This window comes from Pseudomonas sp. IT-P253, from assembly GCF_949768125.1.
Taxonomy (GTDB): domain Bacteria; phylum Pseudomonadota; class Gammaproteobacteria; order Pseudomonadales; family Pseudomonadaceae; genus Aquipseudomonas.
Genome location: NZ_CATKPT010000011.1, coordinates 226,948 through 342,290, shown reverse-complemented (window position 1 = coordinate 342,290; position 115,343 = coordinate 226,948). Strand labels below are relative to the sequence as shown.

Genomic DNA, 115,343 nt, shown 5'->3' with positions numbered 1-115,343 from the left:
GTATCGGTGGTCTGCAGGGCGCGCTGAATGCATTTCGAGCGAGTGCCGCAGTTCAAGTCAGCCGCAATTTCCTCGGTGCGACCGCCAATGATCCATCGGCTCAACTGGTGGCCAGCGAAGCAGCTTCAGCGGTTGATCAACTGAAAACGACATTGTTTCGCAATTTCGAGGCGCTAATGAGCGCTGCTGAGAAGGGGGAGCCGGCCCCTATCGAAGACCGTTTGCTGTATCGCTTTCAATCGTCTCAGGCGCCGGAAATCTGCGCGCATCATGTCAGTCGTCTACTCAAGGCTTGTGGTGGTTCCGGGCTTTATCAAAGCCATCCGGTGGTGCGCTATTTCCTCGATATTCATGCGGGGCGAGCACACGTCGCCAACTATGCAGACCCTGTGGGGCGCAACTTCGGTGGGGTGCTCTGTGGTCTTGAGAATAAAGACACTACTGTTTAAGCGCCTCTGGGCGTCTTTCAGTCCCGCCAATAATAACGACAAGATCAGGCCATGAATGCGATAGCAAGCCGGGAAGAAGCATACGATGTGGTGGTGGTCGGGACCGGGGCGGGCGCGATGCTGACGGCTGCCCGAGCCCACGACTTGGGGTTGTCGGTACTGGTGATCGAAAAAACCGACAAATACGGCGGCACGTCTGCAGTGTCGGGTGGGGGGATCTGGATTCCCAACAACGACCACATTGCAGCCAGCGGCGGTAGCGACAGCATAGAAGACGCAAAGGCGTATCTGGTTGCTGCGGCCAAGGGAGAAGTGGCCCCTGAGCGCATTCGTGCCTATGTGGAACAGGCGCCACTCATGTTGCGCTATGCCGAAGAAAAGACGCGCATGCGTTATCGCGCCGTGCCCAATTACGCCGATTATTATCAGGATTTGCCTGGTGCCAAACTTGGCTACCGGACCCTCGATCCTTTGGCATTCGATGGTCGCTCCCTCGGTTCGCTATTATCCCGGTTGCGTGAAACTTCTCCCACCATGCTGATATTCGGGCGAATGGGCATGACCACGTTCGAAGCCATGACCCTGTTGGCCCGTGTGCCCGGTTGGAAGAAACTCGCGTTCAAGCTGGGTTGCAAGTACTGGCTGGACTTGCCTGGACGGCTTCGCAGTAAGCGCGATCGTCGGTTGACCATGGGCAACGCGCTGGTGGGCTCGCTGCTGCGCTCGTTGCTGGATCGCAACATTGCGATTTGGTTGAACACACCGTTAAAAAGCCTGCGAGAAGAGGGCGGCCGTGTGGTTGGCGTACAGGTGAATCATCAGGGACGGGAGCTGTTCATTCATGCCCGCAAGGGCGTAGTGCTGGCTGCCGGTGGTTTTGAGCGCAATCAGCAAATGCGTGAACAGTACTTGCCCAAGCCCACTCAAACCGGTTGGACGGCAGCGCCACCCTGCAATACCGGGGATGCGATTCTGGCCGGACAACAGTTGGGGGCTGCGGTGGATCTGATGCAGCATGCCTGGTGGACTCCTACCGTACATGTACCGGGTGAGGAGAAACAACGCGGCTTGTTTTCCGAGCGCGCCTTGCCAGGGTGCATCGTGGTCAATCGACTGGGTAAGCGCTTTGCCAACGAAGCGCAGGACTACCTGGACTTCGTTCTGGCGATGTATGAAGACCACGCCAGGACGAAAGCCAATCTACCGGCCTGGATGATTTTCGACGCTAACTTCCGGCGCAAGTACAACGCAGGTCCGCTGGTCTCTGCTTCGGTCATGCCTGATGCGCTGCTGCCACGTGATTGGCTGGGCAATGTGTTCTTTCGCGGTCAAACCCTCGAATCCCTCGCCAGCGCCATTGGTGTCGATGCAGCAGGTCTGACGGACAGCGTGCAGCGTATCAACCGCTACGCGGCCACGGGTATCGATACAGATTTTGCAAAGGGCGGTAACCAGTATGACTTGTTCTATGGCGACCCTACCGTCAAGCCGAATCCGTGTCTTGGACCGATCCTGAAACCACCGTTCTACGCACTGAAACTCGACGCGGGAGAGATCGGAACCAAGGGTGGCCTGGTGACCGATGAGTTCGCTCGGGTGTTGAACGAGTCCGGGCAGCCTATCGTCGGCCTCTATGCCACCGGCAATACTTCGGCCTCGGTAACCGGGCCTTCTTATCCGGGGGCGGGCGCCACGCTTGGGCCTGCGTTGACATTCGGTTTCATTGCCGCCAACCATCTTGCGGGAGAGAAAAATGCTTGAAGGAAAAATTTGCCTGGTCACGGGTGCGAGTCGAGGCGTTGGCCGTGGCGTAGCACTCGCGCTTGGCGCCGCGGGCGCTACGGTCTACGTGACTGGACGCAGTGTGCGTGAAGGTGATGCGCCTTTACCCGGCACAGTTTATCGCACCGCTGAAGATATCGACCAGGCAGGCGGACAGGGCATCCCCGTGGTCTGTGATCATGCCGACGACGCTCAGGTTCAGGCCTTGTTCGAGCGGGTTCAGCGTGAGCAGGGGCGGCTCGATATTCTGGTCAACTGTGCCATCGCCATTCCTGCAGAGCTGACGGATATCGCGCCGTTCTGGAAGAAGCCGTTGGCAATGACCGAGTTATTCGGGGTCGGTATGCATTCGGTGTATGTCGCCTGTTATCACGCGGCGCCCTTGCTGCTCGAAACCCAGGGGTTGATCGTCAATATTTCTTCCGCTGGCGGACGTTGCTATATGCATGGCCCGGCTTATGGCGGTGCAAAAGCTGCGACCGACAAAATGTCCCATGACATGGCTCACGACTTTCGCGCATTTGGAGTCAGTGTTGTGTCTCTGTGGCCGGGGCTGGTCAAAACCGAGCGGACCTTGGCTGTCTGTGCGGCGGAGCCGGAGAAGTACGGCGACTGGCTGGCCATGGGCGAAACGCCGGAGTTTCTTGGGCGGGTAGTGGCGGCGTTGTATCTGGATAGCGAGCGACAGGCGCGTTCAGGAAAAGTCTTCTATGCCGCTGAATTGGCAGTGGATTACGGCGTGCAGGATGAGGGCGGCACACAGCCTCCATCCCATCGTGCGTTCCTCGGTGACCCTCCTGAGTTCTCTTCGGCAGTGGTGGAGTAGCACGCAATTTTTTTTGATCATCGCTCCCCTTCACAAACTGATCATGGCGCCCCGTAAAAGGGGCGTTTTTTTGCGGCAAAGATTTAAAGCGCTGGCGATAGTCCTATTGGACGATGAGTCCAGACGCATTGAATCCGAGAATCCAGACATCCCAGAACCAATTACAAAAAAGTAAGGGGCGCGCTTTTGAAGACTCGCATGCAAGACAAGGTGGTGTTGATCACCGGCGCAGCCAGTGGTGTAGGCCAAGCGGCCGCGCAAGCACTGGTGGAGCAGGGAGCCCGCGTGGTCGTCGCCGATGTTGACGAGCACAATGGTCGTGAAACCGCTCAACGCTTGGGCGAGGCTGCACTGTTCGTACGCTTGAACATCGCTGATGAGTACGATTGGGAACAGGCTATGGCCGTGACTTATGCGCATTTCGGACGCCTGGACGCGGTCGTCAATAATGCCGGTATTTTGCCGATGGACGATATCGAGCAGACCAGTCTGCAAGAGTGGCGGCGAACACTTTCGATCAATGCCGATGGGACTTTCCTTGGCTGCAAATACGCCATTCAGGCGCTGCGTGAGAAGGGCGGCGCGATCGTCAACCTCGCTTCCACCGCCGCTGTCGCGGGTCACCCTGGCATGTGCGCTTACTCGGCTTCCAAGGGGGCCGTGGCTGCGCTGACGCGTAACGTGGCTGCGCATTGTCTCAATCATGGCTATCGAATCCGCTGCAATACGATCATTCCTGGGGGAATCCGCACGCCAATGACGGCTGCCATCTGGAGTGGGAATGATGACCTCAGTTTTACTGACAATCCCAAATCACCTTTCTGTGAGCCGCAGGATGTCGCCAATCTGATCGTGTTCCTGGTCTCGGATGAATCGCGATACATCAATGGCACCGAAATGCGAGTCGATAATGCATTTCTGGTGGCGCTCGGTTGAGCAGGAGATTTTAAAACATGAGCGGCCCGGTTTATCACACCCTTCGTATCCGAACCGTCATTGAAGAAACGCTGGACGCCAAGTCTCTCGTGTTCGATGTTCCGCTGTCGTTGGCTGAGACCTTTCGCTATCGGCCGGGGCAGTTCCTCACGTTGCGTTTACCCGTTGGCGAGCGGCACTTGCCCCGTTGTTACTCTCTGGCCAGTTCGCCCTTGGTCGACGGCGCGATGCGGGTCACCGTCAAGCGCGTTCGCGACGGGCGGGGCTCCAATTGGGTCTGCGATAACCTGAACGCCGGCGATGAGTTGCAGGTGCTGCCACCTGCTGGCGTATTCACCCCGAAATCCTTCGAGGGCGACTTCTTGCTCTTTGGTGGGGGGAGTGGCATCACCCCGGTGCTGTCGATCCTACGCTCGGTATTGGTGGCGGGAACGGGACGAATCTGTCTGATTTATGCCAACCGCGATGAGGCCTCGATCATCTTCCGTGATGAGTTGAAAACCCTGGCGGCCGCCCACCCATCACGTCTGCAAGTCCTGCATTGGCTGGACTCGGTTCAGGGTATTCCTTCGGTCGCCCAACTTGCGGAACTGGCCAGGCCGTGGCGTCAGGCCAATTGTTTTATCTGCGGTCCGGGGCCTTTCATGGATGCGTCGGTCGAGGCGTTGCACGGTCTGGAGATTCCCCAGGCACGGATCCATGTCGAGCGCTTCGTGTCCTTGCCTGAAGAAGGGGCTGAGGTCGTGCCGATTCAAGGCGATGGCCCGGTCAAGGAAGTGCGTCTTGACGTCACGCTCGATGGTGAGCAGCACCAATTGACCTGCACCAATCAGGAATCCCTGCTCGACGCCATGCTGCGCGCTGGTATCGATGCGCCTTATTCCTGTCGCGCCGGTGCCTGTGCGACCTGCATGTGCACGTTGGTGAGCGGAAAAGTGAATTTACGCGTGAATGATGTCCTGGACAAAAACGAGCTGGCCGAAGGTTGGACGTTGGCATGCCAGGCGGTCGCCGACAGCGATCACATCACTTTGCGCTTCCCGGATTGATCGTGCCGGGCCGTCTTAACATTGAGGTTTATTGAACATGGCGTCGAATACTCTGACAATCCCTCGCATGCTGGCGCACTCGGCGCAGTGCCACGGTGAACGTACCGCTATCGAGGAAAACGGTGTTGCGCTCACGTACGCACAGTTACATCTCAACGCCTTGAGAGTCGCCGCGGGGCTGATCGCCCTGGGCGTCGACTCCGGTGACCGAGTGGCCATCTGGGCACCCAACGGCAGCCAGTGGATCGTCGCGGCACTGGGTATTCATTGCGCAGGTGCGGCGTTGGTGCCGGTCAACACCCGCATGAAAGGCAGTGAAGCCGGTTATGTGTTGGCATCCAGTGGTGCGCGCGTCCTGTTCAGTGCCGGGCAGTTTCTCGGCAGTCACTATCCTGAGTTGCTGGCTGAACATCGTCCGTCCTCATTGACGCAGATCGTCGTCCTCAATGATGCACGTCCCGCCGAACTGAGCTGGGAAAAGTTTCTCGATAAAGCGCAGGAAATTGATGATTCCGTGGCTTTCCAGCGTGCGGCAGCGGTGACTCCGGACATGCTCAGCGATGTGATGTTCACCTCTGGCACTACGGGTAACCCCAAAGGCGTCATGACCGCACACGGACAGAACCTGAAAGCTATCGACGGCTGGGCTCAGGCCATGGGCTTGTGCGCAGAAGACCGCTATTTGATCGTCAATCCGTTTTTTCATGCCATGGGTTACAAGGCGGGCTGGTTGGCAGCCTTGTTGCGTGGCGCGACAATCCTGCCGCAACAGGTTTTTGATACGTCGGCCGTATTGAAAGCCATCGAGCGTGACCGCATCAGCGTATTACCTGGACCGCCCACGGTATTCCATAGCTTGTTGGCCGACCCTGCTTTGGCGACGACTGATCTTTCAAGCTTGCGCGCAACCATCACCGGTTCGACCACCATCCCCCCCAGCCTGATTGAGCGCATGCGTAGTGAGTTGGGTTTCAAAGTCGTGCTAACCGGCTACGGTCTGACGGAGTCCTGCGGGTTTGCCACGTTGACCTCCCGAGATGATTCGCCACAAGTGGTCGCTCATAGTTGTGGCCGAGCGATGCCGGGCGTTGAGCTGAGGATCGTTGATGAGCACGACCGGGAGGTTGTGCCAGGTACGGCGGGTGAGGTGCTGATTCGAGGCTACAACGTCATGCAGGGGTATTTTTCCGATGATGCCGCCACTCGTGAGGTGGTCGACACCGAGGGTTGGCTGCACACAGGAGATATCGGTTTGCTAGATGAGGCGGGCTGTCTGCGCATCACTGATCGACTCAAGGACATGTACATAGTGGGTGGCTTCAACTGTTACCCGGCGGAGATCGAACGATTGATCGCTGCTCACTCTGCCGTCGCTCAAGTGGCGATAGTTGGTGTCCTGGATGATCGTATGGGGGAGGTTGGGCGAGCCTTTGTAGTGTTACGTCCAGGTGCGTCGATGAATGGCGAGGAGTTCATTGCCTGGTGCCGCACGAACATGTCGAACTATAAAGTGCCGCGCTACGTCGATTTCGTTGACAGCCTGCCCACTAACCCCAGCGGTAAAGTCCTCAAGCGTGAGCTGCGGTCGGTGGCGCTAGCGCAGGTTTCCTGAACGGGAAGCGTGCGTAGTGATTAAGGGAAAGGGAACCGATCGGTTCCCTTTCTACGCTTTGCCTGGCTCATCGGCCACACAATAATCCTGTCTGTCAGCTTGCGCATCGAATCCTCTCCAGCAGGGTTCGACGGGCAATCGAAGCGCTGATCTTCAAGGGTTTTTGATTATCGAATCGATAGTCTCAATGGACGATGTTTGATCCCGCTATCCGTCTGAGAATCCTCATCAGGTAATCGAAATTTCTGAGAGGCACTCATGATCGATATCAGAGGACTGGCCTACGTGGTCGCGGAGTCGACCGACATTGCCCGTTGGAAACGCTATGGCGAGCAGGTAATGGGCTGCATGTCGACACCGGCGGCAGTAGGTGGCGTCTATCTCAAGCTCGACGAGCGTCCCTATCGCTATGTCATCACACCGGGTCCGCGTGATTGTTACTTCGCTTCCGGTTGGGAAGTGGCCGATCAACAGGCATTCGACAAGGCCTTTGTCGAGCTGGAGGCCGCCGGTGTCAGTCCGCGAAAGGCAACCGCGGCTGAGCTGACTTCACGCATGTTTCAAGACATGGTCTGGTTCCTTGACCCCTCTGGAAATCGCCATGAAGTGGTCTGGGGTCTGAAGTCTGACTTCAAATTTTTCGATTCGCCGGTCGGTGTCCCGAAATTTATTACGGGAGCGATGGGGCTGGGGCACACCGTCCTGCCTGCTCCGAACTTCGACGCCACCTGGGTCTTTTTCCGCGATGTGATGGGCTTCGGTTTGTCCGATATCTACAACCATCAGGCAGGTCCCGATGCTCCGGTCCAGCGTCTGCACTTCACCCATTGCAACAACGGTCGTCAGCACAGCTTGGCGTTGTTTGAAGCTGAGGCACCGTCCGGTTGCATTCATGTCATGGCCGAAGTCGATTCGATGACCGAAGTCGGACGGGCCATGGATCGTTGCAAGGCGCAGGGGTTCAAGCTTCTGGCGAGCCTGGGTCAACACGTCAATGACGAAATGGTTTCCTTCTACATGGAAACCCCCGGAGGTTTCGCGTTGGAGTACGGGTACGGCGGGCTGGTCGTGGACTGGAACCAGCACTCGGTCTTTGAGGCCACTGCGATCAGCTATTGGGGGCATGACTGGAGTCTCGGTCTCGCCACTGCACACCTGGATAAATGAGGCCCACGATGAATAAAGAACTCAGCGCAAAGGATGTCGTCGCTCGACTGCGTGATGGCATGACCATCGGTATCGGTGGTTGGGGACCGCGTCGCAAGCCCATGGCGATCGTTCGTGAACTGCTGCGCTCGGACCTCAAGGATCTGACGATCGTCAGCTACGGTGGGCCAGAGGTGGGCATGCTGTGTGCTGCGGGCAAAGTCAGCAAACTGATTTTCGGCTTCGTCACACTCGACGCCATTCCGCTGGAACCTTACTTCCGTAAAGCCCGTGAAGCCGGTGAGTTGCAGGTCATGGAGCTGGACGAAGGGATGTTCGAGTGGGGCTTGCGTGCCGCAGGCATGCGTATGTCTTTCCTGCCGACTCGCTGCGGTTTGGGCACCGATGTGCTTGACCGCAATCCTGATCTGCGCACGGTGCGTTCGCCTTATGACGACGGTGAGGTCTATGTCGCCATGCCGGCCTTGAATCTCGATGTGGCGCTGATTCATGTCAATGAATCGGACCGCTTGGGTAACACCTTGGTCAAGGGGGGCGATCCGCTCTTTGATCACCTGTTCGCCCGTGCCGCCAAAGAGTGCTACGTCAGCACGGAAGTCCTGCATGACTGCTTTGGCCTTGGACCAGACATGGCTCGCCTGAATTTTTTCGAGCGTTACCTGGTCACTGGCGTGGTGCACGCACCCTATGGCGCGCACCCCACCTACAGTGGCCCCGACTACGGCTGGGATCTGGAGCACTTGAAGCGTTATTGCGCCAGTGCCACCCAGGAAAATGGCTGGCAAGGCTACGTCGATGAATTCATTGCCTGCAGTGAAACCGAGTACCTGAGCAAGGTCGGAGGCGCCGAGCGCGTCAGCAAATTGCCTTTGCCGATTTTCTAGCTTTCGCAGCCTAAAGATAAGGACAACCGTCATGACTCAAGCGTCTACCGCCGCCGCTGGCTACAGCCTTGCTGAGCTGTTGATTGTCGCCGCCAGCGAAGCCTGGCGTGGCAATGGTGAAATTCTTGCTTCCGGTATCGGCGTGGTGCCGCGCCTGGGGGCTAGCCTGGCAAAGCTTACTCATTCCCCGGAGCTATTGATGACCGACAGCGAATGCTTTCTGGTCGAGGAGCCAATCCCCCTTGGCCCGCGTGGCGAGTACCAGCCCAAGTATTCAGGCTACATGTCATTCGACCGAGTGTTCGAATGTGTTTGGGGCGGTCGTCGGCACGCGATGATCGGTCCGACACAGATTGATCGCTACGGTCAGACAAACTTGTCATTGATCGGTGATTACGCCAAGCCGAAAACCGCCGTTCTGGGTGTTCGCGGACTGCCAGGTAACAGCATCAATCACGCCAACTCGTTGTTCGTGCCTAACCACGGTGTGAGGGTATTCGTCAGTGGCGAGGTCGATATGGTCTCCGGTGCCGGATACAACCCAGAACGTTGGCCAGAAGGCGCACGCAATGATTTTGTCGATCTGCGATTGATCATCACCGATCTGTGCGTCATGGATTTCCGCGGACCGAATCATGGGGTTCGAGTGGTTTCCCTGCATCCGGGTGTGAGTTTTGAGCAGGTCCAGAGTGCCACCGGTTTTAGCTTGCTCAAGATCGACGATCTTCTGACGACGCCGGCACCGACCGAAGAGCAGCTGGAAATCATCCGCCGCCTCGATCCGCACAACTTGCGAGCAAGTGTGATCAAAAACAATCCGCCTGGCGTACGCACCGCCTGAAGCCGCTGCAAGAACGGGGAGCACCGTATGGCTGAACAACAAGAAACAGGCGTCGACAGTGCGCAAGAGGTGGTCCTGTACAACGTGCAGGATGGCATCGCGACGGTGACGATGAACCGTCCCGAGTTCAACAATGCGCAGAACTCGAAAATGACCTATGCACTGGACGCTGCCTTTCGCCGCGCAGTGGATGATGACGAGGTCAAGGTCATCATTCTGCGTGGCAGTGGCAAACACTTTTCTGCCGGACATGACATCGGCACGCCAGGACGAGACATCAATCAGAGTTTTGATCGCGCATCGCTGTGGTACGACCATGTGAACAAGCCGGGTGGCGAGTTTCTTTATGTGCGTGAGCAAGAGGTGTATCTGGGCATGTGCCGACGCTGGCGCGATCTGCCCAAACCGACCATTGCCATGGTCCAGGGTGCCTGTGTAGCCGGTGGTCTGATGCTGGCCTGGGTTTGCGACATGATTGTTGCCAGCGACGATGCGTTCTTCTCCGACCCAGTTGTGCGCATGGGAATTCCGGGCGTCGAGTACTTTGCCCACGCCTTTGAGTTGAACCCACGTATTGCCAAGGAGTTTCTGTTTCTCGGTGAGCGCATGAGCGCCGAGCGGGCCTACCAGATGGGCATGGTCAACCGCATTGCCAGTCGGGAGAACCTCGAGGAAGAGACTTACAGCATCGCTCAACGGATCGGCAAGATGCCACGCATGGGGCTGGCCTTGACCAAACAGGCGATCAATCACATCGAAGACCTGCAAGGCAAACGAGCCGGCATGGATGCTGCGTTTGCCTGGCACCATTTTGCCCATGCTCACAATGAGTTGATCTCCGGTGACAAATTGGGCGGTTACGACGCCAAAGCCATGGCTGATTCGCAGCGCACTCCTGGTGAAGTCCGTTCCGGCGAGGCACAGAACAAATGACCCTGAGCCTGCATACACCGATCTGTGACCTGCTGGGTTGCCGCTATCCGGTGATTCAAACCGCGATGGGCTGGGTGGCGGATGCGCGGCTGGTGGCGGCAGTCGGCAATGCAGGCGGTTTTGGCTTTCTGGCGGCCGCGACACTGCCGGCGGACCGTTTGGAGGCGGAAATTCGTCAGGTGCTGGCGCTTACTGATCAGCCATTCGGAATCAATTTTCACATGTTCCAGGCGAATGCCGGGCAAGTGCTGGCCTTGATCGTCAAATACCGTTTGCGCGCAGCAAGTTATGGACGAGGTGCGGATCGCCAGAGTATCGATCGCTTGAAGCAGGCAGGGGTGATTTGCATACCTACCGTGGGTGCCGTAAGGCATGCGCGTAAAGCCGTGGAGTTTGGTGCTGACGCCTTGGTCATTCAGGGTTCCGAAGGCGGTGGGCATACCGGTGTCGTGCCTACCAGCATGCTCCTGCCAATGGTGCTCGATGCGGTGAATGTACCGGTTCTGGCGGCCGGTGGAATGCACGATGGTCGGGGCCTGGCAGCGGCCTTGGCATGTGGTGCTCAGGGAATAGCAATGGGCACACGCTTTTTGCTGACTGAGGAATCACCCGTGCCGGCCACCACGCTGGAACGCTATTTGAGTGTTACAGATCCAGCCAGTATCCGTGTTTCCCTGGCGGTAGACGGCTTGCCGCAACGGATGATTGACAACCCGACACTGCAGCGTCTGGAGCGGGCGGGTGTGATATGTCAGGCCTGGCAGGCCTTGCGCAGTGCCTGGTATTACAAACAGCAGGCAGATCTGAATTTTTTCCAATTATTGCGCGTCGCACTGAGTACCTGGCGGGCTGACCGTGAGCTCTCGCTGAGTATGGCCGCCCGCGCCGCCAACGCCCCACAACTGATTCGCCTGGCATTGAGTGACGGACGTCCCGACGACGGCGTGCTACCCAGTGGCCAGGTGGCTGCCAACATCGATCGACTACAGAGCTGTGCACAGGTTATCGAAACAATCGTTGTCCAGGCCCGTCAACGGCTGCTCGCTCTTCAGACCTGGATGGCAACGACTCCGGAGGTAAAGATATGATTCAAGGATTTCATAGCTCGATAGAAGACGGTGTCGCCGAGTTGGTCATCGATCATCCACCGGTCAATGCCCTCGACAGCGCGGGCTGGTTCGCCCTGGCTCTGGCGATTGATGCTCTAGGTACACGAAGCGACGTCCATGTGATTGTGATTCGAGCCGAAGGTCGAGGTTTCTGCGCAGGTGTCGACATCAAAGAGCTGGCGACCTATCCGGAGCGCATTGTTGCAGTCAACGCTGGCAACTACGAAACCTTCAGGGCGGTGCACCGGTGTCCGGTGCCCGTGATTGCAGCGGTGCACGGCTTCGTTTTGGGTGGGGGCATCGGCATCGCCGGTGCGGCAGACATCGTTATCGGTGCCGAGTGCGCAACGTTCGGTGTACCGGAAGTTGATCGTGGTGCGATGGGGGGCGGGGCGCATTTGCAGCGTCTATTCCCGGTACAGAAAGTGCGCCACATGTACTTCACTGGAGAAAAAATCACTGCCGCCGAGGCCTATCGCCTTGGTGCGCTCGAGCAGGTTGTACCGCGCGCGCAGCTACGGGAAACCGCGCTGGCCGTCGCGCGCAAAATTGCTGCGAAAAGTCCGGCAATGATTCGCCTGGCCAAAGAAGCATTGAATGGTGTGGAAGACGGAAACCTGGAGGACAAGTATCGCTGGGAGCAGGGTTTCACGCTTCAGGCCTATCTGAATGCCGACTCCGCCGAAACCCGCCAGGCCTTCGTCGAGAAGCGCCAGGCAAGCTTTATTCCACACAGCGCGGATTGACCAGGAGAGCCTTTGATGAAACTCGAATATACCGACCAGCAACAGGCGTTCCGCCAGGAAGTCCGCAATTGGCTGGCAGTGCATGTACCCAAGCGACCTTTGGACAGTTTCGACTCGGCGGAGGGCTTCGAACAGCATCGCGAATGGGAGCGAACGCTGGCAACCGGCAACTGGAGCATGGTGACCTGGCCCAAGGAGTTGGGCGGTCGCGCTTGCGATCTGATTGAGTGGCTGATCTTCGAAGAAGAATACTGGCGCGCCGGTGCGCCAATGCGGGTTAACCAGAACGGAATTTTCCTGCTCGGCCCAACGTTGATGGACTTCGGTACACCCGAACAGAAGCAGCGTTTCCTGCCCATGATGGCCAGCGGTGAAAGCATTTGGGCTCAAGGCTGGTCGGAACCAAATGCTGGCTCGGACATGGCTGCCATTCGTGCCAAAGCGACCCGTGATGGCGATCATTATGTGCTTAACGGCCAGAAAACCTGGTCGACCCGAGCGGTCTGGGCTGACTGGTTGTTCGGGATGTTCCGTAGCGACCCGAACTCGCAGCGTCATCATGGCTTGAGCTTTCTTCTGGTGCCGCTGGATTCTCCAGGCATCACGGTTCGTCCGATCCGTCAGCTCAACGGTCTGCCCGGTTTTGCCGAAGTGTTCTTCGATGATGTACGGGTTCCGGTAGAAAACCGGTTGAGTGAGGAGGGCGCGGGTTGGCAGGTGGCGATGTCCACGGCCGGTTTCGAGCGCGGTTTGATGCTGCGCTCACCCGCGCGGTTCCAGGCGACCGCCAAAGCGCTGGTGCAACTGTATCTGGCGAACCGGGCTTCGGCCGATCAGGATCCATCGGTCCGTGAGGCGGTAGTCAGTGCCTGGATGCAAGCAGAGGCCTACGCGCTCGCGACCTATCGCACCGCCAGCAGCCTGATCGCCGGCGGGCATATCGGCGCCGAGTCCAGCACCAACAAGATTTTCTGGTCCGAGCTTGATCAGCGTATGCACGAGACGGCCATGCAAATACTCGGTGCGCGCGCAGAGCTGTTGCCGCACTCGCCTGCGGCCCAAGACGTCGGCACCTGGCTGGAGGGGTTCATGTTCGCCCAGGCCGGGCCTATCTACGCTGGCACCAACGAGATCCAGCGCAACATTATCGCCGAGCGCATGCTCGGTATGCCTCGCTGAGGAGACGTCCATGGACTTTAAATTTACAGCGGATCAGATTCTGTTTCGCGACACCATGCGGCGATTCTTTCTGGTCGAAGCCGCCCCTGAAATGCTTCGCGAGCTCTGGGAAACTGAAGCCGGTCGGTCCCCGCAGTTGCGCCGCAAGATTGCCGAGCAGGGCTTGACTGCGCTGTCGGTCGGTGAGGCCTTTGGTGGCCTGGGATGTGGCGATGTTGACTGGGCGTTGATGATGCCCGAACTCGGCTACTTTGCGATCCCCGACTCACTGGCGGGTACAGCCTACCTGGCGGCAGCCATGCTCAGTGCCTTGCCGGATGAATCGCTGGTCAAGCAGGAGTGGTTGCCGCGTGTGGCTGATGGCAGTGCAAGGATTGCTGTGGGCCACCCGATCAACCCGTTGGTGGCTGACGCGCACTTGTGTGACTTGCTGCTATTAGCCCATGAAGGTGAGGTCCACGCGTTGCATCGTGACGAGGTGAAACTGGAGCGCAACTCGAGCGTTGATTTATCACGGCGCCTGTCCCAAGTGAGCTGGACACCGAGCGACAGCAGCCGTATTGCCGATGCTCAGAGCGGCCAACTGATCTGGACCGACACCCTCGAGCGTGGTGCCTTGGCCACCAGTGGGCAGCTACTGGGCCTGGCCAAACGCATGCTTGACCTCTCTATCGACTACACCGCCGAGCGCAAGCAATTCGGTAAGCCGATTGGCAGTTTTCAGGCGGTCAAGCACCACTTGGCAAACGTTGCTGTGCTGATCGAGTTCGCCAAGCCCGTGTTCTATCGGGCGGCTTATGCGGTCGAGCATCAACTCCCAAACCGTGAAATCCATGTCTCCCACGCCAAGTTGGCGGCGGGCGAGGCCGCTTTGCTCGCCGCGAAAATGGGCATTCAGGTTCATGGGGCCATGGGGTACACCTGGGAAGTCGACCTGCAAATTTTCATGAAGCGCGCTTGGGCCCTGGTGGGCACCTGGGGCGATCGTGGCTTCCACAAAGCCCGGGTTGCCGAGTTCGTACTCGGTAACGTCGACCAGCTCGGTCCGGGCAATACCTTTAACTTGAATGAATGAGGTCCAGCATGGCGCAAGCCTATATCGTCGATGCACTGCGTACGCCGACCGGTAAACGTCGCGGCTCCTTGTCCGAGGTTCATCCTGCTGACCTGGGTGCACACGTTTTAAAAGCCTTGGTCGAACGCAACAATATTCCTGCTGAAGACTACGAAGATGTGATCTTCGGTTGTGTAGATGCGGTTGGCCCCAATGCCGGGGTTATCAGCCGCACGTCCTGGTTGGCGGCCGGTTTGCCTGACCATGTGCCGGGCACGGTGATCGACCGCGCCTGCGGCTCCTCGCAGCAGGCCCTGCACTTCGCCGCGCAAGCAGTGATGAGCGGCACTCAGGATGTGATTGCCGTGGGCGGCGTGCAGAACATGAGCATGGTCCCGATTGCCTATGCCATGACCGCCGCGAACCCCTTGGGCTTTACCGACCCGTTCTCGGGTAGCAAGGGCTGGAAAGCGCGTTACGGCGATCAGCCAGTCAATCAGTTTTATGCGGCGCAGATTATCGCCGAGAAATGGAAACTGACCCGCGAAGACATGGAGCGATTCTCTCTGGAGAGCCATGAGCGGGCGTTAAGGGCTATCAGGGAAGGGCGCTTCGAGCGCGAGATCGTCGGCCTTAATGGTTTTTCCATCGACGAGACACCGCGTGTCAGTAGTCTGGAAAAAATGGCCACGCTGGAGCCAGTCGATCCGGCTTACCCGATGATCACTGCAGCGGTGTCCAGCCAGACCTGTGATGCGGCCGCCGCTCTGCTGGTGGTTTCCGAGGCGGCGCTCAAACGTTACAACCTGACGCCCCGTGCACGGATCGAGCATATCAGCGTGCGTGCCGATGATCCGATCTGGCACCTCACTGCGCCAATTCCAGCCACCGCTGCCGCTTTGAAAAAGGCGGGCCTGCGCTTGGAAGACATCGACCTGATAGAGATCAATGAAGCTTTCGCTTCCGTGGTCCAGGCCTGGCTCAAAGAGACCGGCTATCCCTATGAACGAACCAACGTCAATGGCGGGGCTATAGGTCTGGGTCATCCGCTGGGCGCCAGTGGCGCACGCTTGATGACAACCTTGCTGCATGAACTGGAACGCACCGGTGGCCGTTATGGCTTGCAGACAATGTGCGAGGGTGGCGGCCAAGCCAACGTCACCATCATCGAACGACTTGGGTGAGGGATTTGAAAATGGGCATTTGTGCTAACAGAACAGTAATTATCACCGGCGCCGGTGGCGGTCTCGGGCGTGCTTATGCGTTGGCCTTCGCCGCCGAAGGCGCGAATGTGGTGGTCAACGACATTCGTCGTGAGGCTGCCGAGGCGGTGGTCGCCGATATCGTCGCCGCCGGTGGGCAGGCACTGGCCAACGATGACGACATCACCCGTCTCGACCACGCTCAAGCGATCGTCGAGAAGGCCGTGGCACATTTTGGTGAAGTGCATGTACTGGTCAACAACGCCGGCAACCTGCGCGACCGGATGTTTGTCAGCCTGAGCGAAGATGACTGGGACGAGGTCATGCGCGTCCATCTCAAAGGTCACTTTTGCTTAGCCAATACCTTGGCCAAACGCTGGCGCGACAAGGCCAAGGCGGGCGAACCTGTCGATGCACGGATTATCAACACCAGCTCCGGTGCCGGGCTGCAAGGTTCGGTTGGACAATCCAATTACGCCACCGCTAAAGCCGGCATTTGTGCACTGACACTGGTGCAGTCGGCAGAGTTGATCCGCTATGGCATCACCTCTAATGCCCTGGCGCCGGCAGCGCGTACCAGCATGACCGAGTCGGCAATGCCCGACGTGGTGAAAAAACCCAGTGACGACAGCTTTGATTTTTGGGACCCCGCCAACGTCGCGCCGCTGGTGGTCTGGCTAGGCAGTGAACAGTCTCGACACATCAACGGGCGGGTGTTTGAGGCTTCCGGTGGCAAGCTGTCGCTGGCCGATGGCTGGCGCCTTGGCCCACAGCGCAATAAAGCGGCGCGCTGGCTGCCGGCTGAAATTGCAGAGGTCGTCGATGCACTGGTTGCTGAAGCGGTACCTCCACAAAAGGTGTATGGGGCATGAGTGCCGGTATGGATTTTTCCCTCAACGACGATCAGAAGATGATCGCTGAAGCCGCCGAAAGCTTCATGGCTGAGGCCTGTCCATCGTCGTCAGTGCGTGAGGCCATGGAAAGCCCGACTGGCTACGACGCCGCGCTGTGGAAGCAGATTGCTGAGGACATGGGCTGGTGCGCCACGCATATTCCTGAAAGCCAGGGCGGACTGGGTTTATCGTGGGTCGAGTTGACCCTGATTTTCGAACAGATGGGACGACGTCTGCTGCCATCGCCGTTTTTCGCCACGGTGGGCCTGGCTGCGACGACATTGCTCGAAGCGGTGGACGAATCAACACGTGCTCCTTATCTGGAGAAAATTGCCGTCGGGCAGTTGCGGGCGACCGTGGCGATGGCAGGCAAAGGCTTATCCTGGTGCGCCGAATCGCCTGGTGCCACGGCTCAGGCCTGCGCTGAGGGCTATCGTCTGCAAGGGCGATTCCGCCACGTCCCGGATGGCGCCAGTGCCGAGCTTCTTTTGTTGCCTGCGCGGCTGGAAAACGGTGAGTTGGCGTTGTTCGCGGTGGCTGCCGACCTCCAGGGGATCGAGCGGCAGGAACACGTCGGTATCGATCTGACGCGACGCGTGGCTGAGGTTATTTTGACCGACGTTACGGTTGGAAAAGCCTGCAAACTGGCCGCAGGTCCACAACTTGATGACCGCTTGCAACGTGTGCAGGCCCTGGCAACGCTGGTGCTCGCCACCGAGCAGCTGGGTGGTGCGCAACAGTGCCTGGATTTGACACTGGCCTATGCCGCTGAACGGGTGCAGTTTGGTCGTCCGATCAATGCATTTCAGGCGGTCAAACACCGCTGTGCGGAAATGATGGTGAAGATCGAGGCGACACGTTCTGCCGTCGGTGGCTGTGCTCGCGTTGCAGCCTCTGTGCCGGGGACCGCCGAGTTGCTGCGCGAGGCGGCCTGCGTCAAGAGCTTCGCCAGCGAGACGTTCTATTTCTGCGCTCAAGAAGCGATTCAGTTGCACGGCGGCGTGGGGTTCACCTGGGAATACGATCCGCAGCTGTATTTCAAACGTGCCCAGGCGAGTGCTCATTGGTTTGGCGATGTCGACGCGTCCCGCGAAGCCATTGCCAGCTGGCTGATCACTGGCGGCGAAGCCGAGCGGGAAAAGCCTGAAGAGGCGGATGAAGCGCTAGCCTTTCGCGCAGAGATTTCGCAGTGGATGGGGGAGCATTTAACGGGTCGCTTCGCCTGTCTGAAGCATCGCGGTGGCGCCGGAGACGAGGATGCCTATCCAGAGCTGCGCAAGGAGTGGGAGCAGGAACTGGCCAAAGGTGGTTGGACCTGCGTCGGCTGGCCGAAGGAGTACGGCGGCCGAGGCCTCAGTGTGGCGCAGCAGATTATTTTTCACGAGGAATACGCTCGCGCAGGTGGTCCGGGCAATATCGGTCATTTGGGTGAAACGTTGCTCGGTCCCACCGTGATTGCCTATGGCAGCGAAGCACAGAAACAGCAGTTTCTACCGGGAATCGTGGCAGGTACCGAGTATTGGTGCCAAGGGTATTCCGAACCCAGTGCCGGCTCGGACCTGGCCAATGTACAGACCCGTGCACGCCTTGACCCGGTGACCGGTGAATGGGTGCTGCACGGTCAAAAAGTCTGGACCTCTCTGGCACACGAATCGCAATGGATTTTCGTCGTGGCCCGTTGTGAGCCAGAGTCTCGGGGGCATCACGGGCTGATCTTTCTGCTGGTTCAGCTGGATCAGCCAGGTGTCGACGTTCGCGGGATCAAACAGATTACCGGCACCTGCGAATTCAACGAAGTGTTCTTCGATGGTGCGCGCTGTCCGGCACAGAATGTCATTGGTCAACCCGGCGAGGGCTGGAAGATCGCCATGGCCTTGCTTGGATTTGAGCGCGGGCTGTCCTGGATCGGCATGCAGATGCATTTTGCGCATCAGCTCGAGCTGGTCTGTAAAGCGGCCCGGGATACCGGCAGTGTCGACAACCCGTTGATTCGTGCGCGTATCGGTCAAGCCTGGATGGGCCTCAAGGTCATGCACTACAACACCTTGCGCACACTCAGCGGCGGGGATGACGGCAGCCTTTCCCGTGAGGGTTATATCATCAAGTACTACTGGTCCAACTGGCACCGCGAACTGGGCAAGTTGGCTGTGGATGCATTAGGTATCGAAGGCGATATCGTTATCGATGACTTCTCTCGAACCCGGCTGCAACAAGTGTTCCTGTTCAGTCGTTCGGACACCATCGTCGCGGGTACCAACGAGATTCAGCTCAATATCATTGCCGAACGTGCCTTGGGTATGCCCAAAGAAGCACGGCCGACGCGCTAGTTCATCAGGAGTCTCGCATGATTAATGTTCCTGCCTATGTTCCCGGCCATGACCTGCTCAAGGGCAAGTCAGCGCTGGTCACCGCTGCCGCTGGCGGTGGTATTGGCTATTCCACTGCGCAACGATTTGCCGAGGAGGGGGTGCGCGCGTTGATGCTTTCTGACGTGCACCCGCGTCGCCTTGAAGAGGCGGTAGCCCGTTTGCGTGAGGAAACCGGACTCGACGCGATTTACGGCCAGGTCTGCGACGTGACACAAGAAGATCAAGTGCAGGCCTTGGTCGCCGAGGCTGAGGCGCGTCTGGGCGGCACCGATATCCTGTTCAACAACGCAGGTCTGGGCGGGCAAAAGCGCATCATTGAAATGAGCGATGAGGAATGGTTGCGGGTAATCGATGTATCGCTCAACGGTACGTTCCGCATGACCCGCGCAATGCTCAAGGTCATGCAACCGCGTGGCCATGGCGCAATCATCAATAATGCCTCGGTGCTGGGCTGGCGCGCTCAGAAAGAGCAGGCGCACTATGCGGCGGCCAAGGCCGGGGTCATGGCCCTGACGCGCTGCAGTGCGTTGGAAGCGGCCGAATACGGTATCCGCATCAATGCAATATCTCCGAGTATTGCCATGCATGCGTTCCTGAAAAAGACAGCGGATGAAAACCTGCTTTCAGCTTTATCCGCCAACGAAGCCTTTGGGCGCCCTGCGGAAGTCTGGGAGATGGCCAATATTGCAGTTTTCCTGGCCAGTGAATATGCGTCCTATCTCGTGGGAGAAGTCATTTCTGCCAGTAGTCAACGGGCTTGAGGGGCGGCGCATGGTAAACATCTACAACAATGCCGAAGAAGTGCTCGCAGCCGTTGGCACTTCTCTTGGTGTGACCGAGTGGCTGAATATCGATCAGGCTCGGGTAACGGGGTTCGCCGAGGCGACCAATGATCATCAATGGATTCATGTCGATGCTGAACGGGCCAAGGAGGGACCGTTTGGCACAACCATAGCGCATGGGTATTTGACGTTGGCCTTGGCCGGCAGCTACTTCCTCTCGCAACTTATCGATGTGCGAATGCGCATGGGTGTCAATTACGGTACCGACCGTGTCCGCTTTCCTGCACCAGTTCCCGTCGGGGCGTCTATTCGGGGGAGGGGGGAGATCATCAAGGCTGAGGTTGTGGATGGTGGAGTGCAGGCAACTGTGCGGGTCACGGTGGAGATTCAAGGGACTGAGCGACCGGCCTGCATCGTCGACACAATCAGTCGTTACTATTTCGATTGATTCAACGGAGTCATCCAATGCCTAGCATCGTACGTATGAAGTCAATTTTTCAGCATTATATTGACGGCTTTGAGCGTGCTGATGCTCAGGCAGTCATCGCACTATTCGCTGAAGACGCAAGTATCGAAGATCCAGTTGGATCGAAAGCTCATGTTGGCAGAGCAGCTATCGTCGATTTCTACAACAAAGCCATCGCAGCAGAAACAATTGTGAAGGTTCGAGGACCGATCCGAGGTGCTCCTCATGGTAACGCGCTAGCCGTTGTCCTGGAGACATTGGAACCCACTGCAAAAGGTCTTGAGGTCTACTCGAGAATTGACGTGTTTCGGTTCGATGATTCGGAAAAAATAATTTCACGACAATCTTTCTACGGGCCTGATGATTTGTTATTGGTCACGCCTGGTTAGTTCTATCGATAACTGCATTGCCCCCTCATTCGGAGGCGCACTTTTCTATGAGGTTTGAACACCGTGGATGCGACTGACTACTTTGAGATCCAGAACCTGATTTATGAATATGCCGCGCGTCTGGATCAAGGTGATCTTGATGGTGTTGGCAGGTTGTTCGCACACGCTGATGTTCATATTCCTGGGCGCAGTGCTCCGGTGAGCAACGACCCTAAGCTGCTGTCCGAGCTGTTCAAGGATTTTGTTCGCCTGTATGACGGTAAACCGCGTACCCGGCACATGATGAGCAATGTGCAGATCCGCCCCAATGGTCCGAATCGGGCCATGGCCCATGTCTACGTGATGGTCTTCCAACAGACCGCTGAACTGCCACTGCAGCCGATCATTGGCGGTGACTATATTGATCGGTTCGAGAAGGTTGATAACGTCTGGCGGTTTTCCGAACGGATCATCGCCAATGATTTGTACGGGGACCTGAGTGCCCATGGAAAGTACACCTATGCTCCAGGCGGAGCATAAAGTCATAAGCGACTACTCCGGATGGACGATGCAGCGGGGGGCTCTGCACGGCACATTCCAGTAAGCCCATGATGCAGTGATCCGTGACTGCTCGGCGATGCTTAATCAGGAGGAGTCATGAATCAGCAGTCAACAATAATCAACAATGAATCTGCTACGCGAAGTGCCCATCGGCAGCCGCCTTTAGGCCTGCACTCCACCGACTCAGGACGACATCGGGTTTGGGGCGGTTTGGCTATGGCTCTTCTGGTTGCTATCGGCACGGTTGTTTCCTTTTTGCCTCGGCCGAGCCCACATTTCCCTGCTACCTCAGTCCAGCCGCAGCGCATGCTGATCAATAGTGCTGCTCAAGTTAATGCGCAAATTGTTGCAGCCGGGGAGTTGGGGCATCTTTTCTTCAGTGTGGACGCAGGCAAGAGCTGGCAGGACGCTAAAGTCGAGCCGCAACGTGGTTCGACACTGACAAGGGTTTTCTTCGCCAACCCGACACTCGGTTTTGTGGTCGGTCACGACAACTGGATTTTACGTACTGAGGACGCTGGCAAGACTTGGCAGGAGGCCAACTTTGTGGCTGAAAACTCAGAAGTATTGCTTGATGTCTGGGGTAAGGCGCAGGGGCCGTTTTTTGCTGTAGGTAGTTTTGGCAGTTTTCTCACCTCGACAGATAAGGGGAAATCCTGGACGCCACGTGATACGGGGCTGGGTGACCGACATTTGTATGCACTGTCCGGAGCCGGCGAGACACATCTGATGCTGGTGGGGGAGAGTGGATTGGTCGCGAGGTCTTCTGATCAGGGTACGACCTGGACTCGCTTGCCGGAGTTCTACAAAGGTTCGTTTTTCGGTCTGGTCGCGCTTTCCCCTGATGCTTGGCTGGTGTACGGCATGCGTGGCAAGGTCTACCGCACTCAGGATTTCGGTGAGACCTGGAAGGAAATCGACTCGGGCACTACCGCTGCGCTTTACGGTGGAACTCAGACTCGGGAAGGCAACGTTGTTCTGGTGGGTGAGGGCGGTGTGGTCACTGTCTCGGAAGATCACGGCCAGACATTTAAGCGCACGCACGCTGGAGGTGGCCAAAGTCTCTCGAGTGTCAGTGAGGCTACTGATGCAAGACTGATATTTGTCGGCCCGGCGGGTATCACGCAGCAGGCACAACAGCCTGTGCAACGCAAAGCCGTCGAATGAGGAACGCGTCGTGAATAACAAGAAATCCATCTTCGTCGATCGTTGTGCCGATCTATTGATGGCGCACCGCCGCTGGTTGTTCGTGCTGTTCGTGCTGCTGACATTGGTGTTTGCCGGCACGGCCACACGCATCAAGCTGGACCCTGGTTTCTATAAAATGATCCCGCTGCAACATCCGTATATGCAGACCTTCGTCGATTATTTGAAGGTGTTTCCCGGGGCAAATCGGGTCTTGGTCAATCTTCGCTGGAAAGGTGAGGGTGACATCTACAACAAGCAATTTCTGCAAGCCTTGCGCGAGGCTACCGATGAGGTGTTTTTCATTCCCGGAGTGGACCGCACACGGGTCTCGTCACTGTTTACCCCTGATACGCGCTTTATCGAAGTGACAGAAGAGGGCTTTTACGGTGATGTGGTGGTTCCGTCGCGCTTTGGCGGAACCGACGAGGACCTTGCGGTGGTACGGCGCAACGTGGCGCGCTCTGGTGTCATTGGACGCCTGGTCCAGATAGATCTGAAGGGGGCCCTGATTCGCGCCGATCTGCAGGAACTCAATCCGCAAACCGGCGAGAAGGTCGATTACGAAAAAGTCGCGGCCGCGCTTGAAAAAGTTCGAGCCAAATTCAGCAGCGATCAGCTCGACGTCAATATCATCGGTTTTCCGGTGTTGATCGGTGAGATTATCAACGGTTTGGTTGGGGTGATTGCGTTTTTTGGGGTTGCATTCGCGATCACTGCAATCTTGCTGTTTTTCTATTGCCGATCATTTCGCCTGACCTTGCTGACCCTGGCGGTAGCGCTGCTGCCCGTCATCTGGCTGTTGGGTTTGTTGCCGCTGCTCGGCTATGGCATCGACCCACTGTCTATTCTGGTGCCGTTTTTGATTTTCTCCATCGGCGTCTCCCATGCGGTGCAGATGACCAATGCCTGGAAGCAGTCGGTACTGGGTGGTGCTGACTCACTGTCCGCCGCGCATTCGGCGTTCCGGCGACTGTTTATTCCCGGGGCGCTGGCCTTGCTGACCAACGCACTGGGCTTCGCAGTGATCATGCGAATTCAGATCGATAGCGTGCGTGAGCTGGGCATTACCGCGTGCCTGGGCGTTCTATTGATGATCATCACCAATAAAATGATGTTGCCAATACTGCTGTCCAGAATGCGTCTGGAGAGTTCTGCGCGGAACATCAAGACCGATCCGGTCGGTCGTCATCCTGTCTGGTGGAAACTATCGGCGGTGACGCGGCCAGGGCCGGCCATGGCTGTCTTCGTGGTTTGGCTGGCGTTGCTGGTGGTGGGGACGCTGGAGTCGCGCCACCTTACGGTGGGCGATATCGGTAGCGGCGCCCCGGAGCTGCGAACCGACTCACGTTATAACCAGGATAATGAGGCCATCGTCGGCCACTACGCCATTGGCGTCGATGTACTGACAGTGGTAGTCGAAGCCAAGGGGTTCGATGGGGATGCCTGTCTTTATTATTCGGTGATGAATAACGTCGATCGTTTTGAAATGTTCTTGCGCGGCGTCTACGGCGTGCAGTCGGTGGTCAGTGTACCGGACCTGGCCAAGGTCGGTATTGCTGCCAACAACGAAGGTAATCCGCGTTGGGCGGCGCTACCGCGAAGCAGTCAGGCGTTGCAGCAGGGATCTGCAGCCTATAACCCTGACTTGGGCTTGAATACGGACAGCTGCACTGCCATGCAAGTATTGATCTACACCAAAGATCACCAGGGTGTGACGCTTGATCACCTGACCAGGGAAATCAAACGCTACATCGCTGAGCAGCCGACTGAGGGGGTTGAGTTTCGGGTCGATCAGTCGTTCCGTCTGGCGGGTGGCAACGCTGGCGTAATGGCCGCCACCAACGAAGCTGTCGAGCAAGCAGAAGTGACCATGCTGGCCTCAATCTTCGGTGCGATCACACTCCTTTGTCTATTGACCTTCCGTTCCTGGAAGGCGGTGCTGTGCATCATCATGCCGCTGGCGGTTGTCTCGATCCTGTGCAATGCGCTGATGGCGCAGCTGGGGATCGGCCTGAAAGTCGCGACGCTGCCGGTCATCGCGCTGGGTGTCGGAGTAGGGGTGGATTACGGGATCTATCTCTATGAATGCATCAAGCATCATCTCGACGAAGGGGGTGACTTGCGCTCTGCCTTTTACGAAGCAATGCGTCAGCGGGGGACGGCTGCGGTGTTCACTGCCGTGACTATGTCGGTGGGCGTCGGCACTTGGGCATTCTCCGCACTGAAGTTTCAAGCCGACATGGGTATTTTGCTGGCCTTCATGTTCCTGGTGAACATGTTCGGTGCTGTGCTTTTGCTACCGGCATTTGCCAGTTGGTTAAACGTCGGAGCCAAGGCAGAAACCAAACTTAACGCTCCGGCGTCCGTCAAGTAAAACAACACTTTCTGGTTGTACATCGCATCGACAACTGTGTTGTCGATGCGCCTTTGTGCCCTCTATTTAACATTCAGTCGAGGACGTTATGCATATCGCAATACCGAGGGAGACACTCGCCGGTGAAACACGGGTTGCTGCAACCCCGGAAACCATCAAGAAGCTGATCGGCCAGGGTCATAAGGTCACTGTGCAAAGCGGCGCCGGCATTAATGCCAGTGTTGTCGACAGTGCCTATGAAGCGGCAGGCGCAACCATTGGCAGCGCCAATGATGCGTTTGGTGCCGAGCTGATTCTCAAGGTGGTCGCCCCCAGCGACAGCGAGCTGACGCTGATAAAGAGCGGCACCATTGTGGTGGGCATGCTCAATCCGTTCAGCAATGAAACCATTGCCAAGCTGGCCGAGTGCGGCATTACCGCGTTCGCGCTGGAAGCTGCGCCACGCACCTCCCGCGCTCAGAGCCTGGACGTGCTGTCGTCCCAGGCCAACATCGCCGGCTATAAAGCCGTGTTGCTGGCCGCTCACCACTATCCTCGCTTCATGCCGATGCTGATGACCGCTGCGGGTACCGTGAAAGCGGCGCGCGTGCTGATTCTCGGCGCTGGCGTGGCTGGTTTGCAGGCGATCGCTACGGCGAAACGTCTGGGTGCAGTGATCGAAGCGTCTGACGTACGTCCTGCGGTAAAAGAGCAGATCGAATCCCTCGGCGCCAAGTTCGTCGACGTGCCTTACGAGACCGATGAAGAGCGCGAATGCGCCGTGGGTGTCGGCGGTTACGCCCGCCCCATGCCGGCCAGCTGGATGCGACGTCAGGCCCTGGCTGTGCACGAACGCGCCAAACAGGCTGACATCGTCATCACCACCGCACTGATCCCGGGCCGAAAGGCGCCAACGCTGTTGAGCGCGGAAACCGTGGCACAGATGAAACCAGGCTCGGTGGTCATCGACCTCGCGGCAGCCCAAGGCGGCAACTGCCCGCTTACCGTAGCCGATCAGGTAGTGGTCGAACATGGCGTGACCATTTGCGGTCCGACCAACCTGGCCGGTGCAGTCGGCGCCGACGCCTCGGCCCTGTACGCGCGCAACCTGCTGGACTTCCTGAAGCTGGTCTTCAACAAAGAAGGCCAGTTTGAGATCAACCTCGAAGACGACATCGTCGCCGCGTGCCTGATGTGCCGCGACGGCCAAGTCATCCGCAAAAACGCCTAAGCAAGGATTCAGACGATGGAAGAGCTTATCTCCCCCGGTATCTACAACCTGATCATCTTCGTGCTGGCCATCTATGTCGGCTACCACGTGGTCTGGAACGTGACCCCTGCACTGCACACACCGCTGATGGCGGTGACCAACGCCATCTCGGCCATCGTGATCGTCGGCGCCATGCTCGCCGCCGCCCTCACCGTGACCCCGCTGGGCAAGACCATGGGCACCCTGGCCGTGGCCCTGGCCGCGGTCAACGTATTTGGTGGCTTCCTGGTGACCCGGCGCATGCTGGAAATGTTCAAGAAAAAAGCCGCGCCGGCAAAAGCGCCTGCCGCGAAGTCAGCAACAGGTAAGGTAGAGGTGCAAAACGCATGAGCATGAACCTGGTTACCTCCCTGTATTTGTTCGCGTCGGTCTGCTTCATCCAGGCGCTCAAGGGCTTGTCGCATCCCACCACATCGCGGCGCGGCAACCTGTACGGCATGCTCGGCATGGGCCTGGCGATCCTCACCACGGTCGGCCTGATTTACAAGCTCGGTGCTGAGCTGGCCCATGACGGGATCGTCTACGTGATCGTCGGTCTGCTGATCGGCGGCACGGCCGGTTCGATCATGGCCAAACGCGTGGAAATGACCAAGATGCCGGAACTGGTCGCCTTCATGCACAGCATGATCGGTCTGGCCGCGGTGTTCATTGCCATCGCTGCTGTCGTTGAACCGCAATCGCTGGGCATCGTTAAGCAGCTGGGCGACGCGATTCCGGCCGGTAATCGCCTGGAATTGTTCCTCGGTGCCGCGATCGGTGCAATTACCTTCTCCGGCTCGGTGATCGCCTTTGGCAAACTCTCGGGCAAGTACAAATTTCGCCTGTTCCAGGGCGCGCCGGTCCAGTTTAGCGGCCAACACAAGCTTAACCTGCTGCTGGGCCTGGCGACACTGGGCCTCGGCGTGACTTTCATGCTGACCGGTAACCTGAACGCCTTCGCGCTGATGCTGGCCCTGGCCTTCGTGCTGGGCGTACTCATCATCATCCCGATCGGCGGCGCGGACATGCCGGTGGTGGTGTCGATGCTCAACAGCTATTCCGGCTGGGCAGCGGCGGGCATCGGCTTCTCGCTGAACAACTCGATGCTGATCATCGCAGGTTCGCTGGTGGGTTCGTCCGGTGCGATCCTCTCGTACATCATGTGCAAGGCGATGAACCGTTCGTTCTTCAACGTGCTGCTCGGTGGCTTCGGCAATACTGCGGATGCGGCTGGCCCTGCTGGCTCGAAAGAAGCCCGTCCGGTGAAATCCGGTTCGGCTGATGACGCGACCTTCCTGCTGACCAACGCCGACACCGTGATCATCGTTCCGGGCTACGGCCTGGCCGTGGCACGGGCGCAGCACGCGCTGAAAGAACTGACCGAGAAGCTGACTCACCGGGGAGTCACCGTGAAGTACGCGATCCATCCGGTTGCCGGTCGGATGCCTGGCCACATGAACGTGTTGCTAGCCGAGGCCGAAGTGCCTTACGACCAAGTGTTCGAGATGGAAGACATCAACTCCGAGTTCGGCCAGGCCGACGTGGTGCTGGTGTTGGGCGCCAACGACGTGGTCAACCCGGCGGCCAAGAACGATCCGAAATCGCCGATTGCCGGTATGCCGATTCTCGAGGCGTTCAAGGCCAAGACTATCATCGTCAACAAGCGCTCGATGGCCAGCGGCTATGCCGGTCTGGACAACGAACTGTTCTATCTCGACAAAACCATGATGGTCTTCGGCGACGCCAAGAAAGTCATCGAAGACATGGTCAAAGCCGTCGAGTAAAGCCTCCACAAGTACCTCTGCCGCCCGCTGGCGCAATACCGGTCGGGCGGACTATTGCTTGGCAAAAAACGCCCTCTGCGCGCTGCTGATCCATCAACATCAAATCGGCCGAGTTGACTACTCCAGTCAGACGATGCGCGAAAGTTTTAACACTATCCATACTTGGCGCAACTTCTGAGCGACGACCACACAAAACGGTTGCGACGCTACAGGTAGAGCCCAGCGATAAGGAGAAAAACCATGAAGTTTTCGTTAATTTATGAAGCACAAACCACAGACTCTTCACGCGAAGGTGACCGCAAGGTATTCGACGATACCGTCGAGCAAGTCGTACTGGCGGACAAGCTCGGTTTCGATGTGGTATGGGCGGTAGAACACACTGCTCTTAGCAACTACTCGCACTCGAGCGCACCTGAAACCTTGCTGGCATTTCTCGCTGGCAAGACTGAACGCATTGGTATTGGTCACGGAGTGGTGTGCTTGCCTCCGGCGATGAACCACCCGGTAAAAATCGCTGAACGAATCTCTACGCTCGACCTGTTATCCAAAGGGCGAGTGCATTTCGGTATGGGTAAAGGTGGGACGCAACAAGAGGCAGGCACCTTTGGTTACGACCTGGCCAAGCTGCAGCCGCAAATCGATGAAATGATGTACTTGATCCCGAAAATGTTTGTTCAGGATGAGATCGAACATGACGGCGAATTCGTCAAGATTCCACGTCGCCCTATCCATCCAAAGCCTTACCAATACCCGCATCCTCCGATGTATATGGCCTGTACCAATGCGACCAGCCTGGCGACCGCGGGGGGGCGTGGTCTTGGCGCTCTGGTCCTTGGGTTTGGTGGTCCTGATGAGGTCGCGAAAAAGAATGCAACCTACCGAGAGGCATTTGCCAATCGCAAGGCTGAAGATCAGGTGGGCTTCCGCCCGACCGAGCATTTGGCGGCGCTTTGCCCGGCTATCGTCATGCAGGACGGACAGGCAGCCCGCAAGATCGGGATACGTGGGCAGCGCTACTTCCTCGAGTCCCTGGCGCACTGGTACACGGGGGGGGAGAAGCCTGATCCATCGAAGTGGGATGAGGATGTAACCACCACGGGTAGCGGGCAAGCTGTACTCAATACGTCGTGGGGATCGGAAAAGGTATCGGTGGACTTCAGTGATCCGTCCCTTGAGTTGCTCAACCCCAATCATGCCTATGGCACGGTTGCCGACTGTATCGGTTACGTTCAGCGGCTCGTGGATGCCGGCGCGGATGAAATTCTGTTCATTTGCCAGATGGGGACTATCCCGCAGGAGGCTCAACTGGAGACCATTCGCAATATCGGCGAGCATGTCATCCCTTATTTTCGCGATGCGCTGGTCAAAGGCCGGGAGGCCGCTGTAGAGGCCTGATCGAGGGCGTGTGGGCGTTGCTCCGACGGGAGCAGCGTCGCTTTGCGGGGTACGTGTTTTCGAGGGGCGTGCGGATAAATTTGAGGTATTTTTCGCCCTCGTCCAAATGAAGGATGTGAGGGGGATTCTGCAAAGCAATAGTAACGGCACCTGCTGATAAGGAAGCGCTCACCGTCCTGAATACAGGTCGAGACGCATCACTCACAGGGGCTTTGCCGGCAGTAGTGAAATGGCTGGCAAGCGTTCCAGGGCGAACAATAAATTCAATACTGTCCCGGAGGCGAAACTGAAATGAACGCTCGAAATTGCAAGGCGAACGCTGGCAGTCCACGGCTGCGTTTAAAGCTGAATATGGTGACGTGCGCCTTTGTCGCAATGGGAGTGTCCTCAGCGCATGCGGGGAACTTCCAATTTGGTGACGGCATCAATGTCGATTACCTCACGACCGTCAATTACGGCTTGAATGTCCGTGCTGAAAAACAATCGAATAACCTGATCGACAACAATATCAACGGCGATGACGGTGATCGCAATTTCAAGCGAGGGAGTATCGTCAACAATCGCATCAGTGCCATCGGTGAAATGAATATTTCCAAGGATGGCACCGGCGTAATGCTGCGTGGCTCGACCTTTTATGATTTTGCCTACAACACCTCGAACGACAACAACTCGCCGGACACGATCAACAAGTTTGGTCCGGTAGACCACTTTTCATCCCAGGCCGAGGATCGCAGCGGATCGCGTAGTCGCCTCCTTGATACTTACGCCTATACGGGGGGCACCGTAGGCGATAGCAGCTTCTACGATCTGCGTGTCGGTAATCAAGTGGTAGCGTGGGGTGAGAGTCTCTTCATCGCCGGGATTTCTGCAGTGCAGGGGCCAGTGGATGCGACCAAGGCCAACGTGCCAGGAACCGAAGTCAAGGAAATACTGCTACCGGAGAGTCAGATCGCCGGGAGCTTTTCCTTCAATGACTGGACGTTGCTCAGCTATTACCAGTTCAAGAGTCACCCGTACGAACTGTCGCCAGTGGGTGATTACTTCTCCTACACCGATGTAGTGGGTCCTGGTGCACGATACATCCGTTTCTCTGAGGGTGATCTGGCCAGCGTAGGCAAGCTCGCGCGGACCAGCGATGACGATGCGAGGGACAGTGGGCAATGGGGCCTTGGTGTGCGTTACATGCTGACACCGAATACCCAAGTGGGTGTTTATCGGCTGCGCTACCACGACCGACTGCCGAGTGTCCTGCTTAACCCGACTGCAGGTACGTATACGGTCAAATACTTTGAAGACATTGATCTGACCGGGGCCAGTGTCTCCACCCGTATTGGTGATTGGCAGGTGTCGGGCGAGGTCAGTTACAAGGATGGCTTGCCGCTCGCCAGCACCACCGTCGGCGTCTCTCGTGGTTCTGCCAGCCAAGCGCAGATATCGACAATCAGGACCTGGGGTGCGAGCTGGATTGCCCCGCAAACCACGCTGGTGGCCGAAGTCGGCGCCTTGCACGTCAATGGCATCGACCAAGGCACACTGGCGGGAGATCGTAACGCTCAGATGGGCCAGATGACGGCGACCATGACTTATCCCGACGTCTTCAGTGGTTGGGACATGTCGGTCCCGGTCAGCTATGGCCGTCAGTTCAATCAGTCTTCAGTGGGGACCTTCGGGTTTGGCGGCGATGGTGATTCGCGAGCCAGCATCGGCGCCAAGTTCAAATACCTGAGCAACCTGGAAGTCGGGCTGACATACAACGCTTTCCTCGGTTCTCCAGACCCGGTGGAACGTCCTCTGGCCGATAGAGACTTCGTCTCCTTCAACGTCAAATACGACCTGTAACAAGACAAGAACAGGAGATTTACGATGACGATTAATGTTCTTCGTACTGCAGTGGTCGCCGTTGGTTTGAGTTTTGCGTTAGCGCATCCGGCCTGGGCAAAAGTTTCCGCTGATGAAGCCGCCAAGTTGAAGGGCGACCTGACGTGTGTCGGGGCCGAGAAACAAGGCAATGCCGATGGATCAATTCCCGCTTTTTCCGGTAAATGGCTGGGTGTTCCACCACAACTCAAGTTCCCTGGGACGGGCCACTACTGGCCTGATCCGTATGCGGATGAAAAACCACAGTTCATCATTACTGCGCAGAATATGGCCCAGTATGCAAACAACCTGACAGCTGGCCAGCAAGCGCTGCTAAAAAAATACCCCGATACTTTCAAGATCCCGGTCTATGCCAGTCATCGTGATTTCCGTTATCCGGATTGGGTGTGTGCTACAGCTGAAAAGAACGCGACGCAAGCAGAAATGGTCGACAACGGCGAGGGGTTCATCGCAACCACTGGAGCACCTCCGTTCCCGATTCCAAAGACCGGACTGGAACTGTTCTGGAACTTCAACAACACCTCTTTGCAACCGTGGACTGAGGCCTCGGTCCAGCAGCAAGCCGTAGTTTATCCGGACGGTAACACCGCATGGGGTGAGGTAGACATGCGCTGTCTGTCCCCACGAGGCGAGCCGACCGTTCGAAGAAGCACTGATTCTAATGAACAACCTTACGGAGGTGTGAACTCCTGGTGTTTCGTCAAAACCATCCTTCCGCAGCGCGATAAAGGCTCGGTGTTGGTGGCGGGCGACTATTTCAACTACGCCAAGCGTCCTCGTGATGCCTACCAATACAACCCAGGCACCCGCCGTGTGCGCCAGTTACCTTCATTCGGCTTCGATATGCCGCAAGGGCCGGGTGGCTTCCGCACGGTGGACGACGATCACTTGTTCAACGGTTCGCCAGAACGGTATGACTGGAAAATCGCAGGCAAGCGTGAAATCTACATTCCCTGGAACAGTTATCGTGTCCACCAAAGTGACGTGACCACGGACGAGTTGCTCAAGAATAAAGGTCATATCAACACCGACAAGATGCGCTTTGAGAAACACCGTGTCTGGGTGCTCGAAGGTAATCTCAAGCCTGGCTTCCGGCATCAATATGCCAAGCGCGTGATTTACGTTGATGAGGACACTTGGGCGGGGGTGACGGCGGACGAGTACGACAGCCGTGGCCAACTCTGGCGTACGGTGCTGACTAACTGGCTATACGCCTATGAGATCCAGGGCTACTACTACGGCGTGGTGGGACATCATGACCTGATCTCCGGTGCCTACCTGGTCGACCGGATGACCATGGGCCGTGGTGCGCCAAAACTCAACGATGGGGGGATGACTCCAGCCATGTTCACGCCTGAGGCGGCTGCTCGCGCCGGTCGTTAACGATCGTTTGCCGAACAGTTAACCAGAGAATGCCCCGGCCAGTCCGGGGCATTCTCATCATGGGAGCATCATCAGTGATGAATCATATCGACTGGCCCGATCTGACCTTCGATTACCGTGGCCGACATGTGTTGGTGACAGGTGGAACCAGTGGAATCGGTGCCGTGATCGCTGCGGCTTACCACCGCGCAGGCGCGCAGGTGTGTGTGACCGGAACGCGTACGGCAGCGGCTGACTATCCAGAGGATCTGAGCGGCTACTGCTATATGCCACTCAATGTGCTTGATAACGATCAAATAGAAAACGTCGCGTGTGCTTTGCCGCAACTCGACATCCTGGTGCATTGCGCGGGCGTGGCCTTGTCCGGGGATGGTGGCAGTGAGTTCGACCCCGATACTTTCGAGCGTGCCTTGCAGATCAATCTGTCGAGCTTCTATCGCATGGCCCTGGCGCTGCAGCCGAAGCTGGCAGTGAGTTCGCTGCCGGGAGGCGCGAGCGTGATCAGCATTGCATCTATGACATCGTTCTTTGGCAACCCTGTCGTCCCTGGCTATGGCGCGGCCAAGGCAGGGCTGGTGCAGTTGAGCAAAACACTGGCCATCGCCTGGGCCGGGCAGGGTATCCGGGTCAATGCGGTAGCGGCGGGCCTGACCGAGACCCGCATGACGGCAAAACACATCGCCAATGATCAAGCGCTTGAGCCGGTCATGCAGCGTACGCCGCTCAAGCGAGTCGCCCAGCCGGTGGACATTGCCGGTGCCGTTCTCTTTCTGACCAGCTCCGCTGCCGCATTCATCACGGGGCAAACGCTCCCGGTCGATGGCGGATATTCGGTGGTGGGGTAAATCATCCAGTGATTCTCAGGAGTTAGTCATGGCCAAGGTTATTCCAAGCGTCGAGCATATCCGTCAGATGTTCGAGCGTTATGCTTTATGTCTCAGTAAAGGCGACGTTGAGGGTGTCGTTTCGTTGTTTGCTCCGGAGGCGTTATTAGAGGATCCAATAGGAACCAAATATCGTGGGCATGCGGCGATCCGTGATTTTTTCCAGCGCAGTTTCAACGGTGTCGGTGGGCGCATCCGGTTCGAGCCTGAAGGTCAAGTGCGCATTCACAATGAGCACGCAGCCTGTGCCTTTACGGCCATCTGTGATCATATTGATCCACCCTTTGAGGTCGATACGCTAGACATCGCTCGTTTCGATGAGCAAGGGCGGTTTGGCTCTTTGGTTGCGATCTGGAGTCAAGCCAACGTGCGCACGGGAAGGCCTCTGAAATGAGCAGCTCCACGATCCAATCGCATTCTACCGGGCATTTGCGTTGGGCTATGCCCGTATTGCTGGCCAGTTCACCGGCGATGGCATTGTTGTACACCGCCGTTAGCCCGGTACTGCCGGAGCTGGCTGACTATCTGGGTGGAGATCCTGGCGAGGCGGCATTGATGGCGCAGCTGGTGATGATGGTTCCGAGCATCGGTTTGATGTTTGGCGGCCCGCTGACTGGCTGGTTGGTTGACCGCCTGGGGGCGAGATTTTTACTGATTGTTTGTGCCGGGATCTATGCGCTCACCGGGTCGGCAGGTTTGTATCTGGACAGTGCCTGGAGCTTGTTGCTAAGCCGCTTTTTTCTGGGGATGTCAGCCGCGGGATTGGGTACGTCCACACTGGTGTTGATCGGCGAAAGCTTCGATGCCCAGGCTCGGAATCGAATCGTAGGCTATCAGTCGGCGTGCGGCGCGCTGATGGGCTTGTTGTCGATGCTATTGGCCGGATACCTCGGCCAATTGGCTGGCTGGAGACTGCCCTTTAGCTTCTACTTGCTCGGCGTGCCACTGCTGGTGTTGTCCGTGCTGGTGATCCCCAAGCGCGGTCCACCCCCCGTCGCCGTGGACTATAAAGCGAGAGAAAAGAGCTCGATCCGCAGTCTATTCCCACTGTATCTGGGCTTCATCCCATTGTACGCTGCGGTATTTACCAGCAGCACACAAACCTCGTTTCTACTGGCGGACAGTGGCGTGTCCAAGCCGACGATCCTGGCACTGGTACTTGCAATGTCAGCGCTTGCCAACACGCTGGGAGCCACCGGGTACGGATTTCTGCGGAGCCGATTGGGCAGTCGTCGCGTGTTTTTTCTCGGGCTTATTGCGCTTGCGATTGGGCATGTGGTGTTGGGCTTATCCAGTGGTGCATGGGTAGCGGGTCTAGGATGTGCCATGACGGGCCTGGGAGGAGGAATTCTGACTCCACATCTTGTCAATCTGGTGCTGGACCGCGCCAGCGAAAGCCAGCGAGGACGAGCGGTTGGCGTCATGTACAGCGCACTGTTCTTTGGCAGCTTCCTCAATCCACTGCTCATGGCGCCTTTAGCCGCATGGTTTGGACGTCATACGGCGGTGTTGGGGATTGGCATAGTGCTGACGATTGTTGCGTTGCTCATCCTGTCGCGGCGTGAACGGCCTGATCAGTCGTCGACGGCTCCTGCCCAGGTGCCGTCTTCGTCAGGCTGAATCACGATGAGTGCGGCTGACGCCTGAGTATTTCCAGGCGGACGCCGTTCGGGTCACTACAGGACAAACCGCATAGACCGCGTTGGTCCTGTGCGCGAAAGTGGACGATACCGCCTCTTGCCTCAATAGTATCTGCAGCGGTGGCAAGGTCGGTGGCGGACAACATCAGAAAGTTAAACCCGTAACTGCTCAATGGCGCCCGAGTGAGTGAACCGAAGCAGAGTGGGTGATCAATTTTAAGCAGTTCGAGTGTGTCGCCTTGGGCGTTTCGGACCATTTGCGCACTGAGCCGGACGTCGTCCAGTTCATTGATGGTGTCCAGCCACTCGCTTTGCAAATCGAAACGTTCAGCTTTAGCAAAGTTGAGTTGCGAATAGAAGTCGAGGGCAGGCTCTATCGCTGAAGTACACATCCCTGAATGCGAGAAGCGGTCATTTTCTTCGGGGCAATGCATGAGTTCGATACGTATCCCGTTCGGGTCGCTGGCATACATCATGGTGACCTGTGCCTCGGAAAAAAATGCACGGGTGTGCGGGTAGATCTTTCCACCCGCGGCATCAATCCGCTCTGCACTGCGCGAAATATCGGCCACCCAGAATGCCAGGTGCGTGAGGCCGTATTGATTGTTAGGGCGTCGTTCCAATGAGCCTGAGGATTGTGGGTTCTCGAGTTCAAACAGTGTCAAATCGACCCCTTGAGAGTTGCGGACGCTTTGAAGACGGCCCCGCGCATTGTGCAGTTCGCCGCTTCCTGGAAGGCAGGCCAGGTCCAGCGTGTGCGGTGAGAGTTGGGGCGTGAAATCCAAGGCGTCTTCATAGAAACGCACTGATCGATTGAGGTCATGGACGCATAAGCCTCTGGACTTGAACTGAATATTCATCGCTTCTCTCTTCATTGATCAGTGCTGTGGATGAGTACTTTGCCGGTTGACATATCCGCTTCCCGCGCGCGTCGAAGATCCTCCTTTTGTGTTCTTCGGCCATCGTCCGCTTGGACTAACAAAACAACGTTCAACCTATCGCTGCATACCCGACTCAATCTCGCTCAAAAGTAGTCCGGACGGACGATGGATGACGCGCTCCATTGCCGTAATTTCAATTCAAAGGCCTGTCGCCGACGAGCCGCTCAAGCGGTCGTCACGGGGATTGGTGTGAGTAGAAATCAGCCAGGAGAGAGCTCGGGCATGAAAGTCGAAAATAGAGAACCGTTGGCCGAGTATTCGCAAGCGCGCGTGCTCCCAGGTGCAACACTGACTCACTTGCAGCGTCTCGAAGCCGAAAGCATCGATATCATGCGCGAAGCGGTATCGGACAGTGAAAACCCGGTGATGATGTACTCCATCGGCAAAGACAGTTCGGTCATGCTGCATTTGGCAATGAAGGCTTTTTATCCATCCAAACCGCCGTTCCAGTTCCTTCACGTGGACACCACGTGGAAGTTCCGCGAGATGATCGAGTTCCGCGACAAGACCGCAGACAAGCTGGGTATGGATCTGTTGGTGCATATCAATCCGGAAGGGGTGGAGAAGAACATCAATCCTTTTGATCACGGCTCTTCCTTACACACCGACATCTGGAAAACCCAAGGTCTCAAGCAGGCGCTGGACAAGTACGGCTTTGATGCGGCGTTCGGTGGCGCACGCCGCGACGAAGAGAAATCGCGAGCCAAGGAACGCATCTTTTCATTCCGCTCGGCCCAGCATCGCTGGGATCCGAAAATGCAACGTCCAGAGCTCTGGCGTTTGTACAACTCTCGCAAAAACAAAGGTGAGAGCATTCGGGTGTTCCCTCTGTCGAACTGGACCGAGCTGGATATCTGGCAATACATCTATCTGGAAAACATCGAGCTGGTTCCGCTGTACTTCGCCAAAGAGCGTCCTGTGGTCGAGCGCGACGGTACGCTGATCATGGTCGATGACGAGCGCATGCCGTTGCTTCCAGGCGAAACGCCGATGATGAAAAGCGTGCGCTTCCGCACCTTGGGTTGCTACCCCCTGACCGGCGCTGTCGAGAGTACTGCTTCGACGTTGCCGGAAATTATTCAGGAAATGCTCCTGGCTAAAACCTCCGAGCGCCAGGGTCGCATGATCGATCATGACTCAAGCGGCTCGATGGAGAAGAAAAAACAAGAGGGGTACTTCTAATGGCACACGTTTCTGATTTGATTGGCGAGGATATTGAACAGTATCTGCACGCCCACCAGCACAAGAGTTTGCTGCGTTTCATTACCTGCGGCAGTGTCGATGACGGCAAAAGTACCCTGATCGGTCGGTTGCTTTATGAATCGAAGATGCTGTTTGAAGACCAACTTTCTGCACTGGAAGCTGATTCCAAGAAAGTCGGTACCCAAGGGGGGGATCTGGACTTCGCATTGTTGGTCGATGGCTTGGCCGCCGAGCGCGAGCAGGGCATCACCATTGACGTGGCTTACCGGTTTTTCTCCACTGACCGCCGCAAATTCATCGTCGCCGATACCCCGGGTCATGAGCAATATACCCGTAACATGGTGACCGGTGCTTCGACCGCCGATGTGGCGGTCATCCTGATCGACGCCCGTCGTGGTGTGCTGACTCAGAGCCGTCGCCACAGTTATCTGGTTTCGCTGATCGGTATCCGGCATGTGGTGCTGGCAATCAATAAACTCGACATGGTCGATTATTCAAAAGCGCGATACGACGAGATCGTCGATGAGTACCGCGCATTCGCGCAGCAGATTGGTATCGAACAGTTCCAGGCCATTCCGATGTCGGCACTCAAGGGTGACAACATCATCGACAAGAGCCCTAATACGCCTTGGTACGACGGCCCGACACTGATGGAGTACCTGGAAACCGTCGAGATCGACAATGATCTGTTGATTCGTGGTCCTTTCCGTATGCCTGTGCAATGGGTCAACCGTCCGAACCTGGATTTCCGTGGTTTTTCGGGGCGTATTCTCGGCGGTGCGATCAAGCCGGGCGACCGGGTTCGTGTCTTGCCATCCGGGCGCGAGAGTACGGTCAAACGTATTGTTACTTATACCGGCGACCTGCCGATTGCTGTGGCGGGACAGTCGATCACTTTGACCTTGGCGGATGAAGTCGATATCAGCCGTGGCGATGCCATCGTTACGGTCGATGCGCCGGCATCGGTGGCGGATCAGTTTGAAGCCAATCTGGTCTGGATGAGTGATGAGGCATTGGTGCCTGGGCGTCAGTACCTGATGAAAATCGGCGCCAAGACCGTGACCATGACCATTGCCGCGCCCAAGTACAAGGTCAATGTAAACACCCTTGAACACTTGGCGGCCAAGACCCTGGAACTCAACGAAATCGGTGTGTGCAACCTCAGCCTGGATCAGGCGGTGGCGTTTGACCCCTACACCGAAAACCGTGACATGGGCAGCTTCATCATCATCGATCGAGCCAGCAACACTACGGTCGCTGCGGGGATGTTGCACTTCGCCTTGCGCCGTTCGCAGAATATTCACTGGCAGGCCATCGAGGTCAACAAGGCCGCTCATGCGAAACTTAAAGGGCAGCGTCCCGCGGTAGTCTGGTTTACCGGTTTGTCCGGTGCCGGCAAGTCGACCATCGCCAACTTCGTGGAAAAACGCCTGCACGCATTGGGTCGTCACACGTATCTGCTGGATGGCGACAACGTGCGTCACGGTTTGAACAAAGATCTTGGTTTCACCGAAGCGGATCGAGTGGAGAACATCCGTCGAGTCGCCGAAGTCTCGAAGCTGATGCTTGATGCCGGTTTGATTACTCTGGTTTCGTTCATCTCACCGTTCCGTACCGAACGTGATATGGCTCGCAGCCTGATGCAGGAGGGCGAGTTCTGCGAAGTGTTCGTCGACACGCCGTTGGGAGTGGCCGAAGAGCGTGATCCGAAAGGGTTGTACAAAAAAGCACGCCGTGGCGATCTGAAAAACTTCACGGGTATCGACTCGCCGTATGAAGCGCCAGAGAATCCTGAGTTGCGTATCGACACCACCTCGCTATCGCCCGAAGATGCGGCGGAGCGTATTGTCGAACACCTGCGCACTATGGGCATCCTGACCTGAGTGCGTCGAGCCTGAAGCTGCCCGGATAAGTCTTCGGACTTATTTGGGCGGTGTCGATCACGCAGATGGAGAATTATGGATGAGCGGAATCGTCTTCGACTTTAGCCAGTTGGATGTCATCGTCACCGGCGGTACCAGCGGCATCGGTCTGGCAACCGCCAGGTCATTTCTGGCTGCCGGTGCAAGGGTTACTGTTACCGGGCAACGTGCGACGCTTGGTGAGTATCCGGACGTGGATTTGAGTGGTCTTGATTACCACTGCCTGCGGCTGGATAACAAAGGCTCAATTGCGGACTTTGCAGGTTCGGTCAAGTCTGTCGACATCTTGATCAATAACGCAGGGCATATCATGCCCGACGCTGATTTTGCCGAGGCCGTTCAAGTCAATCTGAATGCAGTCTACGAGTTGAGCGCAGCGTTGCGTCACACGCTGACCAAAAGCCTGCTTGAAGGGGGAGCCAGCATCATCAATATCGCCTCGATGATGTCCTATTTTGGCAGTCCGCATATGCCTGGTTATGGCGCAGCGAAGGCAGGGGTTGTGCAGCTGACAAAAACCCTGGCGGTGGCTTGGGCGAAGGAAAATATCCGCGTCAACGCGATCGCTGCAGGTTCGGTGCCGACCAGTATGACCGCGACCTACGCGGACAATCCTTATTGGGCCAAGGTGGTCAGTGACAAAACTCCCTTGGGACGTTGGGCTACGCCGCAGGAGATGGCCGAGCCGATCATGTTTCTCTGTTCACCTTCGGCCAGTTACATCACCGGTCATACCTTGGTGGTCGACGGTGGTTATTCGGTAATCGATTGATCCAGCCCGGACACGTCAGGGATACAGGGCTGCAAGCTGGCCATAACAATAAAATGAGGAGCAAGACATGCAACGTTTCAACGGGAAAGTAGCGCTGGTGACCGGTGCAGCCTCCGGTATTGGTCGTGCCAGTGCAGTGCGTCTGGCACAAGAGGGCGCAAAACTTCTGCTGGCAGACATCAATGCTGCGGGCCTTGAGTCTGTCGCCGCACAGCTGCGAGAAGCTCATGGGACCGAGGTCGCCTGTTTTACCTTTGACGCCACTGACATGCAAAGTTGCCGGGAAATGGTTGCACTGGCGGTGGCGCATTTCGACCGCCTCGATGTGCTGTGCAACATTGCCGGCATTGCCGGTGGTTGGCACTTCGCGCAGATGACCGACACCCAATGGCGGCGGATGCTGACGATTAACCTGGATAGCGTATTTGCCATTTCCCAAGCGGCGATTCCCGCCCTGATTGCCAGTAAAGGCAATATCGTCAATATGTCTTCAGCCTCGGCTAAACAAGGCCAGGCTTATCTGGCGGCCTATTGTGCTTCCAAGGCTGCGGTGGTTGCGTTGACCACCAGTATCGCCGTCGAGTTTGCCGCTGATGGTGTGCGGGCGAATGCGATTTGTCCGGGCGGGGTAAACACCAATATCCATGCCACGATCCAGTTCCCGGAAGATATCGATCAGAAATTGATGGCCAAGCTGTACCCACTGTCAGCCATTGCCGAGCCTGAGGAAATCGCTGCCGCTGTCGCTTACCTGGCCTCTGATGAAGCGCGCTACGTCACCGGTATCGACTTCTCCATCGATGGCGGGCAGACCATGTCCTGAACGGACATCCGTCCGCGATAGCCGAACAGAATTATAAAAAAATGGAGTCCATCAGTATGTCCAGTGGCTTTAGCCATCTCATGTCCCCAGGGTCGATCGGATCCATGGCCCTGCGCAACCGGATCATCATGTCGCCGATGGGATCGAACCTGGCAGAGCCTGAAGGCTTCTGTGGCGAGCGCATCGTGCGTTATTACGAAGCGCGCGCCAAAGGCGGCGCAGCAATGGTCATCATGGGCTCCACGGGTGTGGCGTGGCCGCGCGGCTCGGGTAATCAGATGCAGGTGGCGATCTCCGAGGACCACTTCATTCCAGGGCTCAAGGCAGTGGCCGACGCGGTGCATGCTCACGGCGGAAAAATCGCCATGCAGCTGCAACATGCCGGTGCCATTGCGGTGAATGAGCCGTTGCGCGGTTTGCCGTTGCTGGTGCCGTCCATACCTACAGATAAAGCGTTTGACTGGCCTGTAGATTTGACCCCGGAAGAAAACAAGGAGATGTTCGAAGCGTTTTTCAAACCCGGCGTAGTGATAAGCCACCACGTGGCCACTGAAGAAGATCTGGAATGGGTAATCGACTGTTTTGCCCAGGCCGCGCGTCGAGCCAAGGCTGCGGGTATGGACGGTGTTGAGATCCACGCAGGACATGGCTACTTGCTGTCGGGTTTTTTGTCTCCTTCGAGTAACAAGCGCGATGACCGCTGGGGCGGCTCGTTGGAAAATCGCGCGCGGTTGTTGGTCGACGTCATCAAGCGGATCAAGAGTACCGTGGGCGCAGAGTACCCGGTGTGGTTCCGTCTCGATTCTCAAGAGTTCCTGATGGATGACGGTATCACCCTGGAAGATGCAGTAGCAGTGGCCCGACTTGGCGAGCAGGCTGGCGCCGACGCGATCCATGTGACGGCGAACGCAGATAAAAGTAAGGGCATCAGTTTCACAGAAGGCCACGCCACGCATTTTCCCGGCTACTTTGTCAAAAATGCCGAGGCAATCAAGGCTGCGGTCAACATTCCAGTGATCTGCCCCGGGCGCATCGAGCCGGAAGTCGGTGATCGGTTGATCGGTGAAGGCAAGTTGGACTTTATCACCATGGCGCGCAAGCTCCTGGCCGACCCTGAGTTACCGAACAAACTCGCAACCAATCGTCCGGAATTGGTTCGTCCATGCATCTATTGCTACACCTGCATCAGCCAGATATTTCTGGGTACCAATGTGCGCTGTGCGGTCAATGCGCAGACTGGCTATGAAAATACCGCGCCCATCATGCCCATCGAGGGCCCGCGCAAGCGAATAATAGTGGTTGGTGGTGGGCCGGCAGGTATGGAAGTGGCGCGAGTCGCGGCCTTGCGTGGTCACGAGGTACAGCTGTATGAGGCCTCCAAGCGTCTTGGCGGAACAGTGTTTTTCTCATCCATTGTCTATCCGGAAAACGGCAAACTGATCGAGTACCTTGCCCGGCAGATGATCGAACTCAAAGTGTCGGTGCATTTGAACTGCACCGTCACCCCTGAGTTGGTCAGGCAGCTGCAACCGGATGCGGTGGTGGTCGCGACAGGCGCCACGCGCAGCTTGATCGATTTACCCGGATCCAAATTGCCCCACGTATTCAGCGGCGATGAAATGCGCTCCATGGTGACCGGCCAGTACGGTCCTGAACTCGCCCGCAAACTGCCAGCCTATGTTCGCTTGCTGATCACTACCGGCAGGACCCTGGGCTTTCTCAATAACGCGGCAACCATCAGCCATATGAGCGAGTACTGGCTACCGCTCGGCAAACATGTGGTGATTTACGGCGGCGGGTTGGTAGGTGTCGAACTGGCCGAGTTCCTCGCCGAGCGTGGACGCAAGGTCACTGTCATCGAGCCAGGCGTCAGCTTCGGTAAAGAGCTGATGATGGTTCGCCGCTGGCGCCTGATGGACACCCTTCGCAAGCTGAAAGTAACGCTTCTGTCGTCCAGCGATCTGCTTGAGATCAAAGCTGATCGTGTGGTTTACCGCACGGCCACCGGACAAGTGCAATCGCGCAAGGCCGATACCGTCATCATGGCGCTGGGCGCCAAACCGAGCGGGGAAAAGCTGTCCAGGAGCCTTGAATCCGAGTGTGCCCACGTGCACTGCATCGGCGATGCTCAGGAGCTGGGTTACATCGAGGGAGCGATCCGTACGGGCAACGCCGTCGGCCGCGCGCTCTGAGTTTTTACCAATATTTGGGAGTTGAACGATGAACATCTCGCCTTCAAGCGATCAAGCCGTTCGCGACAAAAATAAAGCGTTGTTCGTACGCATGCTGGGTCACCTTGGACGAAAGGAATTCGACGAGTTCGAGGCTTGCCTTGCGCCGGATATGCTTCAGGAATGGCCTTATCGCCCGGTGCCGAACATGCCCTCGAGCCTGGTTGGTAATCACGCATTACGTACACTGATCGAGCGCGGCACCGCACCTTTTGACCCTTATGCGTATGAGATCGAATCGATGCATGATTTGCTCGATCCCAATACGCTGATCGCCGAATACAGCTCCCACACTTTTTACCATCCCACCAACAGACCGTATTCGAATTTCTATCTGAGTATTTTCCGGTTTGTTGACGACAAGATCGTGTACTGGCGCGAGTACGTGAACCCGCTGATCATCAAGGAGGCCTTGCTCGACGATTTCACCAAGCCTGTGTCCGCCGATCCGGAGGAGCCGCGATGAACATGGCGGACACCCTGGACCAACTGCTGTCCATTGAGCTGATCAAGCGCCTGAAAGCCAGCTATTTCCGGTGTATTGATAGCCAGGACTGGTTGGCACTCGCTGATTTGTTTACGCAAGACGCACGCTTCGACATGCGCGATGCGAGCGGCCTTCAGCACGACCCCAATGCCTTGTCCGAGGGCCGAGCGAATATCATCGCGTTTTTGCGTGAGGCATTGGCCGGAGTGACCACGATGCACCATGGGCATATGCCTGAAATCGAGATAATCAGCCAGGATTCGGCGGTTGGTGTCTGGGCGATGGAAGATGTTTTGCACTGGTCTGAAGAGTCGGACTCGCCGCTGAGGTTCCTGCAGGGTTATGGCCACTACCACGACGAATATCGACGTGTCGACGGGCGTTGGCAGCTCCATTCCTGCCGTATCAGTCGACTGTTCGTAGAATCTCAGGGGCGCTGAGCAAGACTCAAGTCAGTTGCCCCGATTCATTGTAACGATCATGTTCGATCACCACCGTGGAGCCCTTCCATGAAGACTATCGTTATCATCGGCGCGGGTTTCAGCGGCACGGCGACGGCGGTTCAACTACTGCGACAGAGTCCGGTCGGCCTGCATATCGTGATGGTCAACCGCACTGCAGGCATGGCAAGGGGTATCGCCTATGGAACCAATAGCCCGCATCATCGGTTAAACGTACCGGCAGGAAACATGAGCGCGCTGGCCGATGATCCGCAAGATTTTCTGCGCTACTGCCAGGCATATGATGCCTCGATCGGCGCTGCTGATTTCGTCTCGCGCAAGCGTTACGGCGATTATCTGGCTGCGCTGCTGAACAGTGCCCAAGGGCAATGTCGCTCGGGAAGTACATTGACTTGTCTGGCAGGAGAAGCCTTGGCGTTACGCCCCTGCGAACAGGGGGCTCAGGTCGAGTTGGCCGATGGCCGGTTGATCGAGGCCGCGCATGTGGTCCTGGCATTCGGGCACTTTGCGCCACTTGACCCCAAAGGAATCGATACGGACCTGGGCGCTGGTCGTTATCAACGCGATCCGTGGGCTGCCGAGGGACTGGTATCAAACGTTGCCCATCAACCCGTGCTTTTGTTGGGCTGCGGTCTGACGGCAATGGATGTTGCCCTGAGTCTTGAGCGTCAAACACCTCACGCGCCCATTTATTTGTTGTCACGCCGAGGGCTGTTGCCACTGCCGCATCGTGCGGGCCCAGTGAATACTCAAGTTGATGATGAGCTGGTCCAGAGAATGCTGGAAGGACCGGCGACGGTGCGTTGCTACATGAAAGAGATTCGGCGCCAGGTTCGTTTGGGAGAGGGGGATGGGGTCAATTGGCGTGATGTGTTTGTAATGTTGCGCCCTCATACCGCAACGCTGTGGAAGCGCCTTGCGGTAACTGAGCGCAGACGTTTTATTCGTCATGCCCAGGCGTATTGGGACGTCCATCGTCATCGGGTGGCTCCGAGCTCTTTTCAATCGTTTCAAACGGCGGTGGCTGATGGTCGACTCAAGCCTATGGCGGGGCGAATCAAAACGCTTGAACCATGTGAGCATGGGTTACGCATAGGTATTCAACTGCGCGGGAGTCATCAGCTCACACACATCGAGGTGGCCCAACTGATTAATTGCACCGGGCCGAACTCAGACCTGCGACGTGTCGATGACAAATTGATTCAGCAATTACAGACGGATGGCCTGATCAGCATTGATCCTGACGGAATGGGTTTGCGCGTTGATTCCAGTCTTGCGGTAAAAGATCGAGAGGGTAGACCACTTTCGTGGTTGAGCTATGTAGGGCCGATGCTCAAGGCCGATTATTGGGAGGCGACGGCGGTTCCTGAACTGCGCCAACACGCTTGGCAATTGGCTCGAAAACTGGTTGCTGCCACAGTTCAGTCGCACCTTGAAGATTGAAATCTCGTACTGGTATTGCGCCTGGCCAAGCCGTCGTTGCCCCAAACGAACTAACCGCCTAGGGCTCAGATTTGGAATTGCTTCAGCAGTCCTTGAAGTTCCCCACCCAAGGTTGCGAGACGAGCGCTCGATATTGCGGTCTTTTCGCTGGTGGACGCGCTTTTCTCCCCAATGTCACGTACCTGGACCATGCTGGTGCTGATCGATTCGGCCGCCGCGGTTTGCTCCTCGCCCGAGGCGGCGATCTGTTGATTCATCTGTTTGATGATGGAGACCGACTGCGTAATGCGTCCCAGGGCCGAGCTGGCCTGGCCGGCGAGGTTGACGGTGCTTTGCGTCAATTTGCGACTGTTTTCCATTTCGACGACTGCCTTCTGCGCCATCCGCTGGAGAGTAGTGATCAATATTTCGATCTCTTGCGTCGAGCTCTGCGTGCGCCTGGCCAAAGCACGAACCTCGTCCGCCACCACAGCAAATCCTCGGCCCTGATCGCCGGCCCGAGCGGCTTCAATCGCGGCATTCAATGCCAGCAGATTGGTTTGTTCGGCAACACTTCGAATGACTTCCAGCACGGTGTTGATCTGGGTGCTTTCCTGGTGCAGCTGTTGGACGGCCTGAGCGGAGTGTTCGATTCCGATGGACAAATGATCAATCTGTGCGACGGCTTCGCGCACGACCCGATCACCATGACGGGCCTCTTCGTCTGCTTCATGGGCGGCTCGAGAGGCGTGGTCGGCATTGCTGGCCACCTCTTGAACGGTGATGCTCATCTGCTGGATGGCTGAGGCGGCGAGCTCGGTCTCTGTTTTTTGTATCAACACCCCCTCACGTGTTTGCGCGGTGATGCTTGAAAGAGCTTCGGATGCACTGGCGATTTGACCTACGCCTGTACCAATTTTCCCAATCAGATTTCTTAGACTGAGCATCATGTCTTGCATGGCCGTCAACAACTGTCCAAGTTCATCGGTACGCTCAACTTTCAGGTTTTGTCGCAGATCGCCCGCGGCGACCTTTTGGGCGAACGCGACCGTTTGCAGCAGGGGAGTAACAATCAGCCTGGAAATGATCACCGTGGCGCAGATACCTAGCGCAATTGCAAAGGCCGTCATTGCACCAAGCAACACAAAAACTTGCTGGCTATCGGAGCGCATGGCTTGTTCTTCTGTTAACAGGGCCTCTTCGCTCAGCGCGGTGACAGTCTGTGCCCGTTCGATCAACCTGGCTTCGATGGCCTTGCTATCCAGACGTGCCTGATGGTAATTCTCGAAGGATTGCTGATAGCGGAACAGCGCTTCCAGAGCGCCGTTGAGTGCGTGCATCTGCTCTTCACCCAGCCATACCGAGAGGTTACGTGCCTGAGCTTGAAGCTCATCATTGACCTGTCCCCAGGTATCCAGGGCCTCTTGCGTCCCATCGATAATGTAGAGGCTTTCATTGCTGCGCAGGTCGAGCATGTACTTGCTCAATTTTGAGGCGCTCTCGGCCAAAGACAGAGGGTCACCGCCACGCAGTATGTTTTTGGCCAATTGTTCGTCGCGGGCGGCGTTATACATGTCTTGTTCAATGACTTCGAACTGCCGGCGTGCATCATTGGCATCTTCTGAGATGACGTTACGCGCAGTTTGAGCCTTGGCCACTTGCTCAACGTAGTCTTGGAATTGTTGCCGGTAAATGACAACAGCATCAGTCATTTTTTTTAGATTCGGATCCGCTGGACCCGCTGCGTTCAGGTTGTTGATCTGAAGGGTCGCCTTGTCAAGACGAGCGTTTACCTCCCGCACCGATTCCGCATTCCGAGTCAGCGCGAAGTCTTTTTCAGCTTGGCGTGTTTGCAAAATCTGGGTATTGACTTGAGTAAGTAACACCGCCCGTGTATGCCTTTGGATGATAGCGTTGACTGCATATAAACCGGTGATGGCGACGGTTAACGTCAATCCAAGCACCATGCCAAATCCAAGAATCAGCTTTTTACCTACAGCCAAGTTGGCGCAGGCACGAGAGGCAACACGTAGCATCTGAATGTTCCTTATTATTCTAAAGACATGAGCTTCGTTAGCGTTTTCGCTGAATCCAAAAAAAGGGTGGCTTCCTATAGATAGAGCCAGCAATAGCATCCGCCAAGTTAACATTATCCCAACGTTAAATTATCGGTTGTTGCTTTGGTGTGCCTCGTCCATATGGACTAGCCGGTCGCGCGTATTTTTACTTTCAGGAATAGTCCGAATAGACGATGTTCGAGAGAGTGGCAAAACTTAGGTTACTGGAGAGTAGGAGGGGATACTCGCAGTAGGTAGATACCGCGCGTTGCGATCAACAACAATAAGAGGACGCAGCAAAATGAAGATTTCACCAAGGGCTCTCTGCAAACTGGCCCGGGTGCCGATGTCGGCAGCATTCGTTTCTCTGGCCTTGCCAAATATTAGCTGTTTTGCGGGTGAAACGATCAATTATGACAATGGCGCGAGCTTGGATTACACGCTGACGGCCAACTACGGTATCGGAGTTCGCGCGGAGAAGCAGTCCAGGAGAATTCTTGACCAGCTTAACGCAGACGATTCCGATCGAAATTTCGATCAAGGAAGTCTGACCACCAATCGCCTGAGTTTATTGATCGAATCCGATCTGCATAAGGACAATTATGGGTTGTTCTTGCGTGGTAGTACTTTCTATGACGCGGTCTATAAAGGATCAACTGATAATAAGTCGCAAAGCACATTGAACCATGATGGTGATGCGGACGAGTTCAGTTCAGAGACTCGCAAGTGGGACGGTAGCCGTACCGTCATGCTTGATGCATACACTTATGGGGCCTGGGACCTGGGGGGCGAAAGTAAACTCAGTGCGAAGCTGGGCAAACATTTGGTTGCTTGGGGTGAAAACGTGTTTTTCCCGGGTATTTCGGGCGGACAGAACGGCGCAGATGCCTCAAAGAGTAACATCCCGGGGGTTGAAACCAAGGATATTCTGCTAGGTGCAGAGGCTTTCTCCAGTCAGTGGAATATCACTCAGAACTGGTCTCTGGTGGGGTATTCGCAGTTCCGTTTCCGCCCGACAGAGTTGTCGCCGACGGGCGACTATCTGTTCTCCTCCGATGTCATTGGTCCGGGTTCGGAGAAGCTGTTTTTCGCGCCCGGTGTCGCCATTCCGCGCACGTCAACGGACGATGCACGTGATTCCGGCCAGTGGGGCATTGGCACTCGGTATCGAGTGACACCTTCGACGGAACTTGGTCTCTATCATATTAACTACCACGCCAAAACACCTTCCGTTATTTTCGACCCTTCTGGTAGTTCATATCATGTGAAGTACTTTGAAGATATCAAAGCCACCGCCATGAGTATTTCCACGCGCTTGGGGGATTACAGTCTGGGCGGGGAGGTCGGCTATTATCAAGGGTTGCCAGTTCAAGTAAATACAGCCGGCTTGCCGCAACAAGTCCGCGGCGATGCGGTGCAAGCACAAGCCAATATATATGGATCGTTCGGGCCTAACTTTATGTCTGATCAAGTGATCGTGCTGGCGGAAGTTATTGGCGAGAAACTGCTTGATCTTGATAGTAATCCGTATGGGGCGAGTACCAAAAATACTAGCCTGGCGTCATCTACTCGTACAGGTTGGGGTTATTCGTTTGCCTATATCAACCGATACCTGGGTGTCTTCGACGGTTGGGATATGAGCGTTCCAATCGCGTGGAACCAAGGGGTGAAAGGCAGTGGGGTCATTCAAAGCAGTGGTCTTCTTAATGAGGGTGACAAGCGTCTGAGTGTCGGTTCCAGTTTGATTTATCTCGATAATCTCGAAATTGGCGTTAAATACAATATGTTCTTCGGTGATGCCAATGATCCGAGTCAGCTGGCTGATCGGGACTTTGTCACGCTTAACGCAAAATACAGTTTCTGAACGGTATAAGAGGGTATAAAAATGTTCAGCAAATACTATTCAGGTGCAGCCGCTTGCACCTTGGCGGTGACCTGTCTTGTCAGCGTTCCAGCCTGGGCCAAGGTCTCTGCTGAAGAGGCGTCCAAGCTTGGTAATGAACTGACCTGCCAGGGTGCCGAGAGGGCGGGGAATGCCGAGGGTACGATTCCTGAGTACTCAGGCAAGTGGCTTGGCAAACCTTCGGGTCTTGCTTATGCCGGGACCGGCACACCCTACACCGACCCTTATGCGGATGAAAAACCGCTTTATGTCATCACAGCCAGCAACATGGAGCAGTACGCGGCTAAATTGACCGATGGTCAAAAAGCACTGCTCAAAAAATACCCGGACACCTTCAATCTCCCGATCTATAAAACGCATAGAGACTGGGTTTATCCGCAATGGATTTGTGATGTCTCGAAAAAGAATGCTGTTACGGCCGAACTTGTCGATGACGGGTTGGGTATAAAGGCAACTAATGGCAGTTCTCCATTTCCTATTCCAAAAAGCGGGCTGGAACTCGTATGGAATATGACGGTGCCTGCGGCGTCTCCTCGAGAGGTGGGAACATTCGATACGGCGGTTGTGAACCCCAGTGGCGGAATTTCCTGGGCGCGTGAGTTCCACAAAATCGTACTCAGCAAGGCCGACCCCAAGAATCGAGTGGAAACGACGGGATCAGCTGCCTGGAGTTATGGCGAGAAGCTCGTGCCTCAGCGCGACAAAGGAACCCTGACGTACGCCCGTGTACCCTATAACTACAAATCGGACTTTCTTGATGTCTGGCAGTACAGCCCGGGCACTCGCCGTGTCCGTCAATTGCCTAACTACGGATTTGATCAGCCCGGCCCTGGAGGGTACATCACGCTGGACGAGGGGCAAGTCTTCAATGGTTCTCCCGAGCGTTACAATTGGAAAATGGTCGGCAAGCGCGAGATATATGTTCCTTACAACACGTATAAATTGCTGGACCCGAAACTGAAATATGCGGACCTGCTGAAGAACAAAGGGCATATCAGTCCGGAATACACGCGATTCGAGCTGCATCGGGTTTGGGTCGTTGAAGCCGAGCTGAAACCTGGTTTCCGGCATCTGTATCCCAAGCGAGTCATGTACATCGATGAAGATACCTGGGTGCCACTGATGGGTGACAATTACGATGCCCGAGGGCAATTCTGGCGCACAGTCATGAACCACACGGTGTATGCCTACGATGCTCAAACCGTTTGGCCGCATTTGGCTGTGTACCACGACCTGGTGTCGGGATCCTATATCGCCGATCGCCTGACGACCGAGCAGAAACCTGTCACGTTGGTGGATGACGGCAGCCTCAAGGAAGCGCAATTCTCTCCTGATATGTTGCGCGGGGCAGGGCGCTAAAACACCAGTGGTTGTCCAGTGGTAACAGATAAGGCTCTCCAGGTAATGGGGGGCCTTTTTTGGTTGTGCGCCAGGCGTGGTGCGTTGCGCGCAAGTGCTACTGGCTTGGCGGTGGTGGCTCGCCGCCTTGGCAGCGCGCGGGCTCCAGCGGCGCGACCACGCTGTTTTAACGGCTGCCATTAGCCTATCGGTCTATCACCGCGAATTGCCTGGCCTGGCAAAGTCGACACCATGACTTCGCTCTCCCATCCCGGCCACCGTTCCCCTGAACAACTGCGCGCTCTGGCAGCGCAGTTGATGCAGTGTGTCGAGACGCTCGACCAACAAGTGGAGACGCCTGAAACGCTGGGCAGCGCTGTCGCGCTACCTCAATGACGGGGGGGTTACCCATTGATAATAATTGGGCGCAGAGCCAGATCCGGCCGTGGCACCTGGTGACAAGAACTGGCTTTGTGCAATCTCGTTACGCAGCGGCAAACGGGCGGCGGCGATCATGAGCTTGGTCCAGTCTGCGCGGCTCAATGGGGCATGATCCGTGCGTGTATCCGAAGGATGTTTGCATGCGCCTGCCGACGCGGCGGGCGAGTGAAATCGACCAGGTGCTGCCCTATAGGTGGTAACCGGTTCAGTTACGCAAGGCGGACTGCTCTTGCCGTTGTTGTCGAATAGGTAGCTTATCCGTATGGATGACAGTCGAGATCATAGAGGAATGCAGGAGGCCAAGTGCGGATCAATAAGCAGGTCAATGCCCATTGCACTGCCTGTTTATAGGATTGGAAGACATCAACGGACTGGAGCCGTTGTGTTATTGGGCTGTTGCCCCTTCATTATGTGAAAGGGCATTTGCTGGATGATGGATCCTATCGAGCCAGAACTTGGGATGCATTTTGCCAGACGATCAACGAAACACGGCTGCCAAATTGATTTGTGAGGGGGCAACACAGAGCTGGCCAGGGCCTGGGGTCGTGTAATTGCATATTGCAGCGTTTTCGGGGTGAGGATTTATCCGCGCTTCGATGAGTGTCAACGTCATCGTCAGCGCAGTGACCGATAGTAAAACGACGAACATGTTCTCAATTCTTATTTTTGTTTTCATGCTGACTCCAGTCTGCAAACGCAATCGTGAAGGTTTTAGTGGAGCGTCTTCTCTATCCCGTATCGATTGGAAATTGCTCCATCTACAGGCTACGTGGGCGCGTTTTTCCTCGAATCGTCCAAATGGACTACTCGCTCGAAGGTTCTGGGTTTGGTAGCGCGTAGGCGATTATGTAATCGCCCAGTGTGGTTCCCATATGGGCATGCCCGCCGGCGGCAATGATCACGTACTGTCGTCCATCATGTGATGAAACGTAGCTCATCGGCGTGGCCTGGCCACCCGCGGGAAGGCGGGCCTTCCAGAGTTCTTTGCCTGTTTTGGTCTCAAAGGCACGCAAATAGTTGTCGGTGGTTGCACCAATGAAAACCAGGCCGCTGGCCGTGACTATCGACCCGCCCTGATTCGGCATTCCAAGTTTGAGGGCAATACCGAGCGGGGCGTTGTCCTGGGTCGTGCCCAGAGGGATCTCCCACAGCCGTTGTTTGGTTTTCAGATCAATGGCCGTCAACACCCCCCACGGTGGTGGCGTGCAAGGGATGCCTAACGCAGAAAGGAAAGGAGTGTTCTGCACTGCGTAAGGAGTGCCATATGACGGGTTGTACTGGGTTACACCGGCTTGTTCCTGTCGATCGGCCTCGTCGCGGGGGATGAGCTTGACGATGGAGGCGATTCGATTGGTGTTGGCGATCAGGATCTGACGCTGCTCGTCCACTGCAACGCTGCCCCAACTGCTGGCGCCCAGGTTGCTGGGGTAATTCACGGTCCCTTGCAGTGACGGCGGAGTGAAGATGCCTTCGTGGCGGTAGCGACGGAATTCGCGTAGGCACAAATGGCGGTCGATGGGCGTCAACCCCCAGATATCCTCTTCCGTCAGTACGGTGGGATGCAGTGACGGCATGTCGCTCGAGAACGGCTGAGTGGGTGAAGCGTGGTCACCGGGTGCTGGGTCGCCGGGTACCGGGCGCTCACTCACGTTGCTGAGCGGGGTACCCGTGCGACGGTCGAGGACAAACAGCTGGCCGGTCTTGGTGCTCTGGATGAGTGCGGGGGTCCCGTTGAACTCTGTCAATACCGGCTGGGAAGCCACGTCATAGTCCCACAAGTCATGATGAACGGTCTGAAAAGCCCAGCGGACTTTCCCAGTGCTCACTTCCAGTGCGACGACCGAACTGCTGTAGCGTTCTTCGCTCGGACTACGCTCTCCACCGAAATAGTCAGGCGAACGGTTGCCGGTCGGGATGTAGACCAAACCTAGTTGCGGGTCTGCGCTGAACACTGACCAGGCATTGGCCGAGCCGCGGGTGTAGGTATTTGCAATCTGATCGGTCTCGATAGCGCCGGAGTCCCAAGACCAGAGCGGTTTGCCTGTACGGGCATCAAAAGCCCGAACCACTCCGCTCGGTACATCGGTTGACTGGTTATCAAGCACCAGACCGCCGACCATCACGCTGTCGCCGACTACGGTGGGGGGGGAGGTGACGCTATAAAAGCCTGGCTTGACGCTACCTAGGTGTTCAAGTAGTGACACGGTGCCATTGACGCCGAAATCGGTGCAAGGTTTGCCGGTTTTGGCATTCAGCGCCAGCAACCGTCCATCCAGCGTGGCCGCCAGAATTCGCGTCGGACAGGCCGAAGGAAAATCATTAACGGGATTAACGGGATTAACGGGATTGACGGGATTGACGGGATTGACGGGAGCATCGGCGTGGTAAGCCACGCCTCGGCAGGTCACTAGATAATGTCCTGAGGTATTGCTCTGCGGGTCGAACCGCCAGCGCTCTTTGCCGCTGTCGGCATCAAGGGCGATGATGACGTTGTGCGGCGTGCAAAAATACAGGCTATCGTCGACTTTCAGCGGTGTGGCTTCAAATGCCGGCAAGTTTTTTGTGTCCTGCGTTTCCAGGTCGCCGGTACGGTACGTCCAGGCGACTTGCAGGTTTTTCACGTTATCCGGTCCGATTTGTGTGGCCGGCACAAAGCGCGTACCAGACTGCGTTCGACCGTAATGAGGCCATTGCTCGCTCGCTGGCATGTCGGCAAGCGCCATGCCAGCAAACGGCAGTAACAGGCCTGCGACAGCGCAGCGCCGAGGCGCAGTCAGCTTGAAAAAAAGGTGCATGCTAGGCTTCCTGTTCTTCAAGTTATCAGGCTTCGGTGCTGTCATCCCAAGGGTGGGCAAGGCCAGGATCGGTTTGAATAATCAGCTGTTTGAGCAGGTTTTTCAGGGAGACGGATTCCCAATAACCGAAGCGGTCGAGTACGTCCGCCTCCAGGGCCTTGGCCGCAGCGATAATGCGCAAGGTTGAGTCGCGACCTACTTCTGTGAGGTAGCAGGTAGTGCCATCGAGTCGCACGAAGCCTTTGTCGCGCAGGCCTTGCAAAACTTGCTCGTTGGCCTCGAAGCCGGTGTACGAAAACAGACTGTTGAGTTTTTCCAGGCTTCGCCCGTCTTTCACGCTGAGCACACTCAGGAAAAAGTACTCGGTGTCGTTCAGGCCATAACTCAGCGCGTGTTGACGGATCTGGCTGTAGAACTGGAAGTGTGCACGTGCGAGCAGGTAGCCAATGAAGTCCTCGCTGAAGCTTGAGTCCACATCGGCTCCGGGCGCCATCGACAAGGTTGCGCTTTTACGGGTGGCGACGGCGTATTTCCCTGCCTGAAACACCAATGGCGCAACAGGTTGGTGGTCGAACTCAATCACTTCACCGACGAAAATAATGTGATCGCCGCCTTCATACATAAAGGAAGTCTTGCACTGCATGCGGGTGCAACAGCCGTTAAGCAGAGGCACGCCGCCGAGTCCGAGGTCTATATCGACGCCGTTGAACTTGTCTTCACCACTTTTGGCGAAACGGTTCGACAGGGCTTCCTGTTCGGCCGAGAGAATGTGCACAGCCCAGAATTCGCTGGTTTCGAAAGCCTCCAGATTGCGAGAACTCTTGGCCAGACTCCACAGCACCATCGGTGGATCCAGTGAGACTGAATTGAAGCTATTGGCGGTGATGCCGACCGGGGTGCCATCCGGTGCGCTGGCGGTAATGATGGTGACGCCGGTGGTGAAGGTGCCTAGAGCGTTGCGAAATTCGCGTGGATCGAACTGGGTTTTAGCGTTCATGGTGGGCCTCACGGATCTTGTTTTTGTCAAAAGTGATGGGCGCGGAGGAGGTCTCGGTTCAATTGGCCAGTTTTTGCGTGATGACCAACTGAAATGCGCTATTGAGAGGTTCGAGGACGGCGCGCCACTCATGGGGGCCTTTCTCGATCGGGTGCACGACCAGGATGTCAGCTGCAATCAGGCGATCAACGACAACCTCGATATCTCGCTCGACCTGGATGACCAACGCCGGTTTATCAATGATACGTTCGGCGTCGCTGGCAAGAGTGAGACTCAAAGGGGCTGATTCGAACGCAGCGTAGCGGTCTGCATCACGAAATTTCAGCGCCAGGCCCAGGACGTCCTGAAGCAGGCGCAAGGTTGATTCCAGGTTTGCGACGGGTAGTAAGAGGGCATTGAGCTTCATGGGCACTAACTCCAGCGGTGATGACCCTAGCCTACGGAGTCCCCCCTCTGGATTTCATCGTCCGATGAGACTAGCCGGCGAGTCCTTTGCCGGTTTTCCAGTGTTTTAGGCAGATGAGCACCGACATCGTCCAAATGAACGATTGCCGCGCCGCCCAGGACGCCTAAATTTCCATTAGCATTCCGCAGACTTTGTAGGATTTGATGAGGTAGGATCGTAAGAAATAATCTTGACGTTGCGTCATCAGCGGAAGTGTCGAGCTCCACAATAAAAATAAGCGGGAGAAAAGCATGAGACTCGTTTGGCCTGAACCTGTATCGCACAGCGATGTTTGTCATCCCACCTGTGAACCTGCCGACATGAGCGAACAACAAGATGGGGCTGCCAGCCCTGACGTTTTTTCACGCAGCCGTATGGCCCCGGCAAAGTTCAACCAGCTAATTTCGCTAATTTATGAAGGTCCCCTGGAGACCTTGCCTTGGGCGAGTTCACTCAATTTATTGCGCGACCTTCTGGATGCAAATTGGGTGACGTTGATCTTGCGTCCTGCCTCGGAAAGAAATGATGCGTTGATTATCAATGCAGGGCCTAAAGGTCCCTTTATGGAGCAAGGAAAATTCTCCAGCCGCACCGCTTTTACCCTTGATCCTTTCGTAGGCTTACCGCCAGACAAGGTACTGACGGTGGAAGAGATGATCGGTGCCGGCGATTGGCATACCAGCGACTTCTATAAGCAGTTTGTCGAGCCCTACGATATACGTTATCTGTTGGGGTTCGATCTCTATACCAAAGATGGGTCCGAGTGCCGGTTCCGTGTCTGTCGCAGCCATGCGTCGCAGCCGTTTTCCGATCGGGATCGCGCGGTGTGCGAGGCTCTGTTGCCACATCTGAAACGCTCCATCGAGCTTCACTCCCGACTGGATCACATTGAATCGGAACGCCGTCTGTATGCCGGTGCTGTGGATCGCATGATGCTGGGTACCGTGGTGTTCGATGAGACCGGAACCATCATGAAAACCAACAAAGTGGCCGATGAAATTCTTCGGGCCCATGACGGTATCCACATGTCGAACGGGACGCTGGAGGCCAAGTATTCGACTGAAAATCGCGCTCTTCAACAATTTATCCGGCAGGCACTGGAAAGCGCCACCAATCTTCCACAAGCAATGTCGATCACTCGACCATCGGGATTGGCCAAATATGGCGTGGCGATACGTTCGGTACCTCTGAGCGAGTGGTCGGAAGGACGACATCGGCCAGCTGTTATGGTGTTTTTACGCGATCCAGAGCACAAATCCCAGGCTTCGCCGGACGTGATTCAGTCGCTGTTCGAATTGACCCCGGCCGAAGCGGCTCTGGCGCTGTTGCTGGCTGATGGCATGACGCTGGAAGAGGCAGCGGATGATCTCAATATTCGTAAGAACACAGCGCGAGCGCATCTGCGCTCGATTTTTTCCAAGACCGGGGTGACCCGTCAAACAGCGCTGGTGCGTCTGCTGTTGGGCAGTATTACACCCAACAACGATTGAGCCGGATCAGTCGATAGAAAAACGGCCTCTCAAGAGGCCGTAAAGCGTGTTTGGAAAAGGTCGGCAAAGCGATCGAACTCAACGTGTGGTAAATCGTTGATGCCGGCTGCCCCGCGTCGACCTCCGCCCGTGGGGAAGTCTCTACAGAACTCATCAGCGCCCAGGTTGCTATTGGCGGGTACCCGGACGCTAACGGTGAAACCACCTTTGGATTTTGGCGAAAGAATGGCGATGGCGTGCCCAGGTTGAGCCAGCATCAGCTCGTTGGCCAACACGCCAATCGCCCGACGAGCCCAGGCTGCGTCCGGCAGCATGACAATCGACGTCGTCGGCCCCTGCCGCACTGGCTGCAGCTGACGGGCCTGCTCCATATCGGCCTCATAACCGGCGCTTAATGCTGCAAATGCCTTGGAGTTGTGAACGAACTCAAGTGGATCACTATAGGGGCGTATCTCTTGAGCCAGCAATGCAGGATCGAAGTGCAAGTCTTCGATACTCTCACCGTAGGCGTTGTAGTTCAGGTAGATGCCCAGCTTTTCCAGGGTCGCTCGAGCGGTGGCGTCGAAGCCGGCCGAAATCGCCATTGCGTTGGCTACCTTTGGCAGGCTGTCACCGTATGCAGCCGTGATGGCCCATGCGCGATAAGCGCCTTCCAGATGGCGGTCGACCAAAATGCTGGTGCATACGTCGCCCGCTGTGTCGATGTGTGATGTGAAACGTTCATGGTCTGGTTGTTCACCCGCGAAGTGGTGATCGAAGTACCGAACGCGAGCACCGTTGTCGAGCAGTCTGGTCAGACCTGCACGATTGGTATCCAGGGAGATGTCTAATGCAACCACCTCATCACCGACGCCGGCCAGGGCTCGATCCAGCAGCTTGATGTCGCGTTTGACCCCCGTTATCAGTTGCGCTTCCTGCGGATCGGCAAGGCGCAATTGCTGGAGCGCACAGAGCCCATCTGCATCACCATTGAAGGCATAAATCAAACTCATCCGAAAATCCTCAACGGTTAACCGCCTTGCCGGCGGCATGCAATGCTTCGGCGTGCTGTTTCAGGCCATTGGCCACGGCATCGAAATTCTGTTTCACCCAGGGCCCGAAGGTCTGCATGATGTTGTCAGCATTGAGCCCCAGGAAAATGTCGGTGGTGAAATACCGGCAGCGTTCGGCGCCCAGGCTTTCGATGTACTGGTCGCGACGGGCAGCATCCTTGGAGTCCGCAGTCGGTCGTTGCTCCCAGGACAGCAATTGGTTGGGCTCGTACGCGACCAGGTGCTCCACCACGCAAAAACGCGTTCCGGGTTTGGCAGGGTCCGGGATGTAGAGATTGACCGGGGCGCCCAGTTGCAAGCTTGACTCGACGGCTACAGTGAAGGGGTTCCATCGGTGGTATTGCGCAAGATCCACCAGAATCTCCCAGACCAGTTCGGCTGGCGCGTCGATCTCGACTACCACGGATGTGACAATATTTTCAGCCTTACTCATGTGTTCAACTCCAGTGATTCAGGGCGCCATGAACTCGCCGCCATTGATGTCGAGCCAGGCGCCAGTGACGGCCTTGGCGTAATCGGATACCAAAAATAGCGCACCCTTGGCGCAGTCATCGTCGGTCGGGATATGCCCCATGGGAATATTGAGCGATGCCGCCGAAATCTGCTCTTGCACGCTGATGCCTTGTTCTTGCTCGACGTGCTGCATGTACTGTTCAACCGGTGTGCCCCACATCCAGCCCATGGCCGCAGTGTTGACCCGCACACCGAACGGCGCATATTCCTGGGCCAGGTATTTCACCGCGGTAGCCAATGCGCCTTTCGACGCGGCATAGCCACCCTGACCAATAAGAGGTTTGCGGGTCACCATTGAGTTGATCATGACCATCGCACCGCCACCCTGGAGTTTCATTTGCCTGGCAGCCTCCAGTGCCAGGTTCATCGTACCGAAGACATTGGTCTGGAAAATCTCTTGCCAGCCTTCAGTGCCGCCGTCTTGCAAGTTACCCATCACATTCCCGGGGTTATAGGCGCTGTTGACCAGACAATCCACCCGACCGAAATGTGCCACCGTCTGTTCTATAAGGTTGCGACACTGGCTGGGGTCGAGAATATCGGTCGGCACTTTGAGTACTTCACAAGACAGTTGCAACGCTTCGATGCGGGCTTGAGCAGCATCGAGTTTGGCCATGCCACGCGCCGCCAACACCACACCGCGCGCGCCCGCTCGAGCGGCCTCGACGGCCAGTTTTATGCCAAGGCCTGGACCTATCCCTGAAATGACTACGACTTTGTTCTGCAGAATCATGTTGGCAGTCCTTGACGGTGGTTACGCGCTCTTTTCCAGGCGCGGGAGGATGTGGCGCGCGCGGTAGGCGGCGAAGTCATGTTCGAGCTGTTCCTTGGTCAACCCCATCTTCTCCAGGGAGTACTCGTGTGCGGCCCGTTTATCCCGGCTGCTGGTGGACAACCATTGCTGCATCAGTTGCTCGACTTCCGGCGTCAGCTCGACACCGATGAAGGGATAGATGAGCTTGATGACTTCCAGCGGGCGAGCGACGGCGTCCAGATACCACACGTCAAGAAAGCGGTCCTTGGGCTGGTTGTCGCGCACAGAGAGGGCATCACGCAGACCCTTGGCAAATTTCGCCGACCAGATGCTTGCCGCTTTTTTCGGGTCGGCCTTGTCGCTGTAGACGCCCCAAATGGTGTAAGCGAAGCTGCTCATCGAAGGGATGGTCTCGAGCGGATCACGATGCGTCTGAATGACTTTCACACCCGGGAATACCTTGAACAGCGTGTCCATGGCGTGGGTGTGGTGCGGTGCCTTCATGACCCAGCGTTGTGCCAATTCCCCGCGTTGACGCTTTTGCCATTGCAAGAATTGCAGCTGTTTTTTCAAGTACACATAGGCTGGGGTTTGATCCTGACGACCTAGCCAATCGGTGTAGTCGGGGACGTTGGCATAGGCGTACATGGCACTCAGGAACGAGTGCTCCATCAGCACGACTTCTTCATCGCACAACTCGGCATCCAATGGATGCATGGTCAACAATTCCGGCATGGCCTCGATCATCATCTTGACCTCGGCCTTACCCAGGGCTATCCGTGGGTCCGGTTTGCCGGCCTCGGCAGTGGCCAGTGGTGCCGGATAGCGGACTTCCCACCAGGCTGGCGTGTAAAAGCGCGGATCCCGGGCCAAAACCCGATGCAGCATGGTAGTGCCGGTGCGCGGCAGACCGACGATGACCACTGGATCTGCAATCGTCTCATTCAGAATCTCAGGGTGTCGCTGCACATAGTTTTCCAGCACCAGACGCGAGCCCAGGCTTTCGACCAAGCGTTCGGCGAACATTTGGCTGCCGATAGTGGACAGCTGGCCGTCTTTTTCAATCGAGGCCAGCAGCACGTCCAGGCCTTCACGAAAACTCGGGTCGCCGAAATCATTCAGGCCGTTATTGCGATTAATCGCCTCGGCAAGCAGGGCCTCGGCGTCAAGCGGGGGTGTAGTGGTCATGTTCTAGAGTCCTAGTGGCAATTCGTTGAGCTTCACCACGTGAGTTCTGGGGTGAACCTGTTCTTTTGAGCCTATCCAGCGAAAGCACAACGTGCCGTCGTTATGGCCTGCGGTTTCCAGCCAATTTGAGGTGCCCGGATCGCGATGAGCGATCACTAGGGTTACGCTGCCGTCAGGGTTTGGCTTGGCGGAGTGTTGATTGAGTGAAATTCGGAAGTAGCGATAGTCCAGCGACTCCATCCAGTAGTTGTTGACCTGGATGTTCCAGTACTCGCAGTCCGGGATACGGTCGAGATGAATCACCAGCGCTTCGTCTTCAGCCAGTTGCCAGCGCGAGTGGTAGTAGAAGATGTTTGGATCGCCACCCACCGATTGGCAGAGCGCTTGGTCGGCAGGGGGCAATTGGTTGATATGCCCCTCGTAGCTTTGCGCCCAATTGGCGAAGGTGGTCGCAGTGTTTTCGACAAAACGGGCGGCTTGAACCAGATTGTTGCGCAGCTTCCCCGGGTTGATCGGGAAGGGTTTGCCATCGGCGTCGATACGCTCGATCTTCAGTTGGGCCGGTTTCTCATTGGCTCGATCAAGGAACACTTGGCGAATCAGCAATTGAATGCTGTCGGGGGCTATTTTCAGCCAATTGCCCGGGTGCGGGTATTGGCTGATGACGAGTTCGAAACTTCCGTCTTGGGCGAACGTCAGACTGTTGCTGTCGATGAAGCCGCCAGGTTCCAGCTTGCCGGATTTGTCGTATCCACCACGTTTGGTGCTGAAGTTGATCGAGGCGGCCGATCCACGTAGTCCACTGACCCGATAGGTGTACTGACCATTAATGCGTGCAGCCAGATACCCCATGTCCGGATTGTCCGCGCCGATTTTCGCGGTCTCGTGGGAGGGCACCATGAAGGTCGGGAATTGCTCGTCACCGCCTTCGACAAACATCTCAAGACCGATGCGCGCCAAGCGGCTCAGATAACGCATACCTTCTGCCTGGTTAAAGTCGTCTTGAGGCGCCTCCTGGCGTTGTAGCTGCAGACCTGCACGCTTGAGAGTGTCGCAGTACAGTTCCCAAGTGCGAATGTTTTCACTCTTTGCCTCTGTCAGGTCTACCACGCGGGCTTCCTCGATCTGGTTGGTATGTCCGCAGAGTAGAAAACCTGTCAACAATGCTCATCGTCCTTTCGGACTAACTATCTGCACGGGTGTCGCGGATTGTCTGCCAGGCGCATGGCAACCCGGAGAGTGTTCTGAGTGACATTGCGGTTGGTGGTGTTCGCAGCGGTGTGAGGCAGGGAGGAGGGGTGCATCTAAGGGGGACAGGAAAGGAGAAAAGACGGACTCAGCGCCTGCGTGGGGGCGCCGAGTCCGGAGGGATGGACGTGTCAGGCGCTTTTGGCGATGGCTTGTGCTTTGTCGCGGGCGCGGGCCATGTCCATGGCGGTGTCCTCGATCATGTCTTCCTGGCCGCCTACCATGCCGCGAGCGCCCAACTCGACCAGAATATCCCGGGCACTGACACCGTATTTGGCTTCGGCGCGCTTGGCGAACAGCAGGAAAGACGAATAAACCCCGGCATAGCCCAACGTCAATGAATCGCGGTCGATGCGTACCATGTGGTCCATCATCGGCAGTACGATGTCTTCGGCAACGTCCATGATTTTGTAAAGATCGACGCCGGTTTCGATGCCCATCCGATTGCACACGGCAACGAACACCTCCAGCGGGGTATTGCCCGCTCCGGCGCCCAGGCCATTGGTCGAACCGTCTATACGTACTGCGCCAGCTTCGATGGCGGCCAGGGAGTTGGCAATACCCATCGCCATGTTGTGGTGGCCGTGGAAACCGATTTCGGTTTCCGGTTTAAGCGCCGCACGCAGTGCACCAATACGCTCGGTCACGTCCCCGGGAAGCATGTAGCCGGCGGAGTCGGTGGCGTAAATGCAGTTGGCGCCATAGGACTCCATCAGCTTGGCCTGGGTAACCAACTGCTCGCCGGAGACCATGTGCGCCATCATGAGAAAGCCCACGGTGTCCATTTCCAGCTTACGAGCCAAGGCGATGTGTTGTTCTGAGACGTCGGCCTCGGTGCAGTGTGTGGCAATGCGGATTGTATGCACGCCCAGGTCCTTGGCCATGCGCAAGTGATCGACCGTACCAATACCCGGCAGCAGCAGGGCTGATGCTTTGGAGTGTTTAAGTTCGCCAATCACCGCGCTCAGGTATTGCTCGTCTGTATGGGCCGGGAAACCGTAGTTTACCGACGCACCGCCCAGGCCGTCGCCATGGGTGACTTCCAGCAGCGGCATGCCGGCATCGTCCAGGCCGCGAGCGACCGCACGCATTTGTTCAAGGCTGATCTGGTGACGCTTGGGGTGCATGCCGTCGCGCAGAGTGTTGTCGTGCAGAATGATTTTCTTGCCTTGCAGGTTCATGTCAGGCCTCCAGCGCGGTCTGGGGTTCGAGGTTCAAGTTACCGTTGAGGATTTCCTCTGCGAACATCTCTGCAGTTCGGGCTGCGGCGGCAGTCATGATGTCCAGGTTTCCGGCGTACTTGGGCAGGTAATCCCCCAGCCCCTCGACCTCCATGAAAATCGACACGCGATTGCCATCGAATACTGGGCCGTTCTTGAGGCGGTAACCGGGCACGTACTTTTGCACGTCGGCGATCATGGCGTTCACCGACGCGATAATTGCCGCTTGATCAGGTTCGGATTCAGTCAAACAGTGGATGGTGTCGCGCATCATCATCGGTGGTTCTGCCGGGTTGATGACGATGATCGCCTTACCTTGTTTTGCGCCACCGACACGTTCGATGGCGCCCGCGGTGGTGCGGGTGAACTCATCGATATTCTTGCGGGTGCCCGGGCCGACTGAACGAGAGGACACAGTCGCGACGATTTCGCCATAGGCGACCGGTTGTACCCGTGAAACCGCGGCGACCATCGGGATCGTCGCCTGACCGCCACACGTCACCATGTTCACGTTCATTTGCCGCTGTCCGACCTGTTCGCGCAGGTTGACCGGTGGCACGCAATACGGTCCGATCGCGGCCGGGGTGAGGTCGATCATTAACACGCCAAGTACATTGAGTTTTCGCGAGTTCTCGGCGTGCACATAGGCTGACGTGGCATCGAAGGCGATCTGAATACCATCCTCGATCACATGGGGCAGTAGCCCGTCTACGCCGCGGTCCGTGACCTTCATGCCCATCTCGCGAGCACGCGCCAGACCTTCGGATGTGGGATCGATACCCACCATCCAGACGGGTTCGAGCACAGGGCTGCGGCTTAGTTTGTAGAGCAGATCGGTGCCGATATTGCCTGGACCGATCACTGCACATCTGATTTTTTTCATGTTGCACCTCCTGAGACGTGATGGGGGCGGTCATCAGTCGATGAAACTGACTGAGGCAGCGCCTAATCCTTCGATGGTGAGCTCGAATCTGTCACCGGCGCTGGCAGGCACCAGCGGTGCGAGAGCCCCGGACAAAATGATTTCCCCGGCACGGAATGGAATGCCGAAGCGTCCCAGGGTGTTGGCCAGCCAGGCCACAGCCTCGGCGGGATGGCCCTGGACTGCGCTACCCAGTCCAGAGCCTGCGGCGAGTCCATTGCGCAACACGTCGAGACGGACGCTGGCCAGATCTAATTCGCGAGGTGCGGTGCGCTTATCACTGAGCACGAAAACACCGCACGAAGCGTTGTCTGCGACCGTGTCCTGGATGCGGATTTTCCAGTCGGTGATCCGTGAGTCGACTATTTCGAAGCACGGAAGTACCCATTCGGTGGCATCCAATATGTCTTCACGAGTGACGTTGCCGTGGAGGTCTTCTTTGAGGATGAAGGCGATCTCGCCCTCTGCCCGCGGCTGGATCAGGCCGGATTTACTTAGACTGATGCAGGCTCCGTTTGGGTAGTGCATTGCGTCTGTCAGAAACCCAAAGTCCGGTTGATGCACATCCAGCATGTCCTGCACGGCTTTGCTGGTGACGCCGATCTTTTTGCCGACCAGTTGTTCGCCGGCAGCGATACGACGTTGCAGCATGTGCAAGGAAATGTGGTAGGCGTCGTCGATGCTGATCTCGGGGTGGTGCGTGGTCAGCGGTGAGAGTGTCTTGCGCGCACGGAGCGCGGCATACAACGCGTCTCCCAATTCACTGATGAGGTGCTGGTCCATGGAGTATCCCTTAGCCGTTTTGCAAGAAGTCGAGGCAGGTCCGATTGAACAGGTCGCGATGCTCGACCATGACCCAATGCCCGCAGCGGTTGACAAGGACAAAGCGTGCGTCCTGGCAATGCGCCAGGATTTTGAGCGCTCCTTCGGCGGGGCAGAATTTGTCATCGCTGCCCCAGAAGCCAAGCACCGGGCAGCTGATTTCAGCGAGGCGCTCGCTCAAATTGGGCACGCGCATAGTCGAGAGCACGCTCTTGGGTTGAAGCGCACAGATCGGCACGCGCTGATCAAGCAACGCTTCGGTAATCAGCGACGGGTCATAGACGAGAATTGAGAGCAGGCGGCGCATGCCTTCACGGTCCAGCGCCCCGTCGGCGAAGTCGCGCATCATTTTCTGGATGCCTTCCATCTGGAAGTACACCTCGCGCTCCTCCAGCCCACCCGGTCCCATCAGGATCAGTTTGCTGACCTCCTCGGGAAAATCGAGTGCATATTTGAGTGCAATCGCGCCACCCAGCGAATTGCCAACCAGCACGCAGCGCTGTACGTCCATTGCCTGCAGAAACTCATGCAGGGCACTGACGAAGAAGTCCAGCACATAGTCAACGTCCTCGGGTTTGGACGACAGGCCATAACCAGGGAGGTCGGGAACCAGCGTCCGATAACCGTGCTCATTAAACCATGGGTAATTGCCCTGGAAATTGCTATAGCCACTGGCGCCCGGACCGCTACCGTGAATGAACACCAAGGTGTCACCCTGACCGTCGTCCTGATAGTGGATATCCAGACCGCTGGGTATGCGTATTTGTTTGGCTGATGGAATGGGGGTCATCTGAGGCGCCATAGGTTAGTCCGTTGGTAGCGTGTGACAACTCACGATCAAGTGGTCAGTTCACCTTCAACGACATCTTCAATGTGCGCCCGGTTCGAGGCATCGTCTGTTCAGACTAACCCGCGGCCACCTCTTCAGTCAGTGATTCGCCAATGCCGCATCCAACGCGTGGAGCAGGCGAGGGTCATCGACAGTAACATCCGGAGCGAAACGGTTGAGCACTCGTCCATCGCGACCCACTAGAAATTTTTCGAAATTCCACTGCACCTCTGGCGGCGGATTGACCTTGATGCCATACCCATTCAAACGCTCACGCATCGGACCCTCGCCGGTCGCGGCAGGTTGGGCGCGAGTGAGTTCGATGTACAGCGGGTGCTTCTCTTTGCCGACTACTGAGATCCGCGAGAACATCGGGAACTGAACGTCGTAGTGAGTGCTGCAGAAGTGTGCAATCTCCTCGTCAGTACCCGGCTCCTGCTGCATGAAATCATTGGCAGGAAATCCGAGGATCACCAAGCCTTGATCACGTTTTTGCCTGTACAGATTTTCGAGGCCTTCGTACTGTTCGGTAAGCCCGCACTTGGATGCCACATTCACGACCAGCAGCACCTTGCCGGCGTGGGTGGCGAGTGTTTGTTCTAGGCCGTTGATAGTTTTGACGGGGATCTCATACAGCATCTGATTCATCGGAACTCCGGGCGGCGGGAGGGGGACAGGCTCAGGGGTTATCTGGGCGAAAAGCGAAAAAGCAGAGACTGCCGACGCTTTACCAGACAGGTCTCTTGCTAAAATGCTGAGGGTTGCGCAGCGCATATATCATGCGCCGAACTCTGGTCGTTGGTTTTTCCTGATTAGCGTGTGGGGCAGCCTATCAATTGTTTGATCCGAACTATTCAAGAACTTTCTTAATGCCTTGACGTGAATCACTTCACCGACGGTAAGGCATCAGGAATTGAAGAATGATTACCGCTACTGGCATAGAAATCCACCGTCGATATTCAGGCAAGTACCGTTGATAAACGAAGCATTTGGCGAACACAGCCACAGTACAGTTTTCGCCACTTCATCAACTGTGCCTATCCGACCGCTTGGTGTTACCGAACGCATCCATTCATGGGCCGCAGGGGGCAGCATTTGTGTATCAATGAAACCTGGAGCGATGGTATTACAGCGAATCCCCTGAGCCCCATACTCTACGGCGGCTGCTTTGCTTAGCCCCATTACCGCATGTTTGCTTGCAACGTATCCGGCAACATTTGCAAAGGCAATCTGTCCGGCAACAGAGGCGGTATTGACAATAGCGCCTCCTCCGTTGGCGAGCATGGCGGGAATCTCCTGACGCAAGCAGTAAAAAACTCCCGATAGGTTGATATCGATGACTTTTTTCCATTGTTCAAGGGGGTAGTCAGCGATAGGTTGGCTCTGCAACTGGCCTTCGCTGATGCCAGCGTTGTTGAAAGCAAAATCAAGTCGACCATATTCACGCAGGGTACTGCTTACTAACGATTCGCAATCTGCGGCTTCGGCGACGTCGCAGCGTATGAAGCTTGTCCTTGCACCGTTATGTCGTAACTGCGCAGCCAGGGTCTCGCCAGCGGCTTCATTGATGTCCGAAAGCATGACGTGTGTGCCTTCATTTGCGAAAGCCATTGCGGTAGCACGCCCGATACCCGTTGCTGCACCCGTAATCACAACAACTTTTTCAGAGAAAACACTCATGCGCACACTCCTTTTTCGGTCAGGTGTTTATCAACGACACCGTTAATTTTTCAGCAGTCGATGCAGGCGCTGTTCTGCTGCGCTGCGCACTTCAGGGTGGGGGAAAATCCATAGCTGACCTGCTTCGACTCCAGCCAGGACTTTCTCCGCCAATTCATCCGCAGACATCCCCTGGTGTATCAGGTCGCGTAAATGAGCATTCAAACGACCGCTGTGTGGCGTATCGTGAGGGGTCAAATCCTGTGTAATGTTGGTGCTGACAGGGCCTGGGCAGACCACTGAGACCTTGATCGGAAGTCCGGCGTCTTTCATCTCTGCGGCCAGACATTCACTCAATGCGACCACGCCGTGTTTGGAAACGGTGTAGGGTGCCACCCAGGGCCCGCTGGTAACGCCTGCCATTGAGGCAGTGTTCACAATATGTGCTGGTGAGCCTTGTTCAATCAGACGTGGCATGAAACTGCGCACGGCATGAATCACGCTCCAAAGATTGATGTTCAGAACTCGTTGCCAACTTGGCAGGTCAAGCTCCCAGCTGGCGCCGCTGCTCAATACACCGGCGTTATTGATCAATAAGTCCACTCGATTGAAATGCGCGAAGGCCCGTTGCGCTAAATTTTCCACCGATGCGGCATCGGCGACATCGGTTTCTATAACCAGCGCTTGTACGCCGAGGGCGTTGACCTCGCTGTAGACCTGCTCCAGGCCGGCGAGATTGATGTCTGCTAAAACTATCTTGGCGCCGCGCTTTGCGAGTGCAATGGATAGACTTCGGCCTATGCCGCTTGCTGCTCCCGTGACGACGGCAACGGAGTTTTCGTAAGATCGCATCTTATTTGTCCTGATGAAAAGGTCACGAGTAAGGTGACAAACCGCCTCTTTTGAAGTCATTGCAGCGATTTGAGCTGCCGTCAGACTAAAGTGTCATCGTCCATGTGGACTAGCATGGCTCACTGAAGGATTGGAAAAGAACGGGATGGTTGTAGCGCGTTTTTGCGCTGACTTTTCGTCATTATCCTCCGAAGACTCCACGATCATAAGTCTCGAACAAAGACGAGGAAGACAAGCGAGATTCCGATATGCAGGATGCCGATATAGTCCGAATGAACGATGTTCAATTTTAAAAGTCACGAGTAGATTGATTTTCATGATTTTAAGCGGCTTTTTTTGAACTCGGGCCTTCGTTCAAAGGTAGCAGCTAATGTGGTTATTGACGTTGATTCATAACAAGGAAAATAAGAAATGAAACAGAATGTCATGCACTTGAAATCCCACGAGTCGCTACCGATGTATGCGTTGTCGGAAGAGCTGGCGCCACGAATCGAGGCGCTGGGCCTTAGTGAAAATATTCATGAGATGGAAACGCTGGGTTACACGGTTGTCAAAGATGTCGCCCCCATGGAGTTTATTGATCGTCTGCGCGAAGCCGTGCGCCGTCATGCACTCGAAGATAAAGGAACCTATTTCAATCTCACTGAGAAAGGTGCCTCTTGTGACATGTTGCTTGGTCGTGATCCGGTTTTTGCCGAGGCAGTTGTCAATCCGAAATTATTGGCGATAGTAGAGTATATGTGTGGGCGTGGCGCCATCATTAGCCAACTCAGCGGTAGTGTCCGTGTTCAGGGATCCAAGGCTATGGCGTTGCACGCGGATCAAGACTGGATGCCTGCTCCCTTTCCCGAGCATAACGCATTGATGACCGGCTGTTGGGCTTTGGAGGATCTAGACCAACAGGCCGGTTCCACAAAAGTCATTCCTCACAGTCATCGCCTGCGTCGGCACCCGAGTCCGGAGGAGGTAGTTGCAGAAGCAGGAGCAATTCCTATTGTAGCCCCGAAAGGATCAATTGCCTTTTGGTCAGGTTCGGTCTGGCACTCCAATTACTCACGTGAGTTACCGGGTGAACGAGTGATGCTGCACAGCACGTTTGCTCGGCTCGCTTATCGTCCATTGGAGGATTACAGCCATCTAGGTGACGATTTTATCGAGCGTTTTGGCCCTGAAATGTCCACTCTGTTGGGCCGCGAACTGTGGTACGGCAGCCGCGCTCGCGGTAAGGGTGGTGTTGATATGAAAAATTACGGTTGGATGCGTTCTGCAGCCCGACGCTGAAGCACGATCTGGCGTGGCATGTGTCGACATGCATTTGCGCAGCCAGTGATGCCGCTAATCGTTACAGCTTGCAGCTTGCAGCTGTGACGTTCTGAGTTTGCTCTGTCGAATATTCAAAAGTCGCGAAAGCAGATAAAGCGGCTCTGTGGGTTTTCAGTTAACGCGCGAAAGTTAATATCGGGTCGTAATAAACGCTTTGCGCATAATATTTCAATAGCCAAAGGGGCCTATTAATGACGGCAAAAAGATTCGAAAATCGTGTTGCAGTGATAACAGGTGGCGCTTCAGGTCTTGGGCGTGAGGTCGCTCGCTGTTTAGCGGCAGAAGGCGCGAAAGTAATCATTGGGGATGTCACAAAACAAGCGGGTTTTGCTGTTGCCGAAGAAGTCAGCGGTGATTTTGTACTGACAGACGTCAGTGACCCTAAAGCGGTCGAAAATCTTGTTGACTTTGCAGTTCAAAAGTTTGGAACGCTCGATATCATGTTTAACAATGCCGGCGTCCGAGGACCTGCCGGCTTATTGAAGGATCTTTCGGACGAAGAATATCATCAACTTGTGGGGATCAATTTAAACGGAGTGTTTTATGGGATCCGTGCCGCCGCTCGCATCATGTGCGCTCAAGGGCACGGCGTCATTATTAATACGGCATCAAATGGCGGCATATCACCTTCGGCGGAAATCGCCGCGTACTGCGCAAGCAAAGCCGCAGTGGTCGCTATGACCCAGGCCTCATCCATCGAATTGGCGCCGCTGGGTATCAGAGTGAACTGTATCTGCCCCGGGGTGATGCTTAGCGGTATGACGGACGGATTATCGGCAGAAACCATCAAGGCACTCGACCGCCTGCAACCTATCGGGCGTCCAGGTGATCTGGTGGAGATGGCCCGTGCGGTCCTTTTCCTGGCATCGGATGAGTCTTCCTATGTGCTCGGTCACGCTCTGGTTGTGGACGGGGGAGCTACTGCGGGGAGGCCTTTAGGCATATGACTATGCGAGCGTCTCGACGGTAGAGAGCGCAATCACGCCTCCAAATGAACGATTTCCCCATCGCAGAGTAAGTCTGAATTTCGATCAGTATTGCGCAGGTTTTGCATGATTTGATGAGGTAGGATCGCAGGAAACAATCTTTACGTTGTGTCATCAGCGCAAGTGTCGAGCCCCACAAAATAAAAATAACCGGGAGAAAAGCATGAGACTCGTTTGGCCTGAACCTGTATCTCGCAGCGATGTCAGTCATCCCTTCTGTGAACCTGCCGACATGAGCGAACAGCAAGAGGGCGCTGGCAGCCTTGAGGTTTTTTCGCGCAGCCGTATGACCCCGGCAACCTTCAATGAACTGATTTCGCTTATTTATGAAGGTCCGCTGGAGGCCTTGCCCTGGTCAGGTTCACTCAATTTTTTGCGCGACCTTCTGGATGCGAATTGGGTCTCGTTGATCTTGCGTCCTGCCTCGGAAAGAAATAATGCATTGATTATCAATGCCAGCCCCAAAGGCCCCTTTATGGAGCAGGGCGAATATACCAGCCGCGCCATTTTCAGCCTCGATCCCTTTGTAGGCTTACCGCCAGACAAGGTCCTGACGGTAGAGGAGATGATCGGTGCCGGCAATTGGATTACCAGCGACTTCTATAAGCAGTTTGTCGAACCTTACGATATACGTTATCTGTTGGGTTTCGATATCTATACCAAAGATGGTTCCGAGTGCCGGTTTCGTGTTTGTCGCAGCCATGCGTCGCAGGCATTTACCGATCGGGATCGTGCAGTGTGCGAGGCCCTCATGTCACATCTGAAGCGGTCCATTGAACTGCACTTCCGATTGGATCACATTGAGTCGGAGCGCAGACTGTATGCGGGTGCTGTGGATCGCATGATGCTGGGTACTGTGGTGATCAATGAGACTGGAGCCATCATGAAAACCAATAAGGTGGCCGATGAAATTCTTCGCGCGCATGATGGCATCCACATATCGAACAGAGCGCTGGAAGCCAAGTATTCGACTGAAAATCGCGCTCTTCAACAATTTATCCGTCAGGCTCTGGAAAACCCTACCCATCTTCCGCAAGCGATGGCGATCACTCGATCATCGGGACTGGCCAAATATGGCGTGGCGATACGTTCGGTACCTCTGAACGAATGGTCGGAAGGACGGCATCGGCCAGCGGTCATGGTGTTTTTGCGCGATCCAGAGCATAAATCCCAGGCTTCGCCGGACGTGATTCAGTCGCTGTTCGAATTGACTCCGGCCGAAGCGGCGCTGGCGCTGTTGCTGGCTGACGGGATGACGCTGGACGAGGCCGCGGATGATCTCAATATTCGCAAGAACACCGCGCGAGCGCATCTGCGCTCGATATTTTCCAAGACCGGGGTGACCCGTCAAACAGCGCTGGTGCGTCTGTTGTTGGGCAGTGTTACACCCAACAACGATTGAGCTGGATCAGTCGATGGAAAAGCCGCCTCGCAGTTTCACCGATATCTCCAATGTGTGCCCGGTCTGAGCCAGCGTCTGTTCAGACTAAGAGCCGAGATAGTGGGCTTTTTCCTTCGTGAAGAACGCTTCTATTCCGCGACCGAAATCCTCGGTTTGAGTGCATGCGCAAAACCCTTCGCGTTCGGCGTCCAGTTGCTCCTCAAGGCTATGTTGAAAAGCGTTTCGTAGAAGTCGTTTAGTTTGCCCCAGCGCGAATGTCGGGCCCTGTGCCAGGCGATTGGCCAAACGTTCGGTTTCAGCCTGGAGCTGATCCGCGGCAACCTTTTTGCCGATCAAACCCAGACGCAATGCTTCGTCGGCATCGAACGGCTCACTCAGCAAAAGTAGCTCCATTGCCTTATGCAGGCCGACTAGCCTTGGCAGGTGCCATGAGGCTGACGCATCAGGGCTGGTGCCAATCGAGGCATAAGCCAGGTTGAAGCGTGTGCCCTGCGCGGCAAGGACAAAATCACAGGCCAATGCGATGCTGACGCCAGCGCCTGCGACGGCGCCATGTACGCTGGCAATCACCGGTTGTGACAGTCCGGTCATGATTGCCAGCGCCTCATGTAAGGGGGCAATCAGTACTTGGGCATTTTCCAGCGGGTTTTCTCGCAGGCTGGCAAGATCACCCCCTGCGACGAACGCACGGCCGGCGCCCTTGAGGATAACGACACGAATATCGCTAGAGGCAGCGATAGTCCGCATGGCGTCGCGAAACGCCAAAGCCATGGGGACATTAATTGCATTCAGTGCCGCAGGGCGATTAAAAAGAAGGTGAGCAACCGGGCCGTCCAGGGTCAAGGTCAGTGGTGCATCTTCACTGTTCATTGCTGATCTCCTGCGAGGGAGTGGGACGGTAAATTTGGGGTGAAGTAGGCTGCGCAGGCCGCGCCTCGGGTTTTGGCCTTGGCGAGTTCATCCTTGGCGACGGTGCGTAGATGCACCTCGTCCGGGCCGTCAATGAAGTGCAGCGCGCGCCCCCAGGTCCAGAGGAATGCGAGCGGGGTGTCGGCGGTCATGCCCATTGCACCAAATACCTGAATGGCACGATCCAGCACGCGGGTTTGGAGGCGTGCGGCAACCAGTTTGATGGCCGAGACATCGACACGGGCGCTGTTATTGCCCAAACGATCGATAGTGTCTGCCGCGCGCAGCACCAGGAGTCGCGCCTGATCGATCTCGACTCGCGACTCGGCAATCCAGTCACGCACATTGGAGAAATCTGCCAGGTGACGACCGAAAGCTTTGCGCTCCAGAGCGCGGGTGCACATCAATTCAAGCGCCAGTTCGCACTGACCGATGGTGCGCATGCAATGGTGAATTCGCCCCGGCCCAAGGCGTGCCTGAGCGAGAGAAAACCCGCCACCTTCCTTGCCCAGCAGATGATCAAGTGGAACGCGGACATTGCTGAGCAATACTTCGCAATGCCCCTCAACGGCGTAGTGATGCATGAGCGGCACGTTGCGCACGATCTGGACGCCGGGAGTGTCCATCGGCACAAGGATCATCGAGTGGTTTTGATGGCTGCTGCTTTCATCGGCATTGCGGCCCAATACGATCATCAATTTGCAGTTTGGGTGCAGAGCACCGGTGGTGAACCATTTGCGCCCGTTGATCACATACTGCTCACCGACGCGCTCGATGCGCGTGGCGATGTTGGTGGCATCAGAGGAAGCGACATCCGGCTCGGTCATGGCGAAACAGGAGCGAATATCACCTTCCAGCAGGGGTTTGAGCCAACGCTGGTATTGCTCGGGGCTGGCCGCGAGGTGCAACAGTTCCATATTGCCGGAGTCTGGCGCATTGCAGTTGAACACCTCGGCAGCCCAGGGCAGTCTGCCCATGATTTCCGACAGCGGCGCGTATTCGAGATTACTCAGCCGGGTGCCTGGCTCGTCCGATCGCAGGGCTGGCAGAAACAGGTTCCATAGCCCCTCGTCCTTGGCGAGAGCTTTAAGGTCATTGATCAGCTCGAGTGGGTAAATACCTTGTTCGGCCTGGTGATGCCATTGGATGTTGGCCGGCAGCAAGTAGTTATCGTAGAACGCTTGAAGGCGTTGTTGCAGTTGAACGACGTGGGGCGGATATTCAAAGTTCATGGGCGGGTCTCGACGGGTCAAAGGACAATGGCGTTATCGAGCAGCTCGAGGCCGCGTCGGGCGAAAACTTTTCCCAGGGGGCCGACACTTGCGGCGTTCTGCGAAGCTGCGCTGCCGGACCGTGCCCGGGCTGCTATGCCTTCGAAAATCACCGCCAGGCGAAACAGCGCGAAAGCGAAGTGAAAGGTTTCGGCCCCTCGACTGCATTGAGTGGAGGCGTAGTACTGCTGCAAATACTCTGCTTGGGAGGGTATGCCCAGCGCCTGAAGATCCAGACCACGGATGCCGCCGTATTCAGACGGCAAGGTGTGCCAGGCGATGCAGTTGTAAGCCAGATCGGCCAGTGGGTGACCGAGGGTTGAAAGCTCCCAGTCGAGCACGCCGATGACTCGCGGTTCGGTGGGGTGAAACATCAGGTTACCCAGTCGGAAATCGCCATGGCACACCGTGGTTTCATCGTCCAAGGGTAAATTGGCGCGAAGCCAGGCCAGCAGACTGTCAAGCTGTGGATTATCGTGCTGGTCGGCCGTTTCCCATTGGCTGCCCCACCGCGCCAGCTGTCTGGAAAAGTAATTGCCTTCACGGCCGTAGTCAGAAAGGCCAATCGCCTGCCAGTCAACTTGATGCAAGTCTGCCAGCGTCCGGGCCATGGATTCATACATGGCTCTGCGATCGTCGGGTGATACCCCGGGCAGGCTATATTCCGGAAAAACGCGCCCCTGGAGTCTTTCCATTAAATAGAAGGGCGTTCCGACGATGTCGGGTTCTGCGTGATAAAGCACAGTCTTTGGCACTGGGACCTGAGACTGCGCAAGTGCGGTCATGACACGGTATTCACGATCAACCGCGTGGGCCGATGGCAGGATCTCGCCACTTGGTTTCTTGCGAAGCACCATTTCGCGATTGTCAAAGGTGACAAAGAACGTCGGGTTGGACTGGCCACCACCGATGCGCTCCAGGCGCATATTCCCTTGCAGCCCGCTGATCGTGTCCTTGAGGAATGCCTGGAGCTGTTCGGGATGAAATTCGGTAATGTTTGAGGTCTCTTTTTTTGTCATTTTGAGCACTTCTCGGAGGGACTGGATCAGTTGACACCGCTGCTGGGGGTCGATCTGCAATTGAGCCCGTTCATCAGCAAGTCGATGCATTGGTTAGCGATGTCTTCGGCCCTGAGGGGGCCCTTGGGGTCATACCAGCGGGCAATCCAGCTCAACGCACCGGCGATGGTGAACGCTGCGATTTTTGGATCGCAGGGCATCAAGACCCCGTCGGCTATACCTTGCTGAATCAGGCTGCGGAACTTGAGATCGATGCGACTCTTGAGTCGTCGCAGTTTGCGGCGACTTTCCAAAGGCAAGGGGTCTTCACCGACGCGAATCAAGCACATACCGAAATCCATCGTCACGATCTCGGCGTACTTGTGCATCACGGCGATCAGGTTTTCCTTTGAATCACTACCGCTCTGAATCGCTTCGTTCGAGGCGTTCTCCAGCATCTCCAGACCGATACGTACGCATTCGAAGAGGATTTCATCCTTGTTCTTCACGTAGTAGTACACCGTCGGCTTGCTCACATTCAGCCGCTCAGCCACTTCGTCAAGGGAGGTGGCATGAAAGCCTTTCTCGTTGAACAACTCGGCTGCCGTGCGTAGTACAGCATCGCGTTTGTTTTCTCGCTCGGTCAGGCGGTCCTGCTTCTTTGCCCACGGTGAGCGATTGTTGATGGTGTTCGTCATGGAAATCCCTGATCAAACGAGTTGCGGCTGAATGACATCATTGCCCGAAAGCCATTCGACCCAAGAGGTCGCATCCGTGCTTTCAAGGAAATAGCTTACTCGCGAGTAGGGGGCTTCAAGAATAGTCTGAACAGACGATGCGGTCGGACGATGGAGGGGCGAACACTTATAGCAACTGCGGTGCTGGTGCTCGATTTTTCCAAGGCTATTGCTCGATCCATACGCCGCGATAATCCAAAAAAACAAGAAAATGCGAGGTCTGCGATGAAGGCCATTTTGTGCCTTGTAACGCTCGAAAATGGGTCAGCGAACCCAGCTGGCTGCCTCGCCACCATGGAGCAAGAGGAGTCGCAGCGTCATGAGTGTTGAACGAGTTGTCGAGTCTTCGCCTGATTGCGCATTCGAGGCGCATTTTACCGATGCCTTGCAGATGTTCGACGCCGCCCGCGACAAGGCTCCACAGGCCGCTGCCGTGCATTATTTCGATACGACGCTCAGCTACGCCCAACTGGATCGGGATGCCAACGCGTTGGCGGCATTCTGGCAGGAGCAAGGCGTGGTCGCTGGAGATCGCGTCGGGTTGTTTCTGCAAAATGTGCCGCAGTTTGTGATTGGCTTGATTGCCAGTTGGAAGCTGGGGGCAATTGCTGTGAGCATCAACCCTATGAACCGGGCTCGAGAACTCTCGTTATTGCTTGAGGATAGTCAGGCCAAAGTATTGATGTGCCATGACTATCTCTATCATGAGGTGGTGTCTCAGCTTGAACATCGGCCCGACAACTTGCTGTTGATTGTTGCGGGTGAGCATGAACTTCAGAGGCGGAATGATCCGCGTATTTTCGGAGTACCCTCAACACCAGCGGAAGAAGGCTTTTTCCTGCGCGACATTACTGCGGCGTGGGCCAATGCAAAGCCGGTCCGCACACGGATCAAGAGAAGTGACATTGCCACTATTGTGTACACCTCGGGAACCACCGGTCTACCCAAGGGAGTTGAACATAGTCATGCGAGTTATGCCTTTAACAGCGAGGCTTTTCGCAGCTGGGCTGCTCTGGATGATGGTGTGCCGATCCTGGCGATGGCTCCCCTGTTTCATGTCACCGGACTAATTCTGCATATCGGCGTCGCCTTTGCTTGCTCCGCTCCTCTTGTGCTGACTGCACGCTTTCACCCTGAGGTTTTTGCCGAAGCCGTGCAGACCTATCAGGCTGCATTCACTATCGGTGCCATCACTGCGTTCATTGCACTGCTTAATGCTGACAATGTTCGTCCAGAACAGCTTGCTTCACTGAAAAAAATCTACTCCGGGGGCGCGCCCATTCCTGAAGCAGTGGTCATTGCTTTCCGGCAAAAATTCGGGCACGACATCCGAGCAGTCTATGGACTGACTGAAACCACTTCTGTGGCAACGGCAGTGCCTCATGACCGATTGGCCGTGTGCAACGAAGAGGGCGTGTTGTCGGTTGGATTACCCATTCATGCTACCCACCTGCGTATTGCCAATGAACAGGGCCAGGCGCTACCGACGGGCAGCATCGGGGAGATTTTGATTCGTGGCCCGCAAGTCATGCGTGGCTACTGGCAACGCCCTGAGGCGACTTGCGAAGTCATGAGTGATGGGTTTTTGCGTAGCGGCGATGTTGGGTATCTGGACGCTGAGGGTTGGCTTTTCCTCGTTGATCGGATGAAGGACGTCATCATCGCCTCCGGCTTTAAAGTCTGGCCACGAGAAGTAGAAGACGTGCTTTACGGCCATCCTGACGTGCGTGAAGTCGCTGTGGTTGGAGTGAAAGATGACTATCGCGGAGAGAGCGTAAAAGCCGTCGTTAGCTTGAAGGCGGGAGCCCAAGTCACACCCGAGCAACTTATTGTTTTCTGTAAATCACGCATGGCTGCCTATAAATACCCACGGAAAATCGAGATTCGCGACGATTTACCCAAAACCACCAGTGGAAAAATAATGCGTAAGGAATTGCGCTGATGGGCACGTCATATCCAACTTCTAAAAGGGATGAGTTCATGCAAGCAGCCGTTTTTCACGACCCTGGGCATATAGAAATGAATGCGCAGGCGACCGTGCCGCAAGTGGCTCCTGGCGAAGTGTTGATACGCGTGGAGGCTTGCGGTATCTGCGGGAGTGACCTGCATATGTACCGCACCGACGCCCATCGCAAGCAACTGGTGCGTGTCGACCCTGAAGGGTTGGAGATTCCTGGGCATGAATTCAGTGGGGTGATCACTGCGGTTGGGGAGGGTGTGGTCAATTACAGCATTGGTGAGCGTGTGGTAGGTGTGGGAATGGGCGGAATGGCTGACCTGGTGCCCGTGCCTGTCAATCCGTTTCAGCTGGTGCGCATCCCCGGGAATGTTTCTTTCACTGCTGCGGCGACCACCGAACCCTTGGCCGATGGCCTGCAGATGATCCGCAAGGCCAACCTGAAGTCAGGTGACAACGTTGTAGTTTTCGGGGTGGGCATTATCGGTCTTGGTGTGATTCAGGCGCTCAAAGCGCTGGAAATCGACGTCGGGAAAATTGTCGCCATCGATGTGTCTGACGAGCGCCTGGCTATGGCCTTGGAGATCGGGGCGACCGATACGATCAATCCTCGTCACCAGGACCTGCTCACCACTGCCAAAGCCATTTGTGGCTTTCTGCCAATTACTTATCCCGAAATCGAGCCGACAGATATCAGTGTCGTCTTCGAGTGTGCCGGGTACCTGAAACACATGACCGGGCCCGCGCCTCTGGAGTCGGCCCTGCGTATGGCCCGCCCGGGCGACGGCAGGGTCATCTGTTTTGGCGCCTACGAGGACCAGTTGAACATCGACATGATGCCAATGATTACCAAGCAAATCAGCCTGTTCGGCTCCAACGGCTACGCCGCCGAAGAGCTGGAGTTGGCCTTGCAATTAATGTCGGAAGGAAAGCTCGACCGTGAACGTTTGATTTCCCATCAGTTTGCCCTTGCCGACGTTAGCCAGGCCTTTGAGGTCCAGGGCGGTGGGCAAGCGATCAAGGTCATTCTGTTGCCTAACCGAGAGACGCTTTGAGCCTCGCTCATTGACGTTCCAAAGCACACATAACAATAAATGGAGAGAGACGATGGCCCTGCAATCGCTAGGTGAACGTATCGCTGACCTGTTAGTTGCCGAAGGCATAGACAAGTTTTTTTCACTGCCAGAAGTCACTTTCGGCAAGTTGCATCATGCACTGCATGATCGTGGTGTCCCATTGATCGCTCCCCACCATGAAACTGCCAGCGGCTTCATGGCCGAGGCCTATGCCGCGTTCACAGGCAATATTTCAGTAGTGGGCGCCAACTGTGGCCCCGGCGTGATCAATCTTTATTCGGCCATTGCCAACTCATGGGAGGAGCACCTTCCTGTGTTGTACATCGGTTCCGAACGCACGTCGTTGGCTCGTAATTCTCCCCGACGCTCGAAATTCCAATGCCCTCCGAGCATTGAGGTGGTCAGGCCGATGACCAAGTTCGCCGCAGTGCTGGAGAATCCGATGGAGGCCGATGAGCTCTTCCATGAGGCTTTCCGGCAACTGCGATCCGGTACTCCGGGTCCGGTCTACATTGGCTTGCCCTTTGATATGTTGTTGGAAGATCGCGATTTCGGTGAGCTGGTGGCTCCGCAGAATTATCGGCCGACGACATTCGAGGAAACGGTCAGCGACGCGCAGATTAAAAGAGCCGCATCGATGTTGGTTCAGGCCAAATCGCCTTTGCTGGTTGGCGGTGCCGGGATTCGTAACTCGGGTTCCCAGGCGCTGTTCGATGAGCTGGTGCAAGCACTGCAAGCACCTGTAATTCTCACTGCATCCGGCCGTGGGGTGTTGGCGGATACACATCCGTATGTGTTTGATCTGGGTCTTGAACCAGGGGCAAGCATCAGCCGCGATGCGGACGTGATTTTCGCGATCGGCACCCCCATCGGTGAGAAGCTGGGTTTCGGCGGTTATGCCTATTCAAATGAACAGAAGGGCTTTCCGAATTATTTCGGTAAACAAGGGACACAGCGCTGGATTCAGCTTGATCTGGACCCACAGAACATTGGTCGCAATCGTCCGGTGGAGGTTGGCCTGGCGGGTGACATGCGGCAGATTTTGCCGCGGTTGATCGCTGCGCTACGTCGCCATCAGCCACTTCAGCACAACACCCAGGTGGAGCGCTGGCAAACCGAGCGGCAAAGCCGTTATGCCGATTTCTGTGCTCAGGTCGCGACCATATCGAGCACGCCGATTCATCCGGGGCGCGCAGTGCTCGAAGTCCAGAAGACCCTGCCTGAAGACGTTGTCCTGATCAGGGACGGTGGGGCATTCAGTATCTGGATGCACAACTATATCCAGCATTCGCTGGGTGGGTTCATGTTTGCCGGCAAGCTGGGCAACCTGGGGACAGGCCTGCCTTACGCGCTGGGTGCGTCACTGGCCGAAGCGAATGCTGACAAGCGTGTCTGCCTGATCACCGGAGATGGTGCTTTCGGTTTCTACCCGATGGAGTTTGAAACAGCGGTTCGTTATCAATTGCCGATCGTCATTGTGGTGGGTTACGACCAAGGCTGGTCTCTGGAGGTGCCTTACTACATGCACGTCTGTGGACGCACCTTCGAGGTCGATCACGCCTTTGTCCGTCTGGATGACATGGCCCGAGCCATGGGCGGACATGGCGAATTCTGTGAAACCAGTGAACAAATCGCTCCGGCCATGGAGCGGGCATTTGCCAGCGGAAAACCGGCCATCGTCCAGGTGGTGATAGATCGTGAGGTGAATGCCTACCAAATGCCCAATACCCATCTCTGGACACGCTGGCACGCTGACAAAGCGGTCTACAGCGACGAGTGATTGCAAGCATACGTAGCACCGCTCTGTGCGGTGCTGCGGCCAACCGTTTGAGCAGGGCATCCCCATGAGTACTCAAGATACGCAACAACTCTCTCGAAACTATCGTTGGATGTCCAGCATCACTGTGCTGCTAGGCACCATTGCCTTGGGGTTTTCCGCGACCATGGTGATGGTGGCTTTGCCGGAGATGATGGCCGCTTTCAATGTTGGTCAAGAGGTCATTCAGTGGCTTGCAACTGGCTTTCAGGTCACTGCGACCACCTCAATTCTGGCCACCGGATGGCTTACGGGGCGATTTGGTCTGCGGCGTGTTTACGTATTTACCCTGTTGCTGTTCGTCGGTGTTTCGCTGCTGGGCGCCATGAGCTGGAATGCGCAGGTGGCCATTTTTGCTCGCGTCATGCAGGGCATTGCGATGGGACTGGTCCCTGCAGTGGCACTGATCACGATTGCCCGAGTGTTCCCGCCACAAGCCGTAGGGATGGCCATGGGAGTCTTTGGTGTCGGCGCGGTGCTGGCGCCTGCCATTGGCCCTGCAGTTGGCGGTGTATTGCTGGGGCCATTTGGTTGGCCTGTGATTTTCCTGTTTCCGCTGCTGTTCTGCTTACCTGCGCTGTTACTGGCGTTCAAGTATGTGCCGGAGGCGGACCCAACCATCGTTCACGGTCGATTTGATTGGCTGGGGATGTTGCTGCTGACAGTCTTCATTTTCGCTCTGCTGAACATTACCGGGTTAGGCCTGAGCAAAGGATGGACAACCTGGCAGACGTTGGGATGCCTGGCACTGACGCTGGTCAGTCTGGTCTGGCTGGTGTTCTGGCAACTGCGCTGCAAGGCCCCACTGGTCGAACTCAGTCTGTTTCGTAACCCACGCTTTTGGGCCGTGTTTCTGGTGGCGGTACCTTATGGGTTCTGTCTATACGGCACGAGCTATTTAATCCCGTATTTCCTTCAAAGTGCCGCGGGTTACTCGCCGGCAGATTCCGGCGCAATGCAGGTTCCGGGGGGCATTATTCTTGTGCTGGTCATTTTCAGCGCGGGTGCCTTATGCGACAAGCTCAGCGCCCGAACGGTGACCATCGGTGGTTTGTTTTTGTTTGCGCTAGCGAGCATCGGCTTCACCTTTACAACTGCTGTGACCGGTTTCTGGGTGGTTGCCGCTTGGTTCACGCTTAGCCGTGTGGCGATGGGGATGCTGATTCCCTCTACCACTGTCGCCGCCATTCAGTCGGTTCCGCCTGCGTTGCTGCCTTATGCCTCTACCACCATGAACTTTTTCATGCAGTTGGGCGGGGCGATCGGAATCAATGTGTTGGCGATCCTTTACCAATGGCGGCTGGAAGGGCATGCCATAACCAATGCTTCGACGGCAGCGTTTGAAGCCTTTCATGAGTGCTTCTGGTTGGCGGCATTGTTGATGCTGTGTGCGCTGCTGCCGGCGGTATTCATTCGCAAGTCCCCCCGGATCGAGCCGGCAGCCGGTTCTGATGCAAGCAAGATTCCCTCTTGTCCCTGAACAACAAATTGGGGAAACACACCCCGAAAATGAAATGGGAGTTTGTCGATGAACGCACATACTAATGAAACCGCTCTCAAGGCGGCCTTGGCGATGCCCCGTGAGTTACTGATCAATGGGGAATGGCGGGCAGCAGTCGATGGTCGGACTGCTGCGATCCATGACCCTGCAACCGGCCAGGAGATCGCACAGATTTCTCACGCCGGTGAAAAGGACGTGGACGCAGCGGTGCGCGCGGCCCAGGCCGCATTGAGTAGCACTCACTGGCGAGATATCACTCCGGCAGTCCGTGAGCGGATGATCTTGCGCTTTGCTGATTTGATCGAGGAGAACGCCGATCTATTGGCAGGCCTGGAGACGCTCAATAACGGCAAACTGTTGGCTAACTCCCGAGGTTTCGACGTACTCGCCGGTGCACAGTGGGTGCGTTACATGGCGGGCTGGGCAACCAAGATCGAAGGTTTGGCGCTGGACGTCTCGGCGTCTGCTCCTGGGACCCGTTTTCAGGCTATCGTCAAACGCCAGCCGGCGGGTGTCGTGGCGGCCATTGTGCCTTGGAACTATCCATTGTTAATGGCGATCTGGAAGATCGCGCCAGCGCTGGCCACCGGTTGTACCTTAGTGCTGAAACCTTCTGAAGAGACACCTTTGACCGCATTAAAGCTGGCTGAATTGGCGTTGCAGGCGGGCATTCCCCCAGGTGTTTTCAATGTCGTTACCGGCGATGGTGCAACGGGTGCCGCTCTGGTCCGCCATCCCGGTGTGAATAAAGTCGCGTTTACCGGATCCACCGAGGTCGGTCGGATAATTGGTCAGCAATGCGGGCATGACATAAAACGAGTGTCACTGGAATTGGGCGGTAAAAGCCCGGTCATTGTTCTGGATGACGTTGATGTGCAAGCCGTGATTGCCGGCGCCAGTAGCGCGATTTTTTATGATCAAGGGCAGGTCTGCACCGCGGGCTCGCGTTTGTATGTGCACAAGAAACACTTCGATGAAGTTGTCGATGGGGTTGCCCAGGCGGCGAAGAACTTGCGCCTGGGATCAGGCTTCGATCCGCAGAGCCAAATTGGCCCGTTGATTTCAGCCAAGCAACGCCAACGAGTGTTGGGCCTGATCGAGACGGGTGAGCGCGAGGGCGCTGAGTTGCTGGCGGGAGGTGCGGCGCCGGAGGGGGCTGGATACTTCGTTCAGCCCACAGTGTTTGCTCATACCTCGGGTAAGCCACTGACTCTGGTGAGGGAAGAAGTGTTCGGTCCAGTACTTGTGGCCCAGCCTTTCGATGACATAGAGGAAGTGATTCGTCAGGCCAACGATACCCCCTACGGTCTGGCAGCCAGTGTCTGGACGCGCGATATCAGTAACGCGTTACGGATTGCCGAGCGAATCGAGGCTGGGACGGTCTGGATCAACACCCATCTGCCGTCGGATCCGAACATCCCGTTTGGTGGTTTCAAACAGTCAGGGATAGGTCGCGAAAACGGCCGCGCAGCGATTGAGGCCTACACCGAAACCAAGTCGATTGTCATAGCCTATTGAGGCTATGTGTGTCCCAAGCTTGAGGGTGTACAGCGACTGTCTGTCCACCCTCAATTGTTTCATGACCCTTGGAGCAGGATTCAAGCGGTCCTTTGCATCCCGAGTGCCCAGGCAATTGAACCCTGAGCGGTCTCAAGCATCAGCTTCATGCGTTCGGTTTTAGACAGCGGAGTACGTTCAAGCCACGCCGGGATATTGTTCAGAATAGACACCATGCTTTGAACTGCGGCCTTAAGATTTGGCGAGTACGATCCGGTATCTGAAAGCAATGTCAGAAAGTACTCCTCGTAACGTTGGCGCAGCTGCCGGATCCGCTCCTGATGTTGAGTGCAGAGATTGCGCGATTCATGCTCGGCCACTTGGAAGTACGCCCCTTTTTGCTCATGTAGGGCAATATGTGCCTGCAGCAGCGCATTCAGTTTTGCTGTGGCGCTTCTGTTCTTGCTCAATTGATTCTGTGCATTAACCAGCAGTGTCTCGTAAAGCTCTTCGATCACTTCGAATAGAAGGGTTTCCTTGCTTTCGAAGTGGTGATACAGCGATCCCGCATGGATTCCGAGATGAGCTGCCAAGTCGCGCATGCTCACCTGACCGAAACCTCTGGTGGCGAAAAGCTCTACCGCTTTTTGACGTGCCTGAAGTTGACGTGTCAGGGTAGAAGGCAAGCTTTCGACACTTGCCAAGGACTGCCGCTCAGTCATAGCGGTAAAACCCTTGGCCGACTTTACGACCCAGATGCCGCGCGGCAACCATTTCCTTGAGCAATGGAGCGGGGCGGTACTTGGGGTCGCCGAAGCCATCATGGAACGACTCAAGCACCGCCAGCAACGTATCGAGACCGATCAAGTCGGCCAGTGCCAGCGGGCCGATCGGCTGGTTGCACCCCAGCTTCATGCCGGTGTCGATATCTTCCGCACTGGCCAAGCCTTCCTGCAGTGCGAAGATGGCTTCATTGATCATGGGCACCAGAATGCGATTGACTGCAAAACCTGGGCTGTTTTTCGCCGTAATCGGCGTTTTGCCAATTTCTTTGGCGAAGGCCAACGTATGGGCATGGGTTGCATCGGAGGTTTGCAGGCCGCGAATCAGCTCCACCAGTTCCATCATCGGAACGGGGTTGAAAAAGTGCAGGCCAATAAAACGCTCAGGATGGCTGACCGCTGCCGCCAGTTGAGTAATGGACAGCGATGACGTGTTACTGGCAATGATGCTTGTGGCATCGACCTGCTGGTCGATCTGTTGAAGGATGCGCAACTTCAGCTGGAGGTTTTCGGTGGCGGCTTCGATAATCAGGCTTGCGTCAGACAATGCGGAATAGTCCGTCGTCGTATGGATCCTGGTTAAAGCATTATCCTTCGATTCTTGCGTCAAAGTACCTTTGCGAACCTGGCGATCCAGATTAGTCGCGAGGGTTTTCAGGCCTCGTGCCAATGCCTCATCGCTGACATCCACCAAAGTTACCTGCAGGCCTGCGATAGCGCACACCTGAGCGATACCATTACCCATGGTGCCTGCACCAATCACAGCTATACGTTGCTTATTCATAGAATTTTCCATTGAGTCAATGTCAAACGCGCTCGAAGATCGCAGCGATCCCTTGTCCACCACCAATGCACATCGTCACCAATGCATAGCGCCCCTGGATGCGATGCAGTTCATGAATGGCCTTAGTCGTGATGATGGCGCCGGTGGCGCCCACTGGATGTCCGAGCGAAATGCCAGAGCCATTGGGATTGACCTTTGCCGGATCCAGGTCCAGCTCACGAGTCACAGCACAAGCCTGGGCCGCAAATGCTTCGTTTGATTCGATGACATCCAGATCGGCCACCGTCAAACCGGCGCGTGCCAATGCCTGGCGTGTGGCAGGGATCGGGCCGAGCCCCATCAGTTGAGGGTCGACCCCGGCATGGGCATACGCCACAAGGCGGGCGAGGGGACGTAGGTTGCTGTTCTGGATCGCCGCACCAGTTGCCAGCACCAACGCAGAGGCACCGTCATTCAAGCCTGAGGCGTTGCCCGCAGTGACAGTTCCGTCTTTTCTGAAAGCGGGATTCATTTTTGCCAGCTGTTCTAGAGAGATATTGTTGCGGACATGTTCATCCACCTCAAAGCGCTCGATGCCTTTACGACTAGAAATCTCAACGGGCACGATCTGGCTCAGGAAGTGTCCGTTGGCAATCGCTGCGCCCGCGCGTTGCTGGCTTTGTAGCGCCAGAGCGTCTTGCATTTCTCGGCTGATACCATATCGATCTGCGATATTTTCAGCGGTGATACCCATATGGATGCCGTAGAGAGGGTCATGCAAAATACCGAGCATGTAATCGATGGCTTCAAGATTGCCCTGCCGTCCACCCCAACGTGCTCCGGGCAGTATGTATGGACCGCGACTCATGGATTCGACGCCACCGGCAACGGCGATCTCTGCATCGCCCACTATCAGGGACTGGGCGGCACTAATGATTGCCTGCAGGCCAGAACCGCAGAGACGATTGACATTGAACGCTGGAGTTTCCTGTGGAATGCCTGCATTCAGGGCAGCGACGCGCGACACGTAGGCGTCTTTGGGGTCGGTTGGTATGACGTTACCCATCACCACATGACCGACCTGTTGTGCGTCGCAACCACTGCGCGTCAATGCCGCTTTAACCACCGTGGTTGCCAACTGTGTGAGTGGCACATCCTTGAGTGAACCGCCGAAGGTTCCAATGGGTGTTCTGACTGCGCTGAGAACATAAACATCAGGCGAGGACATGGGGATCTCCGATGGAACTTATGGGGCTTACCAAGTGTGCGCATGCCGGTATTGGAAGTACCGCAGACAAGGGGATAGAGAATCCTTGGATCAACGATCCAAAAAAACTGGCTTTCTCTTTTCGATAAACGCTTGCATGCCTTCCTTCTGATCTTCAGTCGCGAATGTGGAATGAAACAGGCGACGCTCGAAGCGCACACCTTCGGCAAGACTGGTCTCGAATGCGCGATTGACTGCTTCTTTAGCCATCATGTTGATGGGCGCTGACTGCTGACATATACCTGCGGCTATGCTGAGCGTCTCTTCCAGCAGTCGGGCTGCGGGCACCAGTCGGCTCACTAGACCACAACGTTCCGCCTCGTCGGCGTCCATCATGCGTCCGGTCAGAATCATGTCCATGGCCTTGGATTTACCGACAAAACGAGCTAATCGTTGGGTGCCACCGCACCCGGGAATTGTGCCGATGGTAATCTCCGGCTGCCCGAATTTCGCTGTGTCAGCGGCAATGATGAAGTCGCACATCATTGCGAACTCACAACCGCCGCCTAAAGCGTACCCAGCTACTGCAGCGATAGTGGGTTTTCGAAACGCCGCCAAACGGTCCCAGGTTGTGGTGATGAAGTCAGTTTTGTAGACCTCCATGTAAGAAAAATCTTGCATTGACTTGATGTCGGCACCGGCAGCAAAGGCTTTCGCGTTGCCAGTCAAGACAACGGCGCCCACGTTGTCATCAACCTCCAATAAATCAAGAAGGTGACAGAGTTCCTTGGTTAACTCTGGAGACAGTGCGTTGAGTGCTTGCGGACGGTTGAGAGTAATAAGAGCGACTTTTCCGTGCATTTCCAGCAGGAGATTGGTGTAGGTCATTGGGTAGTCTCTTTAATGGAGTTGAGGCTGCACTTTTCAGCTAAACTCTTCAGCGACATCCAGCCCCCATAATCGATCGCTACCGGACAACGACAGTTTGGTCCGCATGGGTCCTGTAGCGGCTACCAATGTAATGTTTGTGAATTTCTGTGTGATCGTCTGAACGGACTAAGTTGGAGATGCCAACGTCAACTCCTGCGGCATGGATGCCTAGGAAATCTCGTCGAGAGGGAAGGGCTTGATGGCTTGATGGCGCTACCGCTTTGAGACTTTCCGATACTCGTTCGGTGACTGTCCAAACCAGCGCCGGAACGCACGCGCGAAGGCTGTAGCATCAGTGTAGCCAAGCTGAAACGCTAGATCCTCCTGCTTCATGTCAGTATTTTCCAACAGTTGCCCAGCGAGTTGTTTACGCTCTGCCTCGACGAGTTTGCGGAAAGTAGTACCTTCCTCTGTCAGCCTGCGATGCAGGCTGCGAGGGGCCATCGCCAGCTGATTCGCAACATCTTCGAGGGCGGCTGCCAGCCCCGTTGCCCCCAAGAGAAGCTGTCGGACCTGGCCGGTGACGCCGTCGACTTGTCGTCTCTCCAGTTGCGCGCGGCACTGCTCTTCCAATAGCCGGACCAGATGTACGTCGTACATTGGCAGAGGCAACTCCGCATCTTGCCTACGCAGAACGATGGCGTTGCGCGAACATCCATAGTGTGGCGCGATGCCGCTGAGTGCTTCGATACGGTCCGCATGCGCTGGCGGCCTGCCTTGAAATTCGAGTCGCAGCACCTGCAATCCCGACAACGCGAGCTCGTCGAACAGACGAATTCCTGTCGCCATGTCTCGTTCCAGCAGGAACTGCCGCAGGTGGTGGGGGATCGCTGAGACGTCGACGCTAGTGCCGTATTCGTGCTGATTGCAGAATATCTCCAATCGGCAGTACGCCGTGCTAAGCGGCAGGTAGCGCAGCGCGCATTGAACGGCCTCGCGCACATTGCGGCTGGTTCGCAGCGCAAAGCCCCAGATGCCGAAAGTCGCAACGTTGTAACGCAGGCCCAGCTCGAAGCCCAGTGCGGGAACGTCCGGCAACGCGAGCATCAGGTTTTCAATCAGGCGCATTTCCTGCGCGCGCGCGATCAGGGCGTCCGCGTCCCGCAGTTGCGCTTCGATGATGCCGGTACCTAGCAGGCAAGTCTGTGCATCGACGCCGTAGCGCGCAGCGAAATTCACCATCACCTGACTGATGGCGACGGGGTGCTTAAAGATCGCGTGCTTTGGTATGCCCATGCCGGAATTTTCTGAAACAACGGTGTGATACGGCCTGGCCAGAAATGCATGGCAAAAGCGCCCCATGTTGTTGGCGCTGACGCCGAATTGACCCAGTTGCCGAGATGTCACTGACCCAGTCTGATTTCTCGAAAAACATTGCCTGCGCAGGGTTTGTGCCGATTTGGAGGTGGGGCAGTCTTGCGTCAGCACGTGGGTCAATTCGGCATCGGCCTCAACAGAACGCCTACGTTCGGGTAAGGATATTTTCCCGGAGTGTTGCGGCGGTGAAATTTACGTGATAATTTTTCATGAAATTATAAATAAATAATTTCATGAGGTGTTCATGTTTCAGCAGTCCACGCAACACGTCTCCAGCTATTACGCCTACAGTTGCGCTGATCGCCTGTTGGATCGTGCTGCGCTGGAGGGTGAACACAACACTGAGGTGCTGATCATCGGTGCCGGGCTCAGTGGCCTGCATACGGCCTTGCGCCTGGCCTTGGCTGGCAAGCGTGTGACATTGCTGGAAGCCAGCCGGGTTGCCTGGGCAGCTTCCGGGCGCAATGGTGGTCAGGCGACTCTCGGGTGGTCCTCTGATATGCCGCCGCTGGAGGCAGCACAGGGCTATGAACGAGCACGGCGGCTGTGGGACAGCATGCGCTGGGCTGCGCAGGAGTTGCGTGAGTTACCCGCGCGCCATGACTTCGATTGCGATTACCGCGCCGGCCACCTGTGGACTTCGGCGATGGCGTGTCGGGTAAGTATCCTGACCGAATGGCAGCGCGAGGCCAGCCACAAGTGGGGGCACGACGGCTTGCGTTTTATTCCGCGCGCAGAGTTGCCGCAATGGGTCGCCAGCGAGCGTTATCAGGCGGGCCTGTTCGACCCCGAAGGCGGGCATCTGAATCCGCTGAAGTTGGCGCTCGGCCTGGCTGCCGCCATCGAGCGCGCCGGCGGGCACATCCATGAGCAGAGCAAAGCGTTGAGCTATCGTGAAGAAGGTGGTCAGTACATCGTGACCACCGAGCGCGGACGCATCTGTGCAGATGTGCTGGTGCTGGCCTGCAATGCCTATCTCGATCAACTCGATCCGCAGTTATCCCGCCATGTACTGCCGGTTGGCACCTTTCAGGTGGCCACCGCGCCGCTGACAGCGGAGCAGGCCACAGCGCTGCTGCCGAGTAATGTCTGCGTCACTGATAACCAGTTCGTCCTCGACTATTTCCGGCGCACACCGGATAACCGCCTGCTGTTCGGTGGTGGCTGCACCTATCTGGGAGGGATGCCGAAGGACATCGCCGCAGCGACCCGACCTTATCTGCAGCGGGTCTTCCCGCAGCTTAAGGACGTCGAGTTGGAGTTTGCCTGGGGAGGGCATATCGACCTCACTCTCAAGCGCACCCCCGACACCGGCCGGCATGGTGACCTCTACTGGCTACAGGGCTACTCCGGACACGGTGTACTTCCGACGTTGGCCGGAGCCCGTGCGGTGTCCGACGCGATTCTCGGTCAGCCAGATGAGCTGGCCTTGTACCAAGGTTTGAGCAACAGCGGGTTCCCCGGCGGCAAACACCTGGCCGCCCCGCTGGAAGCCATCGGCAAGGCCTGGTATCGACTGCGCGACAGCATTTGATGAGCCATCTTTTGGAGCTCCTGGCATGAACAAGCAAGAAGAAATCGCTGCCTTGGCGATCCTCATTCAGGACCTGCGCAAGCACAAGAAATACACCCTGACGGAGCTGGCGGACAAAATAGGCCGTTCCGTCGGCTTTCTCTCGCAAGTCGAACGTGGCTTGTCACGGCCCACCGTGGCGGATTTGACGGCGATCAGCGAAACCTTCGGGGTGCCGACCACCTATTTTTACAATTTGCCAAAACCTAAGGAGTTGCCTTGGGTTACTCGGCCGGATGAGCGGCGCACGCTGTATTTCGCCAACGGAATTACCGACATTCTGGTTTCGCCGAGTATGTCGGCCGCCTTCTCCATGCTTGAAAGCCGGCTGGAGGCGGGTGCCCACAGTGGCGAGCGGCACTTGAGCGACAGCTCCGAGCAAGCCGGTTATGTCCTGGAAGGGGAGTTGACGCTGTGGCTCGATGACGATGAGCCCGTCACCTTGTATCCCGGCGACAGCTTCCAGTTGGCCAGCCGTGCCCATTGTCGCTACGGCAACCTCACTGAACATCCTGCCCGGGTCCTCTGGGTTTACACCTGATTGCCTAACAAGAGCGCAAAGGAAAAACAATAATGGATACTCACTGCTTTGACCTGCTGGCCGAGGTTCGTGCTTTTCGCCAGAGCTACCCTCAGGTGCGTTACGTCGACCTGATTTCCCTGGATATTCCCGGACACTTTTATGGCAAGCGCTACCCGGTAGAAATGCTCGAGAAGGTGGCCGCCGGTAGTGCCCTCAAGCTGCCGCAGAACTGCGTGCTACTAGGTGTCCAGGGTGGACTGTTCAAGATTGGCGACTACTGCTTTAACGATGGCGACCCGGATGCCCGTCGCCGTCTGGTGCCCGGCACACTCAAGCCCGTGAGCTGGGAAGCACAACCGCTGGGGCAGATGTTGATTACCTCGGATGGCACTGAGGCGCCTATCGTTTTCGAACCGCGGGAAGTCTTGGCGCAGGTCCTGGATCGCCTGCGCCGCAAAGGCATTCACCCGGTGGTGGCGTTCGAGCTGGAGTTCTATCTGTTCGATAAGCAGCTGCGCGATGGACAGCCACAGTTCCCCCGCGATCTGCTGACGGACGATGCGGATGATCAGCCGAATATGCACATCGAACGACTCTCGCGCTTTTCTCCGGTGCTCGATGAAATGGTCGAGGTAGCGCGGGCCCAAGGCATCGATACCACGGTGATCACTGCCGAACTCGGGCCGGGTCAATTCGAGATCAATTTTGGTCACCTCGATGACGGTCTGCGTGCCGCCGACTGGGCAGCACTGTTTTGCCGCAGCACTCGCGGTGTCGCCCTCAAGCACGGTTACCGCGCCAGCTTCATGGCCAAACCGTACTTGCAGCACCCGGGCAGCGGCATGCACGTGCATGTCAGCCTCTACGACGCGGCGGGTAACAACCTGCTGGTAGCAAACCAACAGCAGGTGCTGCGGCATGCGGTGGCCGGTTGCCTGGAGCTGCTACCGCATTGCATGCCGATCTTCGCACCGAACCAAAACTCCTTTCGCCGTTTGGGCGGCACAGTGAACGCCGCGGCGCGGGCCAGCTGGGGTTTTGAGGATCGCGATGCCTGTGTGCGGATTCCCGAGTCCGACCCGGAGAACCTGCGAATCGAATATCGTCTGGCCAGCGCCGATGCCAATCCTTATTTAGTCCTGGCTGCGATCCTGGTCGCTCTGGAGAACGGCCTGGCCACCGGCCATGAGCCGATCGCGCCGCTCAACGAAGACCGCAGCAGCGGCATCGACTTCCCGCTGGAAATACTGGAAGCGGTGCGTGCCATGCAGCACGAGCCACGGATACGCGAGGGGCTGGGCGCGGAGTTTGTTGATGTCTACTGCGAAAACAAGCGCCAGGACCATCTGGCCTTTATGCAAGAGATCGGTGCGCGCGAATACCGCTGGTATCTGTAAGTGGCCGCTCGCTGTTCCCGCGCGTTGGCGTGGTTGGGGATAGCAAACCCTCTCCGGATTTTTTGGATACAACAGTAGGAATCAACTATGAGCAAGCAAGCTAGCAACCCGCAGACACTCGAGTGGCAAACACTGAGCAATGATCACCACTTGGCGCCCTTCAGCGATAACAAACAGCTGAAGGAGAAGGGCCCGCGGATTATTACCAAGGCCGACGGGGTCTATATCTGGGACAGCGAGGGCAATAAGATCCTCGACGGTATGGCCGGGCTCTGGTGTGTGGCGGTGGGCTATGGTCGTGACGAGTTGGTGCAGGCCGCCAGCAAGCAGATGAAACAGCTGCCCTTCTACAACACCTTCTTCATGACTGCGCACCCACCGGTGCTGGAACTGGCCAAAGCGATTGCCGATATCGCGCCAGTCGGCATGAACCATGTGTTCTTCACTGGCTCCGGTTCGGAAGGCAACGACACCATGCTGCGCATGGTTCGTCACTACTGGGCGATCAAAGGCCAGCCGCAGAAGAAAGTGATCATCGGCCGCATCAACGGCTATCACGGCTCGACCGTAGCAGGCGCCAGCCTTGGCGGGATGCAAGGCATGCACAACCAGGGAGGCTTGATCCCCGATATCGTGCACATCCCGCAGCCCTATTGGTTCGGCGAAGGCAGCGACATGACGCCGGACGAGTTCGGCGTCTGGGCTGCCGAGCAGCTGGAGAAGAAAATCCTCGAAGTGGGTGTAGACAAGGTCGCGGCTTTCATCGCAGAGCCGATTCAGGGGGCCGGTGGCGTGATCATTCCACCAGACACCTACTGGCCGAAGATCCGCGAGATCCTTGCCAGGTACGACATCCTGTTCGTTGCCGACGAAGTGATCTGTGGCTTCGGCCGCACCGGCGAATGGTTCGGCAGTAACTACTTTGGTAACAAGCCAGACATGATGACTATCGCCAAGGGCCTGACCTCCGGCTACATCCCCATGGGCGGATTGATCGTCAGCGACAAGATCGTCGACGTGCTCAACGAGGGTGGCGATTTCAACCACGGTTTCACTTACTCCGGGCACCCCGTGGCGGCGGCGGTGGCGCTGGAAAACATTCGCATCCTGCGCGAAGAAAAGATAATCGAACGCGTGCGTGAAGAAACAGCACCTTATTTGCAGCAACGTTTGCGTGAGTTGGCGGATCATCCGCTGGTGGGCGAGGTCCGTGGCGTCGGCATGCTCGGTGCGATCGAGCTGGTGAAGAACAAGCAGACTCGCGAGCGTTTCGAGGGTAAGGGCGTTGGCATGATTTGCCGCGGTCATTGTTTCGACAACGGTCTGATCATGCGCGCCGTCGGCGACACCATGATCATTTCGCCACCGCTGGTGATCAGCAAGGTCGAAATCGACGAGCTGGTGACCAAGGTGCGTAAGTGCCTGGATCTCACTGCTACTGAGATCCTCGGTTCAGCTGAGCGTTAGACATTTAGCTCCGGCCGAGCCATTTGTCTCGAAAAAGAGATTGGCTCACTCGCCACCGGATAAGCAGGTTGACCTGTTCGTCCTTGACCGTAATATGTTGAACGTGCATGAAGTGCGACTGGCCGACACCAAGGTGCTCACGAGCTGTTTTTCCGGATGCGTAAGCTACAGACTCTCGTCTCTCTAACGTATGCCTGACCTGTGCCCCTTTGGGCATGGGAAGGGCGAAGCCTTGTCTGCCAATATTAAGAAGGATCCGACACATGCATAGCTCCACCGCGAGGGCGGTCTGCCGGACAGGGGGACCAGGCGAGACCAATTGGCCTCGACCAGAAGAGATTGAGCATGGTCAAAAGCGAAGGATCTGCCGTGGACGCCAGCATCATCAAAGCGGATGCGAGTCGGCAGCGCGGTTTACCGTGAGAAGAACAGGTCAACTGGAGCGATCCGTCCCTGAGCTCTCGCGCCGTGCATGAGTACCTTGAGGCACTGGATGAAGAGGCCCTGACCGAAACGCTACCGAAGCGCCTATCGCAGACAGATCCTCAAGCCCGCGGGACCGCCATTCCGGGCGGCCCAGCATTTCGCCTACTCTACGAACTACCTGATCGATACCGAGCACGGTGTCATCGTGGATGTGGAACCCACACCTGCTCATCGAACGGCTGAGTCGAAAGTACCAAGACCATGGTTGAGCGTGTCGAAGAGCAATTCGATATTAATCCAGAGCACCTCATCGGCGACATCACCTATGGTACGGCGTCGATGCTGGAGGAAAAAAACATCGAGCAGCATGTACTGGTGTGGGACAAAACCGAGCGCAACAACGGCAGTCTCTCGAGCAATAACTTCCACTGGAATGAAGAGGCTGAGGAATACCGCTGCCCAATTGGCAATGCTTTGTGCAGCACATGGCGAGCCTTCAAAAAACTGCGTTCGCACGTCACCAAAGCCAACACCCTCATCTTACGATCCAGGCAATGCGCTCTGGCCATACGGTTGCAGCGCGGCGTTGTGCTACGGCATTGATAGCCACGCAGTGCTGTCCCGCAGGAACATGGGTAAGGGGGGCTGCGGGGAGGGCTGCGCGCAGTAAGAGGTTTGCAGGCGTCGTCAATGCTTCAGCTAGAGTGGGCGGGTATGCTCGCTTTAGCCGCCCCGTTCAACCCCAAACTCACGCGGCACTGCCCATTCCTTGCACCAGCATTATCTCGGCGATGATCGGTACCGGCGTCATCAGGTGAGTGCGCATCATGGTGCTGGCCCGTGGCGCATCGCGCGCCAGAATAGCTTCAACCAGCGCAGCATGTTCCTTGCGCTTCAACGCCAGGGCTTCTTCGGAGAAAACCGTCTGTGTCAGCCAAAGGTGGCGGTAGCGTTCGGCCTGATCAAATAGATAGCCACGTGCCTGTAACAGGTGTTTTGAACCACAACCGGTGGCAATAGCCGTGTGGAAGGCCTTGTGCCGTTCGTCCCAGACATCCAAGACCTGCTCTCGGGTTTTGACATCCATAACTTTCGAGAGGGTATGGGACTGGGCCAGGATCTGCGCCTCCCAAGCGTCGTCACCGCGCTCAATGGCCAAGCCTACTATCATCGCCTCGAGGTTGGCGCGGGCATCGTAGATGTCCTGCATTTCTTTCAACGACATGGGCGCGACCCGGTAGCCCTTCTGGCTGATCACCACCACCAGATGTTCGGCCACCAATTGCGAAAGCGCCTCTCGCAGCGGGCCAACCCCCAAGTCATAACGCTCCTTGAGCCCGCTCATGAGGAGCTTCTCTCCGGGCTTGAAGACCCCGCGAATGATGTCCTGTTTGAGTCGCTCATACCCGCTGAATGCAGAGTTCTGCTTGGGGGTGAGGCTATCCAAAGGTACTGCTCCTGAAAACGACAAGGTCCAATCATACCTAAACATCTGTCATACGAAAAACATAAGACGGAATGGTATTTTGTCGATGATTAATAAAAATGTAGACATTTAAAATTTATGGCGATATTTTTGCTCTGAGCCTGATCCGGATCAATGCTGGAGGGGCCAATCCCTACCTTCTGCCCAGGAACTGCCATGAACGCCTTTACGCAAATTCAGGACCTTGTGATGCCACTGCCATCGGAGTGCAAGGGTTTCACTCTCACCCCTTCCAGCCAGTCACCGCGCCTGCTTGAGCTGAAATTTGCCAAGCAAACCATCGACGCGTTCATCAAGGCGGTGACGCAATGGCCGGTCCAGGCGCTGGAGTACAAATCGTTCCTGCGCTTCCGGGTTGGCCAGATCCTTGACGAGCTGTGCGAAGGCACCCTGCGCCCGGTGTTGATCAACACCATTCTCGACCGCGCCACCGGCGGCATGCTGATCACGCCGGAGGGGTTGAACGAAGTGTCCCAGGCCGATGACATGGTCAAGTTTTCCTCGGCCGTCGCGCACTTGATCGGTCGCTCCAACTTCGATGCCATGAGCGGCCAGTTCTACGCGCGCTTTGCAGTGGTCAACACCGACAACTCCGACAGCTACCTGCGCCAGCCACACCGGGTCATGGAACTGCACAACGACGGCACCTTCGTTCAGGAACGTACCGACTACGTGCTGATGATGAAGATCGACGAGCAGAACATGGAAGGCGGCAACACCCTGCTGCTGCACCTGGACGACTGGGAAGACCTGAACCACTACTACACGCACCCGCTGGCCCGCCGTGAAATGCGCTTCACTGCGCCACCGAGTAAGAATGTGCGTGAAGACGTGTTCCACGCCGTGTTCGACAACGACGCCGAAGGCCGCCCGACCATGCGCTACATCGACCAGTTCGTGCAGCCCAAGGACTTCGAGGAAGGCATTTGGCTGACCGCCATGAGCGAATCCCTGGAAGGCAGTCAGGAGAAGGTTTCGGTACCGGTGCCGGTCGGAAGCTTCGTGCTGGTCAACAACATGTTCTGGCTGCACGGCCGTGACCGCTTCACCGCCCACCCGGGCCTGCGTCGTGAGCTGATGCGTCAGCGCGGCTACATCAGCTACCAAAAAACCATGTACCAGCGCGGCCAGTAAGGTTTGGCAAACGCTGAAGTGACGAGGGCCACCTCATGTGGCCCTTATCGCGCTTCCAACAAAAACGTAATACAGGTGGGTGCAAGCTAATGGCTGCGTACGACTTCATCATCATCGGTGGCGGCATTGTGGGTATGTCCACGGCCATGCAACTGGCCCAGGTTTACCCGGACGCCAAAATCCTCCTGCTGGAGAAAGAGTCCGGCCCGGCCAAGCACCAGACCGGCCACAACAGTGGCGTAATCCATGCCGGCGTCTACTACACCCCGGGCAGCCTGAAGGCGCGCTTCTGCCTGGAGGGCAACAAGGCCACCAAGGCCTTCTGCGACAAGCACGGCATCCGTTACGACGAGTGCGGCAAGCTGCTGGTGGCCACCAATGAGCTGGAAATGCAGCGCATGAGCGCGTTGTGGGACCGCACCGAAGCCAATGGGCTGAGGCGTGGATGGCTGTCGGCCGCCGAACTGCGCGAGCGCGAGCCGAACATCGTCGGCCTGGGCGGTATCTTTGTGCCGTCGAGCGGCATCGTGAACTACGCCGAAGTCACCGCGGCCATGGGCCGAGAATTCGAAGCCGCCGGTGGTGAGATCCGCTACAACAGCGAAGTGGTCGCCATCGACGAGCGTCCCGATGAAGTCGTGGTCCGCACCGACACGCTGGAGCACCACGGGCGCTTCCTGATCACCTGCTCGGGCCTGATGGCTGACCGCGTGGTGCGCATGCTCGGGATCAAGCCCAACTTCATCATCTGCCCGTTCCGCGGCGAGTATTACCTGCTGCCCAAACAGCATAATCAGATCGTCAACCACCTGATCTATCCGATCCCTGATCCGTCCATGCCATTTCTCGGCGTGCACCTGACCCGCATGATCGACGGCACCGTCACTGTCGGCCCCAACGCGGTGCTGGCCATGAAGCGCGAAGGCTATCTCAAGACCGATTTCTCGCTGTCGGACATGTTCGAAACCCTGACCACCCCGGGCATTCTCAAGGTGCTGATGAAGAACCTGCGTCCCGGCCTGATCGAGATGAAAAACTCACTGTTCAAGGGTGGCTATCTGAAGGAAGTACAGAAGTACTGCCCGAGCATCAACAAGAGCGACCTGACCGCCTACCCGGCCGGTGTGCGCGCCCAGGCGGTCTCGCTGGACGGCAAGTTGATCGATGACTTCCTGTTCGTCAATACCGCCCGTAGCGTCAGCGTCTGCAACGCCCCGTCGCCCGCAGCGACCTCTGCCATCCCGATCGGCGCATACATCGTCGACAAGGTTCGCGAGCAGCTCGCCAGCACAGGCGTCAGTTTTGTCACATCCGCCAACTCCACTCGGACCACCCCGCTGGCGGCCTCCGTCGCAACCCGCTAACGAGGAATTTCGCGTGCAACTCAACGATCCGAAACTGTTCCGCCAGCAAGCCTATATCGACGGTGTCTGGGTCGATGCCGACAATGGCCAGACGCTCAAGGTCAACAACCCGGCCACCGGTGAAATCATCGGTAGCGTGCCGAAGATGGGCACGACCGAAACCCGTCGGGCCATCGAAGCCGCCGACAAGGCGCTACCGGCCTGGCGTGCCCTGACCGCCAAGGAGCGCGCCAACAAACTGCGCAAGTGGTTCGATCTGATGATGGCCAACCAGGAAGACCTGGCCCGCCTGATGACCCTCGAACAAGGCAAGCCGCTGACCGAGTCCCGCGGTGAAATCGCTTACGCCGCCTCCTTTCTCGAGTGGTTCGGCGAAGAGGCTAAGCGCGTGTATGGCGACATGATCCCTGGCCACCAGGTCGACAAGCGCCTGATGGTGCTCAAGCAACCGATCGGTGTCACCGCCGCCATCACTCCGTGGAACTTCCCTTCGGCGATGATCACCCGCAAGGCCGGTCCGGCCCTGGCCGCCGGCTGCACCATGGTCCTCAAGCCGGCCTCGCAAACGCCTTACTCGGCCCTGGCCTTGGCGGAGCTGGCCGAGCGCGCCGGCATTCCGAAAGGTGTGTTCAGCGTGGTCACCGGCAGTGCCGGCGAAGTCGGCAGCGAGCTGACCGGTAACCCGCTCGTGCGCAAGCTGACCTTCACCGGCTCCACCGAAATCGGCCGTCAGTTGATGGTCGAGTGCGCCAAGGACATCAAGAAGGTCTCGTTGGAACTGGGTGGCAATGCCCCCTTCATCGTGTTCGATGACGCCGACCTGGACGCCGCCGTCGAGGGCGCGCTGGTCTCCAAGTACCGTAACAATGGCCAGACCTGCGTCTGTGCCAATCGCCTGTATATCCAGGATGGTGTCTACGATGCCTTCGTCGAAAAACTCACCGCGGCCGTGGCCAAGTTGAACATTGGTAATGGCCTGGAACACGGCATCACCACCGGCCCCCTGATCGACGCCAAAGCCATGGCCAAGGTCCAGGAGCACATCGACGATGCCGTGAGCAAAGGCGCTCGCGTGGTTGCCGGCGGCAAGCCGCATGCCTTGGGCGGGACCTTCTTCGAGCCGACTGTGCTGGTTGATGTACCGCGCAACGCCGCCGTTGCCAAGGAAGAAACTTTCGGCCCGCTGGCACCGCTGTTCCGCTTCAAGGATGAAACCGATGTGATCGCCATGGCCAACGATACCGAATTCGGCCTGGCGTCCTATTTCTATGCCCGCGACCTGAGCCGTGTGTTCCGTGTGGGCGAAGCGCTGGAGTACGGCATTGTCGGCGTCAACACCGGGATCATCTCCAACGAAGTGGCGCCGTTCGGTGGTATCAAGGCCTCGGGTCTGGGCCGTGAAGGCTCCAAGTACGGCATTGAGGACTATTTGGAAATCAAATACCTCTGTATCGGCGTGTGATCACGACGGACATTCATCAAGCGTCAAGAGGGGTGGAAATGAACATCCACCAAAGCCTGTAACAACGCCATATGGCCGCCATTTCCCGGAGTTCCTTAACATGAATCACTCGTATCTTTCTCTCGCCGAAAAGGATGTTCAGCATCAACTGCACCCCTACACGGATGCGCGTCTGCACCAGGAAGTAGGCCCGCTGATCATCGAGCGTGGCGAGGGCATTTACGTCTATGACAACCAGGGCAAGCGTTATCTAGAAGCGATGTCGGGTCTTTGGAGTGTGGCGCTCGGTTTCAGTAATGAGCGCCTGATCAAGGCGGCAGAGCAACAGCTACGTAAACTGCCCTTTTATCACCTCTTCAGTCACAAGGCTCACACGCCCAGTATCGAATTGGCCGAGAAGTTGATCGAAATCGCCCCGGTGCCGATGAGCAAGGTCTTCTTCACTAACTCAGGCTCTGAAGCCAACGACACCGTCGTCAAGATGATCTGGTATCGCAATAATGCCATTGGTAAGCCTGGCAAAAAGAAGTTCATCAGCCGTCACAATGCGTATCACGGCATTACTGCTGTCAGCGCCAGTCTGACCGGGCTGCAGGCGAACCAGCGTGGCTTTGATGTACCGCTGCCTGGCTTCTTTCACGTCGCCTGTCCGCACCACTATCGCAATGCCAAACCTGGCGAGACCGATGAACAATTTGCTGATCGCCTGGCAACCGAACTCGAAAATGTCATCCTCCGGGAGGGCCCGGAAACCGTAGCTGCTTTTTACGGCGAACCGCTGATGGGGGCGGGCGGCGTGATCGTGCCTCCGCGCACATATTGGGACAAGGTTCAAGCGGTGTGCCGCAAATATGATGTGCTGGTCGTCGCGGATGAAGTCATTTGTGGCTTTGGTCGTACCGGCAAGATGTTTGGCTGCGAAACCTTCGGCATCAAGCCGGATGTCATGGTGGTTTCCAAGCAATTATCTTCTTCGTATCAACCGATCGCGGCAGTCCTGATCAACGATAAGGTCTTCGAGGGGATCGCCGATCAGAGCCACACCTTCGGTACTCTGGGCCATGGGTTCACCGGCAGCGGCCACCCGGTTGCGACCGCAGTTGCGCTGGAAAACATAAAGATCATCCAAGAAGATCGGCTTGTCGAGCATGCCTGCGAGTTGGGCGAACAACTTCAAGCCGGACTGGCTCAATTTACTGATCATCCGTTGGTAGGGGAGGTCAGGGGCTGTGGGCTGATCGCCGCTGTGGAGCTCGTTGCGGATCGTCGGACAAAGGAGCCGCTGGATACGGTTGGGAAGCTGGGGCGCTACCTGGCGGGACGTGCGCAGGAGTACGGCATGATCACAAGGGCGATGGGAGATTCGATCGCATTCTGCCCGCCGTTGATTTCCACGAAAGAAGAAATACAGCTCGTGGTTGATATTTTCAGCCGTGCACTCGACGACACAGACCGCTGGTTTGGCCTGGGTGTCAACCAAAGCATGTGGCATCAGTGGGAGGGCTACACGCACAACTCCTGATAGCGTCACTCGGCGTCATAGAGTCGTATCGGTCATCGGCGCGGCGCAGGGTACTGGTCGCGTAACGACCGTCGTTTCGTGAGTAAAAAAATGATTCTTCACGGATTACCGGGAAAGACGCTCTTTATCTTCATAAAAAAGGGTTCGCTGTCCCGGTAGCCGTACACCATCCGTTTGATGACCATTATTTATTCCTTTCAATTGACCGGTGTGCATTAACCAACGAACCCGGCTCTTAATGCCTCTAGATAAACCTGTTGTTCCGGCTTCTTCAGGTTTTCTGGATTGCGCGGCGGTAAACAGTGGGTTTGCTTGATAACCTAATACGGCTGGTTTGTTGTGATTCAGTCGATTGGTCTCGTCGACTCGCACCTGATTGATCACTGCTCGGCCATATTTGATGACCACGTAGAAAAGGTAGTAGGCCTACCGTGCTTTCAGGCAATGCTGGCTAATCTCCAGGTCAAAAGCTGTATTCATGTCCACCGCAGCGGCCTCGATTTGAGCACAATCCTCTGGCTCCCTTCTTTGATAAATGATCTGACCGCGGCGCGCGGTTTTAGACAGGTTCGACAAGCAGAAAACGTATGGCATGACGTGTCAAAGTTCTTGTTTCTGTCATTCCCGGGCTTCGTGAAGAACCTCAGTGGCTGCGCGACCACCGGCGGCTACGGCAATGGCAGTCCTTCTAGAGGTGGTGTTCTTCCAGTTCCGCGGCGAGCGAGCACAGCCTTGCCAGGTCGGTTGAGTTGGTTCTTGTGCAATAGCCTCCTGATGGAATAGGCGGCTGGATGGGGGAGGCGGTTTTCAACGCATTGAAGTGGGGCCTGGAAATGGGGGCCGCTTTCGGTAGCGGAGTGCATGGCGGCCTCCAGCCATCCATGGCAGGAGCTTTCATTCGATGGGATTCTTCCTGAAGCGCATGGGTTGAGATTTGGTTCTTCAAACCAAGATGGAGTCTTGATCAAAACCTTGGGACAGGCCGCTCCACGACGCTCCAATATGACGATGTGTCGATAAGGCTCAGGACGCGCCCCTGTTCTTTGTCCAGGCTCAGGGTGCCTCGGATCAAATCACCGGCCAGCCAACTCGGTGTGTTAGCCGCCAGCACTCTACCTTCGGCGTTGAGTAACAACGCCTCGTTACTGACCCGCATAAGGCTGCGCACGAGCAAGGGTTCCAAGGAGTGCAGAGAAATATCGGCAGCGGCCACACCAATAAAGTGATCTTCGAAAAAGATAGGAACCGAGAAGGCAACGATGTACTGCTCCGTGCCGTACAAATCCACAAACGGGCCGTCTATGGAGGGCTGCCGGGTTTGCTGGGGACGGGTGTACCAAGGCATGTGCAGGTAATCGTAAAAACGGTCGCTACGGCTATTAAAATTCAGTGTCAGAGGCTGGATCTCTTCTTTTTGGGTTCGGCACCACCACTCCAGATGCATCTCGCGATCTTCCAGCTCACCAGGAGCGAAGACAACTCCGGCACCATGAAACTTGAGGCTCTCCGAGTTCAGGATTTTCCGGATAATAGGCAGCAATGGCTTGAGGTCGCCTTGGCTGGGGCGCTTCGTTTTGCAACACTGATGTTCCCAAATGCTCAATACTTGGGCGCTCATATCGTTGAGCCCCTTGAATACGTTACTAATGGAAGCGTTGATCAGCGTGGCACATTGGGACAACTCGTTTGCTGACATTTCGTTAGCCATGGCTCTACCTCATGACTCAGAGAAGACAATGCGGTGCCTGCAGTCGACGAGGTATGCGACGCCGAGCTGCATAGCGAGCGAGTAATTCAGCAAGTTTCGTTCCATTCATAAGTCGCCTTCTGCCATTTGTTGTAGTCGTAGGGTGCTTAGGCGGCGAACGCCTCGTGTTACATGTGCTTCTGCCAGTGCGCCCGCCAGATTGGCGTCGTTCGCTACGATGGCTTCCAGGATAGCTCTATGTTCCCGTTCGATGGTCTGTGGATCCGGTTGACCGGCAAACGGCAGCCATAACAGTTCCCCAAGTTCCGCCTGCAAGCGCGCTTCGCTGTGAGTCAAGCGCACAGACTGCGCTGCCACGGCTATTTCGATGTGGAATCTGGCGTCGGCTCGTCGGCGGTCTCGCCGCTCTTGAGCGTTGGCCAGAGCGTCGACAAAGCTGCTCAGTCTTGCATGTTGCTCAGGCCCAGCGCGCTGAGCCGCCAGTCGGGCGGCGGCGCCTGAAATGGCAGCGTGTTCATCGGCGAGGTCGCGCAGTTCAAGCGTGCTTATTTCACGTAGTTGATCGAACAGGGACTGATCTGAGGTTTGCGGCGCGGCGCAGATGAAGCTCCCGCCGCTGCGTCCGCGTCGGGTTTCGATAACCCCGCGCTCTCGCAAGACCGCCAGAGCGTCCCGCAGGGTGACTGTGGCAACGCCGAGTTGGGTGGCCAGGACACTTTCATTGGGGAGCTGTTCGCCTTCTGTGAACAAACCCAGATCGATCATTTCTATCAGGCGACGGGTAACAGACTCCGTTTTACCTTCCTGGTTAAGGCGTATGAGGCTTGAAGTAGGGCTCATGGTTGATTCATTCATGGGCGGCGCCGTTTTACGCCTGTGGCAATAGACCGATGTAGCGTCAAGCGCGTCCGGATGTGTGTTTCTTTTAAAATACTATTTCATATTTAATATTGTTTTTGTGCGTGTTCGTGTGGTGATTCTAGAGTTTTAACGCATAAAAAGTCAAAAAAATCACCTTCAGCCCGCTTTTTTGGGGTTCTCATGGGTTAAAAGATATGGTTCCATATGTTTAAGGCGATTTGAGATCGCATCCATCCGAACCCAGGAGCACTTTTAACCATGAGTCAGTTGACCCGATCAGAGTGGGAAGCCAGAGCCAAGGCGCTGAGCATCGAAGGGCGAGCCTTTATCAATGGCAAATATGTGTCGGCCAGCTCAGGTGCAACCTTCGAGTGCATAAGTCCTATCGACGGGCGTGTGCTTGCCCTGGTCGCGAGTTGCGATGCGGCGGATGCCGATTTGGCGGTAGCCAGCGCCCGGTCGGCGTTCGAGTCCGGCGTCTGGTCACGCCAAGCACCTGTAATGCGCAAGGCAGTGATGGTGCGATTTTCCGAATTGTTGCAGGCTCATGCCGAAGAGCTAGCTCTGCTGGAAACATTGGACATGGGCAAGCCGATTTCCGATTCGCTGTCCGTCGACCTCCCGGGGACCATTGACAGTATTCGCTGGTGCGGTGAAGCAATCGACAAGATCTACGATGAGGTGGCAGCGACCTCGGTCGATCAGCTCGGGCTGGTTACCCGGGAGCCGGTTGGGGTGGTCGCTACTATCGTGCCGTGGAATTTCCCACTGATGATGGCGTCCTGGAAGTTGGGGCCGGCGCTGGCTGCCGGTAACTCGGTGATCCTCAAACCCTCGGAGCGCTCTCCGCTGACCGCTATCCGCATTGCACAGATTGCTCTGGAGGCGGGTCTGCCAGCAGGTGTCCTCAATGTTCTGCCGGGCTATGGCAACACCGTGGGCAAGGCGTTGGCCTTGCACGGTGACGTTGATACCTTGGCGTTTACCGGGTCTACCCAAGTGGCCAAGCAATTACTGGTTTATGCGGGTGAGTCAAACATGAAACGGGTCTGGCTCGAGGCCGGCGGCAAGAGTCCCAACATTGTATTTGCCGATGCCCCTGATCTTCAGGTGGCGGCCGAAGCTGCAGCGGCAGCCATCGCCTTCAACCAGGGCGAGGTTTGCACCGCCGGTTCACGTTTGCTCGTGCAGGCGTCAATCAAGGAGCGTTTTGTGCCAATGGTTGTCGAGGCCATGAAGGGTTGGAAGCCAGGACATCCGCTCGACCCTGATACTAATGTCGGTGCACTGGTGGACGGCCGTCATCTGGAAGGGGTGTTGCAGTACATCCAAGAGGGTCAGGTACAAGGTGCGCGGCTATTGCTGGGGGGGCATGCGGCACTGGCAGAAACCGGCGGCAGTTATGTCGAGCCGACCCTGTTCGACAATGTCAGCAACTCAATGAAAATCGCCCGGGAAGAGATCTTCGGTCCTGTACTGTCAGTGATCGAATTTGACGAAGCCGAGGATGCGATACGCATCGCCAATGACACCCCTTACGGGCTGGCAGCAGCCGTCTGGACGTCTGACCTGTCTCGAGCCCACAACATGGCCCGTGCACTTCGTGCCGGGAGTGTTTGGGTCAACCTCTATGACGGCGGTGACATGATGGCGCCGTTCGGCGGCTTTAAACAGTCCGGTAATGGCCGTGATAAATCCCTGCATGCCTTTGATAAGTACACCGAGATCAAGGCCACCTGGATACAACTCTGAGGCAACGCTCGTTAACTGCGCTACGGGCGGGATTGCGCCGTCCGATCAACGCCTACTAAAACAAATTCCTTTTTGAAGGATGTTGGAATGAACAGCTCAATAAGTCCTAATGTGGCTGTGGACCAGGATGCGGAGCAACTCCGTGCTCTTGGGTACACCTCGAATTTCGAACGTAGTATGAGTCTGTGGCAGAACTTTGCCCTTGGGTTCACCTATCTGTCCCCGGTGGTAGGGGTCTACACCTTGTTCGGCCTGTGCTTGGCCGCCGGCGGGCCACCAATGTTCTGGTCCTACCTGCTGGTGGGGTTCGGCCAGATGCTGGTGTGTCTGATTTTTTGCGAAGTTGTATCTCAATACCCGATTTCCGGTGGCGTCTATCCTTGGGCCCGACGTCTGGTTGGCAAGAAGTGGGCATGGATGGTCGGGTGGATTTATGCCATCTCCCTATGTGTCACCATTGCCGCCGTCGCGCTGGGGGCTGGCCCCTACATCGCAAACCTTCTAGGTTTCGAGTCGTCGCCGGTAACTAACACGTTGGTCGCGCTATTTTTGACGGCGACGGCGACGGTCTTGAATCTCAGTGGTACCAAGCTGTTGGCGCGGGTGGCGATGTTCGGTTTTCTCTGCGAACTAGTCGGGGCTTTGTTGATCGGTGGATACCTGCTGATCTTCGAGCGCCACCAGCCTTTGAGCGTATTGTTCAATACTTTTGATATTTCCATTGATGGGGCCTATTGGCCTGCGTTTCTCACAGCCTCATTGGCGGGGATGTTTCTCTACTACGGCTTTGAAGCTTGTGGCGATGTTGCCGAGGAAACCCCAAATCCTAGCCGCCAAGTTCCAAAGGCGATGCGGATGACTATCTGGATCGGCGGCGCCGCCTCGATCTTTGCGGCCCTGGCGTTGATCCTTGCAGTTCCAGATATGGCTGCGGTCATTTCCGGGCAAGACAAAGACCCGATGTCGACCATATTCGGCAGCGCGTTCGGTCCTGTGGGCTCTCGGGTCGTCATGGCGGTCATTACGGTTTCGTTCGTTTCCTGCGTGCTGAGTTTGCAGGCATCCGCCAGTCGTCTGCTCTATGCCTATGCTCGAGACGAAATGCTCATGGGCAGTAATGTGCTGAAAAAACTCTCGCCTACGACACACGTCCCGACCGCAGCTCTGGTGGTGTGTGGCGTGCTGCCGGCGATCATTGTGTGTGTGGGCTTCTACCTTCAGAACGCTATTGCTCTGGTGGTGAGCTTTGCCGCCATCGGTATCTACCTGGCGTTCCAGATGATTGTTGGCGGTGCGCTGTACGCCCGTATCCGTGGGTGGAAACCCAAGGGCCAGTTCACCATGGGACGTTGGGGTTGGATCGTGAACATTGCTGCCCTCTGCTACGGCATGTTCGCAATCATCAATATGTCCTGGCCGCGTACCCCAGATGCGCCTTGGTATGTGAACTACGGCATCGCACTTGTCGGTGCCATCGTCATCCTTGTCGGTGTCCTATACATGACCCTGTTTCGTCCCTATGAAAAGGGCAAAGCCCCAGCTTCGGATGCCTGGAAAAACCGTTAATTGACATCAATGCCTGCCGCTAAGCGCGGCAGGCAAACCGATCTTCTGACAATAAGGTTGAAGGCTATGACGTCTCGAATCCACTCACTACTGTTCGGGCTGTTTCTGGTTCTGGCCAGTCATGCAAGTTTTGCGGCAGGCCAAAACGATACCCTCGGCGTGACCCATGACTATATGAAGGCTTGGAATGCCCACAATGCGGATGCGGCGGCCGAGTACTTTTCTGATAACGTTGAGTTTCTCGACGCCTCGGTAGGCACCCCTCAAGTTGGCCGCGAAAACGCCAAGTCCCAGGTAATTCAGGTGTTCATGCAGGCGGTGCCGGATCTGCAATGGAAAATGTTCGGCGAGCCGATTGTCAATGGCGAGAACATTGCCTTTGAATGGGAGTTCAATGGCACCAATACCGGCCCCTGGAGTGCGGAGACCCCAGCCACTCAGCGCCCCCTCAGCTTTAAGGGTGTTAGTTTCATACATCTCAAGAACGGCAAAATTCTCACGCAGCATGACTACTACGACGCCCTCGGTTTTAACAAGCAACTGGGCTGGTAACGGGTTATTACAGTTTGCAGTATCAGGGGAGGCCTGCCTACGCAGTGAGGTCACCCTGTGCAGAGTGCTGTCGATAATAGCGATCCATACTTACATTTAGTGGCGCGATTTATACCAGATGTACGATGAGTGGGGGGGTTGACCATGTTCATCTGATGATTCAAAGAGTATCCGGCACGATCTGCTTATTCCTGTTGGCGAAGATGTTCATTTCCACCTGCGCGCGATTGTACGGTTATACCTACATAAGCCTGGATACCACCGTCTATCAGCTGCTGGCCTAGGCGTACACCGTACCCCGTAATTACTTTCGTTTTCTCCAATTGGGCTATTCTTGAGGTCACGGTTGTCCTAGCTATACCAAGCTTTCGAGCGAGTAGGGCAACACTTTCGCGGGCGTTGAAGCACTACGACAGCAGGCCGAGCCTGATTTTGAGCGGGAAGACGAACGTGTGGTCTACCGCGTCGTCAAAGCGCTGTATCAGGATCGTCGTGTGAATGATGCGCTGTACGCGCAAGCCATCGAAACCTTTAACGAGGCAGCGGTCGTCGAGTTGATCGGGGGTGTTGGGTTACTACGCATTGGTGGCAATGACCCTGAACGTGTTTGCGGTGCGCCGCGGCACCGATGTGCCATTGCCGTTCTCGGAGCCTTGATTCACGGCAATCTAGGAGCGCAATCCCCCAGTCCGTTTGTGGCTAAGCTGCGTTCGTCGACTTTGGTGAATACACAGGCGATGGCTACATTTTAAGGGCGGGGTAAGCGCTCGGCGGTGTTCGCGTAGCTGCGTATGTTTAAAGAGATTACATCTGAGGCGCGTTGGGTCTCTGATTTGCGGGCACGTTCAAGGCATCGTATTTCGTCTTTAGTCCATTAGTCGATCCTGATATTTAGCTCGTTCAATGTTCTTGGGTTATAAGTGTCCGGCCAGGCTTAGCCTGGAGGCAATAGCGTCGGCCATGCTGATCTTGCCAGCTTCAATTTGATACATTTGCATTCATGGCCGAGTTTGAATGACGACAGCCCATGATCTGGCGTTGAACAATAAGAACTGCGCCCCGCGCTACCAGCGATCACTTTAATTTGACCGGCTGGAATACGTGTTCAGCTCTGCACTCAGCTGGAATTATCACTAGGGGGCAACTGGATGATATTTATTGCCAAAAATCTATTCGGCCCTGTGCATTGCGGCACACCTTTGCAGTGCCAATTAACAGGAGGTCTAAATGCTTGTACTTACGGACATGCAGCGCGCATACCTCAAAAAAATACGAGCCCTTAGCACGGACCTTCAGGGCAACGAAGTATTTGCTGGCCTAACGTTCGAGGAGTCAATGCGGTTCAATTGCTTGAGTGAGTCGCTTTTGGGGCAGGAGCATCGCACGCAGGAAGATGTGGACGAGTATCTCGCCCTCCACCAAAAGCACGAGCGTGATCGACTATCAAGTGATAGGCGCAGTGATAGAGGCGCAGCAAAACAGATCGTTACTACACAAAAGAACTGAATATCAGCCTTGCCACAGTCAAGCATCACTGAAACAAAGCTTTATCTGACCGGTAATACCCCACTATCCCGCTGTAGGGCGGGCTTTGACGTCCGCACCTGCTCCGCGCAAAATATCGTGCTCACCCAGCAAGCTGGCTACATCACAGGCCTTGTCCCACAAACCTAGCTTTCCAGCTCGCAGCGCGATTGCACCCGCGAAAAGCGCTCGCGCAGGACCCGAGTCAGGGAGGTGTTCAAGTCAGCGTCGAGCAAGCCCGGACACCAGCTCGCCAGCAGGTAGTTGAGTTCGCCGACCACGGATACAGGTGAGATATCTTGCTGATGGGTCCCCATAAAAATTCCTCGAGTCGATACGAGCGTTTCAGAATGATTCCTTGAATGGCCGCAAATCCAGTTCCTGAGTCCACGCGCTGCGCGGTTGTGAATGCAGATACCAATACGCTTCGGCGATATCCTCAAGCTGTAATGCGCCCTCAGCGCCTAACTGCTCAAGGCGCTGCGGAGCATGGCTGCGTACGCGTTCGCCGTTGATGCTGCCATCGATCACCACGTGCGCGACGTGAACATTTTGCGGACCGAACTCACGGGCGAAGGACTGACTCAACGAGCGCAGCCCGGCCTTCGCCGCCGCAAACGCCGCGAACGGTGGCTTGCCCCGCAAAGAGGCCGTAGCCCCAGTGAACAGCAACGTACCGCCACCGCTTTCAAGCATCGCACGGGTCGATTCTCTGGCGAATAAGAACCCGCCCAGGGTCGATGCTCGCCAGGTTTGCTCGAACAGGTCGGCGCTGAGTTCAAGGCTGGGGGATGAGACCGAGTTACCCACATTGAAGATCGCCACCCGCAGTTGACCAAGCTCCCTGACAGCGTTAATCGCAGCCAGGATGTCAGCTTCGCTGCCTGCGTCCACCGGCAACGCCACCGCATCGCCGTCCTGTGCCTGGATGCTCTCGACGACGACCTTGAGCTTGTCGGGGCTGCGACCGCTCACGGCGACCTTATATCCACCTTTGGCGAACCGTCGTGCCAGCGCCGCGCCTAATCCTTCGACAGCACCGACCCCGTTTATCCAGACAACTTCTGCGGTTGATGACATGGCGCGATCCTTAAAGGGCGAGAGGGCACTTACTGTAACTTCCTATTTACATCGCGGATTAGAATTTTGGACGCTAACGATAGATCGGATTAATTATTGTGATGACCGTGTAAGTACCGATTCACATGGGATGGTGCGCTCCATAAGTTCATGGGGGTTATGTTCATGAACAACTCGAAGTTCGCAGATTAGTTTGCGGCCCAGCGATGACAGAAGGGTTCACGAACAACATTCGTGACTGCCCCTCAATACCTATCCAGTCAAAAGCACAGCCTCGCTGCTCGCTTGAGGCGAACCTAAACTAATGCGAAAAAGATATTTATTGCTGGTTTTTAAGATCGTTTAGCTTCAAACAAAGCTTACAGATTCAGTTAAGACACATGGAGTGAAACATGGCGCACACACAGGACATCACGACCTTGCCGACCCTGGACCTGTCACTGCTCGAGGGCACGGCGGCACAGCGTCAGGGGTTTCTTGACGCGTTGCGTCACGCCGCACGGGATGTGGGTTTTTTTTACCTGACCGGCCACGGCATCGACAGCGGTTTATTGAAGCAGGCGCAGGACCACGCCCGCCAATTCTTTGCCTTGCCGGACAGCGAAAAAGCAACCGTCGGCATGATCAACTCGCCGCATTTTCGCGGCTACAACCGTGCCGCTTCGGAGATCACTCGCGGCAAACCTGACCTGCGCGAACAGTTCGATCTGGGGGCCGAGCGGGATGTCTTGCCGCAGGATGAGCACAGCCCGTACTGGGCGCGTCTGCAAGGCCCCAATCAATGGCCGGCCGCGCTGCCGCAGCTCAAGCCTTTGCTGCTGGATTGGCAGCAAGCCATGACCCGTATGTCGCTGCGTCTGCTGCGTGCCTTCGCTCAAGCGCTGTCACTGCCGCAGGAGGCTTTCGATCAGTTGTACGGCGACAAGCCCAATGAGCACATCAAATTGATGCGTTATCCGGGGCAGGCACCCGATACCAGTAATCAAGGCGTCGGTGCACACAAGGATTCGGGGTTCTTGAGCTTCCTGCTGCAAGACCAGCAGGCCGGTTTGCAAGTCGAGATCGAGGAGGGGCGCTGGATCGATGCGCTGCCTCGGGACAACACCCTGGTGGTGAACATCGGCGAATTGCTGGAGCTGGCCACCAACGGTTATCTGCGCGCCACGGTGCATCGAGTGCTGTCGCCGCCCAAGGGCAGCGAACGCCTGTCGATTGCGTTTTTCCTCGGCGCGCAACTGGACGCGGTGGTGCCGCTGTATCCCTTGCCCACGGCGCTGCTGCGGGAAGCGCGGGGCCCGGCCAGTGATCCGGACAATCCGTTGTTTCGTGACGTGGGCTGGAACTACCTCAAAGGTCGCCTGCGTTCCCATCCCGATGTAGCCCAACGTTTTTACGCCGATGCACTGATCCCCAAGGCGCTGAGCGCCTGAACCCATCAAGGACTACGAACATGTTGAAAAAAACAGGATTGACCCTGGCCGTGCTGGGCGCTCTGGTGGCTTCTTTCAATGCACTGGCCCTGGAGCCGTTGCGCGTGGCAGCAGACCCTGTACCCCATGCGCAGATTCTGGCGTACGTGCAGAAGCTCGACCCACATCTGAACCTCAAAGTCATTGAGATCCCCAACGGCGTGAACTCCAATGAGCTGCTGGTACACGGCGATGTCGATGCCAATTACTTCCAGCACTTGCCGTATCTGAAGTCTCAGGAACAAGCCCTCGGAGAAAAACTTGCAGTGGCGGCAACGGTACATATCGAGCCGCTGGGGATCTACTCCCACCGGCACAAGACCTTCGCCCAGGTGCCGCAAAAAGGCACGGTGGCCGTTCCCAACAACGTCACTAACCTGAGTCGCGCCCTGTACCTGTTGCAGGACAACGGCTTGATCAAACTCAAAGCCGGTTTCAACGACCCGGCGACCGATCAGGCAACACCGAAGGACATCGCTGAGAATCCGAAACAGCTGAAGATCCTCGAAATCGAGTCGCCACAGATTCCTCGCTCCCTGGATGACGTGGACCTTGCGGTGATAAATGGCAACTACGCGCTGGAAGCCGGTCTGGTCCCGGCCAAGGATGCGTTGGGCCTGGAGAAGGCCGAGCACAACCCCTACGCGAACATCCTGGTGACCACGCCAAAATTGCAGGACGATCCACGGATCAAGCAACTGGCCAAAGACCTGACGTCACCTGAAGTGGCCAAGTTCATCACCGATAACTTCTCGGGCTCGGTAATCCCGGTGATCCCGGTGACTGCTGCGACCAGCAAGCCATGATCATCGTCGAGCAGTTGAGTAAAACCTACGCCCCAGGGCAGACACCTGCATTGGATCAGGTGTCCCTGAGTATTCCCGATGGCGCGATCTATGGGATTCTGGGGCGCAGCGGTGCGGGTAAATCGACGCTGCTGCGTTGCCTCAATCTGCTCGAGCGCCCCAGCTCGGGGCGCATTCTGCTCGATGGCAAGGACTTCACGGCCTTGTCCGACATCGAGCTGCGCCAGCAACGCCAACGTATCGGCATGATCTTTCAGGGCTTCAACTTACTGCACTCTCGCAACGTCTTCGACAACATCGCCGTGCCGCTGGAGATAGCGCGTGTCACTAAAACGCAACGTCATTCACGGGTACGAGAACTGCTGGATCTGGTAGGCCTGAGCGATAAGGCTCAGGCGTTTCCCTCTCAACTCTCCGGCGGGCAGAAACAACGGGTGGGCATTGCTCGGGCATTGGCGGCGCGACCGGCTTATCTGCTGTCGGACGAAGCCACCAGTGCCCTCGATCCTGAAACCACCCACTCGATTCTTGAACTACTGCGCGACATCAATCGCCAGTTGGGACTGACCATCGTGCTGATCACCCATGAGCTGGACGTGGTCAAGTCCATTTGTGATCACGCCGCGTCACTGGCCCATGGACGCTTGGTCGAGGCGGGGCCGATTGCGCAGTTGTTGGCCAATCCGGATTCGAGCCTTGGCCGTTCGCTGCTACCCGGTTACAGCATGCCTTTGGGCAACGATACCCGGACGTTGGAGCTGAGCTTTTTCGGCAACCTTCTGGCTACTCCGGTGCTCAACGAATTGGTGGTGCAGCAGGGCGTGGAGGTGAACTTGCTGGCCAGTGGGGTCGAGTCCATCGGTGGGCGCCGGGTCGGGCGTTTGCGCGTGGCTTTTCGGCAGTCTGGCGATGAGCAGAAATTGACGCGGGTGGTGGCGTTTCTCTAACAGCGTGGCGTCAGGGTGGAGTGCTCATGAACCGTGTGATCGACTGGAACGAGATCTTTCAACTGGTGCTCAATGCCACCGGTGAAACCCTGTATATGGTTGTGCTGGCGGGGGTCTTTACCCTGCTGATCGGCTTGCCACTGGGTGTGTTGCTGTTCATCAGTCGCAGCGGTGGTTTGTGTCCGATGCCCCGGCTCAACAAAGGCCTGGGTGGGTTGGTCAATCTTGGCCGCTCGCTGCCATTCGTGGTGATGCTGATTGCCCTGATTCCGCTGACCCGGCTGGTGGTCGGCACGACCCTTGGCAGCACCGCCGCCGTGGTGCCTATCACCATCGGTGCCTTTCCGTTCTTTGCCCGAATTGTCGAGAACGCCTTGGACGAAGTCGACAAGGGCCGGATCGAAGCCATTCTCGCTATGGGCGGTGATATCTGGCATGTGATTTTCAAGGTGCTGCTGCCCGAAGCGCTGCCGGCGTTGCTGGCGGGCATCACGTTGACCTTGGTGATGCTGATCGGATTTTCCTCCATGGCTGGCGTCATTGGGGGCGGCGGGCTGGGGGACTTGGCGATTCGCTATGGCTATCAGCGTTTCAACAACCAAGTGATGGTCGCCACGGTGGTGGTGCTGGTGATTCTGGTCCAGAGCGTGCAAAGCCTGGGCGATCGGCTGGTACGTTCCTTGGCCCATCGACGTTGATATGGTTTTTCCTTCGGACTGATCCTCACCCATCGCGCTCAGGCGTAGTTCATAGCGTTCCGATTGGTGCGCCCCGTCGAAGGGGAACTGCGCGCGGGTGATAAACGCACCGTTGGCGCTGACCAGGCTTTTGCTCGGGCTCGCCGACAGCGCGGCCACGCCTTCAAAGGCCCGATATTCGAGAAACGCCGCCACCGATACCTTCGGAAAAGAAGGCCTAAGCTAATTCCAAAAAGATATTTATATCTGTTTTTTAAGATCGATTAGCTTTATGTCTCAAGGAAGTGCTGCGGTCCACGCGCGGCGCTTTTTTTGCTTCAGGCTAACCGTATTCGGGTCATGGCCTGAGGCCCAGCCAATTTTCCTACTCTGGGGCGAGCGCGTTGCCCGCATCCAGGGGTCGTTTGCCCGGAGCTCCTGTGACACTTATTCAAACCTCTTTGCCGACTGCCCGGATCGACTCCTCTCAACGGCTTGCGCAAACCTCCAGCGATCACACAAATGAGAGCGACATTGTGCTTGAGCTGCGTGACGTCACCAAAGCCTATCTGCGCAAAGGTTCGTCGGTGCTGCCGGCCGTCAGCAATGTCAGCTTGAAGGTGCGTCGCGGGGAAGTTCTGTGCCTGATGGGGACATCCGGAAGCGGCAAATCCACGTTGCTGCGGCATATCAATCGCTTGATCGAACCCACGAGTGGCGAGGTCTTGATCGAAGGGCAGGCCATCAGCGGTTTGAGTCACACGGCCTTGCGCGATCTGAGATCGCGACGCATCGGGATGGTGTTCCAACATTTTGGCCTGTTGCCTCATCGCACGGTGCTGGACAACGTCGCGTTGCCCCTCGAGCTGCGTGGCGAATCCGAGTCGATTCGTCATGCGGCGGCAATCCTGCAGTTGCAGGCGGTAGGCCTGGAAGGTTGGGGCGAGCATTATCCCCATGAACTGTCTGGCGGCATGCAGCAACGAGTCGGCCTGGCACGGGCATTGGTGACTGATCCGGACATCCTGCTGATGGACGAGCCGTTCAGTGCGCTGGATCCGACCATCAGGCGCGATCTGCAAAGCCATTTTCTGGCCTTGGTGCGTGAGCGCGGTATCAGCACATTGCTGGTTACACACGACCCGACGGAGGCAATACGTCTTGCTGACCGTATCGCCGTGCTGCGCCGCGGCCGCCTGGTGCAGTTGGGCACACCCAAACAGTTGCTTGAACATCCGGTTGACGCCGAAGTTGCCGACTTTTTCCGGGATTGCACCCCAACCCCAGCACCACTGCGCAGCGTCGACAGCGGTCACTTCCAGGCTCCCGAAACGGCTCCGCGCGAGCAACCCGCCCACCCCGGCTTGCGCGGGTGGCAAGCACTGTTGCTGGGGCCTGCAGCGCTGGCCGCGCGAGGCAAGGGCGGTTTCTTCTGGCTCGGGTTCGCTGCTGAGCTCGCAGCGCTGGCGGCAGTGGGCCAAGGCATTGCCAATTCGTCATGGTTGGCGATTCTGGCGGCTGTGATTGTGTTCGCGGCCAGTCGCTTCACAGTGTTCTCGTTGAGCCGCCAGCCTGTGCGGCGCAACGTATCGGGGTGGGGGCTGCCTTTGGCGGTGCTGTTGGTCAGTCAGGCGTTGGTGATCTGGCGCGTGGTTACGCCTGACACCACTCACGTGCTGCTGCAGTTCCCGGCCAATCGCCAGGCGCTGCTGCTGGCGGCGCAGAGCATTGATGAATTCATCGGCTGGTCGCAGGTCACGTTCGAGAGCGCTTTCGTCGGCGTGATCGTAGCCGTTCGCACTGTCATCGAAGGCATCGAAAACCTG

The 115,343-nt window shown here is 56.5% G+C and carries 102 protein-coding genes and 6 pseudogenes (2 of these 108 only partly in view); 73 read left to right on the top strand and 35 right to left on the bottom strand.

Annotation, left to right across the window (positions count from 1 at the left end; all coding sequences use genetic code 11):
- The 33 genes and pseudogenes from ACM6IR_RS07400 to ACM6IR_RS07240 all read left to right on the top strand — a co-directional run.
- On the top strand, positions 1-449 hold the 3' end of the coding sequence (locus tag ACM6IR_RS07400; RefSeq protein WP_414907088.1) for an acyl-CoA dehydrogenase family protein. It extends 754 nt beyond the left edge of the window; the window shows 449 of its 1,203 coding nt (coding positions 755-1,203); its start codon lies off the left edge, out of view; its stop codon occupies positions 447-449.
- A 51-nt stretch (positions 450-500) separates the two neighbouring features.
- On the top strand, positions 501-2,210 hold the full coding sequence (locus ACM6IR_RS07395; protein ID WP_414907087.1) for an FAD-dependent oxidoreductase: 1,710 nt from the start codon (positions 501-503) through the stop codon (positions 2,208-2,210).
- Entirely contained in the window at positions 2,203-3,057 is an 855-nt protein-coding gene (locus tag ACM6IR_RS07390; protein ID WP_414907086.1) for an SDR family NAD(P)-dependent oxidoreductase, read from the top strand. The genes ACM6IR_RS07395 and ACM6IR_RS07390 overlap by 8 nt, the downstream gene beginning before the upstream one ends.
- 186 nt (positions 3,058-3,243) lie before the next feature.
- Complete coding sequence (locus ACM6IR_RS07385; RefSeq protein WP_414907085.1) at positions 3,244-3,993, top strand: glucose 1-dehydrogenase; 750 nt, start codon at positions 3,244-3,246, stop codon at positions 3,991-3,993.
- A 17-nt stretch (positions 3,994-4,010) separates the two neighbouring features.
- Entirely contained in the window at positions 4,011-5,042 is a 1,032-nt protein-coding gene (locus ACM6IR_RS07380) for a 2Fe-2S iron-sulfur cluster-binding protein (RefSeq protein ID WP_414907084.1), read from the top strand.
- A 37-nt stretch (positions 5,043-5,079) separates the two neighbouring features.
- The gene (locus ACM6IR_RS07375) at positions 5,080-6,654 is read left to right on the top strand and encodes a FadD3 family acyl-CoA ligase (RefSeq protein WP_414907083.1); all 1,575 of its coding nucleotides are present in this window, start codon (positions 5,080-5,082) and stop codon (positions 6,652-6,654) included.
- 258 nt (positions 6,655-6,912) lie between these two features.
- A complete protein-coding gene (locus tag ACM6IR_RS07370) occupies positions 6,913-7,821 on the top strand; it encodes a VOC family protein (RefSeq protein WP_414907082.1) in 909 nt (302 codons plus the stop codon).
- Between the two features lie 8 nt (positions 7,822-7,829).
- On the top strand, positions 7,830-8,705 hold the full coding sequence (locus tag ACM6IR_RS07365) for a CoA transferase subunit A (RefSeq protein WP_414907081.1): 876 nt from the start codon (positions 7,830-7,832) through the stop codon (positions 8,703-8,705).
- A 31-nt stretch (positions 8,706-8,736) separates the two neighbouring features.
- The gene (locus tag ACM6IR_RS07360; RefSeq protein ID WP_414907080.1) at positions 8,737-9,546 is read left to right on the top strand and encodes a CoA-transferase subunit beta; all 810 of its coding nucleotides are present in this window, start codon (positions 8,737-8,739) and stop codon (positions 9,544-9,546) included.
- A gap of 27 nt (positions 9,547-9,573) precedes the next feature.
- The gene (locus tag ACM6IR_RS07355; RefSeq protein WP_414907079.1) at positions 9,574-10,479 is read left to right on the top strand and encodes an enoyl-CoA hydratase; all 906 of its coding nucleotides are present in this window, start codon (positions 9,574-9,576) and stop codon (positions 10,477-10,479) included.
- Entirely contained in the window at positions 10,476-11,567 is a 1,092-nt protein-coding gene (locus ACM6IR_RS07350; protein WP_414907078.1) for an NAD(P)H-dependent flavin oxidoreductase, read from the top strand. Before ACM6IR_RS07355 ends, ACM6IR_RS07350 begins: the two co-directional genes overlap by 4 nt.
- Positions 11,564-12,334, top strand: a complete 771-nt coding sequence (locus tag ACM6IR_RS07345; RefSeq protein WP_414907077.1) for an enoyl-CoA hydratase family protein — start codon at positions 11,564-11,566, stop codon at positions 12,332-12,334. The genes ACM6IR_RS07350 and ACM6IR_RS07345 overlap by 4 nt, the downstream gene beginning before the upstream one ends.
- Positions 12,335-12,349: 15 nt before the next feature.
- Complete coding sequence (locus tag ACM6IR_RS07340) at positions 12,350-13,513, top strand: acyl-CoA dehydrogenase (RefSeq protein ID WP_218473675.1); 1,164 nt, start codon at positions 12,350-12,352, stop codon at positions 13,511-13,513.
- Positions 13,514-13,523: 10 nt separating this feature from the next.
- Entirely contained in the window at positions 13,524-14,588 is a 1,065-nt protein-coding gene (locus tag ACM6IR_RS07335) for an acyl-CoA dehydrogenase family protein (RefSeq protein WP_414907076.1), read from the top strand.
- 8 nt (positions 14,589-14,596) lie between these two features.
- Entirely contained in the window at positions 14,597-15,751 is a 1,155-nt protein-coding gene (locus ACM6IR_RS07330) for an acetyl-CoA C-acetyltransferase (protein WP_414907075.1), read from the top strand.
- A gap of 11 nt (positions 15,752-15,762) precedes the next feature.
- Positions 15,763-16,641 carry an SDR family oxidoreductase gene (locus ACM6IR_RS07325; RefSeq protein ID WP_414907074.1) on the top strand — a complete coding sequence of 293 codons (879 nt, stop codon included), beginning with the start codon at positions 15,763-15,765 and terminating at the stop codon, positions 16,639-16,641.
- Positions 16,638-17,762: pseudogene (locus ACM6IR_RS07320) on the top strand (acyl-CoA dehydrogenase family protein); the annotation flags it as partial. The gene ACM6IR_RS07325 and the pseudogene ACM6IR_RS07320, both read left to right, overlap by 4 nt.
- Positions 17,763-17,774: 12 nt before the next feature.
- Positions 17,775-18,989 carry an acyl-CoA dehydrogenase family protein gene (locus ACM6IR_RS07315; protein WP_414907302.1) on the top strand — a complete coding sequence of 405 codons (1,215 nt, stop codon included), beginning with the start codon at positions 17,775-17,777 and terminating at the stop codon, positions 18,987-18,989.
- A 17-nt stretch (positions 18,990-19,006) separates the two neighbouring features.
- Positions 19,007-19,792, top strand: coding sequence for an SDR family oxidoreductase (locus ACM6IR_RS07310; RefSeq protein WP_414907073.1), 786 nt, complete (start codon positions 19,007-19,009; stop codon positions 19,790-19,792).
- A 10-nt stretch (positions 19,793-19,802) separates the two neighbouring features.
- On the top strand, positions 19,803-20,261 hold the full coding sequence (locus ACM6IR_RS07305) for a MaoC family dehydratase (protein ID WP_414907072.1): 459 nt from the start codon (positions 19,803-19,805) through the stop codon (positions 20,259-20,261).
- 17 nt (positions 20,262-20,278) lie between these two features.
- Positions 20,279-20,668: a nuclear transport factor 2 family protein gene (locus ACM6IR_RS07300; protein WP_414907071.1), complete on the top strand. Its 390-nt coding sequence runs from the start codon at positions 20,279-20,281 to the stop codon at positions 20,666-20,668.
- A gap of 63 nt (positions 20,669-20,731) precedes the next feature.
- A complete protein-coding gene (locus ACM6IR_RS07295) occupies positions 20,732-21,187 on the top strand; it encodes a nuclear transport factor 2 family protein (RefSeq protein ID WP_414907070.1) in 456 nt (151 codons plus the stop codon).
- Positions 21,188-21,304: 117 nt separating this feature from the next.
- A complete protein-coding gene (locus ACM6IR_RS07290; RefSeq protein WP_414907069.1) occupies positions 21,305-22,375 on the top strand; it encodes a WD40/YVTN/BNR-like repeat-containing protein in 1,071 nt (356 codons plus the stop codon).
- A gap of 58 nt (positions 22,376-22,433) precedes the next feature.
- A complete protein-coding gene (locus ACM6IR_RS07285) occupies positions 22,434-24,770 on the top strand; it encodes an efflux RND transporter permease subunit (RefSeq protein WP_414907301.1) in 2,337 nt (778 codons plus the stop codon).
- A gap of 88 nt (positions 24,771-24,858) precedes the next feature.
- Positions 24,859-25,980: a Re/Si-specific NAD(P)(+) transhydrogenase subunit alpha gene (locus tag ACM6IR_RS07280; protein WP_414907068.1), complete on the top strand. Its 1,122-nt coding sequence runs from the start codon at positions 24,859-24,861 to the stop codon at positions 25,978-25,980.
- Between the two features lie 15 nt (positions 25,981-25,995).
- On the top strand, positions 25,996-26,349 hold the full coding sequence (locus ACM6IR_RS07275) for an NAD(P) transhydrogenase subunit alpha (protein WP_414907067.1): 354 nt from the start codon (positions 25,996-25,998) through the stop codon (positions 26,347-26,349).
- Positions 26,346-27,782 (top strand): NAD(P)(+) transhydrogenase (Re/Si-specific) subunit beta, encoded by a 1,437-nt coding sequence (locus tag ACM6IR_RS07270; RefSeq protein WP_414907066.1) that lies wholly within the window; start codon positions 26,346-26,348, stop codon positions 27,780-27,782. Before ACM6IR_RS07275 ends, ACM6IR_RS07270 begins: the two co-directional genes overlap by 4 nt.
- 240 nt (positions 27,783-28,022) lie before the next feature.
- Complete coding sequence (locus ACM6IR_RS07265) at positions 28,023-29,177, top strand: LLM class flavin-dependent oxidoreductase (protein WP_218473642.1); 1,155 nt, start codon at positions 28,023-28,025, stop codon at positions 29,175-29,177.
- Positions 29,178-29,468: 291 nt separating this feature from the next.
- Complete coding sequence (locus ACM6IR_RS07260; RefSeq protein WP_414907065.1) at positions 29,469-31,016, top strand: DUF1302 domain-containing protein; 1,548 nt, start codon at positions 29,469-29,471, stop codon at positions 31,014-31,016.
- Between the two features lie 24 nt (positions 31,017-31,040).
- Complete coding sequence (locus ACM6IR_RS07255; RefSeq protein WP_414907064.1) at positions 31,041-32,438, top strand: DUF1329 domain-containing protein; 1,398 nt, start codon at positions 31,041-31,043, stop codon at positions 32,436-32,438.
- A gap of 77 nt (positions 32,439-32,515) precedes the next feature.
- The gene (locus ACM6IR_RS07250; protein WP_414907063.1) at positions 32,516-33,283 is read left to right on the top strand and encodes an SDR family NAD(P)-dependent oxidoreductase; all 768 of its coding nucleotides are present in this window, start codon (positions 32,516-32,518) and stop codon (positions 33,281-33,283) included.
- A 28-nt stretch (positions 33,284-33,311) separates the two neighbouring features.
- Positions 33,312-33,716, top strand: coding sequence for a nuclear transport factor 2 family protein (locus ACM6IR_RS07245; RefSeq protein WP_414907062.1), 405 nt, complete (start codon positions 33,312-33,314; stop codon positions 33,714-33,716).
- Positions 33,713-34,942 carry an MFS transporter gene (locus ACM6IR_RS07240; protein ID WP_414907061.1) on the top strand — a complete coding sequence of 410 codons (1,230 nt, stop codon included), beginning with the start codon at positions 33,713-33,715 and terminating at the stop codon, positions 34,940-34,942. Before ACM6IR_RS07245 ends, ACM6IR_RS07240 begins: the two co-directional genes overlap by 4 nt.
- A 1-nt stretch (position 34,943) precedes the next feature.
- On the opposite strand, the gene ACM6IR_RS07235 is transcribed toward ACM6IR_RS07240, so the two are convergent.
- Complete coding sequence (locus ACM6IR_RS07235; protein WP_414907060.1) at positions 34,944-35,822, bottom strand: VOC family protein; 879 nt, start codon at positions 35,820-35,822, stop codon at positions 34,944-34,946.
- A gap of 303 nt (positions 35,823-36,125) precedes the next feature.
- Here ACM6IR_RS07235 and cysD point away from each other — a divergent pair, with 303 nt between their 5' ends.
- The 8 genes from cysD (at position 36,126) to ACM6IR_RS07195 (ending at position 45,245) form a co-directional block, all read left to right on the top strand.
- Positions 36,126-37,085: a sulfate adenylyltransferase subunit CysD gene (cysD, locus tag ACM6IR_RS07230; RefSeq protein ID WP_414907059.1), complete on the top strand. Its 960-nt coding sequence runs from the start codon at positions 36,126-36,128 to the stop codon at positions 37,083-37,085.
- Positions 37,085-38,989, top strand: a complete 1,905-nt coding sequence (gene cysN / locus ACM6IR_RS07225) for a sulfate adenylyltransferase subunit CysN (RefSeq protein ID WP_414907058.1) — start codon at positions 37,085-37,087, stop codon at positions 38,987-38,989. Before cysD ends, cysN begins: the two co-directional genes overlap by 1 nt.
- A gap of 79 nt (positions 38,990-39,068) precedes the next feature.
- Positions 39,069-39,800: an SDR family NAD(P)-dependent oxidoreductase gene (locus tag ACM6IR_RS07220; protein ID WP_414907057.1), complete on the top strand. Its 732-nt coding sequence runs from the start codon at positions 39,069-39,071 to the stop codon at positions 39,798-39,800.
- A gap of 67 nt (positions 39,801-39,867) precedes the next feature.
- Positions 39,868-40,623, top strand: a complete 756-nt coding sequence (locus ACM6IR_RS07215; protein WP_414907056.1) for an SDR family NAD(P)-dependent oxidoreductase — start codon at positions 39,868-39,870, stop codon at positions 40,621-40,623.
- Between the two features lie 41 nt (positions 40,624-40,664).
- Positions 40,665-42,815, top strand: coding sequence for an FAD-dependent oxidoreductase (locus ACM6IR_RS07210; RefSeq protein WP_414907055.1), 2,151 nt, complete (start codon positions 40,665-40,667; stop codon positions 42,813-42,815).
- A gap of 28 nt (positions 42,816-42,843) precedes the next feature.
- The gene (locus tag ACM6IR_RS07205) at positions 42,844-43,320 is read left to right on the top strand and encodes a nuclear transport factor 2 family protein (protein WP_414907054.1); all 477 of its coding nucleotides are present in this window, start codon (positions 42,844-42,846) and stop codon (positions 43,318-43,320) included.
- On the top strand, positions 43,317-43,781 hold the full coding sequence (locus tag ACM6IR_RS07200; protein ID WP_414907053.1) for a nuclear transport factor 2 family protein: 465 nt from the start codon (positions 43,317-43,319) through the stop codon (positions 43,779-43,781). The genes ACM6IR_RS07205 and ACM6IR_RS07200 overlap by 4 nt, the downstream gene beginning before the upstream one ends.
- Positions 43,782-43,850: 69 nt before the next feature.
- The gene (locus ACM6IR_RS07195; protein WP_414907052.1) at positions 43,851-45,245 is read left to right on the top strand and encodes an FAD/NAD(P)-binding protein; all 1,395 of its coding nucleotides are present in this window, start codon (positions 43,851-43,853) and stop codon (positions 45,243-45,245) included.
- A 65-nt stretch (positions 45,246-45,310) separates the two neighbouring features.
- Here ACM6IR_RS07195 and ACM6IR_RS07190 read toward each other — a convergent pair whose 3' ends face one another.
- Both ACM6IR_RS07190 and ACM6IR_RS07185 read right to left on the bottom strand, forming a co-directional pair.
- Positions 45,311-46,171, bottom strand: a complete 861-nt coding sequence (locus ACM6IR_RS07190; RefSeq protein ID WP_414907300.1) for a methyl-accepting chemotaxis protein — start codon at positions 46,169-46,171, stop codon at positions 45,311-45,313.
- A pseudogene (locus tag ACM6IR_RS07185) lies at positions 46,169-46,354 on the bottom strand (HAMP domain-containing protein); the annotation flags it as partial. The gene ACM6IR_RS07190 and the pseudogene ACM6IR_RS07185, both read right to left, overlap by 3 nt.
- A gap of 1,228 nt (positions 46,355-47,582) precedes the next feature.
- Between ACM6IR_RS07185 and ACM6IR_RS07180 the strand changes: the two are divergent.
- The 4 genes and pseudogenes from ACM6IR_RS07180 to ACM6IR_RS07165 all read left to right on the top strand — a co-directional run.
- Positions 47,583-49,145 carry a DUF1302 domain-containing protein gene (locus ACM6IR_RS07180; protein ID WP_414907051.1) on the top strand — a complete coding sequence of 521 codons (1,563 nt, stop codon included), beginning with the start codon at positions 47,583-47,585 and terminating at the stop codon, positions 49,143-49,145.
- Between the two features lie 21 nt (positions 49,146-49,166).
- On the top strand, positions 49,167-50,543 hold the full coding sequence (locus tag ACM6IR_RS07175; RefSeq protein ID WP_414907050.1) for a DUF1329 domain-containing protein: 1,377 nt from the start codon (positions 49,167-49,169) through the stop codon (positions 50,541-50,543).
- A 231-nt stretch (positions 50,544-50,774) separates the two neighbouring features.
- Entirely contained in the window at positions 50,775-50,918 is a 144-nt protein-coding gene (locus tag ACM6IR_RS07170) for a hypothetical protein (RefSeq protein WP_414907309.1), read from the top strand.
- Positions 50,881-51,163 (top strand): annotated as a pseudogene (locus ACM6IR_RS07165) (IS66 family transposase); the annotation flags it as partial. The gene ACM6IR_RS07170 and the pseudogene ACM6IR_RS07165, both read left to right, overlap by 38 nt.
- A 603-nt stretch (positions 51,164-51,766) precedes the next feature.
- On the opposite strand, the gene ACM6IR_RS07160 reads toward ACM6IR_RS07165, so the two are convergent.
- Genes ACM6IR_RS07160 through ACM6IR_RS07150 form a run of 3 tightly spaced genes read right to left on the bottom strand, consistent with a single transcriptional unit; the run spans position 51,767 to position 55,161 of the window.
- Complete coding sequence (locus ACM6IR_RS07160) at positions 51,767-53,758, bottom strand: pyrroloquinoline quinone-dependent dehydrogenase (RefSeq protein ID WP_414907049.1); 1,992 nt, start codon at positions 53,756-53,758, stop codon at positions 51,767-51,769.
- A 25-nt stretch (positions 53,759-53,783) separates the two neighbouring features.
- Positions 53,784-54,755 carry a flavin reductase gene (locus ACM6IR_RS07155; RefSeq protein WP_414907048.1) on the bottom strand — a complete coding sequence of 324 codons (972 nt, stop codon included), beginning with the start codon at positions 54,753-54,755 and terminating at the stop codon, positions 53,784-53,786.
- Between the two features lie 58 nt (positions 54,756-54,813).
- Positions 54,814-55,161 carry a VOC family protein gene (locus tag ACM6IR_RS07150; RefSeq protein ID WP_414907047.1) on the bottom strand — a complete coding sequence of 116 codons (348 nt, stop codon included), beginning with the start codon at positions 55,159-55,161 and terminating at the stop codon, positions 54,814-54,816.
- A gap of 290 nt (positions 55,162-55,451) precedes the next feature.
- Between ACM6IR_RS07150 and ACM6IR_RS07145 the strand changes: the two genes are divergently transcribed.
- Positions 55,452-56,690 (top strand): helix-turn-helix transcriptional regulator, encoded by a 1,239-nt coding sequence (locus ACM6IR_RS07145; protein WP_414907046.1) that lies wholly within the window; start codon positions 55,452-55,454, stop codon positions 56,688-56,690.
- Between the two features lie 29 nt (positions 56,691-56,719).
- On the opposite strand, the gene ACM6IR_RS07140 is transcribed toward ACM6IR_RS07145, so the two are convergent.
- The 12 genes from ACM6IR_RS07140 to ACM6IR_RS07085 all read right to left on the bottom strand — a co-directional run bounded on the left by ACM6IR_RS07140 (position 56,720) and on the right by ACM6IR_RS07085 (position 67,749).
- Positions 56,720-57,682 carry an acetyltransferase gene (locus ACM6IR_RS07140; protein ID WP_414907045.1) on the bottom strand — a complete coding sequence of 321 codons (963 nt, stop codon included), beginning with the start codon at positions 57,680-57,682 and terminating at the stop codon, positions 56,720-56,722.
- A 10-nt stretch (positions 57,683-57,692) separates the two neighbouring features.
- Positions 57,693-58,175: an SRPBCC domain-containing protein gene (locus ACM6IR_RS07135; protein ID WP_414907044.1), complete on the bottom strand. Its 483-nt coding sequence runs from the start codon at positions 58,173-58,175 to the stop codon at positions 57,693-57,695.
- A gap of 18 nt (positions 58,176-58,193) precedes the next feature.
- The gene (locus ACM6IR_RS07130; RefSeq protein ID WP_414907043.1) at positions 58,194-58,988 is read right to left on the bottom strand and encodes an SDR family oxidoreductase; all 795 of its coding nucleotides are present in this window, start codon (positions 58,986-58,988) and stop codon (positions 58,194-58,196) included.
- Positions 58,989-59,009: 21 nt separating this feature from the next.
- Positions 59,010-60,197, bottom strand: coding sequence for a sulfotransferase family protein (locus tag ACM6IR_RS07125; protein ID WP_414907042.1), 1,188 nt, complete (start codon positions 60,195-60,197; stop codon positions 59,010-59,012).
- A gap of 3 nt (positions 60,198-60,200) precedes the next feature.
- Positions 60,201-61,358, bottom strand: coding sequence for a DUF1214 domain-containing protein (locus ACM6IR_RS07120; protein ID WP_414907041.1), 1,158 nt, complete (start codon positions 61,356-61,358; stop codon positions 60,201-60,203).
- Positions 61,359-61,576: 218 nt separating this feature from the next.
- Positions 61,577-62,626: a 4-hydroxy-2-oxovalerate aldolase gene (dmpG, locus tag ACM6IR_RS07115; protein WP_414907040.1), complete on the bottom strand. Its 1,050-nt coding sequence runs from the start codon at positions 62,624-62,626 to the stop codon at positions 61,577-61,579.
- A 1-nt stretch (position 62,627) separates the two neighbouring features.
- On the bottom strand, positions 62,628-63,548 hold the full coding sequence (locus ACM6IR_RS07110; RefSeq protein ID WP_414907039.1) for an acetaldehyde dehydrogenase (acetylating): 921 nt from the start codon (positions 63,546-63,548) through the stop codon (positions 62,628-62,630).
- Between the two features lie 33 nt (positions 63,549-63,581).
- Positions 63,582-64,370, bottom strand: coding sequence for a fumarylacetoacetate hydrolase family protein (locus tag ACM6IR_RS07105; protein WP_414907038.1), 789 nt, complete (start codon positions 64,368-64,370; stop codon positions 63,582-63,584).
- Positions 64,371-64,380: 10 nt separating this feature from the next.
- Positions 64,381-65,199: an alpha/beta fold hydrolase gene (locus tag ACM6IR_RS07100; protein ID WP_414907037.1), complete on the bottom strand. Its 819-nt coding sequence runs from the start codon at positions 65,197-65,199 to the stop codon at positions 64,381-64,383.
- Between the two features lie 138 nt (positions 65,200-65,337).
- Positions 65,338-65,886: a glutathione peroxidase gene (locus tag ACM6IR_RS07095; protein ID WP_414907036.1), complete on the bottom strand. Its 549-nt coding sequence runs from the start codon at positions 65,884-65,886 to the stop codon at positions 65,338-65,340.
- 282 nt (positions 65,887-66,168) lie between these two features.
- Positions 66,169-66,918, bottom strand: a complete 750-nt coding sequence (locus ACM6IR_RS07090; RefSeq protein WP_414907035.1) for an SDR family NAD(P)-dependent oxidoreductase — start codon at positions 66,916-66,918, stop codon at positions 66,169-66,171.
- 42 nt (positions 66,919-66,960) lie between these two features.
- A complete protein-coding gene (locus tag ACM6IR_RS07085; RefSeq protein WP_414907034.1) occupies positions 66,961-67,749 on the bottom strand; it encodes an SDR family NAD(P)-dependent oxidoreductase in 789 nt (262 codons plus the stop codon).
- Between the two features lie 411 nt (positions 67,750-68,160).
- On the opposite strand from ACM6IR_RS07085, the gene ACM6IR_RS07080 reads away from it, so the two are divergent.
- From ACM6IR_RS07080 to ACM6IR_RS07070, 3 genes are all read left to right on the top strand, one after another.
- Complete coding sequence (locus ACM6IR_RS07080) at positions 68,161-69,030, top strand: phytanoyl-CoA dioxygenase family protein (protein ID WP_414907033.1); 870 nt, start codon at positions 68,161-68,163, stop codon at positions 69,028-69,030.
- 233 nt (positions 69,031-69,263) lie between these two features.
- Positions 69,264-70,019, top strand: coding sequence for an SDR family NAD(P)-dependent oxidoreductase (locus ACM6IR_RS07075; RefSeq protein WP_414907032.1), 756 nt, complete (start codon positions 69,264-69,266; stop codon positions 70,017-70,019).
- 202 nt (positions 70,020-70,221) lie between these two features.
- Positions 70,222-71,460 carry a helix-turn-helix transcriptional regulator gene (locus ACM6IR_RS07070; RefSeq protein ID WP_414907031.1) on the top strand — a complete coding sequence of 413 codons (1,239 nt, stop codon included), beginning with the start codon at positions 70,222-70,224 and terminating at the stop codon, positions 71,458-71,460.
- Between the two features lie 84 nt (positions 71,461-71,544).
- Here the strand turns inward: ACM6IR_RS07070 and ACM6IR_RS07065 are convergent, their stop codons facing one another.
- From ACM6IR_RS07065 to ACM6IR_RS07050, 4 genes are read right to left on the bottom strand one after another with little or no spacing between them, the layout of a single operon-like run.
- A complete protein-coding gene (locus ACM6IR_RS07065; protein ID WP_414907030.1) occupies positions 71,545-72,303 on the bottom strand; it encodes an enoyl-CoA hydratase-related protein in 759 nt (252 codons plus the stop codon).
- Positions 72,304-72,326: 23 nt separating this feature from the next.
- Positions 72,327-73,601 (bottom strand): acyl-CoA dehydrogenase family protein, encoded by a 1,275-nt coding sequence (locus ACM6IR_RS07060; RefSeq protein WP_414907029.1) that lies wholly within the window; start codon positions 73,599-73,601, stop codon positions 72,327-72,329.
- 17 nt (positions 73,602-73,618) lie between these two features.
- Entirely contained in the window at positions 73,619-74,719 is a 1,101-nt protein-coding gene (locus ACM6IR_RS07055; RefSeq protein ID WP_414907028.1) for a phosphotransferase family protein, read from the bottom strand.
- Positions 74,686-75,336: a TetR/AcrR family transcriptional regulator gene (locus ACM6IR_RS07050; protein ID WP_414907027.1), complete on the bottom strand. Its 651-nt coding sequence runs from the start codon at positions 75,334-75,336 to the stop codon at positions 74,686-74,688. Before ACM6IR_RS07050 ends, ACM6IR_RS07055 begins: the two co-directional genes overlap by 34 nt.
- Before the next feature lie 358 nt (positions 75,337-75,694).
- Here ACM6IR_RS07050 and ACM6IR_RS07045 point away from each other — a divergent pair, with 358 nt between their 5' ends.
- The 5 genes from ACM6IR_RS07045 to ACM6IR_RS07025 all read left to right on the top strand — a co-directional run bounded on the left by ACM6IR_RS07045 (position 75,695) and on the right by ACM6IR_RS07025 (position 83,243).
- Positions 75,695-77,317 carry a class I adenylate-forming enzyme family protein gene (locus tag ACM6IR_RS07045; protein WP_414907026.1) on the top strand — a complete coding sequence of 541 codons (1,623 nt, stop codon included), beginning with the start codon at positions 75,695-75,697 and terminating at the stop codon, positions 77,315-77,317.
- Positions 77,318-77,355: 38 nt separating this feature from the next.
- Positions 77,356-78,387, top strand: coding sequence for a zinc-dependent alcohol dehydrogenase (locus ACM6IR_RS07040; protein ID WP_414907025.1), 1,032 nt, complete (start codon positions 77,356-77,358; stop codon positions 78,385-78,387).
- A gap of 52 nt (positions 78,388-78,439) precedes the next feature.
- Positions 78,440-80,188 carry a thiamine pyrophosphate-binding protein gene (locus ACM6IR_RS07035; RefSeq protein ID WP_414907024.1) on the top strand — a complete coding sequence of 583 codons (1,749 nt, stop codon included), beginning with the start codon at positions 78,440-78,442 and terminating at the stop codon, positions 80,186-80,188.
- A 64-nt stretch (positions 80,189-80,252) separates the two neighbouring features.
- Complete coding sequence (locus ACM6IR_RS07030; protein WP_414907023.1) at positions 80,253-81,704, top strand: DHA2 family efflux MFS transporter permease subunit; 1,452 nt, start codon at positions 80,253-80,255, stop codon at positions 81,702-81,704.
- Positions 81,705-81,752: 48 nt separating this feature from the next.
- On the top strand, positions 81,753-83,243 hold the full coding sequence (locus ACM6IR_RS07025; RefSeq protein WP_414907022.1) for an aldehyde dehydrogenase family protein: 1,491 nt from the start codon (positions 81,753-81,755) through the stop codon (positions 83,241-83,243).
- Between the two features lie 80 nt (positions 83,244-83,323).
- Here the strand turns inward: ACM6IR_RS07025 and ACM6IR_RS07020 are convergent, their stop codons facing one another.
- The 5 genes from ACM6IR_RS07020 to ACM6IR_RS07000 form a co-directional block, all read right to left on the bottom strand.
- On the bottom strand, positions 83,324-83,944 hold the full coding sequence (locus tag ACM6IR_RS07020; RefSeq protein WP_414907021.1) for a TetR/AcrR family transcriptional regulator: 621 nt from the start codon (positions 83,942-83,944) through the stop codon (positions 83,324-83,326).
- Positions 83,937-84,788, bottom strand: coding sequence for a 3-hydroxybutyryl-CoA dehydrogenase (locus ACM6IR_RS07015; protein WP_414907020.1), 852 nt, complete (start codon positions 84,786-84,788; stop codon positions 83,937-83,939). The genes ACM6IR_RS07020 and ACM6IR_RS07015 overlap by 8 nt, the downstream gene beginning before the upstream one ends.
- A gap of 22 nt (positions 84,789-84,810) precedes the next feature.
- Positions 84,811-85,995: an acetyl-CoA C-acyltransferase family protein gene (locus ACM6IR_RS07010; protein WP_414907019.1), complete on the bottom strand. Its 1,185-nt coding sequence runs from the start codon at positions 85,993-85,995 to the stop codon at positions 84,811-84,813.
- A gap of 90 nt (positions 85,996-86,085) precedes the next feature.
- On the bottom strand, positions 86,086-86,862 hold the full coding sequence (locus ACM6IR_RS07005; protein ID WP_414907018.1) for an enoyl-CoA hydratase: 777 nt from the start codon (positions 86,860-86,862) through the stop codon (positions 86,086-86,088).
- A gap of 255 nt (positions 86,863-87,117) precedes the next feature.
- Entirely contained in the window at positions 87,118-88,332 is a 1,215-nt protein-coding gene (locus ACM6IR_RS07000) for an AraC family transcriptional regulator (protein WP_414907299.1), read from the bottom strand.
- 133 nt (positions 88,333-88,465) lie between these two features.
- Between ACM6IR_RS07000 and ACM6IR_RS06995 the strand changes: the two genes are divergently transcribed.
- From ACM6IR_RS06995 to ACM6IR_RS06975, 5 genes and pseudogenes are all read left to right on the top strand, one after another.
- On the top strand, positions 88,466-89,755 hold the full coding sequence (locus ACM6IR_RS06995; RefSeq protein ID WP_414907017.1) for an NAD(P)/FAD-dependent oxidoreductase: 1,290 nt from the start codon (positions 88,466-88,468) through the stop codon (positions 89,753-89,755).
- A 25-nt stretch (positions 89,756-89,780) separates the two neighbouring features.
- Positions 89,781-90,335 (top strand): helix-turn-helix domain-containing protein, encoded by a 555-nt coding sequence (locus tag ACM6IR_RS06990; protein WP_414907016.1) that lies wholly within the window; start codon positions 89,781-89,783, stop codon positions 90,333-90,335.
- Between the two features lie 32 nt (positions 90,336-90,367).
- Positions 90,368-91,714: a glutamine synthetase family protein gene (locus ACM6IR_RS06985; RefSeq protein WP_414907015.1), complete on the top strand. Its 1,347-nt coding sequence runs from the start codon at positions 90,368-90,370 to the stop codon at positions 91,712-91,714.
- An 87-nt stretch (positions 91,715-91,801) separates the two neighbouring features.
- Positions 91,802-93,181: an aspartate aminotransferase family protein gene (locus tag ACM6IR_RS06980; RefSeq protein ID WP_414907014.1), complete on the top strand. Its 1,380-nt coding sequence runs from the start codon at positions 91,802-91,804 to the stop codon at positions 93,179-93,181.
- Positions 93,182-93,526: 345 nt separating this feature from the next.
- Positions 93,527-94,162 (top strand): annotated as a pseudogene (locus tag ACM6IR_RS06975) (IS5/IS1182 family transposase); the annotation flags it as partial.
- Positions 94,163-94,355: 193 nt separating this feature from the next.
- Here ACM6IR_RS06975 and csiR read toward each other — a convergent pair.
- On the bottom strand, positions 94,356-95,054 hold the full coding sequence (gene csiR, locus ACM6IR_RS06970) for a DNA-binding transcriptional regulator CsiR (RefSeq protein ID WP_223531903.1): 699 nt from the start codon (positions 95,052-95,054) through the stop codon (positions 94,356-94,358).
- Between the two features lie 195 nt (positions 95,055-95,249).
- Here csiR and glaH point away from each other — a divergent pair, with 195 nt between their 5' ends.
- From glaH to ACM6IR_RS06950, 4 genes are all read left to right on the top strand, one after another.
- On the top strand, positions 95,250-96,227 hold the full coding sequence (gene glaH / locus ACM6IR_RS06965; RefSeq protein WP_414907013.1) for a glutarate dioxygenase GlaH: 978 nt from the start codon (positions 95,250-95,252) through the stop codon (positions 96,225-96,227).
- 89 nt (positions 96,228-96,316) lie between these two features.
- Complete coding sequence (gene lhgO / locus ACM6IR_RS06960) at positions 96,317-97,591, top strand: L-2-hydroxyglutarate oxidase (RefSeq protein WP_414907012.1); 1,275 nt, start codon at positions 96,317-96,319, stop codon at positions 97,589-97,591.
- Positions 97,592-97,604: 13 nt separating this feature from the next.
- Positions 97,605-99,053, top strand: a complete 1,449-nt coding sequence (gene gabD, locus ACM6IR_RS06955) for an NADP-dependent succinate-semialdehyde dehydrogenase (RefSeq protein WP_414907011.1) — start codon at positions 97,605-97,607, stop codon at positions 99,051-99,053.
- Positions 99,054-99,153: 100 nt separating this feature from the next.
- Positions 99,154-100,575, top strand: coding sequence for an aspartate aminotransferase family protein (locus tag ACM6IR_RS06950; protein ID WP_414907010.1), 1,422 nt, complete (start codon positions 99,154-99,156; stop codon positions 100,573-100,575).
- Positions 100,576-100,680: 105 nt separating this feature from the next.
- Here ACM6IR_RS06950 and ACM6IR_RS06945 read toward each other — a convergent pair whose 3' ends face one another.
- The 3 genes from ACM6IR_RS06945 to ACM6IR_RS06935 all read right to left on the bottom strand — a co-directional run bounded on the left by ACM6IR_RS06945 (position 100,681) and on the right by ACM6IR_RS06935 (position 103,123).
- Positions 100,681-100,959: a hypothetical protein gene (locus ACM6IR_RS06945; protein ID WP_414907009.1), complete on the bottom strand. Its 279-nt coding sequence runs from the start codon at positions 100,957-100,959 to the stop codon at positions 100,681-100,683.
- A gap of 580 nt (positions 100,960-101,539) precedes the next feature.
- Complete coding sequence (locus ACM6IR_RS06940) at positions 101,540-102,283, bottom strand: histidine kinase (protein ID WP_414907008.1); 744 nt, start codon at positions 102,281-102,283, stop codon at positions 101,540-101,542.
- A 105-nt stretch (positions 102,284-102,388) separates the two neighbouring features.
- A complete protein-coding gene (locus ACM6IR_RS06935) occupies positions 102,389-103,123 on the bottom strand; it encodes a FadR/GntR family transcriptional regulator (RefSeq protein ID WP_222590372.1) in 735 nt (244 codons plus the stop codon).
- A gap of 279 nt (positions 103,124-103,402) precedes the next feature.
- On the opposite strand from ACM6IR_RS06935, the gene ACM6IR_RS06930 reads away from it, so the two are divergent.
- From ACM6IR_RS06930 to ACM6IR_RS06920, 3 genes are all read left to right on the top strand, one after another.
- Complete coding sequence (locus ACM6IR_RS06930) at positions 103,403-104,896, top strand: aldehyde dehydrogenase (RefSeq protein WP_414907007.1); 1,494 nt, start codon at positions 103,403-103,405, stop codon at positions 104,894-104,896.
- A gap of 87 nt (positions 104,897-104,983) precedes the next feature.
- Positions 104,984-106,462, top strand: coding sequence for an APC family permease (locus ACM6IR_RS06925; RefSeq protein ID WP_414907006.1), 1,479 nt, complete (start codon positions 104,984-104,986; stop codon positions 106,460-106,462).
- A 66-nt stretch (positions 106,463-106,528) separates the two neighbouring features.
- On the top strand, positions 106,529-107,014 hold the full coding sequence (locus tag ACM6IR_RS06920) for an ester cyclase (protein ID WP_414907005.1): 486 nt from the start codon (positions 106,529-106,531) through the stop codon (positions 107,012-107,014).
- Positions 107,015-107,229: 215 nt separating this feature from the next.
- Here ACM6IR_RS06920 and ACM6IR_RS06915 read toward each other — a convergent pair.
- A pseudogene (locus ACM6IR_RS06915) lies at positions 107,230-107,415 on the bottom strand (Lrp/AsnC family transcriptional regulator); the annotation flags it as partial.
- 51 nt (positions 107,416-107,466) lie between these two features.
- Between ACM6IR_RS06915 and ACM6IR_RS06910 the strand changes: the two are divergent.
- The gene (locus ACM6IR_RS06910) at positions 107,467-107,766 is read left to right on the top strand and encodes a hypothetical protein (protein WP_414907004.1); all 300 of its coding nucleotides are present in this window, start codon (positions 107,467-107,469) and stop codon (positions 107,764-107,766) included.
- A 475-nt stretch (positions 107,767-108,241) separates the two neighbouring features.
- The gene (locus ACM6IR_RS06905) at positions 108,242-108,520 is read left to right on the top strand and encodes a hypothetical protein (protein ID WP_223531551.1); all 279 of its coding nucleotides are present in this window, start codon (positions 108,242-108,244) and stop codon (positions 108,518-108,520) included.
- A 164-nt stretch (positions 108,521-108,684) separates the two neighbouring features.
- Here ACM6IR_RS06905 and ACM6IR_RS06900 read toward each other — a convergent pair whose 3' ends face one another.
- Both ACM6IR_RS06900 and ACM6IR_RS06895 read right to left on the bottom strand, forming a co-directional pair.
- Complete coding sequence (locus ACM6IR_RS06900) at positions 108,685-108,855, bottom strand: hypothetical protein (RefSeq protein ID WP_414907003.1); 171 nt, start codon at positions 108,853-108,855, stop codon at positions 108,685-108,687.
- Positions 108,856-108,883: 28 nt separating this feature from the next.
- Complete coding sequence (locus tag ACM6IR_RS06895) at positions 108,884-109,618, bottom strand: SDR family NAD(P)-dependent oxidoreductase (protein ID WP_414907002.1); 735 nt, start codon at positions 109,616-109,618, stop codon at positions 108,884-108,886.
- Between the two features lie 392 nt (positions 109,619-110,010).
- Between ACM6IR_RS06895 and ACM6IR_RS06890 the strand changes: the two genes are divergently transcribed.
- Genes ACM6IR_RS06890 through ACM6IR_RS06875 form a run of 4 tightly spaced genes read left to right on the top strand, consistent with a single transcriptional unit; the run spans position 110,011 to position 113,538 of the window.
- Positions 110,011-111,048 carry an isopenicillin N synthase family dioxygenase gene (locus ACM6IR_RS06890; RefSeq protein ID WP_414907001.1) on the top strand — a complete coding sequence of 346 codons (1,038 nt, stop codon included), beginning with the start codon at positions 110,011-110,013 and terminating at the stop codon, positions 111,046-111,048.
- A gap of 20 nt (positions 111,049-111,068) precedes the next feature.
- On the top strand, positions 111,069-111,893 hold the full coding sequence (locus ACM6IR_RS06885) for a MetQ/NlpA family ABC transporter substrate-binding protein (RefSeq protein ID WP_414907000.1): 825 nt from the start codon (positions 111,069-111,071) through the stop codon (positions 111,891-111,893).
- A complete protein-coding gene (locus ACM6IR_RS06880; RefSeq protein WP_414906999.1) occupies positions 111,890-112,840 on the top strand; it encodes a methionine ABC transporter ATP-binding protein in 951 nt (316 codons plus the stop codon). The genes ACM6IR_RS06885 and ACM6IR_RS06880 overlap by 4 nt, the downstream gene beginning before the upstream one ends.
- 26 nt (positions 112,841-112,866) lie before the next feature.
- Positions 112,867-113,538 (top strand): methionine ABC transporter permease, encoded by a 672-nt coding sequence (locus ACM6IR_RS06875; protein WP_414906998.1) that lies wholly within the window; start codon positions 112,867-112,869, stop codon positions 113,536-113,538.
- A 9-nt stretch (positions 113,539-113,547) separates the two neighbouring features.
- Here ACM6IR_RS06875 and ACM6IR_RS06870 read toward each other — a convergent pair.
- Positions 113,548-113,742, bottom strand: a pseudogene (locus tag ACM6IR_RS06870) (XRE family transcriptional regulator); the annotation flags it as partial.
- A 251-nt stretch (positions 113,743-113,993) separates the two neighbouring features.
- Here ACM6IR_RS06870 and ACM6IR_RS06865 point away from each other — a divergent pair.
- Positions 113,994-115,343, top strand: the 5' portion of a protein-coding gene (locus ACM6IR_RS06865) for an ATP-binding cassette domain-containing protein (RefSeq protein ID WP_414907298.1). 711 nt of this gene lie beyond the right edge of the window; 1,350 of the gene's 2,061 nt are visible here — the first part of the coding sequence; it begins with the start codon at positions 113,994-113,996; the stop codon falls past the right edge of the window.

Bases quoted from the DNA above. Each gene is read 5' to 3' on its own strand.
- ACM6IR_RS07395 (WP_414907087.1), top strand. From the start codon at position 501: ATGAATGCGATAGCAAGCCGGGAAGAAGCATACGATGTGGTGGTGGTC.
- ACM6IR_RS07390 (WP_414907086.1), top strand. From the start codon at position 2,203: ATGCTTGAAGGAAAAATTTGCCTGGTCACGGGTGCGAGTCGAGGCGTT.
- ACM6IR_RS07380 (WP_414907084.1), top strand. From the start codon at position 4,011: ATGAGCGGCCCGGTTTATCACACCCTTCGTATCCGAACCGTCATTGAA.
- ACM6IR_RS07375 (WP_414907083.1), top strand. From the start codon at position 5,080: ATGGCGTCGAATACTCTGACAATCCCTCGCATGCTGGCGCACTCGGCG.
- ACM6IR_RS07370 (WP_414907082.1), top strand. From the start codon at position 6,913: ATGATCGATATCAGAGGACTGGCCTACGTGGTCGCGGAGTCGACCGAC.
- ACM6IR_RS07365 (WP_414907081.1), top strand. From the start codon at position 7,830: ATGAATAAAGAACTCAGCGCAAAGGATGTCGTCGCTCGACTGCGTGAT.
- ACM6IR_RS07360 (WP_414907080.1), top strand. From the start codon at position 8,737: ATGACTCAAGCGTCTACCGCCGCCGCTGGCTACAGCCTTGCTGAGCTG.
- ACM6IR_RS07355 (WP_414907079.1), top strand. From the start codon at position 9,574: ATGGCTGAACAACAAGAAACAGGCGTCGACAGTGCGCAAGAGGTGGTC.
- ACM6IR_RS07350 (WP_414907078.1), top strand. From the start codon at position 10,476: ATGACCCTGAGCCTGCATACACCGATCTGTGACCTGCTGGGTTGCCGC.
- ACM6IR_RS07345 (WP_414907077.1), top strand. From the start codon at position 11,564: ATGATTCAAGGATTTCATAGCTCGATAGAAGACGGTGTCGCCGAGTTG.
- ACM6IR_RS07340 (WP_218473675.1), top strand. From the start codon at position 12,350: ATGAAACTCGAATATACCGACCAGCAACAGGCGTTCCGCCAGGAAGTC.
- ACM6IR_RS07335 (WP_414907076.1), top strand. From the start codon at position 13,524: ATGGACTTTAAATTTACAGCGGATCAGATTCTGTTTCGCGACACCATG.
- ACM6IR_RS07330 (WP_414907075.1), top strand. From the start codon at position 14,597: ATGGCGCAAGCCTATATCGTCGATGCACTGCGTACGCCGACCGGTAAA.
- ACM6IR_RS07325 (WP_414907074.1), top strand. From the start codon at position 15,763: ATGGGCATTTGTGCTAACAGAACAGTAATTATCACCGGCGCCGGTGGC.
- ACM6IR_RS07310 (WP_414907073.1), top strand. From the start codon at position 19,007: ATGATTAATGTTCCTGCCTATGTTCCCGGCCATGACCTGCTCAAGGGC.
- ACM6IR_RS07305 (WP_414907072.1), top strand. From the start codon at position 19,803: ATGGTAAACATCTACAACAATGCCGAAGAAGTGCTCGCAGCCGTTGGC.
- ACM6IR_RS07300 (WP_414907071.1), top strand. From the start codon at position 20,279: ATGCCTAGCATCGTACGTATGAAGTCAATTTTTCAGCATTATATTGAC.
- ACM6IR_RS07290 (WP_414907069.1), top strand. From the start codon at position 21,305: ATGAATCAGCAGTCAACAATAATCAACAATGAATCTGCTACGCGAAGT.
- ACM6IR_RS07285 (WP_414907301.1), top strand. From the start codon at position 22,434: ATGGCGCACCGCCGCTGGTTGTTCGTGCTGTTCGTGCTGCTGACATTG.
- ACM6IR_RS07280 (WP_414907068.1), top strand. From the start codon at position 24,859: ATGCATATCGCAATACCGAGGGAGACACTCGCCGGTGAAACACGGGTT.
- ACM6IR_RS07275 (WP_414907067.1), top strand. From the start codon at position 25,996: ATGGAAGAGCTTATCTCCCCCGGTATCTACAACCTGATCATCTTCGTG.
- ACM6IR_RS07270 (WP_414907066.1), top strand. From the start codon at position 26,346: ATGAGCATGAACCTGGTTACCTCCCTGTATTTGTTCGCGTCGGTCTGC.
- ACM6IR_RS07265 (WP_218473642.1), top strand. From the start codon at position 28,023: ATGAAGTTTTCGTTAATTTATGAAGCACAAACCACAGACTCTTCACGC.
- ACM6IR_RS07260 (WP_414907065.1), top strand. From the start codon at position 29,469: ATGAACGCTCGAAATTGCAAGGCGAACGCTGGCAGTCCACGGCTGCGT.
- ACM6IR_RS07255 (WP_414907064.1), top strand. From the start codon at position 31,041: ATGACGATTAATGTTCTTCGTACTGCAGTGGTCGCCGTTGGTTTGAGT.
- ACM6IR_RS07250 (WP_414907063.1), top strand. From the start codon at position 32,516: ATGAATCATATCGACTGGCCCGATCTGACCTTCGATTACCGTGGCCGA.
- ACM6IR_RS07245 (WP_414907062.1), top strand. From the start codon at position 33,312: ATGGCCAAGGTTATTCCAAGCGTCGAGCATATCCGTCAGATGTTCGAG.
- ACM6IR_RS07240 (WP_414907061.1), top strand. From the start codon at position 33,713: ATGAGCAGCTCCACGATCCAATCGCATTCTACCGGGCATTTGCGTTGG.
- ACM6IR_RS07235 (WP_414907060.1), bottom strand. From the start codon at position 35,822: ATGAATATTCAGTTCAAGTCCAGAGGCTTATGCGTCCATGACCTCAAT.
- cysD (WP_414907059.1), top strand. From the start codon at position 36,126: ATGAAAGTCGAAAATAGAGAACCGTTGGCCGAGTATTCGCAAGCGCGC.
- cysN (WP_414907058.1), top strand. From the start codon at position 37,085: ATGGCACACGTTTCTGATTTGATTGGCGAGGATATTGAACAGTATCTG.
- ACM6IR_RS07220 (WP_414907057.1), top strand. From the start codon at position 39,069: ATGAGCGGAATCGTCTTCGACTTTAGCCAGTTGGATGTCATCGTCACC.
- ACM6IR_RS07215 (WP_414907056.1), top strand. From the start codon at position 39,868: ATGCAACGTTTCAACGGGAAAGTAGCGCTGGTGACCGGTGCAGCCTCC.
- ACM6IR_RS07210 (WP_414907055.1), top strand. From the start codon at position 40,665: ATGGAGTCCATCAGTATGTCCAGTGGCTTTAGCCATCTCATGTCCCCA.
- ACM6IR_RS07205 (WP_414907054.1), top strand. From the start codon at position 42,844: ATGAACATCTCGCCTTCAAGCGATCAAGCCGTTCGCGACAAAAATAAA.
- ACM6IR_RS07200 (WP_414907053.1), top strand. From the start codon at position 43,317: ATGAACATGGCGGACACCCTGGACCAACTGCTGTCCATTGAGCTGATC.
- ACM6IR_RS07195 (WP_414907052.1), top strand. From the start codon at position 43,851: ATGAAGACTATCGTTATCATCGGCGCGGGTTTCAGCGGCACGGCGACG.
- ACM6IR_RS07190 (WP_414907300.1), bottom strand. From the start codon at position 46,171: ATGCTCAGTCTAAGAAATCTGATTGGGAAAATTGGTACAGGCGTAGGT.
- ACM6IR_RS07180 (WP_414907051.1), top strand. From the start codon at position 47,583: ATGAAGATTTCACCAAGGGCTCTCTGCAAACTGGCCCGGGTGCCGATG.
- ACM6IR_RS07175 (WP_414907050.1), top strand. From the start codon at position 49,167: ATGTTCAGCAAATACTATTCAGGTGCAGCCGCTTGCACCTTGGCGGTG.
- ACM6IR_RS07170 (WP_414907309.1), top strand. From the start codon at position 50,775: ATGACTTCGCTCTCCCATCCCGGCCACCGTTCCCCTGAACAACTGCGC.
- ACM6IR_RS07160 (WP_414907049.1), bottom strand. From the start codon at position 53,758: ATGCACCTTTTTTTCAAGCTGACTGCGCCTCGGCGCTGCGCTGTCGCA.
- ACM6IR_RS07155 (WP_414907048.1), bottom strand. From the start codon at position 54,755: ATGAACGCTAAAACCCAGTTCGATCCACGCGAATTTCGCAACGCTCTA.
- ACM6IR_RS07150 (WP_414907047.1), bottom strand. From the start codon at position 55,161: ATGAAGCTCAATGCCCTCTTACTACCCGTCGCAAACCTGGAATCAACC.
- ACM6IR_RS07145 (WP_414907046.1), top strand. From the start codon at position 55,452: ATGAGACTCGTTTGGCCTGAACCTGTATCGCACAGCGATGTTTGTCAT.
- ACM6IR_RS07140 (WP_414907045.1), bottom strand. From the start codon at position 57,682: ATGAGTTTGATTTATGCCTTCAATGGTGATGCAGATGGGCTCTGTGCG.
- ACM6IR_RS07135 (WP_414907044.1), bottom strand. From the start codon at position 58,175: ATGAGTAAGGCTGAAAATATTGTCACATCCGTGGTAGTCGAGATCGAC.
- ACM6IR_RS07130 (WP_414907043.1), bottom strand. From the start codon at position 58,988: ATGATTCTGCAGAACAAAGTCGTAGTCATTTCAGGGATAGGTCCAGGC.
- ACM6IR_RS07125 (WP_414907042.1), bottom strand. From the start codon at position 60,197: ATGACCACTACACCCCCGCTTGACGCCGAGGCCCTGCTTGCCGAGGCG.
- dmpG (WP_414907040.1), bottom strand. From the start codon at position 62,626: ATGAACCTGCAAGGCAAGAAAATCATTCTGCACGACAACACTCTGCGC.
- ACM6IR_RS07110 (WP_414907039.1), bottom strand. From the start codon at position 63,548: ATGAAAAAAATCAGATGTGCAGTGATCGGTCCAGGCAATATCGGCACC.
- ACM6IR_RS07105 (WP_414907038.1), bottom strand. From the start codon at position 64,370: ATGGACCAGCACCTCATCAGTGAATTGGGAGACGCGTTGTATGCCGCG.
- ACM6IR_RS07100 (WP_414907037.1), bottom strand. From the start codon at position 65,199: ATGACCCCCATTCCATCAGCCAAACAAATACGCATACCCAGCGGTCTG.
- ACM6IR_RS07095 (WP_414907036.1), bottom strand. From the start codon at position 65,886: ATGAATCAGATGCTGTATGAGATCCCCGTCAAAACTATCAACGGCCTA.
- ACM6IR_RS07090 (WP_414907035.1), bottom strand. From the start codon at position 66,918: ATGAGTGTTTTCTCTGAAAAAGTTGTTGTGATTACGGGTGCAGCAACG.
- ACM6IR_RS07085 (WP_414907034.1), bottom strand. From the start codon at position 67,749: ATGCGATCTTACGAAAACTCCGTTGCCGTCGTCACGGGAGCAGCAAGC.
- ACM6IR_RS07080 (WP_414907033.1), top strand. From the start codon at position 68,161: ATGAAACAGAATGTCATGCACTTGAAATCCCACGAGTCGCTACCGATG.
- ACM6IR_RS07075 (WP_414907032.1), top strand. From the start codon at position 69,264: ATGACGGCAAAAAGATTCGAAAATCGTGTTGCAGTGATAACAGGTGGC.
- ACM6IR_RS07070 (WP_414907031.1), top strand. From the start codon at position 70,222: ATGAGACTCGTTTGGCCTGAACCTGTATCTCGCAGCGATGTCAGTCAT.
- ACM6IR_RS07060 (WP_414907029.1), bottom strand. From the start codon at position 73,601: ATGAACTTTGAATATCCGCCCCACGTCGTTCAACTGCAACAACGCCTT.
- ACM6IR_RS07050 (WP_414907027.1), bottom strand. From the start codon at position 75,336: ATGACGAACACCATCAACAATCGCTCACCGTGGGCAAAGAAGCAGGAC.
- ACM6IR_RS07045 (WP_414907026.1), top strand. From the start codon at position 75,695: ATGAGTGTTGAACGAGTTGTCGAGTCTTCGCCTGATTGCGCATTCGAG.
- ACM6IR_RS07040 (WP_414907025.1), top strand. From the start codon at position 77,356: ATGCAAGCAGCCGTTTTTCACGACCCTGGGCATATAGAAATGAATGCG.
- ACM6IR_RS07035 (WP_414907024.1), top strand. From the start codon at position 78,440: ATGGCCCTGCAATCGCTAGGTGAACGTATCGCTGACCTGTTAGTTGCC.
- ACM6IR_RS07030 (WP_414907023.1), top strand. From the start codon at position 80,253: ATGAGTACTCAAGATACGCAACAACTCTCTCGAAACTATCGTTGGATG.
- ACM6IR_RS07025 (WP_414907022.1), top strand. From the start codon at position 81,753: ATGAACGCACATACTAATGAAACCGCTCTCAAGGCGGCCTTGGCGATG.
- ACM6IR_RS07020 (WP_414907021.1), bottom strand. From the start codon at position 83,944: ATGACTGAGCGGCAGTCCTTGGCAAGTGTCGAAAGCTTGCCTTCTACC.
- ACM6IR_RS07015 (WP_414907020.1), bottom strand. From the start codon at position 84,788: ATGAATAAGCAACGTATAGCTGTGATTGGTGCAGGCACCATGGGTAAT.
- ACM6IR_RS07010 (WP_414907019.1), bottom strand. From the start codon at position 85,995: ATGTCCTCGCCTGATGTTTATGTTCTCAGCGCAGTCAGAACACCCATT.
- ACM6IR_RS07005 (WP_414907018.1), bottom strand. From the start codon at position 86,862: ATGACCTACACCAATCTCCTGCTGGAAATGCACGGAAAAGTCGCTCTT.
- ACM6IR_RS06995 (WP_414907017.1), top strand. From the start codon at position 88,466: ATGTTTCAGCAGTCCACGCAACACGTCTCCAGCTATTACGCCTACAGT.
- ACM6IR_RS06990 (WP_414907016.1), top strand. From the start codon at position 89,781: ATGAACAAGCAAGAAGAAATCGCTGCCTTGGCGATCCTCATTCAGGAC.
- ACM6IR_RS06985 (WP_414907015.1), top strand. From the start codon at position 90,368: ATGGATACTCACTGCTTTGACCTGCTGGCCGAGGTTCGTGCTTTTCGC.
- ACM6IR_RS06980 (WP_414907014.1), top strand. From the start codon at position 91,802: ATGAGCAAGCAAGCTAGCAACCCGCAGACACTCGAGTGGCAAACACTG.
- glaH (WP_414907013.1), top strand. From the start codon at position 95,250: ATGAACGCCTTTACGCAAATTCAGGACCTTGTGATGCCACTGCCATCG.
- lhgO (WP_414907012.1), top strand. From the start codon at position 96,317: ATGGCTGCGTACGACTTCATCATCATCGGTGGCGGCATTGTGGGTATG.
- ACM6IR_RS06950 (WP_414907010.1), top strand. From the start codon at position 99,154: ATGAATCACTCGTATCTTTCTCTCGCCGAAAAGGATGTTCAGCATCAA.
- ACM6IR_RS06940 (WP_414907008.1), bottom strand. From the start codon at position 102,283: ATGGCTAACGAAATGTCAGCAAACGAGTTGTCCCAATGTGCCACGCTG.
- ACM6IR_RS06935 (WP_222590372.1), bottom strand. From the start codon at position 103,123: ATGAGCCCTACTTCAAGCCTCATACGCCTTAACCAGGAAGGTAAAACG.
- ACM6IR_RS06930 (WP_414907007.1), top strand. From the start codon at position 103,403: ATGAGTCAGTTGACCCGATCAGAGTGGGAAGCCAGAGCCAAGGCGCTG.
- ACM6IR_RS06925 (WP_414907006.1), top strand. From the start codon at position 104,984: ATGAACAGCTCAATAAGTCCTAATGTGGCTGTGGACCAGGATGCGGAG.
- ACM6IR_RS06920 (WP_414907005.1), top strand. From the start codon at position 106,529: ATGACGTCTCGAATCCACTCACTACTGTTCGGGCTGTTTCTGGTTCTG.
- ACM6IR_RS06905 (WP_223531551.1), top strand. From the start codon at position 108,242: ATGCTTGTACTTACGGACATGCAGCGCGCATACCTCAAAAAAATACGA.
- ACM6IR_RS06900 (WP_414907003.1), bottom strand. From the start codon at position 108,855: ATGGGGACCCATCAGCAAGATATCTCACCTGTATCCGTGGTCGGCGAA.
- ACM6IR_RS06895 (WP_414907002.1), bottom strand. From the start codon at position 109,618: ATGTCATCAACCGCAGAAGTTGTCTGGATAAACGGGGTCGGTGCTGTC.
- ACM6IR_RS06890 (WP_414907001.1), top strand. From the start codon at position 110,011: ATGGCGCACACACAGGACATCACGACCTTGCCGACCCTGGACCTGTCA.
- ACM6IR_RS06885 (WP_414907000.1), top strand. From the start codon at position 111,069: ATGTTGAAAAAAACAGGATTGACCCTGGCCGTGCTGGGCGCTCTGGTG.
- ACM6IR_RS06880 (WP_414906999.1), top strand. From the start codon at position 111,890: ATGATCATCGTCGAGCAGTTGAGTAAAACCTACGCCCCAGGGCAGACA.
- ACM6IR_RS06875 (WP_414906998.1), top strand. From the start codon at position 112,867: ATGAACCGTGTGATCGACTGGAACGAGATCTTTCAACTGGTGCTCAAT.